76 protein-coding genes and 3 pseudogenes (2 of these 79 running past the window's edge) are annotated in these 115,343 nt (G+C 65.2%); 42 read left to right on the plus strand and 37 right to left on the minus strand.

The annotated features are described in order from the left end of the window. Positions 1–1,626, minus strand: partial view of a peptidase domain-containing ABC transporter gene (locus tag ACQR50_RS07635; protein ID WP_428970462.1) — the 5' portion only. The gene continues 516 nt to the left of window position 1, outside the view; only the first 1,626 of its 2,142 coding nucleotides appear in the window; its start codon is at positions 1,624–1,626; the stop codon falls past the left edge of the window. Further along, entirely contained in the window at positions 1,623–2,867 is a 1,245-nt protein-coding gene (locus ACQR50_RS07640; RefSeq protein ID WP_428970463.1) for an HlyD family secretion protein, read from the minus strand. Before ACQR50_RS07640 ends, ACQR50_RS07635 begins: the two co-directional genes overlap by 4 nt. A 274-nt stretch (positions 2,868–3,141) precedes the next feature. Between ACQR50_RS07640 and ACQR50_RS07645 the strand changes: the two are divergent. Continuing rightward, positions 3,142–3,320: pseudogene (locus ACQR50_RS07645) on the plus strand (transposase); the annotation flags it as partial. 272 nt (positions 3,321–3,592) lie between these two features. Then, positions 3,593–4,123 (plus strand): annotated as a pseudogene (locus ACQR50_RS07650) (IS630 family transposase); the annotation flags it as partial. Positions 4,124–4,506: 383 nt separating this feature from the next. Here the strand turns inward: ACQR50_RS07650 and ACQR50_RS07655 are convergent. Further along, positions 4,507–5,442, minus strand: a complete 936-nt coding sequence (locus ACQR50_RS07655) for a YiiG family protein (protein ID WP_428970464.1) — start codon at positions 5,440–5,442, stop codon at positions 4,507–4,509. A gap of 235 nt (positions 5,443–5,677) precedes the next feature. Continuing rightward, on the minus strand, positions 5,678–6,457 hold the full coding sequence (locus ACQR50_RS07660; RefSeq protein WP_428970465.1) for a class I SAM-dependent methyltransferase: 780 nt from the start codon (positions 6,455–6,457) through the stop codon (positions 5,678–5,680). Positions 6,458–6,544: 87 nt separating this feature from the next. Here ACQR50_RS07660 and ACQR50_RS07665 point away from each other — a divergent pair, with 87 nt between their 5' ends. Further along, entirely contained in the window at positions 6,545–6,976 is a 432-nt protein-coding gene (locus ACQR50_RS07665; protein WP_428970466.1) for an Rrf2 family transcriptional regulator, read from the plus strand. Here ACQR50_RS07665 and ACQR50_RS07670 read toward each other — a convergent pair. After that, positions 6,973–7,881, minus strand: coding sequence for a LysR family transcriptional regulator (locus ACQR50_RS07670; protein ID WP_294305053.1), 909 nt, complete (start codon positions 7,879–7,881; stop codon positions 6,973–6,975). The genes ACQR50_RS07665 and ACQR50_RS07670 overlap by 4 nt on opposite strands. Before the next feature lie 106 nt (positions 7,882–7,987). On the opposite strand from ACQR50_RS07670, the gene ACQR50_RS07675 reads away from it, so the two are divergent. The 3 genes from ACQR50_RS07675 to ACQR50_RS07685 all read left to right on the plus strand — a co-directional run bounded on the left by ACQR50_RS07675 (position 7,988) and on the right by ACQR50_RS07685 (position 10,516). Then, complete coding sequence (locus ACQR50_RS07675) at positions 7,988–8,815, plus strand: oxidoreductase (protein ID WP_428970467.1); 828 nt, start codon at positions 7,988–7,990, stop codon at positions 8,813–8,815. Between the two features lie 181 nt (positions 8,816–8,996). Then, the gene (locus tag ACQR50_RS07680; RefSeq protein WP_428970468.1) at positions 8,997–9,983 is read left to right on the plus strand and encodes an alpha/beta hydrolase; all 987 of its coding nucleotides are present in this window, start codon (positions 8,997–8,999) and stop codon (positions 9,981–9,983) included. 383 nt (positions 9,984–10,366) lie between these two features. Then, entirely contained in the window at positions 10,367–10,516 is a 150-nt protein-coding gene (locus ACQR50_RS07685) for a hypothetical protein (RefSeq protein WP_428970469.1), read from the plus strand. A gap of 4 nt (positions 10,517–10,520) precedes the next feature. On the opposite strand, the gene ACQR50_RS07690 is transcribed toward ACQR50_RS07685, so the two are convergent. Together ACQR50_RS07690 and ACQR50_RS07695 are read right to left on the minus strand one after the other, a co-directional pair. Then, complete coding sequence (locus ACQR50_RS07690) at positions 10,521–11,033, minus strand: MucR family transcriptional regulator (protein WP_428970470.1); 513 nt, start codon at positions 11,031–11,033, stop codon at positions 10,521–10,523. A gap of 181 nt (positions 11,034–11,214) precedes the next feature. Continuing rightward, positions 11,215–11,799, minus strand: coding sequence for a cell wall hydrolase (locus ACQR50_RS07695; protein ID WP_428970471.1), 585 nt, complete (start codon positions 11,797–11,799; stop codon positions 11,215–11,217). A 336-nt stretch (positions 11,800–12,135) separates the two neighbouring features. Here ACQR50_RS07695 and ACQR50_RS07700 point away from each other — a divergent pair, with 336 nt between their 5' ends. Beyond that, complete coding sequence (locus ACQR50_RS07700; RefSeq protein WP_428970472.1) at positions 12,136–12,303, plus strand: hypothetical protein; 168 nt, start codon at positions 12,136–12,138, stop codon at positions 12,301–12,303. Here the strand turns inward: ACQR50_RS07700 and ACQR50_RS07705 are convergent. Continuing rightward, positions 12,274–12,927, minus strand: coding sequence for a PAS domain-containing protein (locus ACQR50_RS07705; protein ID WP_428970473.1), 654 nt, complete (start codon positions 12,925–12,927; stop codon positions 12,274–12,276). The two genes, ACQR50_RS07700 and ACQR50_RS07705, sit on opposite strands and share 30 nt — an antisense overlap. A gap of 554 nt (positions 12,928–13,481) precedes the next feature. On the opposite strand from ACQR50_RS07705, the gene ACQR50_RS07710 reads away from it, so the two are divergent. From ACQR50_RS07710 to ACQR50_RS07720, 3 genes are all read left to right on the plus strand, one after another. Further along, a complete protein-coding gene (locus tag ACQR50_RS07710; protein WP_428970474.1) occupies positions 13,482–15,506 on the plus strand; it encodes a glycoside hydrolase domain-containing protein in 2,025 nt (674 codons plus the stop codon). A gap of 89 nt (positions 15,507–15,595) precedes the next feature. Beyond that, the gene (locus tag ACQR50_RS07715) at positions 15,596–18,112 is read left to right on the plus strand and encodes a TonB-dependent receptor (RefSeq protein WP_428970475.1); all 2,517 of its coding nucleotides are present in this window, start codon (positions 15,596–15,598) and stop codon (positions 18,110–18,112) included. Between the two features lie 5 nt (positions 18,113–18,117). Next, positions 18,118–19,203 (plus strand): YdcF family protein, encoded by a 1,086-nt coding sequence (locus ACQR50_RS07720; RefSeq protein ID WP_428970476.1) that lies wholly within the window; start codon positions 18,118–18,120, stop codon positions 19,201–19,203. A 56-nt stretch (positions 19,204–19,259) separates the two neighbouring features. Here the strand turns inward: ACQR50_RS07720 and ACQR50_RS07725 are convergent, their stop codons facing one another. Next, positions 19,260–19,850, minus strand: a complete 591-nt coding sequence (locus tag ACQR50_RS07725; RefSeq protein ID WP_056439816.1) for a TetR/AcrR family transcriptional regulator — start codon at positions 19,848–19,850, stop codon at positions 19,260–19,262. 100 nt (positions 19,851–19,950) lie between these two features. On the opposite strand from ACQR50_RS07725, the gene ACQR50_RS07730 reads away from it, so the two are divergent. The 4 genes from ACQR50_RS07730 to ACQR50_RS07745 are packed head-to-tail and all read left to right on the plus strand — an operon-like array spanning position 19,951 to position 26,483. Continuing rightward, positions 19,951–21,147, plus strand: coding sequence for an efflux RND transporter periplasmic adaptor subunit (locus ACQR50_RS07730; protein WP_428970477.1), 1,197 nt, complete (start codon positions 19,951–19,953; stop codon positions 21,145–21,147). A gap of 6 nt (positions 21,148–21,153) precedes the next feature. After that, positions 21,154–24,342 carry an efflux RND transporter permease subunit gene (locus ACQR50_RS07735; protein ID WP_428970478.1) on the plus strand — a complete coding sequence of 1,063 codons (3,189 nt, stop codon included), beginning with the start codon at positions 21,154–21,156 and terminating at the stop codon, positions 24,340–24,342. 3 nt (positions 24,343–24,345) lie between these two features. Next, a complete protein-coding gene (locus ACQR50_RS07740) occupies positions 24,346–25,842 on the plus strand; it encodes an efflux transporter outer membrane subunit (RefSeq protein ID WP_428970479.1) in 1,497 nt (498 codons plus the stop codon). A 5-nt stretch (positions 25,843–25,847) separates the two neighbouring features. Then, positions 25,848–26,483, plus strand: a complete 636-nt coding sequence (locus ACQR50_RS07745) for a TetR/AcrR family transcriptional regulator (protein ID WP_428970480.1) — start codon at positions 25,848–25,850, stop codon at positions 26,481–26,483. 352 nt (positions 26,484–26,835) lie between these two features. On the opposite strand, the gene ACQR50_RS07750 is transcribed toward ACQR50_RS07745, so the two are convergent. From ACQR50_RS07750 to ACQR50_RS07765, 4 genes are all read right to left on the minus strand, one after another. Continuing rightward, positions 26,836–28,344 carry a tryptophan halogenase family protein gene (locus ACQR50_RS07750; RefSeq protein ID WP_428970481.1) on the minus strand — a complete coding sequence of 503 codons (1,509 nt, stop codon included), beginning with the start codon at positions 28,342–28,344 and terminating at the stop codon, positions 26,836–26,838. Continuing rightward, positions 28,341–29,057, minus strand: a complete 717-nt coding sequence (locus ACQR50_RS07755) for a DUF6445 family protein (protein WP_428970482.1) — start codon at positions 29,055–29,057, stop codon at positions 28,341–28,343. The genes ACQR50_RS07750 and ACQR50_RS07755 overlap by 4 nt, the downstream gene beginning before the upstream one ends. A gap of 69 nt (positions 29,058–29,126) precedes the next feature. After that, complete coding sequence (locus ACQR50_RS07760; RefSeq protein ID WP_428970483.1) at positions 29,127–31,967, minus strand: TonB-dependent receptor; 2,841 nt, start codon at positions 31,965–31,967, stop codon at positions 29,127–29,129. 648 nt (positions 31,968–32,615) lie between these two features. Continuing rightward, positions 32,616–32,975, minus strand: coding sequence for a hypothetical protein (locus ACQR50_RS07765; RefSeq protein ID WP_428970484.1), 360 nt, complete (start codon positions 32,973–32,975; stop codon positions 32,616–32,618). A gap of 106 nt (positions 32,976–33,081) precedes the next feature. Between ACQR50_RS07765 and ACQR50_RS07770 the strand changes: the two genes are divergently transcribed. The 12 genes from ACQR50_RS07770 to ACQR50_RS07825 all read left to right on the plus strand — a co-directional run bounded on the left by ACQR50_RS07770 (position 33,082) and on the right by ACQR50_RS07825 (position 51,086). Then, on the plus strand, positions 33,082–33,417 hold the full coding sequence (locus tag ACQR50_RS07770; RefSeq protein ID WP_428970485.1) for a hypothetical protein: 336 nt from the start codon (positions 33,082–33,084) through the stop codon (positions 33,415–33,417). 376 nt (positions 33,418–33,793) lie between these two features. Next, positions 33,794–37,405 carry a family 43 glycosylhydrolase gene (locus ACQR50_RS07775; RefSeq protein WP_428970486.1) on the plus strand — a complete coding sequence of 1,204 codons (3,612 nt, stop codon included), beginning with the start codon at positions 33,794–33,796 and terminating at the stop codon, positions 37,403–37,405. A 104-nt stretch (positions 37,406–37,509) separates the two neighbouring features. Continuing rightward, positions 37,510–38,484 (plus strand): LysR family transcriptional regulator, encoded by a 975-nt coding sequence (locus tag ACQR50_RS07780; RefSeq protein ID WP_428970487.1) that lies wholly within the window; start codon positions 37,510–37,512, stop codon positions 38,482–38,484. A 279-nt stretch (positions 38,485–38,763) separates the two neighbouring features. Further along, on the plus strand, positions 38,764–41,103 hold the full coding sequence (locus tag ACQR50_RS07785; protein WP_428970488.1) for a TonB-dependent siderophore receptor: 2,340 nt from the start codon (positions 38,764–38,766) through the stop codon (positions 41,101–41,103). A gap of 15 nt (positions 41,104–41,118) precedes the next feature. After that, complete coding sequence (locus tag ACQR50_RS07790) at positions 41,119–42,924, plus strand: ABC transporter ATP-binding protein/permease (protein WP_428970489.1); 1,806 nt, start codon at positions 41,119–41,121, stop codon at positions 42,922–42,924. Beyond that, the gene (locus tag ACQR50_RS07795) at positions 42,921–44,270 is read left to right on the plus strand and encodes a TldD/PmbA family protein (protein ID WP_428970490.1); all 1,350 of its coding nucleotides are present in this window, start codon (positions 42,921–42,923) and stop codon (positions 44,268–44,270) included. The genes ACQR50_RS07790 and ACQR50_RS07795 overlap by 4 nt, the downstream gene beginning before the upstream one ends. After that, the gene (locus tag ACQR50_RS07800; RefSeq protein WP_428970491.1) at positions 44,267–45,727 is read left to right on the plus strand and encodes a TldD/PmbA family protein; all 1,461 of its coding nucleotides are present in this window, start codon (positions 44,267–44,269) and stop codon (positions 45,725–45,727) included. Before ACQR50_RS07795 ends, ACQR50_RS07800 begins: the two co-directional genes overlap by 4 nt. 32 nt (positions 45,728–45,759) lie before the next feature. Then, a complete protein-coding gene (gene trxA / locus ACQR50_RS07805; RefSeq protein WP_428970492.1) occupies positions 45,760–46,083 on the plus strand; it encodes a thioredoxin in 324 nt (107 codons plus the stop codon). Beyond that, a complete protein-coding gene (locus ACQR50_RS07810) occupies positions 46,083–46,973 on the plus strand; it encodes a hypothetical protein (protein WP_428970493.1) in 891 nt (296 codons plus the stop codon). The genes trxA and ACQR50_RS07810 overlap by 1 nt, the downstream gene beginning before the upstream one ends. A 19-nt stretch (positions 46,974–46,992) precedes the next feature. Continuing rightward, on the plus strand, positions 46,993–47,970 hold the full coding sequence (gene trxB, locus ACQR50_RS07815) for a thioredoxin-disulfide reductase (protein WP_428970662.1): 978 nt from the start codon (positions 46,993–46,995) through the stop codon (positions 47,968–47,970). A 10-nt stretch (positions 47,971–47,980) separates the two neighbouring features. Continuing rightward, positions 47,981–50,020: a M3 family metallopeptidase gene (locus ACQR50_RS07820; protein WP_428970494.1), complete on the plus strand. Its 2,040-nt coding sequence runs from the start codon at positions 47,981–47,983 to the stop codon at positions 50,018–50,020. Further along, complete coding sequence (locus tag ACQR50_RS07825; protein ID WP_428970495.1) at positions 50,010–51,086, plus strand: PLP-dependent cysteine synthase family protein; 1,077 nt, start codon at positions 50,010–50,012, stop codon at positions 51,084–51,086. The genes ACQR50_RS07820 and ACQR50_RS07825 overlap by 11 nt, the downstream gene beginning before the upstream one ends. 33 nt (positions 51,087–51,119) lie before the next feature. Here the strand turns inward: ACQR50_RS07825 and ACQR50_RS07830 are convergent, their stop codons facing one another. The 4 genes from ACQR50_RS07830 to ACQR50_RS07845 form a co-directional block, all read right to left on the minus strand. Further along, on the minus strand, positions 51,120–52,145 hold the full coding sequence (locus ACQR50_RS07830; RefSeq protein ID WP_428970496.1) for a sensor histidine kinase: 1,026 nt from the start codon (positions 52,143–52,145) through the stop codon (positions 51,120–51,122). A 142-nt stretch (positions 52,146–52,287) separates the two neighbouring features. After that, the gene (locus ACQR50_RS07835; RefSeq protein WP_428970497.1) at positions 52,288–54,048 is read right to left on the minus strand and encodes a HAMP domain-containing methyl-accepting chemotaxis protein; all 1,761 of its coding nucleotides are present in this window, start codon (positions 54,046–54,048) and stop codon (positions 52,288–52,290) included. Positions 54,049–54,368: 320 nt separating this feature from the next. Continuing rightward, a complete protein-coding gene (locus ACQR50_RS07840; RefSeq protein ID WP_428970498.1) occupies positions 54,369–55,442 on the minus strand; it encodes a DUF2332 domain-containing protein in 1,074 nt (357 codons plus the stop codon). Positions 55,443–55,535: 93 nt separating this feature from the next. Next, positions 55,536–58,586, minus strand: a complete 3,051-nt coding sequence (locus tag ACQR50_RS07845; RefSeq protein ID WP_428970499.1) for a TonB-dependent receptor domain-containing protein — start codon at positions 58,584–58,586, stop codon at positions 55,536–55,538. A gap of 410 nt (positions 58,587–58,996) precedes the next feature. Between ACQR50_RS07845 and ACQR50_RS07850 the strand changes: the two genes are divergently transcribed. The 3 genes from ACQR50_RS07850 to ACQR50_RS07860 all read left to right on the plus strand — a co-directional run bounded on the left by ACQR50_RS07850 (position 58,997) and on the right by ACQR50_RS07860 (position 64,863). Further along, positions 58,997–59,509, plus strand: a complete 513-nt coding sequence (locus tag ACQR50_RS07850; RefSeq protein WP_428970500.1) for a GAF domain-containing protein — start codon at positions 58,997–58,999, stop codon at positions 59,507–59,509. Further along, the gene (locus ACQR50_RS07855; protein WP_428970501.1) at positions 59,506–61,557 is read left to right on the plus strand and encodes a putative bifunctional diguanylate cyclase/phosphodiesterase; all 2,052 of its coding nucleotides are present in this window, start codon (positions 59,506–59,508) and stop codon (positions 61,555–61,557) included. Before ACQR50_RS07850 ends, ACQR50_RS07855 begins: the two co-directional genes overlap by 4 nt. Positions 61,558–61,932: 375 nt before the next feature. Then, complete coding sequence (locus ACQR50_RS07860; protein ID WP_428970502.1) at positions 61,933–64,863, plus strand: TonB-dependent receptor domain-containing protein; 2,931 nt, start codon at positions 61,933–61,935, stop codon at positions 64,861–64,863. A gap of 175 nt (positions 64,864–65,038) precedes the next feature. Here ACQR50_RS07860 and ACQR50_RS07865 read toward each other — a convergent pair whose 3' ends face one another. Together ACQR50_RS07865 and ACQR50_RS07870 are read right to left on the minus strand one after the other, a co-directional pair. After that, a complete protein-coding gene (locus ACQR50_RS07865; protein WP_428970503.1) occupies positions 65,039–68,023 on the minus strand; it encodes a TonB-dependent receptor plug domain-containing protein in 2,985 nt (994 codons plus the stop codon). Between the two features lie 124 nt (positions 68,024–68,147). After that, a complete protein-coding gene (locus ACQR50_RS07870; protein WP_428970663.1) occupies positions 68,148–71,189 on the minus strand; it encodes a glycosyl hydrolase family 28-related protein in 3,042 nt (1,013 codons plus the stop codon). 164 nt (positions 71,190–71,353) lie between these two features. On the opposite strand from ACQR50_RS07870, the gene ACQR50_RS07875 reads away from it, so the two are divergent. Then, the gene (locus ACQR50_RS07875; RefSeq protein ID WP_428970504.1) at positions 71,354–71,887 is read left to right on the plus strand and encodes a gluconokinase; all 534 of its coding nucleotides are present in this window, start codon (positions 71,354–71,356) and stop codon (positions 71,885–71,887) included. Between the two features lie 5 nt (positions 71,888–71,892). Here ACQR50_RS07875 and ACQR50_RS07880 read toward each other — a convergent pair whose 3' ends face one another. Together ACQR50_RS07880 and ACQR50_RS07885 are read right to left on the minus strand one after the other, a co-directional pair. After that, positions 71,893–72,570 (minus strand): FadR/GntR family transcriptional regulator, encoded by a 678-nt coding sequence (locus ACQR50_RS07880; protein ID WP_428970505.1) that lies wholly within the window; start codon positions 72,568–72,570, stop codon positions 71,893–71,895. 13 nt (positions 72,571–72,583) lie between these two features. Next, a complete protein-coding gene (locus ACQR50_RS07885) occupies positions 72,584–73,930 on the minus strand; it encodes a gluconate:H+ symporter (RefSeq protein ID WP_428970664.1) in 1,347 nt (448 codons plus the stop codon). Between the two features lie 304 nt (positions 73,931–74,234). On the opposite strand from ACQR50_RS07885, the gene ACQR50_RS07890 reads away from it, so the two are divergent. From ACQR50_RS07890 to ACQR50_RS07900, 3 genes are all read left to right on the plus strand, one after another. Further along, a complete protein-coding gene (locus tag ACQR50_RS07890) occupies positions 74,235–74,492 on the plus strand; it encodes a helix-turn-helix domain-containing protein (RefSeq protein WP_428970506.1) in 258 nt (85 codons plus the stop codon). A 64-nt stretch (positions 74,493–74,556) separates the two neighbouring features. Beyond that, positions 74,557–77,586, plus strand: coding sequence for a glycosyl hydrolase family 28-related protein (locus ACQR50_RS07895; protein ID WP_428970507.1), 3,030 nt, complete (start codon positions 74,557–74,559; stop codon positions 77,584–77,586). Between the two features lie 59 nt (positions 77,587–77,645). Then, complete coding sequence (locus tag ACQR50_RS07900) at positions 77,646–78,143, plus strand: DUF427 domain-containing protein (RefSeq protein WP_428970508.1); 498 nt, start codon at positions 77,646–77,648, stop codon at positions 78,141–78,143. A 3-nt stretch (positions 78,144–78,146) separates the two neighbouring features. Here the strand turns inward: ACQR50_RS07900 and ACQR50_RS07905 are convergent, their stop codons facing one another. Further along, positions 78,147–80,642 carry an ABC transporter permease gene (locus tag ACQR50_RS07905; RefSeq protein ID WP_428970509.1) on the minus strand — a complete coding sequence of 832 codons (2,496 nt, stop codon included), beginning with the start codon at positions 80,640–80,642 and terminating at the stop codon, positions 78,147–78,149. Further along, positions 80,639–81,313, minus strand: coding sequence for an ABC transporter ATP-binding protein (locus tag ACQR50_RS07910; RefSeq protein ID WP_428970510.1), 675 nt, complete (start codon positions 81,311–81,313; stop codon positions 80,639–80,641). The genes ACQR50_RS07905 and ACQR50_RS07910 overlap by 4 nt, the downstream gene beginning before the upstream one ends. A 27-nt stretch (positions 81,314–81,340) precedes the next feature. Here ACQR50_RS07910 and ACQR50_RS07915 point away from each other — a divergent pair, with 27 nt between their 5' ends. Beyond that, positions 81,341–82,054 carry an arylesterase gene (locus ACQR50_RS07915; RefSeq protein ID WP_428970511.1) on the plus strand — a complete coding sequence of 238 codons (714 nt, stop codon included), beginning with the start codon at positions 81,341–81,343 and terminating at the stop codon, positions 82,052–82,054. On the opposite strand, the gene ACQR50_RS07920 is transcribed toward ACQR50_RS07915, so the two are convergent. From ACQR50_RS07920 to ACQR50_RS07955, 8 genes are all read right to left on the minus strand, one after another. Continuing rightward, entirely contained in the window at positions 82,051–82,944 is an 894-nt protein-coding gene (locus ACQR50_RS07920) for an ATP-grasp fold amidoligase family protein (protein WP_428970512.1), read from the minus strand. The two genes, ACQR50_RS07915 and ACQR50_RS07920, sit on opposite strands and share 4 nt — an antisense overlap. 76 nt (positions 82,945–83,020) lie before the next feature. Continuing rightward, positions 83,021–83,917 (minus strand): Gfo/Idh/MocA family protein, encoded by an 897-nt coding sequence (locus ACQR50_RS07925; RefSeq protein ID WP_428970513.1) that lies wholly within the window; start codon positions 83,915–83,917, stop codon positions 83,021–83,023. A gap of 27 nt (positions 83,918–83,944) precedes the next feature. Next, entirely contained in the window at positions 83,945–85,021 is a 1,077-nt protein-coding gene (locus ACQR50_RS07930) for a LacI family DNA-binding transcriptional regulator (RefSeq protein ID WP_428970514.1), read from the minus strand. 8 nt (positions 85,022–85,029) lie between these two features. Continuing rightward, on the minus strand, positions 85,030–86,511 hold the full coding sequence (locus ACQR50_RS07935) for a tryptophan halogenase family protein (protein ID WP_428970515.1): 1,482 nt from the start codon (positions 86,509–86,511) through the stop codon (positions 85,030–85,032). Next, complete coding sequence (locus ACQR50_RS07940; protein ID WP_428970516.1) at positions 86,508–87,539, minus strand: cupin-like domain-containing protein; 1,032 nt, start codon at positions 87,537–87,539, stop codon at positions 86,508–86,510. The genes ACQR50_RS07935 and ACQR50_RS07940 overlap by 4 nt, the downstream gene beginning before the upstream one ends. Next, complete coding sequence (locus ACQR50_RS07945) at positions 87,532–88,251, minus strand: SapC family protein (RefSeq protein WP_428970517.1); 720 nt, start codon at positions 88,249–88,251, stop codon at positions 87,532–87,534. Before ACQR50_RS07945 ends, ACQR50_RS07940 begins: the two co-directional genes overlap by 8 nt. Further along, positions 88,251–89,768, minus strand: a complete 1,518-nt coding sequence (locus ACQR50_RS07950) for a tryptophan halogenase family protein (protein WP_428970518.1) — start codon at positions 89,766–89,768, stop codon at positions 88,251–88,253. The genes ACQR50_RS07945 and ACQR50_RS07950 overlap by 1 nt, the downstream gene beginning before the upstream one ends. Before the next feature lie 100 nt (positions 89,769–89,868). Then, positions 89,869–92,913: a TonB-dependent receptor gene (locus tag ACQR50_RS07955; protein WP_428970519.1), complete on the minus strand. Its 3,045-nt coding sequence runs from the start codon at positions 92,911–92,913 to the stop codon at positions 89,869–89,871. Between the two features lie 176 nt (positions 92,914–93,089). On the opposite strand from ACQR50_RS07955, the gene ACQR50_RS07960 reads away from it, so the two are divergent. Together ACQR50_RS07960 and ACQR50_RS07965 are read left to right on the plus strand one after the other, a co-directional pair. Continuing rightward, positions 93,090–95,363 carry a beta-glucosidase gene (locus ACQR50_RS07960; protein WP_428970520.1) on the plus strand — a complete coding sequence of 758 codons (2,274 nt, stop codon included), beginning with the start codon at positions 93,090–93,092 and terminating at the stop codon, positions 95,361–95,363. A gap of 54 nt (positions 95,364–95,417) precedes the next feature. Then, positions 95,418–96,623, plus strand: coding sequence for an MFS transporter (locus tag ACQR50_RS07965; RefSeq protein WP_428970521.1), 1,206 nt, complete (start codon positions 95,418–95,420; stop codon positions 96,621–96,623). Positions 96,624–96,659: 36 nt separating this feature from the next. Here the strand turns inward: ACQR50_RS07965 and ACQR50_RS07970 are convergent. Further along, positions 96,660–97,682 (minus strand): annotated as a pseudogene (locus ACQR50_RS07970) (glycoside hydrolase family 43 protein); the annotation flags it as partial. Positions 97,683–97,857: 175 nt separating this feature from the next. On the opposite strand from ACQR50_RS07970, the gene ACQR50_RS07975 reads away from it, so the two are divergent. Then, positions 97,858–98,739, plus strand: coding sequence for a polysaccharide deacetylase family protein (locus tag ACQR50_RS07975; RefSeq protein ID WP_428970522.1), 882 nt, complete (start codon positions 97,858–97,860; stop codon positions 98,737–98,739). On the opposite strand, the gene ACQR50_RS07980 is transcribed toward ACQR50_RS07975, so the two are convergent. Beyond that, positions 98,736–100,274: a GMC family oxidoreductase gene (locus tag ACQR50_RS07980; protein ID WP_428970523.1), complete on the minus strand. Its 1,539-nt coding sequence runs from the start codon at positions 100,272–100,274 to the stop codon at positions 98,736–98,738. The two genes, ACQR50_RS07975 and ACQR50_RS07980, sit on opposite strands and share 4 nt — an antisense overlap. Next, positions 100,271–101,626 (minus strand): alpha/beta fold hydrolase, encoded by a 1,356-nt coding sequence (locus tag ACQR50_RS07985; RefSeq protein WP_428970524.1) that lies wholly within the window; start codon positions 101,624–101,626, stop codon positions 100,271–100,273. Before ACQR50_RS07985 ends, ACQR50_RS07980 begins: the two co-directional genes overlap by 4 nt. A 193-nt stretch (positions 101,627–101,819) precedes the next feature. On the opposite strand from ACQR50_RS07985, the gene ACQR50_RS07990 reads away from it, so the two are divergent. The 3 genes from ACQR50_RS07990 (at position 101,820) to ACQR50_RS08000 (ending at position 104,632) form a co-directional block, all read left to right on the plus strand. After that, on the plus strand, positions 101,820–102,389 hold the full coding sequence (locus ACQR50_RS07990) for a Dps family protein (protein WP_172839659.1): 570 nt from the start codon (positions 101,820–101,822) through the stop codon (positions 102,387–102,389). A 29-nt stretch (positions 102,390–102,418) separates the two neighbouring features. Beyond that, complete coding sequence (locus ACQR50_RS07995; protein WP_428970525.1) at positions 102,419–103,957, plus strand: FAD-dependent oxidoreductase; 1,539 nt, start codon at positions 102,419–102,421, stop codon at positions 103,955–103,957. A gap of 81 nt (positions 103,958–104,038) precedes the next feature. Beyond that, the gene (locus ACQR50_RS08000; protein WP_428970526.1) at positions 104,039–104,632 is read left to right on the plus strand and encodes a DUF2076 domain-containing protein; all 594 of its coding nucleotides are present in this window, start codon (positions 104,039–104,041) and stop codon (positions 104,630–104,632) included. Here ACQR50_RS08000 and ACQR50_RS08005 read toward each other — a convergent pair. The 3 genes from ACQR50_RS08005 to ACQR50_RS08015 all read right to left on the minus strand — a co-directional run bounded on the left by ACQR50_RS08005 (position 104,629) and on the right by ACQR50_RS08015 (position 113,160). Next, a complete protein-coding gene (locus tag ACQR50_RS08005) occupies positions 104,629–107,199 on the minus strand; it encodes a PAS domain-containing protein (RefSeq protein ID WP_428970665.1) in 2,571 nt (856 codons plus the stop codon). The genes ACQR50_RS08000 and ACQR50_RS08005 overlap by 4 nt on opposite strands. A gap of 232 nt (positions 107,200–107,431) precedes the next feature. Continuing rightward, positions 107,432–110,578 (minus strand): TonB-dependent receptor, encoded by a 3,147-nt coding sequence (locus tag ACQR50_RS08010; RefSeq protein ID WP_428970527.1) that lies wholly within the window; start codon positions 110,576–110,578, stop codon positions 107,432–107,434. 488 nt (positions 110,579–111,066) lie between these two features. Continuing rightward, a complete protein-coding gene (locus ACQR50_RS08015; protein WP_428970528.1) occupies positions 111,067–113,160 on the minus strand; it encodes an alpha-glucuronidase family glycosyl hydrolase in 2,094 nt (697 codons plus the stop codon). A 212-nt stretch (positions 113,161–113,372) separates the two neighbouring features. Between ACQR50_RS08015 and manD the strand changes: the two genes are divergently transcribed. Both manD and ACQR50_RS08025 read left to right on the plus strand, forming a co-directional pair. Continuing rightward, the gene (manD, locus tag ACQR50_RS08020; RefSeq protein ID WP_428970529.1) at positions 113,373–114,584 is read left to right on the plus strand and encodes a D-mannonate dehydratase ManD; all 1,212 of its coding nucleotides are present in this window, start codon (positions 113,373–113,375) and stop codon (positions 114,582–114,584) included. A 204-nt stretch (positions 114,585–114,788) separates the two neighbouring features. Beyond that, positions 114,789–115,343, plus strand: partial view of an MFS transporter gene (locus tag ACQR50_RS08025; protein ID WP_428970666.1) — the start only. The gene runs 768 nt beyond the window's last position; the window shows 555 of its 1,323 coding nt (coding positions 1–555); its start codon is at positions 114,789–114,791; its stop codon lies beyond the right edge, outside the window.

The raw sequence follows: 115,343 nt of genomic DNA on the forward strand, positions 1-115,343 counted from the left end.
GGCCGTCGGCTGCAGCAAGCCAAGTAACAGCTTCAACAACGTCGTCTTTCCACTTCCCGACGCGCCGACGATCGCCAATGCCTCACCTGGCGCGATCACGAGGTTGATGCCGGCCAAGATATCGGGCTCGCCCGAGCCATAGGAAAAGTAAACATTTTGCAATTCAATGCTTTTGATCGGACCCACCGGGTTCCCGAGAGACGCAGTTGGTTCCGGCGCCGTGAGGGCAATATCCCCGATCCGGCCCAACTGAACGTCGAGCATGCGATAGTCCGCGATTTTACCAACGACGTTAAGACTCGCCGACAAGAACTGCTGCTTGTATGCCCCAAACGCGGTAATCATACCAATGGTGAACGATCCGGATAGATTTAATCGGATTGCAATATAAACAAACAGGATGTTCTCTATGGCAATTACGGTCGAGTTGGCCATTGAGAATATAGCCTGCAATCGGGCGATCCCGACACTTGCGTTGACAACAGCCGCCCGCCGCGCCTGCCAAACTCGCAAACGGTCCTGCTCTCGACCGAACAGCCGGATCGGAGTTATGCCCCGAATCGTTTCTATCAGTACCGCTTGTTCTCGGGCCTGCGCTTGAATGACGCTCACGTTCCGCATCCGCAACACGCCAAAATAAGACCAGCGAATTGCGATGTAGAGCGACAGTCCGAATAATGTGACGCCCGTCAGGAGCGGTGAATAGGTCAGCATCAGAGCCAGCGTGACGATCGTCATCACGCCGTCGACGATGGCTTGGATCAGTCCGTCACCGAGCAGCGCCGTGATCGGTTGCGAGGAGTTGAAGCGCGTGAGAACGTCTCCGACTGATCGCTTATGGAACCATCCGATCGGCAAGCGCACCAGATGGCGGAACAGGTTGGATACGAGCCTGTAACCCAACTCATTGGACAGGCTGATAATGGCCCAGCTACGCACGAAAGCCGTGATCTGAGACAGGATGGCCAGCGTGCCGAAGCCCAGCGCCAAGGCCGTTAGAAAATCTAGGTCATGAGATGGAACGACACTGTCGAGTCCGATCTGAAGATAGAAGGGGCTAGCGAGGGAGAACAATTCTATCAAGAATGACAACAGCAGAACACGGCCCAGCGCGCTACCCAGCCCTGGCGCACGGCTCCAGAGTTGCCAAAGGGACAATTTCGATCGTTCGCGTTTTGGTTTAAACGCTAATGAAGGTGTCGCCTCGACCACCACGCCGGTGAAATGTGCGGATAGTTCTATCGCACTTATGATGCGCTCACCGCATGCTGGATCGTTGACGGCGTACCGGCGCCGCTGCCCCCGGCCCATGACTCGGGTCAAGACTACGAAGTGGTTGAAGCCCCAGTGTAGGATTGCCGGCAGTGCTATGTCGTCGAACTCGGTCGGGTCACATCGCAATGGTCGAACATCGAGCTGAAGCTGTTCGGCGATCCGCAAGAGCGCCGTTAGCGTCATGCCTTTAATGCTGACACCAAACCGCGCGCGCAGCGACAACAAGTCGACATCGTGCCCATGATGACCGGCAATCATTGCGAGGCAGGCAAGGCCGCATTCCGACGCCTCGTCCTGATGCACCATCGGTGTTCGTTCGCGCCGCGAGAGTGCAAGAGCGATGTCGCTCATGACCGCGCCTCCACGGCGCGAATGGGCTCCAAGATCCAATCGAGGAAAGTGCGCCGATCCAGAATAATGTCCGCGCTCAGTGTCATGCCGGGCTCTAGCGGCAATACTTCACCGAATGCCTCGACTCGCTGCTGGTCCAAGGCGACGCGGATTTCGAAAACGGGGTCATCCAGCTTGATCGGTGTGTCAACTTCCCCTGGCGCCAGCACAGAGTGGGATATACGCACGATGTGGCCTGTGAATGTGCCGAAACGCTGGTAGGGAAATGCATCGTACATTATCCGGACGGACTGACCGACCCTTGCCATGCCGATCGCACGCGACGGGGCGTAGAGAGTGGCCTGCATATGCGCGCCCTGTGGTACGATCGCCAGCAAGGGCAGGCGCGAGTCAACGCTGCGGCCCGCCATAGCCTGCAGGGCGGTCACTCGACCCGTTATTGGCGCCGTGATCGTGAAAGCATGTGCTCCCTGGATATCGATCCTGTGCTGATCGAGCTGATCAATACTGCTATGAAGATCCGCAACTTTGCTGGCATGCTCGGAAGGCAACTTGGCCAAATCCGCTTCTGCCTCGCTGCGACGTTCGTCGAGCTGCGAAATCTGCTGTATAAGAGACCGAAGTTGGGATTCCGCCGCTAGCCAAATCTGCCGACGCTGCTCGTAGTCGGTACGAGTTTCAAATCCCCTGGCCACAATGGCGGTCATCGCATCGAAGGAGTGGCGAGTGGATAACACAGCCTCTTTTTGCAAAGCGATCTGGGATGCTAGTTGAGTGCGCTCTGCGTTGAGATCACTCTTAAGTCGAGTGAGGCGCTGGCGCTCTTTTTCTGCTCGGTCATCTTCATAGCCTAGTTCGCGCCGCGTGAGTCGAGACTGCTCAGCAACCGACGCTAAGCGCTCCGCATCAGGCGATATGCCGCCCTCCAAATCCTGTTCTGTGTTGATCGTCGCAAGTGGTTGTCCTTGCCGAACCAAATCGCCATCCCGCACGCTCAGCCACACCACGCGCCCTGGTCTTTCAGCATAGACCTTGGATAATACCCCTTCCGGCGCCAGCGAGCCGGCTACTGTTTCGGACCGCGAATAGTGACCCAAGCTCGCCCACAGAGCGATTGACACCGTGATAGTGGTCAGCAGACCAGTAACGACAGACAGAGGAATCGAGCGTGTAAGCGTTACATCGCCTTCCAGGCGATGTCTTTGGCCATCAATGGCTTCTGTTCTGAACAAGTCCTGCATCACGAATTACCGAATCCAGGAGATAAAGTCGGTATGACATTAATGCTGGCTTGCAACTCGGTACACTGACAGCATTATGAAAATGCGTTTATCTCCGAAATGGATCGATGGCGTTCATTTTGGCTGCGGCTGAAAGATACTCTTGCAAAATATGACTTTTGGGATTTGCAAGGGGGGAATCGTTAACACATGGGGCCAGCTTTTAAGGAGGCTGGCGATGGGATCGGGTTGGCGGAACGAACTGGAGGCATAGCTTTCGCCGTTTGCCGCAGCGTTGCGGAACAAGACGCTGCATTGGTGTGTCCGGTTCACATCGCGGGGCTGATCGGGCCGGGTGACCGCAGGAACGTTCAGCCCATGGCGGCACGGGAGGGCCAAGTGAGCTACGATCGGCCCCATCACTTCGTCGGCTGCCGGGCCTGGAGTGAAGCCCCGCTTGAGGCGGCTTTGCTAGGTTTTTTATTCCAAAGTTTGATGGTGCGATCCTTTCGTTGGAATGCAAGGGGCCGTATGGGACAAGTTCGTCATAGAAGCTCCACGACCCCGCATGCCGTCCGAGCAGTAATACAGCGATCGCAAGCTTCGCTCGCGACGCTGATTCAGCGGGTGCAGCCCAAGTATACTGCTACAAATTAGAGCGGTTTCTGCCCGATCTGAGTCGATGAGGGATTCCCATTGGTGCCTGGTTCTGATTCACGATGCTGGCTGGATGGAGGCCGGCATGGATGGGCAAGCCATTGTCGATGTACCTTCGGTCGCGAGCACTGGCTGCGGTCGATGAGGGAGTGAATTGCCGGGCTGCGGTACGGCTATTCGGGGTTGCCGCCGCGACGGTGATCCGCTGGCACGACCAGCGGCGCAGCACGGGTAGCTACGCGGCGAACGCGCAGGGCGGTGATACGCGGCCGCAGCGGATCGAGGCGCATTAAGATACGGTGCTGGCGCTGCACGCAGCAGGGCGCGACATCACGCTGGAGGAGCTGCGCCGAGAGTTGGGCCAGGCGGGTGTGACAGTGGCAATCTCGACGCTGCACCGCTTTTTGCCCGACACGGCATCACGCTCCAAAAAAAAGACCGGGCATGCGGTCGAGCACGATCGCACAGACGTCCTGATTGCGCGCGAGGACTGGTTCGATGGCCAGCTCGACCTTGACCCTGAGCGGTTGGTGTTCATCGACGAGACTTGGACCGCGACCAATATGACGCGCAGCCACGGCCGCTGCCGGCAGGGCGAGCGGCTGCGGATGGGCTATCCTAGCGAGGTAGTTTGATATTAGTCGACCACGTAAAATCGGCGCAGGTGCTTGTCCGTAAAAGCGTCCGGCAACGCAGGCCTGCGCAAAATCGCAGATCGCGACGTCCGACCGTGAGATAGTCCTTTCAATGCACTCGATCAGCTGCCTCTATCGTTAGTCGAGCACTTGAGTGGATATGACACGTTTATCCCTACCCAATTGTGCAGCCTACGGAGTACCTGAACGAGCGTCCGGTTCCGAGATGAGCCTCGATCGCTGCGAATGACCGGATGTGGGTCATTTGTACAAAAGTCCGGCGGTTTCTGGTGCCGTTCGCCTCAGCATCCCATTCCTACGAAATCGAGGAATGGGATGCCAGTTAATTCACAAAACCCTCTCAGATGTCAGCACTGGCTGACATTGAGGTCGTTGATGACGCTGTTGTAGGTCTGGAGCAGCGTTTCGGCGTCCTCTACCGCCTTCGGCTTCATCATCTGGAACGAGGCACCATTCCTGCGATCCTTGGCATAGGTGCCGTCCTTGGTGCGCTGGATGATATCGCGCCCGGCTGCAAGATAGGCATTGGCGTGCAGCATAAAGCTCGCGCATGCCGTCTTGTCCCTCTCGCGGACCTTGTTGTCGAACTGGATGGCCATGGTGTTGAACTGGTCCAGGGACGCTTTGAATGCCGCCTTCTGGTCGCCCAATCCCTTGCCATCGAGCACCCCGGAGGCATGATCCATGCTCTCCTTGAGATAATAGACGGTGCCCTTGCGATAATAGTCCAGGGTATCCTTCTTCGTCGCCTCGAATGCGGCCTTGATGCGCGCGCGGTCTGCGGCGTCGATGGCTTTTGCATAGGTAGCCTGGGCCGATGCAACATTGTCCAAGGCGGTAAGCAGCGCCGGCTGGAGTTCGCGGCCATGGGCGCCATTGTCGCTCACATAGGTCTTGGCCTCAATATAGTTCGCCATATCACGATAGAGCGGCGCAACCTTGGCAAGCGCTTGGCTATAGGTTCGCGCCGCCCCGTCGAGTTCCGGCATGGCGGGCTTCATGGCTAAAGCCTTGTCCAACTGCGCCTTGATCCGGTCTATGCCCGGATCGGACGGAAAGAAAAGTTTTGTCAGGTCCTTGCCGCTGTCGAAAACCGGTTTGATGGAGCGCTGATAGGTGGCCACTATGTCGGCAAAGGGCGTGCGCGCCGTATTGGCCGCTTCGACATAGGCATTGTATTTCTGCATTTCGTTCTGGTCGGCAGCCGCTGTCACCGCGCTTGAATTTCCCTCTTCCTTGCTTCCGCACGCAGAAAGCGCGAGCACGCAAGCGGGAAGAGCCATGGAGCGAAGCAGTATCCTGAACACAAAAACGACCTCAGTTTGGTTGATGCCAACAGGCGGTTCCAAGTCTTTTGTTGGAAAGACTTTCGGACCGCGGCGCTCCCTATGCCCCCCTTGGGTACCCCTTTCAAATTTGGGAATTTTTATAACCGCACTGATGGGTAGAGTTTTGTGCTCCATCCAAGCGGATCTGCTGTTCTTCGATTGCGATCGCTATCTCGTAGCATAGTGATGGTCAGCGCCTGGCTACACCGATGAGAGCGGTTGAAGGGATGGGCAGGATCATTCGATCACCAGCCATGTCTCGCACCTCAGCAACGACGGCGGCCCTCCCGGTATCACTCAAGCTGATCCAGTCGGGGGACATACCGAACAAGGTATCAGGCTCGGCAAGTGCGCTGATATCGAGCGCATAGTCGTGGGTGACATGTTGGATCTGGGGATCCTGATATCCCGCGGCGATGAATTCGCGGGCAAAATCGCTCGGGTCGCTCAACGCCTTGACCGCATTCGGCATGGTCATGCCGTCGCGCCCGGGAAACAGCTTGCGACGGATCTGGCCGAGCAGGAGAAAGGTTGCCGCCCCGCCATCCTGCCAAGTCGTGACCACGCCGTGGCCACCCGGCCGCGTTACTCGTGCCATTTCCGATAGACCCTTGCGCCAGTCAGGAAACATGATGACTCCGAAGATCGAGAAGACCGCATCAAAACGGCCGTCTTCCAGAGTCAGGGCCTGTCCATCCATGACGCATGCTTCGACATTGGGCAGGTTCGCAGCAGCGATGCGCGCCACCATGCCGGGGGAGAAGTCGGTCGCTAGCACGCGTGCGCCGGTACGCGCCGCTGCCAACGTCAGCGCGCCAGTCCCGGCCGCCACGTCCAGCACGTGGCTTTCTGATGTCAAAGCGACCTTTGCGAGTGCCGCCTCGGCATAAAGGGACGTGAATGGATGCGCCGTTTTCTCATAGTGCTGGGCGGCTGTGTCCCAATGATCTGGGTTTTCATAGGCAGGCATAATCGACGCTCCGCGAATCATGTAACATGATAAGTATCGTGATACTGAGCCCTTGCCAATCTCGGTGGCGCCGTGAAGGATCAAATCGTGCGTAACGACAGCCGCCTTTCGCGAATGCTCCATGTGCTGCTCCACATGGCGCGGCATGAGGGACCAATGACCTCCGAGGCGCTCGCCCGCATGCTGGGTACCAACCCGGTCGTGGTACGGCGCACGATGGCTGGTCTTCGGGATGCAGGGTATGTGCGGTCGGAAAAGGGCCATGGCGGCGGCTGGGTGATCGCGCAGCCCTTGCAGAACGTTTCGTTGCTGGACGTATACCGCGCGGTTGGCGGACCCCGCCTGTTCGCTATCGGCCATGAGAACGCCAATGCCGACTGCGCTGTCGAGAAAGCCGTTAATACTGCGCTGGAGGGTGTGCTCCGTGACGCCGAGGCGCTGCTGGTGGCGCGCCTCGATTCCGTCAGCCTGGCCGAACTGGCGCGCGATTTCGACGCACACTGCGATGCGGCTAGCTAGAAAGCCGCATCCTCACCCGATCTGATCATATCGATTACCGCGCGCAGGGCCGGTGCCATCTGCCGTTGCTGGGGGTAACACAAATAATAGCCGGGAAAGGGAACCGACCACTCCGCCAGCAGCGGAACGAGGGCACCTTGCGCAAAAGCGTTGACGACAGACTCCTCCTTAAGGAAGGCGATCCCGATGCCAGCAAGCGCGGCGTCCACCATCACGGCGCGGCTGCTGGTGATCAACGGCCCTTCGACCGCCACCGAGAACCAGTGGCCCTTCTCAAAAAACTCCCATGCATAGGGGCCGGGCTGCCCCGGCCAGCGCCAGCGGATGCAACGATGCTGGAGCAGGTCCTTTGGCGTTTGCGGAACGCCGTGCTCGGCCAAGTATGCGGGCGCGGCGACAGCCAGCTGGCGAATATCCTCGCCTAGCCGAAGTGCGACCATGTCGCGTTCGATCACTTCGCCGATACGGATTGCGGCATCATAGCCGCTGCCGACGATGTCGACGACCGTGTCATCAATTGTCAGATCGAGCGTGATGTCGGGGAACGCGCGCGCCAGCCTTGGCAGGATCGGCACCACGAACCTGTCTGCGGCAGCATGGAAGCAGTGCAGGCGGACTGTACCGGCTGGCAGCTTCGCGGCAGTACGCGCCTGCTCCAGGGCGCCCGTCAGGCTGTCGATCGCGGGTGCGATATCACCGAGCAGCGCGGCGCCAGCCTCGGTCAACGACACGCTGCGGGTGGTGCGATGGAGCAGGCGGATGCCTAGCCGCTCCTCCAGGCCGCGGATCAACTGGCTCAGCGCCGAGGACGATACCCCCAACTGCTCGGCCGCCCGGCTGAAACTCTGTTGCTCGGCGACGGCTGCAAAGGCGCGCAAGGCACCGAACTCGCTGGGATGGATCATGGCGTGCACCTCAGCATTGTGAAGCTGACCTTACAAGCCTTGGTAGCAAGTGATCGATTATCCGCCTGGGATGAAGCGCTACATCTGGCGGCGAAGGAGAACAGCTATGAAGACATGGTTCATCACGGGTATTTCCCGCGGCCTCGGCAAGGCGCTCGCGCAGGCGGCGCTCGCTCGGGGCGACACCGTCGTCGGTACGGTGCGCGAGGCTGCGCCGGATTTGGAAGTGGGTCATGGTACGCTGCATGTCCTGACCGTCGATCTTACCGATGCGGCGGCGATCGCACCGGCTGTAAGCGCGGCGTTCGACAAGGTTGGCCACATCGACGTGCTGGTCAACAACGCCGGCTATGGCCTGCTCGGGGCGATCGAGGAAGCGACGGACGCCGAGTTTCAACGGCTGTTCGCGGTCAACGTCTTTGCACCCTTTGCCATCATCCGCGCCGCGCTTCCGGCCATGCGGCGGCAGGGCAGCGGTCACATCCTGAACATCACCTCGATCGCAGGCCGTGCGCCGGCGGGATCGTCTGGCCTCTATTCGGCGACCAAATCCGCGCTCGAAGGCCTAACACAGAGCCTAGCCCAGGAAGTCGCGCCTTTCGGTCTCAAGGCCACGGCCATCGCACCCGGTGCCTTTCGTACCGACTTTCTCAGCGGTCATTCGATCCGCCGCAGTCAGGGCAGCGAGCAGTATGCCGAAAGCGTCGGGACCGGAATCGCACGGCTTGACGCGATGGCCGGGCGCCAAATCGGCGATCCGGACAAGGCGGCTGCGGCGCTCCTCGAATTGGTCGACACGCCCAATCCGCCGCTTCATCTGCTGCTTGGGAGCGACGCGCTGCGACGTGCCCGAGAGAAGCTCGACGTGGTGATCGACGAGATGGATCGCTGGGAAAGCGTAACGCGTTCGACCGATTATGAGGAAGATGCCTGAGCGGCTGGGCCTGAGCAGCTATCACCTTAAACTAAGGCGCCACCCAGCGGTGCAAGACCAACCCGCTCAAGGTCCGTTTACGGGAACAGGGGAGGGGGCGCTTTGACGCAATGCTTGGGCCCTGTCAGCATCGCTTGCGGCGCAGCTGCGATCCGGCGCGCGTCATGAGGAGCGCAACGACATGATCGACCAGAAGAGCGGCATCATGGTCCAGGGCCGTTTGATACCGTTTCCCTCATCGATAAGCCAGGAAGCTCGCGCCAGTCTCGAACGACTGGTGAATGACGATGGCGTCCCGATCAACGCGCTCTACTTGATGCCACCGCCGGACGATCATGCGGGCTGGATGAAGATCAAGGCGGCAGCGGACGGGCATTATGCGGCTGCAGTGAAAGGGCTGGCCGGTACGTTGCGTGCCAGCGCCGAGACGCTTCGCATCGGCGAGACCACGATCCATGTCGCGACGCCCGAGACCATATCGGTGCCGGATGGCGCCTATGTGGATTTCCATGGCGGAGCGTTCGTGTTTGGTGGCGGCGAGGCGTGTCGCGTGCAGGCGCGGATGCAGGCGGATCGGCTTGGGGCGCTCAGCTACGGCGTCGATTACAGGATGCCGCCCGAGCATCCCTATCCGGCGGCATTGGATGACGCGATGGCGGCGTATCGCTACGTGCTGGAACGGCACGCACCGTCGCGCATCGTCGTGGGCGGGCGATCGGCGGGCGGCAACCTTGCTGTCGCGATGCTCCTGCGCGCGAAGGACGAAGGACTGCCCATGCCCGCCGGCATGGTTCTCCTGTCACCAAAGGTCGATCTGACCGAGTCCGGCGACAGTTTCCAGGTTAATCAGATGGTGGATGTCGTGCTGCCCGGATCATTGATGCGGAACAACGCGCTGTATGCCGGAGGGGCAGACCTGTCGCATCCTTATCTCTCGCCATTGTTCGGAGATTTAAAAGGCCTGCCGCCGGCCTTCCTTCAATCCGGCACGCGAGACCTCTTCCTGTCCAACGCTGTACGGATGCACCGTGCACTGCGCCAAGCGGATGTGGATGCCGAACTGCATGTCTTTGAAGGGATGCCGCACGGAGGATTTCAAGGGAATACCCCGGAGGACGACGACTTGGCGGCCGAGATAGCCCGGTTCGTTAAAGCTCGCTGGCAGTGACGTACTCTTTCAAAATTGTACCCAATGAAACAGCGATGCATTCGGTTTCAATGCGACTTGATGCCTCATAGTCGAGCCGCCGCTGCTTGGACCATTTGTCGCAGATTTTTACCGCCTCGGCGCCTTCAGACCCAGCTAGGGGTATCGATGGGGGTGTCAGCCGGTAACGTGAAAGAAATATGCATATAAATCATATGGATAGGTGTTGGCGTGGGTGCAAAATCATCCTGCCCCCGCAACCATCACCACACACCACTCGCCGCCCCCACGGGCGGCGTTGTCGTTTGGGGTACCACGACGCCCTCAGCCTTCGACCTCGCCCCGGCTGAACGTGACAGTTCGCATCACGCGGCCCACCTTGCCCCATGCGAAAAGAGACGGACATGGCCTTCGCCATGCCCGCCCCTCCCGCCGATCCGCAGATCGATAAACGCCGCAACCCTGCCTTACGCCTTCAGGCCCTTCGCCATGAGTTTCGTGCGTTGAGAAGGAATGGCAGGCAGGGCCGGCTGGTCGAAGCCAGCCCTGCCTGACCGGTCACTCGCCCGACAGATGCGCAGCCGCAGCGCTCTTGGCGGCCTTCACGCCCTTGGGCTTGGCTGCGCTTGCGACCTTGGTGCCCGGCTTGCGGCCAAGGCCGATCTTCTTGGCCATCGCCCGGCGGCTTTCCGAATAGGTCTCGGACACCATCGGATAGTCGGCCTTGAGGTTATAGCGCTCGCGATATTGCTCGGGCGTCAGGCCGTTGGTGGCGAGGTGACGGCGCAGCGTCTTGTAGGGCTTGCCGTCGATCATCGAGATGATGTGGTCCTTCGACGCCAGCGACTTCCGCACCGAGACGGCAGGCGTGTATTCGGTGGTGTCGACGGCATCCGTTGCCGCCGTCTCGCTGCCGCCGGCCAGCTTCAGAATGGCGCTGTGCATGCTGCCTAGAAAGGCCGGAACCTGCTCGGCATCGATGCGGGTGTTGGGATTGCCCAGCCAGGCAATGGTCAGTTCGGTAGCGAGTTCGACCGCATGCGCGGTATCGGTGATGGTTTCGTCAGCCATTATCTATCCAGATGGGAGTGGCAGGAGTGTCAAAACGCTGCGCGGTTCCGGAGAACCGTAAACGGCCATGTCACAGCAGCGACCTTGCAGCAGCAATAACAGCACGGCGTCAAGCAATGATTTGGTCCGATAGTTGGGCGATGTGTTTCATTACCTGGCCGCGCGGAAGTAATCATACCGCTCAGAGGCGGACGTAGAAAAGGTGTGTGTCGACTTTCGCTACCTTGATCATTGTGTCCCGGCAATACGGCACCATCCAGTCGGCATGATAATGCGTCGCGCGGCCCACATCCGCAAAGACATGGCCTGCAAGTGCGTCTCGTGCCACCCGTCGCGCCGCAGACCAGCCGAAATGTCTGGTGCGCCGCTTGATCGAACCATCGCAGGTAAACGAGAATTGGCAGCCGGTGGTCCGGTCGAAACCCTGATAGACGACGCCGCAAATGGTGCGCGGAAAGCCAGGAGCACGCGCGCGGTTGAGAATGACCTGAATGACGGCGCGTTGCCCCCGCGGGTCGTCACCCACCTCATAGAGGGCAGCGGTGGCGAGGCAGTCTACGGCTTGTGCGCGCTCGGCGGGGCCGCCTCGAAAGTGATAGGGCGCTGCGCGGACGCGCGCAGCAGCAACGATGGGCACCCTGGCGTTCGAGGCGCGGGCCTGCGCCATCGTCATCTTTCTGGGAGGCTTTGTCTCCGGCACAACGCCGACCGTATCCAGAAGGCCAGCAGCGATGGCGACGGCTGCCACGACAAAAAGCAGCAGCAACCAGCGCTCCGCGGCGACGTCGCGCCGTACCGGGCGGCTCCTAGAAGCATATGGGGTTCGTCGGGATGCCATCATCGACACGCTAGCGCAGCGCGCGGGGCAAGGCAGCGTCAATCACGCCGACTCCATTCGAAACACACCCCGGCTTGGACGGCAGCAAACGGTGACAGGCGGACCATCCTCGCCTTCGTCGCGCCCAGACGACCTATGGTGATCGACCGGCGACGGCATGGCGTCCCGAACATGGTTAATGCGCTGGCGCTTTTGGCATTTACGTCGTCAATCGATTGACTAGACTGTCCCGCGTATACGAAAAAAACGCGATGGAGATGGCTCTTGCAAGTCGCCAACGATGGAGATCAGCTCGAAAAGGCCGATGCGCTTCTCAAGGAAGCTTTGGCGCTGCTGGATGATCAGGGCTTGTTAGTCGCGGCCGCACATCTTTCCGGCGTTATCGAGATGGTCGAGCAAGCCTCAATCGGACGCGGGAATCTCATAGCCTGATGCCAGCACGCGCTCCATCTTTTGCAGACCGAGCTGGGTAAATTGCACGTTTTCATCAATCGATGAGCATGTCTCCATCACGCCCTGGCTGATCAGGTAACGTATCCACCGCCTCGCCACCTGCGGAGAAAGCCCGGTTTCGGTCGTTATATTGAGAATTCCAACGACTCGTCCCTCGGCCTCCGCCAGATAAACGCAGTTCAATATGTCGCCCAGCGGGCTCATCGCCACATCGCTGCCGAATTCCTGCTGCCGGACCTGGCGCAGTCGTCGCGCCCTTAACGCCATCTCCCACAATCTGGCTGGCGGAAGCTCGCGTCCCTCCTCATTCCAGAAAAGAGTGCTGACGAGGCGGTCGGGATTGTCGAAGCGGGTGACGTAAACATTGGCCGTAACCGTCGTGCCGTCAGGTCGCGCATATCGTTTTTGCAATCGAACCGGCGCGGCTCGCTTGATCAGCGAGGCAAGCATTGCCTCGCTACGTCCCAAATCGTCGGGGTAGGTTATGTCCTTATAGGACATGCCTATCACCTCATCCTCGCCGCGACGCAGCAACTCCAGAAAGCCTGCGTCTGCCTCGAGGATGAAGCCGTCGATGGTGGAGACGCAATGCGCCGTCGGCATATCTGATGAGTCCGTCCGTGAACGCTATCATTTCCTAACAGACTGGCACGTCAGCTTTTCTTGCGTCAATAAACAATGTTGTGGTCGGCGACGATCATCCTGATCGGGGAAGACCAGTCTGTCATGATGACGGACGGCGGTGTCGGATTGGTTCCTTGTCGCGGAGGTTGATCACGGGTTTCATACGTGCCGCCGGTTCGCCAGTTTGGCTGAGCCGCAAACCGAAAACCGCTGTTCGCTTACCCCCAGGCAGCCGATCATTGTCAGGAACGTGCCCAACTCTGTTATTTCACTAGCGGCGAAACGCACTCAAGCGGCCACTCCGCGTGCCTGGACGCGCGGCAGGGATCGGGCAGCGGCGCGTGAACGACCGGGTATGGGCCGAGCCGTCGGTGGACATAGTTTAAGGCATGTTTCGACAACCTATGGCTATGAAAGCGCTCTTCCCCGCCGGGATCGGCTCATGGCTGATCCGCCGGTCACGGCTTCGTCAAGAAGGGCCAATAGGAAATCCGTCTTTCGCTTGGCGGAGCGACCAACGAGGAATCAAGTGGATGAGATGTATCATTGCGGCTGGGTTGGTCATGATCGGGACGCCTGCATTTGGGCGCGATGCCCCGGCCGATCTGGTCGATCCGTTCGTAGGGACGCTGGCGGATTTCGGGCAGCTGACGCCCGCTGCGGTGGCGCCATTCGCCATGGTGCAGCTGGGCCCCGATACCAGTCCCGCCAATCACGCAGGCTATGACTTTGCGGCAGATCGGCTGAACGGCTTTTCTTTCACGCGCGGTGTCGGCGTCGGTTGTGGGGGTGGAGGCGGCGACCTGCTCGTGTCGTTACGCCCCGCAGGCGCGGGCGGCCCGGCGGTTATGGACAAGCGCAGTGAGCGCGCTGCGGCGGGCTTTTACCGGGTCGCCTATGACGGGGGCGTGACGGCGGAGGCTACCGCGACCCGGGGGGCGGGGCTGCTCCGTTTCTCGACGCAGCGGGCCGGGCGGGTCGTGCTGCGGATCGATGCGCGGCACAGCTATGCCAAGCGCGCCTCGGCAACGTGGCGAACGACGAACAGCGACGACCTTCGTGCCGAGATGGTCGCGGGGACGGTGTGCGACAAAGGCCTTTATCACCTGTTTGCGTCTAGCCGTGTGACCGTGAACGGCCGCCCGCTCCACCGCATGATGATCGTGAAGGATGGCACGGCGGCCTTGGACCTGGACCTTCGGCGCGGGGACGTCGTCCAGCTGGCGACCGGCCTGTCGAGCGTGGATGTCGACGGTGCCGCACGCGTTCGCGACCGGGAAGTGGGAAATCGACGTTTCGAGGCGGTCGCGGCGGCCACGCGCGCCGATTGGAACCGTGTTCTGGGAAGGGTGCGGCCGGAAGGGACAAAGAGCGAACAGGCGTTGTTCTATACCTCGTTGTTCCGGGTCTTTCAGACGCCGGTCGCAATCGACGATCCGGATGGTCGGCACAGGGAGAATGACGGGTCGATCGCGCGCTCACCCAAAGGGCAGACCCGCTACGCCAGTTGGTCGCTATGGGACAATTATCGCACGCAATTGCCGCTGCTCACCCTGCTGCAACCCGAACGCAGCCGGGATATCGCCCGCTCGCTCGCCGATCTCTACATACGCGGCAAAGCGCAATGGGCGACGATGAACGAGCCGTTCCTGACCGTCCGCACGGAACATGCCGGGATTGCGCTGCTCGATATGCGGCGCAAGGGGATCACCGGCTTCGACGCTTCCGCCGCGCTGAAGGGCATGGTGGCCGACAGTGCCACCCTGCAACGCGATACGCCCGACCAGCAGATCGAGGCGGCCTATGACGATTGGGCAACCGCGCAACTGGCACGCGATCTGGGGGATGATGCGACGGCAAGCGGTTTTTTGGCAAAGGCTGTCGGCTACCGCCCGATGTGGCGGTCGGTCTTCGAAACACCGGGAGCGGATGGCGACATCGTCAAGGCGCGCGGTCTGTATCAGGGAACCTTGTGGCAATATCGCTGGGCGCCGGTCTTCGACCTCGAATGGATGACCGCGACGGTCGGGAAGAGGGATTGGCTGGCGCAGCTGCATCGCTTTTTCGATGATGGCCTGTTCAACATGACGAACGAGCCGGACATCCACGTACCGTGGCTGTTTGCGGCGGCGGGGGAGCCGCAGGCGACCGCCGACCTGGTTCGCAGGATCCTGACGCAACCGATGGCGCATCCCTATACCAACGAAGGCAAATTGGCGAAGCCCTTCGTCGGACACAGCTTTGCAGCGGCGCCGCAGGGGTTCGCCGACGGTATGGACGACGATGCCGGGGCGATGACCGCCTGGTATGTCTTCGCCTCGCTCGGGCTTTATCCGCTCGTACCGGGTGAGCCCTGGTATCAAATGACGGTCCCTGCATTTTCACGCACGACGATGGATTTGGGGCAGGGACGGCGTGCGACGGTGCGACGGGCTGGGCCGCGTGACGGCAAGATCGTTCAAGCCGACTGGAATGGCCGCGTGCTGACCGACTGGCGGATCGGCCATGACGCGCTTGTCAAAGGCGGCGTTTTAACCGTCACCACGCAGCCGCACTGATCCAGGTTGGTGCGTAAAATATCGGGTTTCACAAATCTGTCGTGAACGAGCGGCATGGGAGCCGCCAATTAATCCGAACGGGGGAAATCATGATCTTTGCCAAATCCGCGCTGCTGCGTGCGACCGCGCTGGGCGCGGCACTCGTCGCCGCTCCGCAAATGGCCAGCGCACAGACGGCCAACGAGGCGGCGGGCGACGCCGTGCAGGCGGATGCGGCACCGTCGGAGGTTACCGGCGAGGATGTGATCGTTACCGGCTCGGCCCGACGGCAGCGTCGTTTCGACGTGTCCTACGCGGTGAACTCGTTGGGGCAGGACGATGTGAAGCGGCTGGCCCCGCTGAATTTCGCCGATCTTTTGGGCAAATTGCCCGGCATTCAGGTCGAGGCGACCGGTGGCGAGGTGCAGAATGTCACGCGCGTGCGCGGTATTCCCACCGATGACGGCTATGCCGTGTTCCAGCAGGACGGCCTGCCGCTGTTCCACGACATCAACGGCAACTTCTTTCGCGGCGACAGCCTCAACCGCTATGACCTGATGACGGAGCGGGTCGAGGTGGTTCGCGGCGGTCCCGCGCCGATCTTCGCCAGCCAGGCGGCGGCGATCGTCAACTCGATCACCGCGACCGGCACCGCCACGACGCGCGGCAAAGTGCAGGTGACGCTGGGCACCACCGACCTCTATCGCCTGGACGCGATGCAGGCGGGGCCGCTCGGCGAGCGGACTTATTACGCGGTCGGCGGCTATTTGCGACAGGATGGGGGCCAGCGGGACAATGGCTTCCCCAATGATCGCGGGGGGCAGATCCGCGCCAACATCAAGCGCGACCTGGACAATGGCACGCTGAAGATCAGCGTCAATTATCTGAACGATCACAACACCTTCTATCTGCCGATCCCGGTCGCCGATCCGCGCGACCCTTCGGTGTCGCTCAATCCGTATATCGACTTCTTCCACGGCACCCTGAATTCGCCTGCCTTTCGTGGGGTGACGTTGAAGTACCGTGACTCCGCCGGTGTGGTGCGCAGCGAAACCCGCGATCTGGCCGATGGGCGCCACATGGAATATGGCAATCTCGGGCTGCAATATGACGCCGAGTTCGGTGGCTGGCAGTTCTCGGCCAAGGCCGGGTACACCCAGGGCAAGCTGCGGTTCGATGCGCTGTATTCGACGTCGAACCCGGTCGACGCCAACAGCTTCGCCAATAGCTTCCGGACCGCCGCCACGGCCGCCTTCGGCGCCGTTGCCCGGCTGGGCTATGCGCTGTCGGGCACCAACGGCGCGACGGCCTATGACCCCTATGCGGCATCGGGACTGGTCGTGCAGGGCCAGTATCGTGGCGTCGATTCCCGATTCTATTCGGGGCAGGGCGATGTCAGCGTTACGCGCAAGTTCGAGACCGGGTTCGGCAGCCATGATCTTCGTCTGGGCGGCTATGCCTCCGCCTATGGGCTGACCAACAAGGCGGTCTATCAGGACTATCTGATGGAGGTCCGCGGCCAGCCCCGCACGCTCGACCTCGTCGCCTATTCGGCGACCGGGGCGGTGCTGGGTTCCGTCACGGACAAGGGCGTGCTGCGGTACGGCACGACGCTGAACCAGGGTGACGTCGATTCCACGGTGTATGCGGTCTATGCGAACGACACCTGGGAGGTGGCATCCGGCCTGCGGATCGACGGCGGCATTCGCCATGAGTGGTACAATATCAACGGCTATGGCCTGACATCCACCTCGGTCAATCTGGGCGATGCGGCAACGCTCGCCGACAACAGCGTCCGCAGCTTCGACGGCGGTCGCCAGACCCGCAAGGACAGTCCGGTCGCGACCAACTGGACGGTCGGCGTCAACTATGACGTCAGCACCCATTTCGGCGGCTATCTCCGCGCATCGCATCTCGAGGTGCCGCCCCAGTCTTCGAGCTATTACAATATCAATCCCGTTCTGGTGAAGACCCAGGCCGATCAGTACGAAGCCGGGCTGAAGGCGTCGTTCGGCCGCAACTACCTGTACATGACCGGCTTCTATACGAAGTTCGACCCTTTCAACGCGTCGTTCGTGGCATTCAATCCGACCACCGGTCGCAACGACCAGGCGGTGCCTTTCATCGGGCAGGCCGAGGTGAAGGGCGTCGAGGTCGACGGCACGCTGGCACCTGTGCCCTGGTTCTTCGTGTCGGGCTCGTTCACCTATCAGGAGCCGAAGTACCGGAACCTCCAGAACAGCTCGGGTGCCGATCCCTCGGCGGTCAACGGCAAGCAGATCATCCGCGAGCCCAAGGTCTTCGCGAATATCCGCCCGACTTTCGCCTTCGATACCGGTGGCGACCAGGTCGAGGTCTATGGCCGCTACGAGTTCGTCGGGCGTCGCTATGTCGACCTGTTCAACAATACCGGTCTGCCCGCCTACAACACGTTCGGTCTGGGTGCGACCCTGACCCATGGCGGGTTCCAGTTCCAGGTCGTCGGCGACAACATCTTCAACAACAAGGGCCTGACCGAGGGTAATCCGCGGACCGACCAGCTTGACGGACAGACGTCGCGCGATGCGATCTATGGCCGGCCGATCTTTGGCCGCAGCGTGCGGTTCGTCGTCAGCAAGGCTTGGTAAGACCGATGCGACGAATGGCGGCGGCGACGCTGGCGATCGCGATTGCCATGTGGTCGCCCGCCTATTCCCAGCCCGCAATACGCGACGGCCAGCTGTCCGCGATGGCGCAGCGCCTGTTTCCGGCGCTGCATGGGCCGCTGGCAGGGGAGGCGCGTGACCGTCGCGTCGCGGCTTGCGCCGGGGCGCCTGCGTGCGTCGTGGAGGCGGCGATCCTGCGCGACGACGAGCGGGAGGCCTTGGCTGCCCGCTCCCCCGACGGCGGTGACGATGTGCGACGGCAGGTCGACGGGCTGAACGAGATCCTGCGGGTGTATGGGGTCGGCAAATTGCCGCGCTATCCGCTGATCGACGGGTCCGACTCGCCCTTCGGTAGCGATACCTTCGCAGCCAAGGTAGCCGACGCGGTGGTCATGTCCATGGCGCAGCGCAGCGATCCGGCGCTCGGCGGCGATATCAGCCTGTCGCTCGCCCTCGCGCTGCTCGACGTCAACGACAAGAATGCGGCGGTAGCATTCGAACCGCTCGATCAGCGATACAATGCTGCGGCGTTCAAACGCGCGCGAACGACGACTTGGGGGCGGTACCGCTATAGCGCGATCCTGGTACTGGGCGTCGGGCCGGATGATCTGGAGACGCCGCTGAGCGCCAAGGGGAAGGTCAACGTTCGCGTCGCCGCCGAGCAGTTTGCCATGGGCCTCGCACCCTTCCTGATCGTCAGTGGCAGTGCGGTGCATCCGCGCGACACGCCCCATGTCGAGGCATTGGAGATGCGTCGCGCGCTGATCGAACGCTATGGCATTCCGGCAGATGCGATCGTGATCGAACCCTATGCCCGGCATACCACGACGAACCTGCGCAACGCCACGCGCCGGTTGATCGCGTTGGGCGCGCCGCTGGACCGGGACATGCTGGTGGTCAGTAACGCATCGCATATCGATGCGGTCGCCAGTCCGGCCTTTGTCGAACGCAATCGTCGCGAACTCGGCTATCAGCCCGCCATCGCCGATGGCCGGATCGCGCCCACCGCTATCGCCGTGAAACCTTCGCGCGAATCGCTGCGCGTCGATCCCGCGGACCCGCTGGATCCCTGATCGGCACGACGCTGCCCGCCTGCCGTTCCAAAAGAACGGTCGGGATCGGCGTAAGCCTATTTCGCGCCTTCGATCAGACAGTCGATCAACTTGTCGCTGGCGGGCTTCACCTCTTCCTGATGAAGCGTCCGTGCGCAGACCGAACCGAGCGAGATGATCATGAAGGCCTGAGCCAAGGTGCGGTGTTCGTCCTCCACCACGTCGCTGCCCATCAATCCGGCGAAGGCGCGACTGATATTCTCGAAGGCCTGGGCGCGCACGTCGAGGAAGATCGCCCGGATCCGCTCGTTGCGCGCCGCCTCCGCCGCAATCTCCAGGAACAGCCGATCGCCGCATTCGTCCTTGCGACAGGGCGTCGAGACCAGCCAGCTGATGATCCCGGCCCGGTCGCGGTTGGTCAGCGCGGTGTTGAGTGTATTCTGGTCCGCGATCCGTTCGCAGTCCGCCGCCACGATCGCGGCGATGATGTCCTCCTTCGAGGGGAAGTCGCGGTACAGCTGCTGCACGGCGACACCGGACTCCTTGGCGATTGCGGCTATCCCCGTGGCATGAAAGCCGTTTTCGACGAACAGCCGGCGAGCGACCTCCTTGATGGTGTTCCGGCGCAGGTCTGCGCGCGTGGGGGCAGTGCAATCGATATTCGTCACAATGGGGCCTCTTCTAATCAGTTGACGCGCTCGATCGGCGGGCCTAACTCCGCTGTTTGTGAGTGATCGCTCTCAAACAATTTTTCAAGCGGGAAATGATATGTCTTCCAATCGGCTTATGGGTCGTGTGTTGGCATCTGCCGCCTTGCTCGCACTGGCCGCTTGCGGTGCCGGTGGCAAGCAACAGCAGCAGCAGGCGGCGCAGGGACCGGCGCCGGTCAGTTATGTGGTGGCGAGCGAGCAGCCTGTCACCCTCACGACCGAATTGCCCGGCAGGACCACCGCATTCGAAACCTCCGATGTTCGTCCTCAGGTCAACGGCCTGATCACCCGGCGACTGTTCGTCGAGGGCGACATGGTCCGTCAGGGACAGCCGCTATATCATATCGATCCGGCACCCTACCAAGCTCAGGTCGCCAGTGCCCGCGCCGCGCTGACCCGTGCGCAGGCGAGCATCGCGTCGAGCGCCGCGCTGGCGCGCCGCTATGGCGAACTGGTCAAGATCAACGCGATCGCCCGGCAGGAGTATGAGAACGCGCAGACCAGCGCCGCGCAGGCGCGTGCCGACGTCGCGGCGCAGCAGGCGGCCCTCCGCTCGGCGCAGATCGATCTGGCGCGCACCACCATCCGCGCGCCGATCACCGGCCGGATCGGCCGTTCGGTGTTCACTACCGGTGCGCTGGTGTCCGCGTCGCAGGCCGACGCGCTGGCCACCATCCAGCGCATCGACCCCATCTATGTCGATATCCAGGAGCCGAGCGCCGAATTGCTGAAGCTGCGGCGCCAGATCATGAGCGGCCAGCTGACCCGCGACGGCAATGCCCGTGTCCGGCTGAAGCTGGAGGATGGCAGCGACTATGGCCCACAGGGTACGCTCCGCTTCGCCGATGTCACCGTCGACCCGACCACCGGATCACAGGTGATCCGCGCCTTGTTCCCCAATCCCAACGGGCTGCTGCTGCCCGGCATGTTCGCGCGCGCCTCGCTGGTCGAGGGAACGCAGTCCAATGCCTTCCTGGTGCCGCAGCGTGCGGTCAGCCGCGACGAAAAGGGCCAGGCGACCGTGATGGTGATCGGCGCGGGCAACAAGGTCGAGGGGCGCACGCTCCAGACCGGGCGGTCGGTCGGCGACAGCTGGCTGGTCACCAGCGGGTTGAAGGCCGGGGACAAGATCATCGTCGAAGGCGGCATGATGCTGCGCCCGGGCATGCCGGTGCAGGGCAAGCCGTGGAATCCCAACGCCAAGCCCGCGGCCGCGCAGCCGCAACAGGGCTCGGCGCAGACACAGGCGAAGTAAACGGCCATGTCACGCTATTTCATCGATCGCCCGATCTTCGCCTATGTGCTGGCGGTGATGGTCGTCATCGCGGGGCTCTTGTCCCTGCGCTCGCTGCCCATCGCGCAGTTCCCGGCGATCGCGCCGCCCGCGGTCTCGATCACCGCCAATTATCCGGGCGCCGACGCCCAGACGCTGGAGAACACCACCACCCAGATCATCGAGCAGCAGATGAAGGGGATCGACCACCTTCGCTACTTCTCGTCCTCGTCGTCGTCGGCGGGCAGCGTGACGATCACGTTGACCTTCGAACAGGGGACCGATCCCGACATCGCGCAGGTGCAGGTCCAGAACAAGCTGCAGGCGGCGACCCCGCTGCTGCCGCAGGAGGTTCAGCGCCAGGGCATCATCGTCGCCAAGGCGACGCAGAATTTCCTGCTGTTCGTCGGCCTCTATTCCGAGAACGGCAAGCATGACGCGGACGATCTGGCCGACATCGTCGCCTCGCGGATTTCCGATCCGCTGTCCCGTGTGACGGGCGTTGGCGATACCCAGATCTTCGGCTCGCAATATGCGATGCGCATCTGGGTCGATCCGATCAAGCTCAACAATTATGCGCTGACCATGGCGGACGTGACCAGCGCGGTCACGGCGCAGAACGCGCAGGTCTCGGCGGGCCAGATCGGCGCGCAGCCCGCGCCCAAGGAACAGATGCTCAACGCGACCGTCTCGGTCTCGTCGCGGCTGACTTCCCCTGAGCAGTTCGCCCAGATCCGCCTGAAGAGCAACACGGACGGCTCGATCGTCCGGCTGGGCGACGTCGCGCGCGTCGCGATCGGCGCGGAAAACTATGCCTTCTCGGCACAGTGGAACGGCAAGCCCGCCTCGGGCATCGGCATCAAGCTGGCCCCCGGTGCCAACGCGCTCGATACCGTCGTCGCGGTCAAGGAACGAGTGAACCAACTCGCCAAGACCTTCCCGTCGGACGTCAAGGTCATCTTCCCCTACGACACCTCGCCCTTCGTGCGGCTGTCGATCGAGCAGGTGATCGAGACGCTGGTCGAGGCGGTCGTGCTCGTCTTCCTCGTCATGTTCCTGTTCCTCCAGAATTTCCGCGCCACGCTGATCCCGACGATCGCTGTGCCGGTGGTGCTGACGGGGACGTTCGCGGTGCTGGCGGCGTTCGGCTATTCGATCAACACGCTGACCCTGTTCGGCATGGTGCTGGCCATCGGCCTGTTGGTCGACGACGCGATCGTCGTGGTCGAGAATGTCGAACGCCTGATCACCACCGAGCATCTGTCGCCCAAGGAGGCGGCACGAAAGTCGATGGACGAGATCACCGGCGCGCTGATCGGCATCGCGGCGGTGCTGTCCGCCGTGTTCCTGCCGATGGCGTTCTTCGGCGGGTCGACCGGCGTCATCTATCGCCAGTTCTCGATCACCATCGTCTCGGCGATGGTGCTGTCGGTCGCGGTCGCGCTGATCCTGACGCCCGCGCTGTGCGCCACCATCCTGAAGCCGCACGATCCGAACAAGGCCGAAGGCCATGGTCCGCTGGCCCGTTTCTTCCGCTGGTTCAACGACCGGTTCGACCGTGGGCGCGACCGCTATGAAAAGGGCGTCCGCTCGACCGCGCGGCGCTGGGGGCGGTCGCTGATCGTCTATGCGTTGATCGTCGTCGGCATGGCCTTCCTGTTCATGCGACTGCCCAGCGGCTTCCTGCCCGACGAGGATCAGGGCGTGATGATCGCACTGGTCCAGGGCCCGCCGGGGGCGACCACGGCGCGGACCCAGAAGGGCCTCGATCTCGTCCGTGATCATTTCCTGAGCGATGCAGGCGATGCCATTCGCGGCGTCTACACGATCAACGGCTTCAGCTTTGCGGGCCAGGGCCAGAATAGCGGTATCGCCTTCATCCCGATGAAGGAGTGGAAGGACCGCCCCGGTGCGCAGAACAAGGCACAGGCGATCATCGGCCGCGCCATGGGGGCGTTCGCCCGCTACAATGACGGCCTGATCTTCGCGGTCATCCCGCCCGCCGTCCAGGAACTGGGCAATGCGACCGGCTTCGACATGCAGCTGGTCGACGAAGGCGGCATCGGGCACGAGAAGCTGCTCGCCGCGCGCACCATGTTGCTCGGCATGGCGTCGCAGAACAAGTCGCTGGTCGGCGTGCGCCCCAACGCGCTCGACGACGCGCCGCAGCTCAAGGTCAATGTCGACCAGGACAAGGCGCGCGCACTCGGCCTCGACCTGTCGACCGTCAACAGCACGATCGCGACCGCCTGGGGTGGTGCTTACGTGAACGACTTCATCGATCGTGGCCGGGTGAAGCGCGTCTATATCCAGGCCGATGCGGCCTATCGCATGGCGCCCGAGGATATCGGCGACCTCTATGTGCGCGGGGCGACGGGCACGATGGCGCCGTTCACCGCCTTCTCCTCGTTCGACTGGCACCAGGGGCCGATGCAGCTGACCCGCTATAACGGCCAGCCCTCGATGGAAATTCTGGGCCAGGCTGCGCCCGGCGTCTCGTCGGGCGCGGCGATCAAGGCGATGGAGGAGATGCAGGCCAAGCTGCCGCCGGGCACCCGGCTCGACTGGACCGGCCTCAGCTATGAGGAACAGCTGTCCGGTGGTCAGGCACCCGCGCTCTATGGCCTGTCGTTGCTGATCGTCTTCCTGTGCCTCGCCGCGCTGTACGAAAGCTGGTCGGTGCCGATCTCGGTCATGCTGGTGGTGCCGCTGGGCGTCGTCGGTGCGCTGCTGGCCGCGATGCTGACCGGGTTGAACAACGACATCTATCTTCAGGTCGGCCTGATCACCACGATCGGCGTGTCGGCGAAGAACGCGATCCTGATCGTCGAATTTGCCGAGGAGAAGATGCGCGAGGGGCTGAGTGCGTTCGATGCGGCGATCGAGGCCGCCAAGCTTCGCCTCCGTCCGATCCTGATGACCAGCCTGGCCTTCGTATTCGGCGTGTTCCCGCTGGCCATCGCCAACGGCGCAGGGGCAGGGGGGCAGAATGCCATCGGTCGCGCCGTGGTGGGCGGCATGTTGTCGGCGACGATCCTGGCGATCTTCTTCGTGCCGATGTTCTTCGTCGTCGTCATGCGGCTGTTCGATCGCAGCAAGCAGCGCAAGGCCGAGGGCGACACGTCGCCGCACGACGATAGCCACCGCGACGCGCCCACCGTGCCGCAGGGAGTTTGATCCATGATCCGTTCCAAATCCACCCTCGCCCTGCTGGCGGCGACGATGCTCGCCGGGTGCAATCTCGCCCCCAAATATGTCCGGCCGGTGGGTGCGGTCCCCGCGACCTTGCCCCAGGACGGCATCTATCCGGCCGCCGCGTCGGATGCGCCGGACGTCACCCGGATCGGCTGGCAGTCCTTCTTCACCGACGATCGCCTGCGTCGCACCATTGCGCTGGGGCTAGAGAATAACCGGGACCTGCGCGTCGCGGCGGCGAATGTGCTTCAGGCGCGCGCGCAATATCGGGTCCAGCGCGCCGATCTGGTCCCGTCGACCAACCTGTCGGGCTCGGGCACCTATACCAACAACATCCAGGGCGCCGCAGGCGCTCTGGGTGGCGCGGCGGGTGGCGGAACCGGCGCGGGGGCGGGGACCGGTACCGGTGGTACCGGCGCCGGCCTCGGCACCGGGGTCGGCTCGTCCTCGCAGAACCTGGAATTCTATTCGGCCAATGTCGGTTTCTCGGCCTTCGAGCTCGACCTGTTCGGCCGCGTCCGCAACCTCAACCGCGCCGCGCTGGAACAGTATTTCGCGACCGAGGAAGCCCAGCGCGCAACTCGGATCAGCCTGATCGCCGAAATCGCGACGGCCTGGCTGACCTATGCCTCGGACCAGGATCAGCTTCGCATCTCGCAGGAGTCGTTGAAATCCTTCGCGCAATCGCTGGAGTTGACGCGGGCGCAGTTCCGGATCGGCGTCGCCTCCGAGCTTGAGGCGCGGCAGGCCGAAACCACCTATCAGGGCGCACGCAACGACATCGCCGTGCTCAAGACGCGGGTGGCGCAGGACAAGAATGCGCTCGACCTGCTGGTCGGCGCGCCGGTGCAGACCGATCTGTTGCCGCAAGGGTTGGGCGACGGGAACGCGGCCTTGCCGCTGCTCCCTACCGGCCTGTCCTCCGACATCCTGCTGCGCCGCCCCGATGTGTTGCAGGCCGAGCATCAGCTGATCGCGCAGAACGCCAATATCGGCGCGGCGCGCGCGGCGATGTTCCCGCGCATCTCGCTGACCGCGACCCTGGGGACGATCAGCACCGCGCTGAGCGGCCTCTTCGCGGGCGGCAGCTTCACCTATACCGGCGCGCCGTCGGTCTCGCTGCCGCTGTTCGACGGCGGGCGGATCCGAGGCAATCTGGACGCCGCCCGCGCGCAGCAGCAGGCGGCCGTCTCGACCTATGAAAAGACCGTCCAGACCGCGTTCCGCGAGGTCGCCGACGCCTTGGCCCAGCGCGGCACCATCGACGAACAGATCGCCGCGCAGACGGCCCGCGTCGAGGCGGCGAACGTCGCGCTGAAGATTTCCGACGCGCGGTATCGGACGGGCGTCGAATCCTTCCTGACGACGCTGGATTCCCAACGCACCGCCTATTCGGCGCAGCAGTTGCTGGTGACCACCCGCCTCAATCGCGAGAGCAACATGGTCGAGCTGTACCGCTCGCTGGGCGGTGGGCTGAACTAGGCCATATGGGCGACGCCGACACCTTGTCCCCGCGCCATGGCGGCCCGGCCATGCCGGTCGCCGCGCGCGGCCGCCCCAGTCTCGAACGGGCGGCGGAAATCGGCAATCTGGTCGTCGAGGCCGCGATCACGGCCTTTGTCGAACAGGGGCTGGATATCTCGATCGAGCAGATCGCCCAGTCGGTCGGCGTCAGCAAGCAGGCCATCTATCGCCGCTGGTCGAGCAAGATCCAGCTCCTGATGGACGTGATGGACCGGGTGATGGCCAGGGTTCATTCCAACCTGACTCAGGACCTGCCCGACGACGCCTTCCTCGCCCTGAAGGAACTGTCCCGCCGCATGTGTGAGCCGGACGGCGGGGTACGCGAACGGAGTATGACGATCCTCATGGCGGAGGCGCTGGAGGATATCACCGTGCACCATTGGCTGGGCTCCTGGCGAGACAAGCACTTCGCCTTTTACCGGCGATACGTCACGGCAGTCCTCTCGGACGAACAGGCCGCCGAGACGGTCGCGAGGATATTGCTCGATATCGTCGACGGCGTCAGCCGGGAGACCTATTGGCAGGATCTGTCCGAAGCAGAATGCGCGACGCTGTTCCTGCGCAAGTGGGACGCGTGCTTGTCTTTGTTGCATGGGTGATCGCGTGTCGATGCCGCTCTGGTTTGACCGACGCCGATGATCGACTCTGTGGGATCGTGGATAATCCCCGCGATAGGACGATGGAGCGGTCTGGCTCTGACGTTCGGAGCTTGTCGAACTATCCGTAGATCGCGAGCCGTTGAGCGTAGTCGGCAGGCGGACAGATTAGAGGCTGCATAAGGTGGTCGCGATGCGTTCGTAGCTGGTGGTGGCGGTCGTAGCGGAGGCATTTCGGACGGGGTGCGTGGTCGCGGAGTTTCCGCGACGTACCTACTCCATACGGCCTCCTTCCATTCCCGTGAGAAGACCACGCCGTCCGATTGCGCGATTGAATACTCGGCTTCCGCCCGGATCAGCGCCGGGCGGAACAATGGCGCGCGAGGAAGTCCGCATGGGCGGGCATGTGCCCGGCCGCCGCCTGCGTCACCGCGGCGATCCGGTTCAGACGCGCGCGGAGTTCGTCCATCGGCATACCTTGCGCCAGCGGATCGTGACCGCTGGCGACCAGTCCCTGTCCGTCCATCACCGCCAGCCAGCTGGTTTTGGTGAACAACTCGTCCGCCTCGCGATACACCCGGCCCGTGCGGGCATGGATGGCCAGCCGCTCCGCCAGCGTTTCCGGAATGTCCATGCTGGCCAATTCCCGCCAATAGGCGGTGTCGCGGCGCTCGGTCGCGTGGAAATGCAGGATCAGGAAGTCGCGGACGCTATCGAACTCCGCCGCCATCAGCCGGTTGTAGCGGCGCGTGTCCGCCGGTTCGAACGCCCGGGTGGGCAGCATCTCCAGGAGGCGCGCGATCCCCGCCTGGATCAGATGGATGCTGGTCGACTCCAGGGGCTCCAGGAATCCCCCGGCCAGCCCGAGTGCCACGCAGTTGCCGATCCAGAACCGGTCGCGCCGCCCGGTCCGGAAACGTAAAGGTCGCGGATCGGACAGGGGCGCCCCGTCGAGATGGGCGAGCAACGTCGCCACCGCCTCGTCGTCGGACAGGTGGCGGCTGGCATAGACCAGGCCGTTCCCCGTACGATGCTGAAGCGGGATGCGCCATTGCCAGCCCGCGCCGTGCGCGGTGGAGCGGGTGAACGGGGTCGGCGGCCCGGCATTGGCGGTGGGCACCGCGACCGCGCGGTCATTGGGCAGCCAATGCCCCCAATCCTCGAACCCCGCGCCCATCGCATCCTCGATCAGCAGGCCACGAAAGCCCGAACAATCGACGAAGAGATCGGCGGCGATCCGGCGGCCATCGGCCAGCAGGACGGCTTCGATGAAATCACGCGGGCCGCCGCGTTCGACGGATACGACCCGACCTTCCTCGCGGCGAACACCGGCGGCTTCGGCATGGCCGCGAAGGAAGCGGGCATAGAGCGCGGCGTCGAAATGAAAGGCATAACCGATATGCGCGAGCGGGGTGTTGCCGGGTTGGGGCCGCATGAACCGCCCACTACGGGCCGCAGCCGCGCAGATCGAATAGGCTTCGAGCGGCAGGGCTTCGCCTGCCAGCCGCAGTCGCTGCCACATCGCCTCGAACGGAACGGCGCCCTTGTCGATGCCGTAGACACCGAAGGGATGGAAATAGCGATGGCCGGGGCGCAGCCAGTCGAAGAACTCGATCCCCAGCTTGAAGGTGCCTTGGGTCGCGCGGACGAAATCGTCTTCGTCGATGCCGAGCAGCGCGTTGAAGGCCTGGATCGGCGGGATGGTGGCCTCGCCGACGCCGACCGTGCCGATCTCCTCGGACTCGACCAGGGTGATTGCGGGGCCTTCCGGTCCCAGCACGCGGGCAAGCGCGGCGGCGGCCATCCAGCCCGCCGTCCCCCCGCCGATGATCGCGATCCGGCCGATGGGCGCATCGTCGCTCATGCCGCCAGCCTGCATTGGAGGAACAGATTGCCGGTCAACCGCCCTGTTCTAGGGTCCTCAGCCCGGGCGGGTAGATGGGTAATCCGTCCCGAGTGCAGCAGATTCGCGCGGTAGAGGACCAGCCGGTCGGGCCTGGCGGCAATGACGTCGATCATCTCGAAGGCGGTGTCGCCATCGGTGCAATAGCCAGCGGGCGGTGGTGGATCGTCCGCGCGGGCGGCGTGATATCGGGGCAGGCGCTCCGCATCCAATGTCTCGAAGCCGGTGGCGCGGTGCCGGAAAAAGGCGGTGCCGTCGTCATTGTCGGACGACAGGAAATGGACGGTGGCGAATTGCAGCCGATCGGCGGTGTCGACATGCGGCACGCGTTGATCCTCGCTCAAGGCGGCGGGATCGGTGGTGACCAGCGAGAAATTGCCGCGCGCGCGGGCGGGGCGGACCGGCACGCCGGTGAAATGCGTCGCGATCAGCGGCAGGACGCGGCGCACCATCGCATCGACATAGGCGATGGGGGCGGGACCGAGCAGCCCGGGATACGCGCTGCCGACGGCGGCGGCGGGAGCGAAGGCGGATCTGGTCGCGGCGAAGTCCCGCAAATGATCGACCCATCCGGTCGCACCGTCCAGGATGACCACCGGCTCGCGCTCATGGCCGATATGGCGAACGGTCGCGACGGCATCGGTCGCAAATTCCAGCGCGGGCGCCGTGGCCATGACTATTCCTAACCCCTGACGAAAAAAGCCGGCATGGTCCGATCGTCAGACCATGCCGGCAGGCGGGGATCAATAGGTTGCGCGGAGCGACAGGCCGAAGCGGCGATCGTTCAGCTGATACTGAAGCGGCTGACCCATGGTGCCGATATAGGTGACGTTCATGCGATTGGTCAGGTTCACCGCATCGGCGGAGACCGCGATATGGCTGTTCACATTGACGCTGACCGACGCATCGAGCGACGCATAGGGCTTGGCATATTGCGGCTGGTTGGTGCCCGCGCCGAACGTCTGGTCAAGATAGCTCGACCGCCAGTTATAGGCGAGGCGTGCGGTCAGCGGTCCCTTTTCGTACAGCCCGATCAGGTTGTAATTGTGCTTGGACAGCTTCTCCAGCGGCAGCTGGGTATTGCCGGACCCGGCAATGGCGAACGGGTTGGTGACGTTGGAGTCGACATAGGTGTAGTTTGCCTGCATGCCGAAGCCGCTGAGCAGGCCCGGCAGGAAGTCGAAGAACTGCTGATAGCCGATCTCTGCACCCTTGACGGTACCCTTGCCCGAATTGAGCACGGTGTTGACGTCATAGGCGCGTCCCTGGAAATTCTGGACGATCACGCCGCTGGCCAGAAAACCGTCGACCTTCTTGTAGAAAAGGCCACCCGTCAGCGATCCGGTGGAGGCGAAATACCATTCCGCCGTCAGGTCGAAATTGTTCGACGAAATCGGCCGCAGGCGCGGATTGCCCGAATTGGCACTGGGGCGGCCGGTGATCGGATTGATCTGATTGGGATTGTTCAGCGTCAGGTTCGTCGACAACTGGTCGAAGTTTGGTCGCGCCAGCCCCTTGGAATAGGCGAAGCGCATCTGGAACTCTTCGGTGATCCGCGCCCGCAGGTTCACGCTGGGCAGCGCGCGGGTATAGCTGTTCTGGATCGAGAGCGGCGAGCTGGTCCCGTTCGAGTTGAACTGCGTACCGAAGGAGGTCAGGTCGGTCTTCACCAGCCGGACGCCGACGCCGCCATCAAAGCGCAGGCCCGCGCCTTCGAATGCGTAATCGACCGCGCCCCAGGCGGTATAGGTCTTTTCGGTCTGCGAATTCAGATCGCCCGGCGTGAAGGCATCCTTCGTCCGGGCCCCGAACAGCGCGTACAGCGCCTTGGTCTGCGCCCAGACTCCGTCGCCAGCGGGGAAGGCGGGATAGAGGAAGCCGCCGGTCACGCTGCGTCCGTCGAAGAAATTCTTGGACGGCCCCGGCATGGCCAGCTGGGGGTTGCGGCTGAGCGGGATCAGGGGAGTGCCGTCCTTGGCCGAGCAGGATGGATCGGGTCCGGTCGCATACAGGCAGACGCCATTCCAGGTGCCGCGCAGATCGATCGAATTGTCCGAATAGCGTGCGCCCCCGCGCAGTTTCTGCAGGAAGCCGCCCTCCAGATCATATTCGATGTCATAGGCCAGCGCGAGCGTGTCCGCGTCGTTGCGCTGCAAGGCGTCGGCGATGAACGGCGTGCTGTAATTGGCCGGATTGCTCAGCAGCGCCTTGTCGCGCACGTCCCATTGCGGGCGGCTGCCGCGCAGGTCGAAGTCGATGGTCGACGGGTGCGGCGATCCGGTGGGCGTGTTCTGTCCGGCGGCGGTAAACAGCGACAGGACATGGCCGTTGCGGTCGGCATTGTAATAGCTCTTCAGATACTGGGCGTCGAAATGGACCTTGGCCCGGTCCGTCGCCTGCCAGTCCGCGGCCAGGGTGAAGTTCTGGCTCTGGCTCCACAACTCCTGGTCGAAACGCCCGGTTTCGAAATTCTGCCCACGCAGCGAGCCGGAGGTCGCATAGCCTTCGTTGTTGAAGGTGAAGGTCGATCCGGGCAGGGGGTTGGACTGGCTGCCGCCATTGACCGTGTAATAATAGGCCCCGCGCCGGTTGAACCAGTATTTCGCGAGCTGATACTGACCGGTGATCAGCAGATTGTCGGCCGCCTGCCACTGCACCGCGCTGGCGATGCCCAGGCGGCGGCGGTCGCCGAGATCGTCATAGACCTGCATCCCCATCGGTGCCCGGGCATCGGCAGGCGCGCCGGCAATGCTGCCGGCCGGTATCGGCTGCTGCGGGTTTGCGAGGATGCCGTCCTGGCGGTAATGCGCGGTCGAATAGACGGCGTTGAACAGGACGCCGATCTCGCCGATGCCGGTGTCGAAGCGATTGCTGTACAGACCCGAGGCCGAATAGCCGAACTTGTCGACGCGGTCGTAATAGTTGCCGCGCAGCGTGCCGCTGATCGTCTGGCCGGGCTGGTCGAAGGGCAGGCGGGTGCGCAGGTTCACCGCCGCGCCGACGCCACCCTCGATGACATTGGCGGGGGCGTTCTTGTAGACGTCGATGCCGCCGAGCAATTCGGGCGGAATCCCCTCCAGATCGAAGGCACGGCCGCCCGAAGCCGAATAGATGGCACGGCCGTCGAGGAAGTTCTGCACCTGGGTCAGGCCGCGCACCGTGATGGCGGGCGAGGTGCGGTGATCGAAGTCGGTCGCGCCTTCGCCATAGCGGCGCTGGATCTGGACACCGGTGATGCGCTGCAACGCCTCGGTCGTGTTGGCGTCGGGCAGTTTGCCGATGTCCTGCGCCTGCACCGAGTCGATGATCTGATTGGCGTTGCGCTTCAGCGCCTGCGCCGAGCGCAGCGACTCGCGCACGCCGGTGACGACGATGTCCTGATCCGAAACGCCCTGCTCGGCGACCTGCGAGGCATTGAGCGCGCCGGTCGGCTGGCTGGGATCGCGGCCCTGCTCCACGCGAAGCTCGGCACCGCGCTTCGGCGGCGCCACGGCGGTCTGTGCATGGGCGATGTTGTGAATGCCGCCCGTTGCGATCGCAACGACGGACGCGCCAAGCAGCCAGCGCGATGCAATATCTCGCATAAATCCTCCCCCCAAATGTACGCCCGCTAAGATGCGGGTCGCGCACTACATGGCACAAAGGTAAATGCCTGACAAATGTATTTAAAAGAAAAAGGCGCTACATGGCATGTTGCCGCAACATAATGATTTTATTGGGGTATTTTCAGCAATGGGTGAATCGTCCCCTTTGGGAAGAGGTTGGTTATCCCGCCCAGTTCTGATCATTATCTATTTGTTATAATGACTTAAGGGGTTCTTCGGTGGTTTAAGCGCCTGACTTGGAAGGCGCAGCAATTCCATGACAAATTGCCCCAAGGCACGAATTTGTTTAGCGAATCGCGGCAGTTGGGTTTTGATTTCCATCAAGACCCCATTGCTCGGCTGGGATGCTCCTGCGCGCGGTGAGGCCTCAAGTCCGACAAGATGGTTATGTCACGTTTCGGGCTATCGCATAGGACAGTGATGGCGGATTGCTGCTGCCGTGCTGACCATCCGACGTATCGCTACGCAGCCGACTTCGGTCTTTCGATTTGCGGGCGGGCAGGCGGCCTGGCGGTTCGAGATCGCGGCGTTGGCCCCTCGGAGGGGCTATTGCAAAAATCCGAGGCGGGAAGGCGGGGCGCCTCGATCACCGCTCATGGGCCTGCTCTGGTTGGCGTATCGCCGCCCTCACTGATGGCGAAGGGTCTTTTCAAAGCCTTCATTCGTCTTCGCCATTTTGGCGAGCTTTCGCAGATACGTACGGACATGCCGTTCGAACCGAATATCGTCATTCATCCCGGTGGCCGGATACTCGTCCTGTCCGATCATCTCTTTGATGCGGACGATGAGCGCAGCTTGATCGTCAATATACTCGGCGCTCTTCAGCGTGCGGCACACCCATTCCTCGGCCGCAGCCTTGTCGAAGTCGTCCCGGGCTTCGTAGCCGCGACGATCGGCGGCGGCCTGATCCAGCCGCGCCGCCTCATAGCGGCGCTCCAGCCATTTGCGGACCATCGCCGCATCCCAGGGTTTCGCCGAACTCGTCATCTTCGCCCCCATCGGCCCGGCGGGGTGGGGGCCTTTTGCAGCTTTCCATATGACGGGGTGGATCGCTTTGCTACAGGCCGTCGGAAATAAGGCAGTTGTTCCATCCATGGCCAGACGTTCCAAACACGATCCTTATGATCACCTCCCGCCGGAAGAGGAGGCCGAGGCTGCACCGGTGCCATGCTGGCTCTGCGGTCGGCCGACGGGCAAGACTATCGTCTGGCACCATCCGGTACCCAAAAGCCGGGGTGGCCGGGATGTCGTGCCGATGCATCCGATATGCCAGCAGACCCTGACCGTGAATTTCAGCAATTCCGAACTGCAACGGCATGGGATGAACGTGGCTGGCCTGCTCGATCACCCGAACGTGCGGAAATTCGTCGATTGGGTCGCCAAAAAGGATCCGGACTTCACCGCGACCATCACCAAGAAGCAGCGCTGACGCCTGTTGCTCGGTTGCGATTGGTGAACGGAGGGGGGGGCAGGCTCGATCCGAACATGCGCTCCACGCCGCCGATCCCGGATGCCAGATTCAAAATCCTTTTGTCGATCAATTGGATGCGGGATGGGACGATGCCAGCACGGTCCCCGCAGCGACTTCGTCCTACGTCGCCCGTTAGCTTACGACGCGTTCTCCCGCTACGATCGCTACTTTGCGGCCATGTTTCGCGCTGCCACGCGCCGCAACCGTCATCTGGCGATATGACGGAAAAATCCTCGTCCACCCCTCTTGCAGTGATACAAATGTCGGACATAATGCGGCGATATCGAAGCCGCGAGGCGACGCATTCGTCATCGTTGCTACCGGGAGATACAGGATGAATGGCGGATCGCATCCCCTTGGCAATTTGTTGTGTGCGTTGGCGGGCATTGCGCTGGTCGGAGCGGCACCGGCCGTCAATCCGCTGACCGACGCCGTTGCGAAAGCGTTGCGCGCCGACCCTGCCTTTGCAGCGCCGCTCCGTGGAAACGTCACGTTCCCCGAGGATGCCTCGACCCTGTCGGGGCTTCGCAATGTTCCGAATATCGGCAAGGCGCGGATTACGTGGCGATCATCCGATCCTGCCACGATTTCGGACGTCGATATGGGACGCGGCCCCGACGTCATACGCAAGGGGCGCGTCCGGCGCGGCACCGGCGACCGTCGCATTCGCCTGACCGCAACCGTGACGCTGCCCGACCACCGGCCCGTGTCCGTGCCGATCGACGTCACCGTCTTGGCCGCGCCCGCCGCCGCGCCCGCGCCCTCGGCCTATATGTTCGTCTACTTCACCGGGAATAGCATTGACGGCGAAAAGCTGCGTTTTGCCGTGTCGGACGGCAACAACGCCCTGCAGTGGAAGACGCTGAACGATGCCCAGCCGGTCCTGGAGTCGCGCGAGGGTACGCGGGGCCTGCGCGATCCGTTCATCATGCGCTCTGCCGAAGGGGACCGCTTCTTTCTGCTTGCGACCGATCTCTCGACCGGGCGCACCGGATGGCGTGATTCGACCAGCCAGGGCAGCCGATATCTCGAAGTCTGGGAATCGACCGACCTGATCCATTGGGGGAAGCAACGGCACGTCCTCGTCAATCTGCCCGATGCGGGCATGACCTGGGCGCCGGAGGCGACCTATGACCCGACGATCGGCGCCTATGTCGTTTATTGGACCTCCACCCGTTACAAGGATGCGGCGCACAAGGTGGAGGACGGCAACGGCCCGCAGATCCCGCGTGCGACCACCCGCGATTTTCGCAGTTTTACCACGCCCGAGCCATGGTTCCGGTCCGCCGATGTCCCCGGTGCCGTCAAGGCGAAAGGGATGATCGACGCGACGGTCCTGCGGGACGGCGATCGCTATTATCGTTTCACGAAGATCAGCGATGCAGCGGGTTGCCCGTCCAGCGATATCTTGGCGCAGACGTCCTCCTCGCTCCGGGCCGATGGCGCGTCGGGGGCGTGGAAGATCGTCGACCGCTGCATCGGTCGCCGCGCCGGCACGCCCGAGGTGGAAGGACCGACCGCGTTTCGCGCCAATCCGGGTGATACCAGCGGGTTTCGGTACTTCCTGTGGGTCGATAATTATGGCGGCGTCGGCTATATTCCGCTCGCCACCCATTCGCTCGAGGGCAAGATCGCGTGGACCTATCCGCGCCGGTTCCACCTGCCCGAGTCCCCCCGACACGGTACGGTGCTTCCCATCACCGCGGCCGAGCGCGATGCGCTGGTGGCGCATTGGAACCGGGCCGCGCCCGATCCCGCAACCGTCGCCGATCGCTGGATCGTCGCCCCGATCCTGGCATCGGGAACGCGCCTGCCGGTGCCGGTGGGGTATGCCGCCGCCTGGCGCGCCGATGGCCGCGACGTAGCCGACGGCATCCTGACCAACACGACGGCGGACGCCCGTATCGTCAGCCTTGAGGGCACGCTGACCCGGCCGGACGGCACGACCCTGATCAAGCGGTTCAAGGTGAAGCTGCTCGGCAAATCCGCACGCCAGCTGGAAGCCTATGCGCGCACGCCGACCACGTCGCAGGATGCGAACCAGCCGACCGTCGCGCGAAGCGTCCATCTGGCCATGTCGGGGGGCGACGGCACGATGAGCCCGCTCAACGACGATTATGGCGTGATGTTCGCCCGTGGGGATTATATCGGCGTCGATCGCGTCGCCCTTCGCGGCGTGTCGAATCCGTCGCTGTTCCATTTCGCCGATGGTACGATAGGCGTCATCGCGACACGCGTGGACATGGACGGCCGACAGGACCCGTCGCCGTCCGCCATCGTCATCTTCCGCCGCGATCCCCAATCGGCGGAGTTCGTCGAGCTCGGCACGCTGGACATGAGGTCGAATGACGGCATCGACCATCCGCGCGCCATCTGGGACAGCGCCGCCCAGCGTTACGTCGTTTCGTGGATCGACCGTTCGGGACAGTCGCGCTGGACGACCGTGGCCGATCTGGCACGTCAGGAATGGCAGCAGACACCCTTTTATCCCGAGACAGGGGGGCGTCGCGCACGGATCGCCTCCATCGGCAATGTGGGGGAGGCCCGCATCGGTGATCTCACGACCACGGCCATCGATACGCTGCCTGTCGACGACGTCACCGCGACCGCGCTGGGCAATCGTTTCGGCCGCATCGTCAACGCGGCGGCGACCGTCACGCCCCAGACGATCCGACCGGGCGGTGCCGGTGGACTTGCCGCCGTGCCGGTGAGACTGGGCTATTCGGACGGCTCCACCGCGACGCGTACGGTGGATTGGGACGCCGCCGATCTGGCGCAGTTGACCAAGCCGGGACGCTATCTCGTCCACGGCACCGTCCGCCAGCGCCGCTATCCGGCGATCTTTGCCTATGAACGCGCCGATCCCAATATCTATCGCTGGGAGCATGAGGGGCGGGTCCGCTATCTGTTCGTCGCGACGGACGACACGAACAACGACAATGTCGGCTCGCCCCATCTGCCCCTGCGTATCGCCGATACGATCGCCGATCTGGCCGATGACAAAGGCGGCCGGACGCGGGAAGTCGACCTGCTCAACCGACGGACCCGCCGCGATCGGACGGCGGAAGGCCGGGTGATCGCGGGATGCTATTGGGCACCTGAAATTCATGAAATCGGCGGACGACTGTCGATCCTGTTTGCGCCCTGCTTCCATCCGACCGACCGGCAGTCCAGCGAGGGCGGTGCATGGTCGACGGTGGAGTCGCACATCATGCAGCTTCGCGACGGCGGCGATCCCGCCAATCCCGCCGACTGGTCGAAACCGGCCGCGATCCGCAAGGCGGATGGTACCCCGCTCGGACGGCCGGACATGCCCGCCAATATCAGTCTCGACATGTCCTATTTCGAGGTGCGAGGTCAGGGCTATTACACCTGGTCCCAGCGATACCTGCCGACATCCGGGCCGCTCGGCGATCCGTTGACGTGGATCGCGAAGGTCGATCCCGCTCGGCCGACGCGGCTCGCGGGTCCGCCATCGCCCGTCATCGCACCGGAGACCTCGGTGGAGGAAAACCTTGCCGAGGGGGCCTTTGCGCTGATCCGGGGCAATCGCGTGGCGCTTGTCTATTCCAGCTCGGGGGTCAGCCCGACCTATGTCGTCAACGGCACGTCCGCCTCGCTCGATAGCGACCTGACCCGCATCGATGCGTGGCGCAAATGGTCCGCTCCGCTCCAGAAAAGCGTCGCCATGCCCAAGGGCGACGAAGACTATCGGCGTTACGAACAGGGGCCGGGCCACGGCTCGTTCACGACCGACGAGGATGGTAACGACCTATATGTCTATCACAGCTGGGGTAACGGCGTCGGCAAGGACGGACGGGATGCGCGGCTGCGTCGCGTTCACTGGGCCGCCGACGGCCGCCCGTTGCTAGAGATGAGCGATGACGATGAAGTCGCGCCCGCCAACCGTCGTGTGACGATGGAGGTCACCGTCGGGGCATCATAGTATCGGCCCGGCGGCGACGAAGCCGATCGGTCGATCTACCAACCCGCCTGCGCTCTTGTTATGCATCGCAAGGCCTTCGGGCCTTGGGCGGGGAAGGGCAGGCAATGACGGCTTCGGGTCAATCGTCGGACGATCAGGGCGGCGCTTCGGCGTCCGTCCATAGCGGGACGGTCCGTCGGCTCAATCTCAACCTGCTCTATCCGCTCGATGCCATTCTCCACGCCCCGACCCTGACCGAGGCGGGACGTCGCGTCAGCCTGAGCCAATCGGCGATGAGCCATGCGCTGCGGCGCCTGCGCGATCATTTCGGCGATGACCTGGTGGTCCATGCAGGGGGGGAGCCGCAGCTGACGTCGCTGGGGCATGCGTTGCGGCCTGAAGTGCGCCGGATCATGCGGGAGGTAGAGGGCGCCTTCAACTATTCCATCGCGTTCGATCCCCTGACGACGACCGAGAGCATCACCATCGCCGCCGACGATGCGAACGAGCAGATGCTGCTCGGCCGGGTGTTGCGCAGCTTTTCGGCCCTGGCCCCCGGTTTGCAGGTGAACGTCATTCCCCTCGATATTGAGCGGCCGGAAAGATCGCTCGATCAGGGCGCCGATCTGCTGCTGCTGCCCGAGCATATGGCGCTCGACGGGCTGGAGACGATGCCGCTGCTGACCGCATGGCCCAGCTGTCTGGTCTGGGATCGGCATCCGGCGTTCGAGAACTGCGTCGAAATCACCGAAGCGCAATATCGGGCCGCCCGGCATATCGTCGCCCGTGGGGAAGAGAAGCAGACCTTTGCACTCGACCAGAACGGCGTGGACATGCTGCGCGCACGACGCATCTGCGTCCGTGCCACGTCCCAGGCGACGCTGCCCGCGATCGTGATCGGCAGCGATCTGGTCGCCACGGGCAATTCATGGGTGTTCCAGCATTATGCGTCCTTGATGCCGTTCAAGGTGTTCGAGGCACCGTTCGCCCGCCAGGGGATCGTCACCGTCGCCCAGTGGCCGCGCAACCGTCACGATCCGGTGCTGAAATGGTTCATTCGGCAAGTGAAGGCCTATTTCGAGCAATATTACAAGGTTTGAAGACGCTCATCGAATGGGTTCATGCCCCCATGAACATTTCGAATTTGCCTGTCACAGGACTGAAGCATAGCGTCGTCCATGACAGAAGGTCCGGCTGGCATCTCGCATCGCCAAGACACGGACTGCCGTCAGCAGGAATACGGCCGCGGTAGCCTCCTTTGAGGATCGCCACCGCATCATCCGCCGCGAGGCGCTAACCGTTTGTCTACAGGGATGGCTTTTTATCCGAACGCGGCTTTGCCGCGGGGGATGGCGCGCGCTCTGGGAAGGGGGGATTGCATGCTGAATCTGACTGGGAGTGGGCGTCACGTGCTGGGATTTGCCAGCCTGAGTGTCATCAGCCTTCTGGGCGCGAACGTGCCAGGCCGCGCCGCCGCTGTGCAGGCCGTGCGGACGGGGGACATCACCGTGCCTGCCATGCCGATGGATCGCGCACTGGATATGATCGGCAGGCAGTCGGGCGTGAACGTCAATTTCGATCCCGACGCGGTCAGGGGGCTGACTTCGCGGCCCGTGCGCGGTGCGCGATCGGCGGCGGATGCGATCAGGACGGCCATCGGCGGAACGAGCCTGACCGCCGTCCCGGCGGTGCAGGGGGGCCTGGTCGTCGTCAACGATGTCGTCGTGACCGCGCGGCGCGACGAGGCGGAAACCAGCGTGCTGGTGCGTCAGGCGACTACCTCGGACCGCAACGGCCTGGGCCTGCGCAATCAGCCACGCAACACCCAGGTCATCACGGCCAAGACGATCGAGGAACAGCAGGCGCTGAATATCACCGAGATCCTGCGCAACGCGGGCGGTGTGTCGGCGCTGGGCAACAACCCCAATAGCGGCGCGTCCTACAGCATTCGCGGCTTCGCAGCCGGGGGGCTGGTGAACGGCCTGACGACATCGTCGCAATATGGCGTGGCGGCGGGGGCCGATCAGCCGGTGGCCAATATCGAGCGGGTCGAAATCCTGAAGGGGCCGGACGCGATCCTGGCCGGGTTCGGCAACTTGGGCGGCAACATCAACGTCGTCACCAAGAAGCCGAGCGCCGAGGAACGGCTGGCGGTCAGCTTCGACACCGGCTCCTTCGGTCTGGCGCGCGGCGTCATCGATGCCAACAACGCGATCACCGGCGATAAGAAGCTTTCGGCCCGCATCATCGGCAGCGTGCAGACGATGGATCGGAACTATGGCGGTTATACGGGCAACAAGGACTGGTTGTTCGCGCCGTCGCTGCGGTACAAGGATCGCCTCATCGATATCGTGATCGGCGCGAGCATCAACGAGGCCGTCACGGGCATCGGTGCCTATACGCTGTTCGACAACAAGACGTTCCGGATCATCGACCGCGATCCATCGGTGCCGATCTATGCGGCCAATCAGGGCATCCGGATCGCGACCAAGCGCTATTATTTCGATGCGACGCGACAGATCGTACCCGGCATCGAGCTGGTCGTTCGTGGTTTGCATGACGAGACGCTGCTGACGACCCGCGCGGGTAATTCGGGCTATAGTCGCCAGGGTATCCCCGTCATCGACCTTCAGGGATCGCAGCAAAAGGGCTCGGCCAATGCCATTGACGGCTTCCTGCGCGTCAGGACGCACATTGCCGACGATGTGAAGGCCAGCTTCAATGTCGGCTATTATTACGGCGACGGCTCCGCCGAACAGCGTAGTGGCCTGGTCTATACCCGAATCCTGAACCCGTCCTTCAGCGCCAGCGGGCCGCTCACCGACATTCGTTGGTCGCCGTTCGGCAACGTCCAGATCCGTTCGGGCGGCAAGCAGGAAGGCGTCTATGGCCAGGCGCTGATCGAGTTCTGGAAATTGAAGATTTTGGGCGGCGTTCGCAAGAACTGGTTCGAAACCACATCGCAGACCTTCTTCGCGGGGCCTTCGGCCATCAACGTTCAGAGGAAGAACGGCGTGTCGCCCAGTGGGGGCCTGATCTTCGATGCCACGAGCAACCTGTCGCTGTTCGCCAATTACTCCCGCGGCGAGCAGGCGTCGTTCGCGGTGGCGAAGAATGGCAGCATCCTGCCGAACATCATCACGACCAACAAGGAGGCAGGCGTCAAGTTCGACCTGTTCCACAAGCGCGCGACGATCAACGCATCCTATTTCGACATACAGCAGGACAATATCATTCTCCGCAATCCGGCGGACCCGACCGATCTTTCTCCCGGGCCGGGCCAGCGCGGGCGGGGGATCGACCTGAACATCGCTGGGCAGTTGCTGCCGGGCTGGTCTCTGCTGGCGTCGCTGACGCGGACCAAATATGCGCTTCAGACGGTCAATGCGCTTCAGACGGTCGTCGCGCAACAGCCGCGCGATACGTACAGCCTGTTCTCCACCTATCGATCCAGAATCGCGGACGGGGTCAGCGGGGGGCTGTCGGGCGGCTTGTATGGACGCTCGAGTTCCTACGCCAATCAGCTTGGCCAATATGTCGTGCCGCCGTCACGGCAGGTGGACGTCAACGGCTTCCTGACCGTCCGGGGTTTCGACATCAATATCGGCATCCGCAACATTTTCGATCGGCGCAATTACGGGTCGGCGTCGGCGTTCACCTTCGTTCCGGTCGCCGAGCCGCGCAACCTGCGCCTCACCATTTCCAAGCGCCTGTTCTGATCGGGGTTCCCACCAATGATGCCACCCCCCGCCCATGTCGAGGAGACCCGCCGCGAAGCGGGTCTCCAGTCCACCCAGCCCGCCGGTGCCCGCTGGGGCCATGCCTGGCGGCTGAGCACGCGGTACTTCGTGTCGCAGGACTGGAAATGGGCATGGTTCCTGGTCGCATGCTATTGTGCGATCGAGGTCGGGACGACCTATGCGTTCCTGTTGTCCAATACGTGGCAGCGGGACTTCTACGATGCGATCGAACGGCGGCAGGGCGCGCAATTCCTGTCGCTGGTCGTGATGTTCATGATGATCGCCGGGCTGGCGATCGGGACGCAGTTCCTGCACAATATCGTCGGCTGGACCCTGTCCATCCGGTGGCGGCACTGGCTGAACGACTGGTATCTCGGTCGCTGGTTCGCGCGGGATCGTTTCTACGAGATCGAGCGGTTGCGCATGATCGACAACCCCGATCAGCGTATCGCCGAGGATGTGCGCGCCTTTACCTCGATGGGCCTGGAATATGGACAGTCGCCGCTCAGCATCGCCATCTCGCTGATCTTCAGCCTGGTGCGGGCGGTCGCCTTCGCCGCCATCCTGCTGCAAACCTCGTCGCCGCTCGCGATCCCGCTGTTCGGCTATCGCATCCCGCTGCCCGGCGGCGACCTGATCTGGTTCTCGATCGCCTATGTCGTCCTGGGTACGACCGTGATCACCTGGATCGGCAAGCCGTTCGTCCGTCGCAAGATGCGCGAACAGCATTATGAAGCCGATTACCGTGCCGGTCTGCTCCACGTCCGCCGCAATGGCGAGCAGATCGCTTTTTCCCATGCGCAGAATATCGAGCAGGACGGGCTGAAGGCGGCCTTCGCCAATATCCGCCGCAACTTCTATCAACTGATGCTGGCCAATGCCGGGTTGAGCGTCGGGCAGGACATGTATCAGCGCACGATGACGGTCGTCCCGCTGTTCCTGACCGTGCCCAAATATTTTGCCGGTGCGATCACCTTCGGGCAGGTTCAGGCCGCCCGCGACGCCTTCACTCAGTTTTCGGCGAACCTGTCCTATATCGTCATGGCCTATCCCGGCATCGCGCGGCAGGTCGCCAACATCAATCGTCTCAAGGCGCTGGATGATGCGATCGACTATGCGCGTCCGCGCGGGATCGCCTTCACGCCCGGCGGTACACCCGACGGCGTGGCGATCCGGGTCGAGGGGCTGGAACTGCGCCGCCCCAATGGAGCCCCCTTGATGGCCGTCCCCGACTGGACGGTTCGTGACAGCGAGCGGTGGGTGATCCAGGGGCCGTCCGGCACGGGCAAGACCACGCTGCTCCGCGCGATTGCGGGCCTTTGGCCGGACGGAACGGGCCAGGTGGCGATGACCCGTCGGGGCCGTGCGATGCTGGTGCCGCAACGGCTGTACCTGCCGCTCGGCACGCTGAAGGGGGCGGTCTGCTTCCCCGACCAGCCCGAACAGCATGACGATGCGACCGTCGTCGCCCTGCTGGAAAAGGTCGGGCTGGAGGCCCACGGCACCGCCCTGCACGAGCTGCGCATGTGGCAGGAGGAACTGTCGCCCGGCGAGCAGCAGCGTGTCGCGCTGGCCCGCATCCTGTTGCAGCGCCCGACCCTGCTGATCGTCGATGAAGCGACCAGCGCGCTCGATGCCGACAATGCCGCCTTCTTCTACCGGGCCGTGCTCGACGCGATGCCGGACGCCACCATCGTCAGCGTCGTGCACAATGAAAAGCTTGCCGCCTATCACACGCATCGCCTGCGCCTGCACCATGGCCATGCGACGGCGGCCGCCATCGCCGAGGACGAGGCATGAGCGCGCTCCTGACCCAGGACGAGGCGGACCTGCGCGATGCCGCGACGCGGGCCGTCGAAATCGCGGCGCGGCGCGGTGCGACCGCGCGGGCCTCGGCGCATCATGAGGGCATCGCCCGGATCGCCGTGCGGCGCGGCGAGGTGGAGACCGCCGAGCGCAGCGGGACGCAAGGATTAGGGCTGACCGTCTTCCATCACGGTCGGCGCGGCGTGGCCTCCACCGCCAGCTTCGATGCGGCGGCGATCGAACGACTGGTGGACGAGGCGATGATGATCGCTCAGCATGTCCAGCCGGACCCGGACGCCGGTCTGCCGCCGGCGGACAGCCTTGCCTATACGGGCCTTTCGCCCTTGCTCTATGCCGACAGCCCGCGCGATGCCGACACGCTGCTGACCGCCGCGATACTGGCGGATCGGATCGCGGGCGAGGTGGCAGGGGCCGATTCCCGATTGCGGGTCGGCGAGTCCGTCGCGGTGGCGACCGAAGGACTGTGGGCGCTGGCGACCAGCGACGGCTTCTGCCGCAGCATCCGGCGTTCGAATGACGGGCGCTGGTCGGTGATGCTGGCACAGGACGAGGGCGGCAGCACGTCGGCCTTCTGCCAGTCACAGGAGCGGAGCGTCGACGCCCTGACCCCGCCCGAGCGACTGGTACGCACCGCCGCCGATCGCGCCCGCGCGGCGCTGGGGGCGCGGGCCATCGCCAGTCGGCGTTGCCCGGTGCTGTTCGTCCCACGCACGGCGATGTCACTCGTCTCCGACCTGGCGGGAGCGTTGACCGGCATGGCGCAGTTTCGCGGCATGACCTTCCTGCGCGCACCGCTCGGCCAGCGCGTCGCGGCCACCCATCTCCATCTGACCGAGGACCCGTTCGAGCCGCTGGGATTGGCGAGCGGCCCCTTTGACAGCGAGGGGATCGCCGGATCAGCCCGTCCTATCCTGCGCGGCGGCGTGGTCGAGGGGCTGTTCCTGTCGAGCGTCTCGGGACGCAAGCTGGGCATGGCGTCGACCGGCAATGCCGATGGTTTCTACAATCTGCGCCTGACCAGCAGCGCGCCGGGCGGCGACTGGCCCGCGATGCTGCGGATGCTGGGTACGGGCTTGGTCGTGACAGAGTTTCAGGGCGGCAAGACCGATCCGGCCAGCGGCAATTGGACCCAGGCGATCAAGGGGTTGTGGATAGAGGGGGGCGAGGTCGTTCATCCCGTCACCGACGTGACGCTGGCGGGCCAGATGCCCGCGATGCTGAACGGCATCCGCGCGGTCGGCGACGATGTCGAGCGGCAGGGCGCGCTGCGCACCGGATCGATCCTGATCGACGAGATGCAGATGGGAGGAAAGGCATGAACGGCGGCGCACCGGCGCTCGACCGCGCGCGCACCGCGCTGCTCGGTCCGGCGGGGCTCGATGAGGCGGCGATCGGTCGCGCCCTGGGTGAACTGGCGGGCGGCGGCGCGGATCTGGCCGACCTGTATTTCGAGACGACGGCGATGCGCAGCTGGCGGCTGGAGGGCGGTCGGGTCACCCAGGGCGGCTTTTCGATGCGGCAGGGTGTCGGCGCCCGGGCGGCGCATGGCGGGCAGGTGAGCTTCGCCCACTCCGCCGACATGCGCGAGGGGGCGCTGCTCGACACGGTACGCGCGGTCCGCACGCTGGCCCGGCACGGCGACGCGGGGCGGCATGGGCAGGGCATCGCTCTGACCCGGACCCCGGCTGGCCATCATCTCTATCCGGCGATCGAGACGGTGGCGGTCGAGGATGCGGCGGCGTGGATCGCCCTGTTGACGCAGATCGACGAACTCGCCCGGATGCAGGACGGCCGCATCGTCCAGGTCGATGCCAATGTCCGGGCGACCGACACGACGATCCTGGTCGCCGAGGCGGATGGGCTGCTGGCCGGGGACGTGCGGCCGATGACGATCCTGTCGCTGGTCGTCATCGCCGAACAGGATGGTCGCCGCGCACGCGGACAGGCGGGACTGGGGCGGCGTGCCGGGCTGGGCGGATTCGACGCGGCATCGGTCGACCGGATGGTCGCGTCCGCCGCCAATATGGCGCTGAACAATCTCGATGCCATCGCGGCGCCGGTGGGCGAGATGCCGGTGGTGCTGGGACCCGGCTATCCCGGCGTGCTGTTCCACGAGGCGGTCGGCCACGGGCTGGAGGGCGATCATCACCGCAAGCACCTCTCCGCCTTCGACGGCAAGGTCGGCGAGCGGATCGCGGCGCCCGGCGTGACCGTGATTGACGATGGCGGCCTTCCCGGGCGGCTGGGGTCGCTGGGCATCGATGACGAGGGCACGACGCCCGACCGCACCGTGCTGGTCGAGGACGGGGTGTTGACCGGGCTGATGCAGGACCGTCTGAATGCCGGGTTGATGAACGCGCGCTCGACGGGCAACGGCCGTCGCCAGTCCTATGCGCATCTGCCCATGCCGCGCATGACCAACACCTTTCTCGCGAACGGCACGGTCGACCCGGGCGACATCATCACCTCGGTCGATCGCGGCATCTACGCCACCGAATTCGACGGCGGTCAGGTCGACATCGTCACCGGCCGTTTCAACTTCACCACGATCGAGGCGTGGCTGGTCGAGAAGGGGCGGCTGGTCGCGCCGGTGCGCGGCGCGACGCTGATCGGCGTCGGGCATGAAGCGCTGCGCCATATCGCAATGATCGGCAACGACCTGGACTTCGACACCGGCATGGCGACCTGCGGCAAGCAGGGCCAGTCGCTCCATGTCAGCGTCGGCCAGCCCACGCTTCGCATCGACCGCATGATGGTCGGCGGACAGGCCGGCTGATCCCCCCCAAATTCCAGACAAGGACAGTGATGATGCGTAATGCCACCGAGCAGGATTTCGACGAGATCGTCATGCAGAACGACAAGCCCGTCCTGGTCGATTTCTGGGCCCCCTGGTGCGGCCCTTGCAAGGCGCTGGCCCCGACGCTGGACGAACTCGCGGAGGAATATGCCGACGAGATCGAGATCGTGAAGGTCAATATCGACGAGAATCCCAGCCTCGCCGAACGGTTCGAGGTGCGCGGCATCCCGCTGCTGCTGATCGTCAAGGACGGTGCGGAAGCCGCGCGCGCGTTCGGCACCATGTCGCGCAGCCGTCTCGACGCCTTTGTCGATGCGAATGTGAGTGCGGCGTGATGGCCGACGCTATCGCTTTCCACGGTGATCCGGCGGTCAAGGCGCAGGCCCAGGCGCAGCTGAGGCAGTATGTCGAGGCGGGCAATTTCGTCTATTTCCCCGCCTGGGAAGACGGCAAGGCCAATGCGATCGGCGCCGTGGTCGAGGCGGACGACACGTCCGCCTATGCGGCGAGGCTCGGTTATCCGATTGCGCTGGTCGAAGCCCTGCCCATGATCATCAACGGCGTCCGGCCGCTTCCCGAGGCCGCCCGCTTCGCCGAGACCTGGCTGGCGCGCACGCCGGTCGGCGGCGATCTGTCCGCCGTCGTGTCGCGGATGATCCTCGACCTGCTGGCGAAGCCGCGCCTGTGCGAGATCACCCGCCGCCTTCCCTCGTTGGACGAAAGCCGCCTCGCCATCATCGCCCTGCATCGTCGCGTGGTCGAGGGGGACGAACCGGACCGCAAGCAATGGAAGGCGGCCCGCCTCGCTGCGGTGGCGGCGACCGATGCGCTTGGCGACGATGTGCTGGACCGCGCGGCGGGCAGCACGGTGGAGGCGGCGGCCTGGCCCGGCACGATGCGGACGGTGCTGCGCGATACGCTGAACGCGACAGGCGCACTCAACCTGCGCGTGGCGCTGGCCGAGATCGGCTGGACGCCGGAAGAGGAAAGCCGCGTGTTCCAGATTCGCGAGCAGGCCGAGAAGGACGCGTACAAGGCGGAGTTCGAGGGGCTTGCACGGGTCCATGCCATCCTCGACGCCGACCATCCCGAACTGGCCGACCGTTTCCGCCAGCGATGCGAACGGCTGGAAAGATCGAACGAGACCTATGTCGCGGCGGGCTGGTCGGCGATCGAGATGATCGAAGCCGCTCCGGTCGTCACGACCCAGGCCGTGGAGGCGTAACGTGCAAGGGGGGCAGGGGGTGGATGTGCGGCACAGCAAGGTCCTCATCATCGGATCGGGCCCGGCGGGTTATACGGCGGGCGTCTATGCCGCCCGCGCCGCATTGTCGCCGAGGTTGATCGAGGGGCCGCAGCCCGGCGGTCAGCTGACCATCACCACCGAGGTCGAGAATTGGCCGGGCGACCAAAGCGTGCTCGGCCCCGACCTGATGGCGCGGATGGGCGAACAGGTGCGCAAGGCGGGCGTCGATGTCGTCGGCGACATGATCGTCGAGGTCGACCTGACCCGCACTCCCTTTCTCGCGATCGGCGATGGCGGCGTCCGCTATACGGCCGATACGATCGTCGTGGCGACGGGAGCGTCGGCACGGTGGCTGGGGCTGCAGAGCGAGACCGTGTATCGCGGGCGTGGTGTGTCGGCCTGTGCGACCTGTGACGGCTTCTTCTATCGCGGGCGCGTCTGCGCGGTGGTCGGCGGCGGCAATACGGCGGTCGAGGAAGCGCTGTATCTCACCAACTTCGCCGAGAAGGTCTATCTGATCCATCGCCGCGATGCCTTGCGTGCCGATCGCACCAACCAGGCGCGGCTGCGGGCCAATCCCAAGGTCGAGATGATCTGGAATGCCGAGGTCGCCGAGGTGCTGGGCGATGCCAGGGGCGTGACCGGCGTCGCGCTGCGCGACACCCGCGACGGCACGGCATCGCGACTGGCGGTTCATGGCCTGTTCGTCGCGATCGGTCACGACCCGGCGACATCGCTGTTCAAGGGACAGCTCCACATGGATGACGAGGGTTATATCCTCGTCACCCCCGGCTCGACCGCGACCAGCGTGCCCGGTGTCTTCGCGGCGGGCGATGTGCAGGACAAGCTGTTCCGCCAGGCCGTCACCTCCGCGGGGATGGGCTGCATGGCCGCACTGGAGGCCGAGCGATATCTGGCGGGCCACAACACCCATGCGATTGCGGCCGAGGGCGCGGATCCCGGCGCGCTGGCTTGAAAGAAAAGGCATGACGATGAACCCGTTGCTCGACACACTGGCCCTGCCGCACTTCGGTGACATTCGCCCCGACCAGATCGCGCCTGCGCTGGACCAGGTGCTGGCCGATCACCGCGCGGCGGTGACGCGGATCGTCGAGGGGCGCCCGACGCGCTTCGCTGACGCGTGGATGCCGCTGGAGCGCGCGGATAATGCCATTGCGGCGGTCTGGTCCGCGGTCTCCCATCTACAGGCGGTCGCCGACACACCGGACCTGCGCGAAGCCTTTGCCGCCGGGCAGAAGCGGTTGGTCGAGTACCGGCTTCGGGTCATGCAGAACCGCGCTTTGTATGACGTCCTCGTCGCGTTGACCGCAACGCCCGACTTCGCCACGCGGGACGAGGCGGATCGTGCGGCGGTCGAGCATATGATCCGCGACTTCCGGCTGTCGGGTGTCGCGCTGGCGCCCGAGGAGCGCGCCCGTTTTGCCGCCCTGTCGGTGGAACTGTCGCAGCTGTCGACCGAATTCGGCAATGCCGTGCTCGATGCGACCGATGCCTGGTTCGAACATGTCGAGGACGAGCGCCTGCTCGCCGGACTGTCGGATGCGGACAAGGCGATGTTCGCGGCGGCGGCCAAGGCCAGGGGCCTGTCCGGCTGGATCGTCACGCTCCAGATGCCGCATGTCAACGCGGTCATGACCTTCGCCCGGGACCGGGGCCTGCGCGAGCGGGTCTATGCGGCATCGGGCACGCGTGCGTCCGATCAGGGACCCCATGCCGGGCAGTTCGACAATTCGGCACGGATCGCCGCGATCCTCGCGCGGCGGCAAGAGGGGGCCAGGCTCCTCGGCTTTTCCGATCCGGTCGAATGGTCGCTCGCCACCAAGATGGCGCCCAATGCGGGAGAGGTGCTGACGTTCCTGCGCGATCTGGCGCGTCGGGCCAAGCCCGCGGCCGAAGTCGAGTTCGCCGCGCTCGCCAGCTATGCCGCCGAAAATCTGGGTATCGACGACCTCCAGCCCTGGGACGTGGCTTACGTCGCGGAGCGGCTGCGCGAGGCGCAGTTTGCGGTCGACGAGCAGGCGGTACGCGCTCATTTCCCGGTCGAGCGGGTGATCGCCGGCTGGATGAACCTGCTCGACCGGCTGTTCGGCATCACCCTGATCGCGCGCCCCGATGTCGCCGTCTATCACCCCGACGCCTGTTATTATGACGTGGTGGACGAGCGGGGGGCTGTGTTTGCGGGCGTCTATGTCGATCTGCACGCTCGCGCGGGCAAGCGCGGCGGCGCCTGGATGGCGCAGGCGCGGCCCCGGCTGAACGACGGCAACGCACAGCATGTGCCCGTCGCCTATCTGGTCTGCAACTTCGCGCCGAAGATGCCGGGCAGCCCGTCGCTGCTCAGCCACAAGGAAGTGGTGACGTTCCTTCACGAGACCGGCCATTGCCTGCATCACCTGTTCACCCAGGTCGATCGCCCGAATATCGCAGGGACGAACGGGTTCGAATGGGACGCGATCGAACTGCCCAGCCAGCTGATGGAGGATTTCGCGTGGGACCGGGCGGTCCTGCGCGACATGTCGGGGCATCATGAAACCGGCGCGCCTTTGTCGGATGCGCTGTTCGACCGACTGACCGCTGCGCGGCACTTCCTGTCGGGCATGTTCATCGTCCGGCAGGTCGAGTTCGCGCTGTTCGATCTGCTCCTCCACATGGGGACGCTCGGCCGTGACCCGATCGAGGTGATCGAGGCGGTGCGTGACGAGGTGGCGGTGGTCCACCCGCCCGTATGGCACCGTTTTCCGCACGCCTTCACCCATATCTTTGCGGGCGGCTATGCGTCGGGCTATTACAGCTATCTCTGGGCGGAGGTGCTGGCCGCCGACGGGTTCCAGCGTTTCGCCGAAGCGGGGCTGATCGACCGGAGCGTTGCCGCACGCTTCTGCACCGAGGTCCTGTCGCGCGGTGCGAGCCGCCCGGCCGCCGAGAGCTTCCGCGCCTTTCGCGGGCGCGACGCCGATCCGCGGGCGATGCTGGCGCGTCATGGGCTGGCCAGCGATGCGCGCTGATCGCGATGCCGAGGCCGTTTGGCGCTGGCGGTCCGAGGCGATCCACCGGATCGAGGCGGACTATAACCGCTCGGCCGACACGCACCTGATCCGGGTGGAGCTGCCGCGCTATCCGGGGATCACGCTGTACCTGAAGGACGAGAGCAGTCACCCGACCGGCAGCCTGAAGCATCGGCTGGCGCGCTCGCTGTTCCTCTATGCGCTGTGCAATGGCTGGATCGGGCCGGACACCTGCGTGATCGAGTCGTCCTCCGGCTCGACGGCGGTGAGCGAAGCCTATTTCGCCAGGATGCTGGGCCTTCGCTTCATCGCGGTGGTGCCCGCGTCGACCGCCGCGCCCAAGCTGGATGCGATCCGTTTCCATGGCGGCGAGATCCACACGGTCGACGATCCACGTACCGTCTATGAGGTCTCGCATCGCCTGGCCGCTGAAACGGGCGGTCATTATCTCGACCAGTTCACCTATGCCGAGCGGGCGACTGACTGGCGCGGCAACAACAACATCGCGGAGAGCATCTTTGCGCAGATGTCGGCGGAGGAGCATCCCGTTCCGCGCTGGATCGTCTGCGGGGCCGGGACAGGGGGGACCTCGGCGACGATCGGACGTTTCATCGGCTATCAGCGCCATGCGACGCGGCTTTGTGTCGCCGATCCGGTGCATTCGGTCTTCCATCGGCACTTCGCGGACCGCCAGGCACTGTCGCTGCCCGAGGGTTGCGCAAGCTGTATCGAGGGGATCGGGCGGCCGCGCGTCGAGCCCAGCTTCATCCCTTCGGTCATAGACCGGATGATCGCGGTCGAGGACGCCGCCAGCATCGGCGCGATGCGCGCGCTTTCCCGCCGATTGGGGCGCTGGGTGGGTGGTTCGACCGGCACCAACCTCGTCGCCGTGGCCCAATTGGTGGAGGAAATGGCGCCGCGGGGAGATGTCGGCTCGATCGTCACCATCCTGTGCGATGGCGGCGAGCGTTACGGCTGCACCTATTATGACGACCAGTGGCTCGACGCGCGCGGGCTCGACTGGCGGGCGCAGGAGGCCGCGTTCAGTGCCATGTTCGGCGCGTAGTCCGATGATTTGAACTGTTTGCGGAGCCTATGGTTACGGGTGTCCGCCCTGGCCATCGGGCAATGTCAGGCGCAGGATCGTTCCCGCCGAGGGGCCGTTTTCGACGCTCAGTTCCGCCCCCATCTGCTTGGCCAGGCTTCGCACCAGTTTCAGGCCGAGGCTGTTCGAGCCCTGAAGGTCGAACCCCGGCGGCAGGCCTGCGCCATCGTCGATCACGCAGAGTGCGATGACGTCGTCCTGACGGGTGAGGGTGACGACCAACTGCCCGAACTCGCGATTGGCAAAGCCGTGTTCCATCGCATTGGCGATGCCCTCCGCCATGATGAGCGCAAGCGGGATCGCCGCATCCGGTGAGAGGCGCAGTCCGGGTACGGCCTCGATCCGGTGGATGATCCCCGGTTTCGTATCGGCGGCGAACAGGTCCGCCATCAGGTCGCGCAGGAAGATGTCCAGCGGCACCTGCTCGCCCGTCGTCGCATAGAGCTGCCGCTGGATGCGGCCGATCAGTTGGAGCTTCGTGGAGGCGTCGGCCAGGACCATGCGCGCGATCGGGTCGACGACCTGCCGCTGCTGCAGCGACAGCATGGCGCCCACCATCTGGATGTTGTTCGAGACCCGGTGCTGCAATTCGCTGAAGAGCAGCTCGGTACGCTCGGCCAGTTGTCGCTGTTCCGCCGCCAGTCGCGACGATCGCTGGTTGGCCCGCTGCATCGCGTCGACAAGACCGATATCGACCGCCACGACACCGACATAGAAGCCCAGGGCGACGAGGGTACGCGGCTCAAAATCGAAGCTGTTGGCGGGGGGTATGAAGAAATACCAGGCGAGCAGACCGCAGACGATGGCCGACAGCGTTCCCGGGCCGCGCCCGAACAGGAAGGACGAGATGATGACCGCCGGGAAGAACGTCAGATAGGGAAATCCCGGCGGAAAGGCCGGATCCAGTGTCCAGCGTATCCACCAGGCGATCGCCGAAAGCAGCAGCGCCACGGAATAGGCCAGCGCCCTGCGCTCGCCAAGCAGCGGCAATTGCTCGAATATCCGGCGCCTCGCGTCCATATGCCGTCCACATCCTCCTGTGTGAGCTTCTCCTGCGCGATCACGTCATCAGTTGCAAATCCAGGTTAGCGTGGCATCGCCGTCATGGCGTTGGTCGGGAGGCCCAAATCCGCCGCGGCGGGCGGTCGGCCCTCGTCCGCTATCAGGCGGCGTATCGGGACGCATGGCCATACTCCGTCCGGTATTGCGAAGGGGCCGATGGGGCGTGCTGCGCGGCCGCATCCACGTTGAAGCGCATGACCGAGGCCATCAGCGTCCCGCACTCCTGCGCCAGAAGGCTGGCGGCGGCCGTCGATTCCTCGACCATCGCGGCATTTTGTTGCGTGACCGAATCGATCTCGCCGATCGCGATGTTGACCTGGCCCAGGCTATGCGCCTGATGTTCGGAGGATCGGGCGATGACGTCGACCACGGTGCTGACGTCGGACACCTTGCCGATGATCCGTTGCAGGGCGTTGCCGGTCTCGTCGACCAGCACCACGCCCGAGCGGACATGCTCGATCGCCGACAGGATACGCGCCTTGACGTCGGATGCCGCATCGGCCGAGCGCTGCGCCAGCGCACGGACCTCGGAGGCGACGACGGCGAAGCCCTTGCCCGCATCACCGGCACGCGCCGCTTCGACGCCCGCGTTGAGGGCGAGCAGGTTGGTCTGGAAGGCGATGCCGTCGATGACGGTGATGATGTCGACGATCTCGCGGCTGGCCTGGTCGATGCCGTTCATCGCGGTGATCGACTTGGCGACGATCTGCCCGCCCTTTTCGGCTTCGTCGCGGGCCTCGGTCACGGCGCGGTTCGCCTGGCTGGCGCTGGCCGCCCCTTCGCGGACGCCTTGCGTGATCTCGCCGACCGCCGCGGCGGTTTCGCGCAGGCTGGCGGCCTGCTGCTCGCTGCGTGCCGATAGATTGTCGGTGGCCTGGCGGATCTCCTCGATGTTCGAGCGGATGGACCCGGCACTGCCGCGAACGTCGCTGGTCAGGCCGGAAAGGTTCTGGACGGCGCGATTGAAGTCGGCGGCCAGCTGATGGAAGGCGGTCGGCAGGTCCGTCAGGCGGACGGTCAGGTCCGCTTCCGACAGGCGATGCAGGCCCGATCCGATTTCCTGCAAGGCCAGCTCGCGCTCACGATCGTCGCTCACCTTGGCCTTGGCCGCGTCGCGGAAGACGACGACGGCACGGGCCATGTCGCCCAGCTCGTCACCGCGATCGCTGCCCGGCACGTCGATGTCGTTGCGACCGCGCGCCAGTTCGGCCATCAGGCGGGTGAGGGTGGTGATCGGCCGTGCGATGCTGCGGCTGAGCAGCATCTGAAGGGTGATGACGACGCCGATCAGCATCACGCCGCCCAGCACCAGGGCGATGATGGCGGTGCTGATGGCGTTTTCCTGCGATGCGGCATTGCTGGCGATCGCCGCCGTTTCCTGGTCGCGAATGGCGCGAAGGGGCAGCACGATGTCGCTGGTCAGCACGGCTTTGCCCGCGTCACGAACGGCTTGCTGCGCCTCGTCGCGCCGCCCGTCCTTGACCCAATCGGTCAGACGGTCGCTCCATGTCCGCCGCCACTTGGCTTTCTCGGCATTGGACTTGGCGAGCAGCGCCAGTTCGCCCGGGTCGGTCAGCATCGCGTTCAGTTCGCGGCTGGTGGTGTCATATTCCTTGCGGGCTTCCTCATAGGATTTGAGGTAGCTCTTGTCCGCCGTGACGAGGAAGCCGCGCAACTGGCTGTTCTCGCGTAGAATCGATGTCTCCAGCGTCAATGCCTTGGCATAGACTTCCTGGGCATGGTTGTTGCGCGCCGTCGCGTTCTTGATTTCCCAGATGTTCACGAAGAACACGATCGTCATGACGGCGGCCGACAGGCTGACGATCAGGAACGATACACCCAGTTTCTTGGGGATGTTCATGTTCGTGAGCATTATGCGTTTCTCTCAGCAGGACGGACGAAGGAGGATAAGCGCGAATTCATTGAGTTATCGTTATCGGCCAGGCACACGCCCGGCGGATCAACCGGCACGTCGGAGGGCGATGCGACAACGTGCAGAGGTTCAGTCGCGGTCACGGATTCGGCTCTGGAAGGTGCCGCAAAATACACTGGCGCAGTTGTCGTCGCGCAATGTCCTATCCCCCTGATCCTACATGAAACGTCTGTTTCGTCGGACAAGTGCTAGAACCGCAAAGTTAACGATGGGTGAAGCGTGTAACCATTATCGTGACATATACTTCGTCAGTTCGTCAGCCAGTGGATCCACGCGCCATAAGGATGGCAATGCGCCAGCACGCAGTCGCGGCCGTCGGGCCAGGACCGCAGGCGAAGCTCGACCCGCTCGCGTGCCAGGTCCCATTCGAAACCGATCGAGGCGAACGGCCTCGTCGCGGTCGCGGATGCCCCGGCCTCGTTCAGGGTCGCCTCGATCCGGGCGCGGTCTTCGGCGCTGAGATATTGCAGGACCATCGAATGCAGGACGACGCGGTGGCGTCCATCCGGGGCGGGAGCGGCAAGCTGCGCCGCCAGCCAGGATGCGGCATCGCCGGTATCGAGCCGGGGCGGATGCCGTCGCGCGATCGCCAGCGCCCGGTCCAGGCGCTCGGCCCGCTCGGGCTGGTCGGCGAAAATGAAGGACGCCAGTCGCTCGCAGGCCACCGGATCATTGACGTCGAGCGGGTGGAGATCGACGCCCCGCGCCTCACAAACGGTCACGACGGCATCGGGGGGTGGGGGGCCACGCCACTCGGGCGCGATCCGCACCATCGAGTCCGGCGCACCCGTCCGGACGCCACCCAGATCATAGGCATAGCGGGACAGGTTGAGGTTCAGCCCGGCGCTCGCCCCGATTTCGAACAGGTCGAAATCATGGCCATGGTCCCGCGCCAGGACCATCAGGGCGGCGTACAAGGCCGCCGCGCGGCCGATCTCGTTGGTCTGCGGCACCCGCAGCAACCAGTCGACCAGAAATTCGTCATGCGCCGCCAGCGCCAGGGCGACCGCTTCGTCGAAGCGGTCATGGTCCCCGGCATAGAGGGCGGCCAATTGCGGCTCGACACCGCGCCTCGCCAGCGCGTGCAGGGCGGCGTTGATCCGCATCGCGATCGCGGAGGAGGCGGCGGTGCTGCCCCAGGAGCGGATCAGCGCCGCGCTGAGCGGCGCCTTGTCGAGCTGCCGGTCCACTGCGGCCAGCAGGTCGGCGACGAAGGGCGTGCCGATCGCCCGCATCACCAGCGACTGTCGGTACAGTTCGCTGGGCTGGGCGGTCGGATTGTCCGAACCCGGATACATGGTCTTGGAACGCTCCGGCTGCATCGGTCGCCTATGACGCCGCGATAGGTAGGATGGCAATACGCGCCGGGACGACAGGGAAGTCGGTCCCGGCGCGCATCACCCAGTCAGGCCGGATCAGAAGTTGAAGTTCGCACCGGCGCTGAAGTTGCGACCGACCAGACCGGCATAATGCCAGCTGCTCAGATAGTTGGGATTGCTGGCATAGGCCCCCGCCGCCAGCGGAGCGCGGGCATTGGTCAGGTTCTGGATGTTGAAGAAGAAGCGGAAGTCGTCATTGACCCGCACGCCGATGTTCAGATCGGTGTAGATGAACGGGCGGATGAAGCACTGGTTGTTGACATCGCTGCCCGCGATGATCGGCACCAGCGTGTTCTTGCACGACAGGTCGATCACGCCGTTGGTCGGCTGAATGCGATCGGCCGCCACCTGCTTGATCCGACCGACATAATAGGTCGTGCTGGTCAGCGAGAAATTGCCGACTTCGATCGTGTTCTGCCAGTTGCCACGGATACGCGGCGTGCCGCCGCCCGAGGACAGCTCGTACGGCCCGAGCGTACCCGCATATTTCTGCACGACACCCGCCGGGGTGACGAGGTCGAGGCGAAGGACGCGGGTGACGTCGACGCGGCTGATCAGCTTGACGCCATTGTCGAACTGGAAGTTCGCATTGGCCTGCATGTCGATGCCCGAGCTGACCATGTAGTTGGCGTTGACGTAAGGAACGTCGAACACCAGCAGGCGGGGCAGGGCATTCGGGTTCACGGGGTCGACCCCGTCGATGACGTTGCACTTATAGCCCGGACCCACCTTCGCGAGTGCCGCGCATCCGTCGGTCGCATTGGTCTGGCCGTAATAGGCGTTGATCGCCTCGGCGCGCAGCGGTCCGCTGACGATCAGGTTCGACTTGCGGATATTGTAATAGTCGACCGTGACGTTCAGCCAGCGCGTCGGGTTGACGATCGTCCCCACCGTGAAGCTGCGCGACACTTCGGGCAGAATGTCCGGATTGCCCTGGGCGCCGCTGCCGATGTTGTACGAGGTCGTATAGGCCGGGCTGCCCGGATGCGCCGCGATGAAGCTGGCGGGCGGGGTGAAGGACGAGAAGCCCGCATAGCTGCTCGCCGGGTTGTATTCGGCAAAGGTCGGCGCGCGGAAGCCCTGCGAATAGGTGGCGCGCAGCGAGAACTCGCGGACCGGGGTGAACTTGGCACCTACCTTCGGCGAGAAGTGACTATAGCCCTGCGAATAGTGATCGTAACGGCCCGAGACGTTCAGGTCGAACGAGCGTGCGAAGGGCGCGTCGATCTCGAAGAACCCGGCGGTCACGGTCTGGCGACCCTGGGCCGACGAGGTGTTCAGGCCGTAATAGGACAGATCCGCATTCTGGTTGCGGTTCATCAGCGTCTCGCGACGGACCTGGAAACCGCCGCCGACATTCAGGTCGCCGCCCGGCAGCTCCATCAGCGACTTCAGCAGCGAACCGCCGATCGTCGCCACCGTCGAGTAGGACGGGGTGGTCCGCTCCGGCGAGATCTGATTGCGGACGGCCTGCGTGTTCTGCTCCGGATTGACGAAGTTGTACGCGCCGGTGTTGACCGCGTTCAGCAGGCCCTGGATGTTGATGAAGCCGCGCTGCGTGACCGCGAAATTGTCACGGGCATAGACGCCGTTCAGGCGGAACTTGAAGCCATCGCCCAGATCGCCCGAAATGCCATAGGTCGCGCGGAACACGTCGACATAACGGTGGCTGCCCGCCGGAATGTCGCCGAACAGGTAATAGATGCGCGCGGCATTCTGCGTCGGGTCGGCACCGGCCACGGCATAGGGGTTGTTCGGGTTCAGACGACGGTCCGCAGCGGTGGCGCAGTTTACGCCTGCGGCGCAGACATACATGGGCAGGACGATGCCCGGGCTGCTGGACGCCAGCGCGGCGGAACCGCCGAACGGCTGGGTCTGGCGGATGCCCGACGGGGTGCCGCGAATATCGACTTCGGAATGCGAGTAGCTGCCGCTGGCGAACGCTTCCCAGCCCTCGGCGATGCGGACATTCAGGCGCGCCGTGGTCGAATAACGCTGCTGGCGCGGCTGGATGATCGAATACTCGGCGGGCAGGTTGTGCTTGCACCCGGTGCCCTGCGCCGCGCCCGAGGTCACGGTGAAGGTGCCGAAGGGGCACGCATTCGGGTTGAGCAGCACATACTGGTTGGTCAGCGGCGAGCCGACCTGACCCGCCAGCGGATTGTTGAGGTCGGTCTGTCGGACGCGGGTGACGACCGCCTGCGGATTGGCCGCCAGCAGCGAGTCGTCGTTGCGGTTGCGATCCTGCAGGCCGCTGGGGCTCAGGTCCAGCGTGTTGAACGGATAGCCGCGCGAATTGTTGGTGATGTACCCGTCATAGGTGTATTCACCATTGACGTAGAAGTTGAAGCCCTGCTCGCGATAGTCGCCGAACCCGGCGGTCAGCGTGGCGCGATAGTGCGCGCCGTCGGCCTTTTCGGTGGTGCCCCCCTGGACCGAGCCCGAAATGCCCTGGACGTTCTTCTTGCTGATCAGATTGACCACGCCGCCGATCGCGTCGGCACCATAGGTCGAGGACGCGCCGTCCTTGAGCACTTCGACGCGCTCGATGGTGCTGAACGGGATCGAGTTCAGATCGACATAGGCGTTGTGGCCGTCATCGTTGAGCGGGAAGTTCGCATTGCGCAGGCCGTCGATCAGGACGACGGTCGACGACACGCCCAGGCCGCGCAGCGACACCGCCGCGCCACCGGCCGAGAAGCCGTTGCGGAAGCCGGTCGAGATCGAACCCGCGCTGTCGGCCGAGACCGAACGGATGGCGTCCTGTGCGGTGGTGATGTTGGCGCGCAGCATCACGTTCGAATTCACCACGGTCACGGGCGAGATCGAGCTGGCGTTGGAATCGCGGAACAGCGTGCCGGTGACGACGACGGTCGCGCCTTCGGCGGTGGCCGGTGCGGGCGCGGCCCGCTTGATCTGGACGTCCTGCTCGGTCGTGCCGGTTGCGGCGGCGGTTGCCGCGTTCTGGTCGGTGGCATCGGCGGTCTGGGCCGGTGCTGCCTCCTGCGCAAAAGCCGGGGTCGCGATCGCGGTCAGCAAGGCCGCTGTCGAGATCCCAAGGCGCAGTTTACCAAATGCGGAATTCATCGAAGTCACTTAGCAATTCCCCCTCTGACGCAGCAGCGACTGACGTCGCCGGTAATCCACTCGCCATGATCCGGCGCTGCGATGGCTGGGCGCCTATCACCCGCAAAGTTACCGGGTCGTTAAAGGTAAGCGTGCTCGCGACGATTTGGGGCGTGGCCGCAATTGTCGAGGTTTGGATTCAGGCGCGTCTTCAAGAAAGGTATATCTGCCAGGCGTTTAACCTGCGGCTGCTTGCACGGCGGGGCGAGGTTTCGGATTGTTGCTTGCCGAAGCCTTCGGCTGAAGGGCGCCAAGTCTCTATCCTTGCCACAGTCCCCCGCGACCGACATCGTCGGATTAATTTATGCCGGTAAATCAAGTTTTAAGGTTCAGGTGCGACCAAAATGAGCACTTAGAATTGAAGAGAGACGATGCTGAAGAGCCTGTTCCGGGAAAGGCGACGTACCAGCGCCGTGCATGCGTTGAACGTTCTGGACTCGCCGCCCGAACCCGGCTTCGACCGTTTCGTCGAGCGGGCTGCGCAATCCTTCAACGCCCCCATCGCGCTCCTGTCCCTGATCCATGGCAATCAGCAATGGTTCAAGGCGACACGCGGCGTCGACATCGTCTGCAATCCGCGCCACCGCAGCTTCTGCACCTTCGCGCTCGACAAGCCCGACGTGCTGGAGATTTGCGACCCGTGCAGCGATCCGCGCGTGGCCGAACTGCCAGCCGTCAACGCCGCGCCGTTCGTCCGCTATTATATCGGCGTGCCGTTGCGGGTCACCGGGGGCATTGATGTCGGTGCGCTGTGCGTCTTCGATACGCAGCGACGCAACCCCGCCTCGGCGGACCAGAAAGCCTATCTCATCGCGCTGGCCCGGCAGGCGGTGGTCGCCCTGGAAAGCCGGGCGGACCTGCTCCAGATGGAGGGAACCGCGTGATTGATGTCGTCCTGTGCTTGACGCAACAGCATGACCTGCGCTTCGTCGCGCTGGCGCTGCTGATCTGCGTTACGGGGGCGCTCGCGACCGTCCAGTTGTTCAGCCGGGTCCGGGCCTCCCGTGGCTATCGCCGCTATGGCTGGATCATACTGGGTGCGGTGGGTGCGGGCACGATGGTCTGGGCGACCCATTTCGTCGCCATGATGGCGTTTCGGACGACCGCGCCCGTCATTCTCGATCCGATCCTGACGCTGATGTCGCTGCTGGCGGTGATCGGCATCGCCGCTCCGGGGCTGGCCCTGGCCGCCGGGCGGCGGCGCTGGTCGGGGGCGGTCGGCGGCGCGGTGATCGGCACGGGCATTTCGGTCATGCATTATATCGGCATGGCGGCGTACCGGGTCGACGGCATCGTCACCTGGAAGGAGCCCTATGTCGTCGCCTCGATCCTGTTGTCGAGCGGCCTGTCCGCCATCGCCTTCCACGTGCTGGCCGGGCGGGGGCGTTGGCGCAACAAGGCGGCGGTGGCATGGCTGAGCCTTGCCGTCGCGGCGCTCCATTTCACCGGCATGACGGCGATGAAGATCGCCGTCCTGAAGCTCGGCCAGGGCTTGTCGGGGATGACCATGGCGACGCTGGCGACCACGACGACGGTCGCCACACTCATCATCGTCGGATGCGCGGCGATCAGCGCCCTGATCGACGGGCATACCCAGTCGGAAACCTATCGCCGCCTGCGTCACATGGCCCTGCACGACAGCCTGACCGACCTGCCCAACCGCATCAGCTTCATCGAGGATCTGGAGGCGCGCTTCGGCATCCGCGGCGGTTACCGGCGTATGGCGGTGGTGATGATGGACCTGTCGCGCTTCAAGGTGGTCAACGATACCTATGGCCATCAGGCGGGCGACCAGCTGCTGACGGCGCTGGCGGCCCGCTTCTCGTCCATCCTGCGGCCCGGCGAACGCATCGCCCGGCTGGGCGGCGACGAGTTTTCGGCCGTCGTTTCCTATGACGATCCGGCAGAGCTGGAAGACTTTCTGGACCGGCTGACCAGGGCGTCCGAGGCGCCGTTCCTGTTCGACCGGTTCACCGCGTCGATCGGCGCCAATATCGGTGTCGCGCTGGCCATACGCGACGGCTCCGATGCCGATGCGCTGCTCGCCAAGGCGGACCTGGCCATGTACCGGGCCAAGTCGGCCCACTCCAAGGAGCCTTGTTTCTACGACGCGCATATGGACGATGCGGTGCGTGAGCGGCGCGAGCTGATCGCCGATCTCCGCCATGCGCTCGATGCCGACGCGTTCGAACTCCATTATCAGGTGCAGTCGGCCATCCCGTCGGGCAAGATTTGCGGCTATGAGGCGTTAATTCGCTGGAACCACCCGGTCCGGGGCATGATCCCGCCGGCCCGGTTCATCCCGCTTGCCGAGAAGAGCGGCGATATCGTGCCGCTGAGCAACTGGGTCCTGCGACGCGCCTGCCACGAGGCGGCGGGCTGGGACGATCCGCAGCCTGTTTCGGTCAACCTGTCGCCGATGCATCTCGCCGAAAAGCAGCTGGTCGAGACGGTGCGTTCGGCCTTGGCGGACAGCGGCCTGCCGCCCGAGCGACTGACGCTGGAACTGACCGAGAGCGCGATCATCCATGACAAGCATTTCGCGCTGGAGCAGCTGAAGGCCTTGAAGGCGATGGGCATCGCCATCGCGCTCGACGATTTCGGCGTCGGCTATTCCTCGCTGGAGGTGCTGCGCTCCTTCCCGTTCGACCGGATCAAGCTCGACGCATCCTTCGTTTCCGAGATCGAGCATGACGAGCAGGCGGTGTCGATCCTGCGATCGGTCGCGGCGCTGGGGGCGACGCTCAACATGCCGGTGCTGGCCGAGGGGGTGGAAGAGCCCGCCCAGCTGGCCATCGTGACCCGGGAGGGTTGCGCCGCCGTCCAGGGCTATCTGATCGGCAGACCGTCGCGCATGCTGGCCGATCCCGACCATGTACGACGGGTGGCGAGCCTGCGGCCCCGGATCGTCGAAGCCGAAGCCGTCGCGTGACCAGCTAACGCCTGCGAGACGGGACCACGCCCGGCCCACGATGAACAGATGCCGTAAGGTTCAGTGTTATGTCTGGCGTCTCTCGCGTCTGCCAGCTAGAAATGAAGTAATTGTGACGTTCATTTCATCCGCTTAAAGCAATATAATTGTCGTATATCGAACGAAACCTTGCCCATTATTGCACTAAGGCTATGTAACTGTGTTTTTGCGGTTACATTCGGCCGAATAGATCAACATGAAATTTCCGTAAATTTACAGCGTTTGTCTGTGTCGATTTTATGACGCCACGCTTCCGGGCCTCGTGATGGGGCAGGAGGCGGCAATTTTGGCTGGAGGATCGGATAGCCCGGATCCTCGGCAGAATGAGGACGCGTCATGACCCAGAATCCCACGCCCACCCGTCGCCGGTTGCATATCGGGACCGCCCTTCAGAGCCTGACGCTGGTAGGGCTGGGGCTTGGTATGGCGAGTTTCGCGACGGCGGCGTCGGCTCAGGCCGTGCAGGGTGCGGCGACGGACACCACCGCGGCCACCGCCACCCCGGCGCCGACCGGCGATATCGTGGTCACCGGATCGCGCATCCAGCGTCCCGACCTTCAGAGCAGCAGCCCGGTCGCGACGATCAGCGCGGGCGAGCTGAAGGCGACCAACACGGTCACCGCCGAGTCCTATCTCTCGTCCTCGCCGCAGTTCGTGCCCGCCTCGAGCAGCACGACGAACAACGGCAATGGCGGCACCGCGACGGTCGATCTGCGCGGCCTGGGATCGCAACGGACGCTGGTGCTGGTGAACGGCCGCCGCATGGTGCCGTCGGATATCGGCGGCGCGGTCGACATCAACGCGATTCCGACCGTCCTGATCAAGCGCGTCGACGTGCTGACCGGCGGCGCCTCGGCGGTCTACGGCGCCGATGCCATTTCGGGCGTGGTCAACTTCGTGCTCGACGACAAGATGGAGGGCGTGCGCGCCGATGCCAGCTCGCAGGTCACCGGGCATGGTGACGCCGCCCAGTATAATGCGGGCTTGGCGGCGGGCGTGAAGTTCGGCAACGACGATGCCGGGCATATCGTCATTGCTGGTCAATATACGAAGCGGGACGGCGTCTATCAGTCGGCGCGCGCCTATTCGGCGCAAGCCCTCGACGGCAATCTGAAACCGACCGGGTCGAGCAACGCCACGCCGACCGTCATCGACATCAACTCCGGTCGCTACCAGATCAACGACGGCAGCCAAACGGGCGGCACGGACAATTTCGTGCCCTATTATAAGCCCTATAATTTCAACCCCGCCAATTATCTGCAGGTGCCGCTGGAGCGGTACAACGTGACGGCGCTGGGCAGCTACAAATTCTCCGATGCGGCGGAACTCTATGCACGCGGCAGCTATACGCGCAGTGATGTGACGGCGATCCTGGCGCCGACGGCGACGGGCGGCTTCAACTTTGCGATCTCGCCCAGCAATCCGTTCCTCAACGCGACCAACTCGGCCTTGATCTTCGGCGATCCTGCCAATCTGAACGCCGACGGCACGGCCAATGTCGGCATCCGTCGCCGAGTCACCGAGACGGGCGGTCGCATCCAGCAATTCACCAACGACACCTATTTCGGGATCGTCGGTCTGCGCGGCGACTTCGCCGACAGCTTCCATTACGACGTGTTCGCGCAATATGGCCTGGCCAAGCGGCACGAGGCGCTGCTGAACGACTTGGACTATAACCGGACCGCCCAGGCCATCAACGCGACGGTGGGGGCGAACGGGAACCCCGTCTGCGTCGATCCCAGCAACGGCTGCGTCCCGGTCAACCTGTTTACCTCTCAACCGATTTCGTCGGCGGCGCTGTCCTTCATCACCGCCAACGGATCGCAGGACAATCGCTATACCCAGTTCGTTACCGGTGGCAGCCTGTCGGGCGATCTGAACTTCCTGCAAAGCCCGCTGGCCGACAAGCCGGCCGCCGTCGCGGTCGGTGCGGAGTATCGGCGCGAGACGGGCAGCCAGTCGGTCGATGCCAATTACGGCTCGGGCAACCTGATCTATTACGGGCAGGGCACGGCGGTTCCGAACGCGTCCTTCGACGTCAAGGAAGTTTACGGCGAGTTGCAGATGCCGCTCGTCACCGACCGGCCCTTCGTCCGCGCGCTGAACTTCGAGGGCGGCGTGCGCTACTCGGCCTATACCAACAATACGGTGGCAGGTCGCAACAAGCTGGACGCCGTGACCTACAAGCTGGGCGGCGACTGGAGCCCTGTCGAGGGCCTGCGCTTCCGGGCAATCTTCAACCGGGCGACCCGCGATCCCAACATTGCCGAGCTGAACAGCCCGATCACCCAGGCGGGGACCGACGTGCTGTCGACCGATCCATGTGCGCGGGGCGCCCCGCAGGGCAACGCGGCCCTGGCGGCCAAGTGCATCGCACAAGGTGCCCCCGCCGCGCTGGTCAATTCGGGCGTCATTCAGGACGTGACCGCAGGCCAGACCAACATCAACGCCGGTGGCAATCCGGCGCTGCGGCCCGAAACCGCCAATACGCTGACGGTGGGCGCAGTGTTCTCGCCACGCGTCCTGCCCGGCTTGAACGTCACGGTCGACTATTACCGGATGAAGGTGAACAACTATATCGCCTCGGACGGTTCGCAGGACATCGTGAACCAGTGCTTCAACAACAACATCTCGGCCTATTGCTCGCTGATCGTTCGCAGCAACATCTCGGGCCAGTTGACCGGCTCGCCCAATGCCAACGGCCAGTTCCCGGGCGTGACCGAACAGTTGATCAACGTCGCCACGCTGCAGACCAGCGGCATCGACGTGTCCGCCGATTACCGCTTCAAGCTGCCGGGCGAGGCCAGCCTGACGCTGGCGATGGCGGGCACCTATGTCGACCGCTACACCTTTAACCTGGGGGCTCAGGCGACCCCGATCAATTGCGCTGGCAAGTTCGGTAACAGCTGTGCGGCGGTGTCGATCAATCCGATCCCGCGGTGGAAGCATCAGGCATCGGCAACGCTCAATCTGGGCGATGTCTCGATCCAGGGGCGCTGGCGCTATATCGGGCCGGTCAGCGCGGATCCGGGCACGCCGATCCTGGTCAGCCGTATCCCGTCCTATTCCTTCTTCGACACCAATGTCAGCTTCGACGTGAACAAGCAGTATACCTTCCGTCTTGGCGTCAGCAATGTGTTCAACGTCAATCCGCCGGTTGTAGGTGGCGTGGCCGGTAGCTCCGGATCGAATTCGGGCAATACTTTCCCCAACGTCTATGACTCGCTGGGCCGGACTTTCTTTGCGGGTATCAGCCTGAAGCTCTGATCCCCCGATAGCGGGACGGACAAGGGCTGATATCAGGTTGATCCACCCCTCCCCTTCAGGGGAGGGGCAGGGGGTGGGGCGCTTCCGCAAATGCCCTGCCTGTGGTGATGCCCCACCCCAACCCCTCCCCTGAAGGGGAGGGGCTTGCCTTGGGTCGGCGCTATGTCATCCCGATCTAAAATTTGGCGCGCAGGCCAATCCGGTAGGAGCGACCCAGCGTGTCATACAGCGCCGGATTGACGTCCAGGCCGGTATTGGTCTGCGGCGACGGCTCGGGATCGCGGTTCAGCAGATTGTCGACCTTGAAGAACATGCTGACCGCTGGCGTGACGTTCAGCGAACCGCCTATATCGACATAGAAGGCGCCCTTCATGAAGTTGCGGTCGATCGTCGGATTGTTGCCGGTCGAAACCGGGCAGTTGGTCGAGCAGACGACATATTGGTTGCCGAACACGCCGTCGCTGAACCAGCGCTCCTGGACCAGCAGGCTGAATTTGTCGGTGTCGTAGCTCTGGATCGCCAGCCACTTCCAGCTCGGCGTCGCACCCGAATTGGCCCCTGCGCTGTCGATCGGGATCGTACCGGGCAGGCCGGGGTCGGTCACGAACTTGATGACATGGGTGGCCAGCGCGCGCAGCGTCAGATTGCCGTTCAGCCCCATCGGGTTGCGCCACTGATAGCTGCCCTCGATATCGAAGCCGCTGGTCTTGATCGAGGCGAGGTTGAACGCCTGCACGTTGACGAAGTTCGGTCCGGCCGTGTTCTGAAGGTTGAAGGCGCCGCACGTCTCGGTATTGCCCTGGAAGCACAGGTTGACGATCTGCGCGGCCGACAGGCTGGAGACGACGTCGTTCACCTTGATCGTGTAATAGTCGAAGGACAGGCTGAGCCCCGGTGCCCAGCTCGGCCGCGACAGGACCACGCCCGCCTCGGTGCTGCGCGCGATTTCGGGGCGCAGATTGGGATTGCCCAGCGAGTTCTGGATGATCAGGACCTGGGTATTGCGGAACGGATCGGTGAAGTTGGGCACCGTCGTCGTGGTGGGGGCGGCGAACAGCTCGGACAGGTTCGGCGCCCGCACGTCGCGCGAGGTGACGGCCCGCAGGCGGAAGCCATCGAGCGGCGTGTCCCAGGTGCCGCCCAGCTTCCAGGCATAGACCGCGCCCGAGGTCGAATAATGGGTGGCGCGTCCCGCCGCGCTCAGATTGGCGCGGCCCAGGCTCTCCGAATTGATCAGCGGCAGGTTGAGCTCCAGGAAGCTCTCATACACGTCATATTTGCCCGAGCCGTTCTTGTAGTTGCCCGCATACCAGTTGCTGCCGGTCGCCGAATTCAGGAACGGGTCGGCGGGATAGGCGGCCGAATTGGGGCTGATCGCCGAGACGCCCGCGCCGTAAGGATCGGCGTTCACGCGGTACGCCTCGCGCCGATATTCGACGCCGGTCGCGATCGACAGCGGCCCGGCCCACAGATCGATCAAATTGCCAGAGATGCTGCCCGCCGCCGCGTCCTGGGTCTGGCGGGTATGCTGGAACGGGCCATTGGCGGGCACGATATAGGCCAATGCGGCGGCTGACGGCGTCGCGCCGCCGAAGATGTTGATCGGCTGGCACCCGCTGGCCCGGGCGGCGGCATCGGCGCAGACGATCTGGCCGTTCAGCGTCGTCGCGTTGATCGCCTGGTTATAGCGTCCGGTCAGGCTGATATTGTCGACATCGATGTCGGTGACGTTGATGCCATGCTCGTAATAGACGTCATAGGTCCAGCTGCCGCCGAACACTTCCGCCTTGCCCTTCAGACCGCCCACGAAGCGATACTGGCGGCGATCGGTGTTGACCTTGATGTTCGGCAGGATCGCGTTGCTCAACCCATAGCTGAACTGGGTGATGCCGTTGGCGGCGCATTGCTGCTGGATGGATTGCGGCAGATAGGGGTTGGAACACTGGATGGTCAGCCCCGTCTTGGACGCACCGGGATTGGGCTGGTTGCTGGTCTTCACCTGCGCGATATTGGCGGTGACATACAGTTCCATGTCGGGTGCGATGTCATAGCCGATACGGGTATAGCCGTTGACCCGCTCCAGCGCGGATTGCAGCGAGGTGCCCGATCCGACATGGCCCGACTGGTCGCCGCCGACGCAGAAACCGACATAGCATCCGATGACGTTGCCCGCGGCGTTCTTAGCGGGAACGCCGTTCGACCCGTATTGGAAGGGGAAGGGATTGCCGTTGGCGTCGAACGCCGTGCCCTGGAGCGGCCCGGCGCTGATCAGGCCGTATTTGGTGTATTGATAGGCCTGGCCATGGTCGCGGTAGAGGAATTGCGGCGTGCTGCCGTTGCGGATGCCGGTATCGACCAGCGTCGACGCGCGATACCAGTCGCGGCTGCCCGCCAGATCCTCGCCGAAATTGCCCGGCCCGACGCCCTGGTCCTTGGCATATTCGCCGCTGACGATCAGGTGAAGCCGGTCGCCCGCCAGCGCCTTGCCGAACGCCGCCTGGGCCAGCACCTGGCCGTTATCGCCATAGGTGGTGACGCCGGTCTGAAGATTGCCCTTGAACCCGGTGAAGCGCGTGTCGGTGATGAAGTTGATGACACCGCCGACCGCGTCCGAACCCCAGGAGGCCGAGGCACCGCCGGTCACGACGTCGACCCGCTTGATCAGCAATTGCGGGAACTGGCTGATATCGGGAACGCCGGTGACGTTCGCACCCACCACCCGCTGCCCGTCGAGCAGCGTCAGGGTGCGGATCGTGCCGAGGCCACGCAGCGAAAAGGAGCTGAGGCCCTGTTGCCCGCTCGACGTGCTGAAGGTGCCCGTCGTCGCGCCGGTCGACCCTTGCAGGGACGGCAACTGGGCCACGGTGTTGAAGATGTTGGGCTGGGCGTTGGCCTGGATCTGTTCCTCGCCGATGACCGTGGTCGGCGTGGGGGCGTTATAGCCATTGGCGGTAATGCGGGTGCCGGTGACGACGATGTCGCGCTCGCTGGCCGAAGGCGTCTGCGGATCGGCAGGAACGGCCGCCGGATCGGGGGCCTGGGTCTGCTGCGCCGGTGCGGCCCGTGCGGGGCTCGCGATCAGTGCCAAGGCCAAAGCTGCGATGCTGGTAGCGTTACCGGATTTCCACGAGGCGCGGCTGCGCCGATTGCCGATGCTCATCACTCCATCCCCTCACTCGAATCGCGGAGCATGGGCCGGTAATCGCTGGCCCCTCCGTCTCTGGTCCGCTTTACCGCAGGGACGAAGGGGCGGCATCTACGACCATAGTCGGTATCGTCGCGGCTCAGGGCTTTGCGGCGTACAATCCATGATGGGTCAGGATGAACAGCGTCCGCGCGTCGGTGCCGCCGAACACCAGCTGCAGGGGGCGCTCGGGCACGTCGATCCGGCCGAGTTCCGTGCCTGTCGCGTCATAGACGAAGACCTGCCCGTTCGCGACATAGACCCGCCCGTCCGCGCCCGTGACGACGCTCTCGCCGCCGCGATGGGCGAAGGGTTTCAGCTCGGTCACGGCGCCGCCCGCACCGACCAGCCCGGTATAGGTCCGGTCCTCCGACCCGTTGGCGATGGCGATCCGGGTGCCGGGGCGCGCGGCAATCAGGCCATAGGTGTCGAGCGTGTCCGAAAAGCGCCAGCCGCGATGATCGGTCGGCCCCTGCTGCCACACGCGGAAGGCGGGCAGGGCGATGCTGCCATCGGGGGCGACATAGGATAGAGGCTTGGGCTGGCCGATGTCGCGGGCGAACATCTCGGCCAGGGTGGTGAATCGGTCGGCGGCGGGGTCGTACTGATCGCGGAACTCGCCATTGACCCAGAGGCTGCAGGGCAGGGCGATCCGGGCGCCCGGCGGTGTCGCGGCGCTCGGCGACAGGAGCGTCACGGCGGCGGGGGCCTTGGGATCGATGCTGTAGATCGTCGCGGCAGGCCCTGCGGACGACAGGACCAGCAGCTTGCCAGAGCCATCGACCGCCAGGTTCACCGGGTCGAGCGGCGCGTCGGATACGACCGACAGTCCCTCCGCCTCGCTCCAGCCATGGATGCGGTGGAAATAGCGATCGACGAAATAGAGCTTGCCGCTGGCATCGGTCGCCCCGCCGCCGAGCGAGTAGAAACCGTCCGCCAGCCGCCGGACGGGCGTCAGGCTGGGCGAGGGGGCGGGCAGGGCGGCGGGGGTGACGTCCAGCGCCGCGAACTCGCGCTCGCGGACCTCCGCCCCGCGCGTCATGTCGCGGATCGCATTTTCATAAGGATATTTGCTTGCCCGCAAATAGGTGCCGCAGCCATCCGCCTGACAGGTTGCAAAGCCGCTTTCGGCATTCACATGGACGTTGCGGAAGCGGATGTCGTTCCGGCCGTACAGCGCGATCGCCGCCTTGGCGGGCTGAAGCGAACGGGTGACGCGGTAAGCGTGGAGATTGGCGAACAGCACGTCGCGCACGTTGCGTAGCTCGAAGGCGACGGCATCGCGGCTTTCACCCGCTTCCTCCTCGGTCTGGGGAGCCAGGAACTCCCAATGCGCCACCCGGTCGAGCACGATCTCGGCGCGGCGATGATGCTCGGCGGACATCTGATAGACATGGCCGGGCGTCTCGGTGTTCGACACCAGCATGCCCGCCGAGGCATAGGTGTCGGGCGTCCACAGCCCGTTGAACGTACCACCGCCGCCATCCGTCACCCAAAGGCTGGGATAATGGCCGTCCCAGCGCTGTGTCGGGTCGGGATCGCCGGTGTGGTCGGCATTATAGGGATCGAAGCGGCTCCCATCGGCGCGGAAGGTGCCGTGCCCGCCCTGGAACTTGACGTCATCGACCAGCGAACCCTCGCCCGCACGCCAGAGCAACGCCGTGGCCCGCGGATTGCGCCCGCCTGCGGCCAGGCCGAGGCCGGAGACGATGGCGTCGCCCCCCTTGGCGCTCTCTATCAGTCCCTTCGCGCTGCCGATGCCCCGAAAGGCCGGGCTGTCATCGGTCAGGACGATCTGGGTCAGGCTGGGGTGGAGGCCGATCAGCACGCTGTCGGTGCGCAGGCGTAATGTTTCGCTGACCCGGTAGAAACCGGCGGGGAAATAGAGGATGCGGTGCGTGTCGATCGCCCGTTGCAGCGCGGCGGTGTCGTCGGTCGCATCGTCGCCCTTGGCGCCGAGGTCGCGGACATTGACCCAGCGTTCGACCGGTGGAAGGGCGCGGATCGCGGGAGCCTCGCGGGCCGTCGATGCGGTCAGCGGCACCGCATCCGCCTTGGTCGCATAGCGCCCCGTCTGGCCAAGCGACGGCACTGCCAGACCATATGAAAAGTCGCGCATCCGATAGCGTCGGGCGGGGCCGGTAATCGTCCGCCCGCTGTCGCGGAACTGCGCGAAGACCGGCGTGTCGCTCGCGGTCGCGTCCTGGAAGCCGATTTGCGTATAGGCATTGTCCTCGTTGCTGATGACGATGCCTGCGCGCGCCACCCGCTCGAACCGGACCTTCTTGCCCCAGAGCCAGTCGCCATAGCCCCGGTCAATCTCGATCCCGACGGGCACGTTGCGGATCACCGTGTTGATCAGGGTCAGCCCCGCCTCATGCTCGCGGATGGCGGCGTCGCGCTGTCCGTCGAAGCTGGAGTCGATCAGCGTGTAGGACCAGGCGGGGGAGGGCTTTTCGGTCAGGATGCCGTAGCGCCCGCCATGGAAGTGCAGGTCCTGCCCCAGATTGCCGACCTGATAGATGCCCGCCAGCGCATCGCCCAGCCGGAAATCGATATGCGCCAGATAGCTGTGCTGGGCGGTGTGGAAGCGTACGGCGGTCGCGGCCGGATTGCCCGCCCCGATCTCGAAATCGACATTGGCCATGGCCGAATAGAAGGTGCCCGAATTGGCGTCGGCGATGCTCTTGTCGAAGGGGACGCTGGTCGGCGGCGGTACGGGGACCGGCGCTGCGTCCTTGCCCGCTTCGGGGGGCAGCGTGCCGGTGAAAAAGACCATGGTCCCCACACCCTGCTGGAACCCCGGGGTGGCGGGGGCAAGGACGAAGACGGGGCGTGTCTTGCCCACGCCGAACAGGCGGACGCCCGGCCGCATATAGAGCGTATGGGTCAGCCGATACCGACCGGAGGGCAGGAAGACGATGCCGCCGCCGCCCTGACCCGCCACCCGGTCGATCGCCTGCTGGATTGCTGCGCCGTCGTCGCTCCGACCGTCACCGCGCGCCTGCACCGTCACCGCGCGGGGATCGACGGGCGCGCGGGTGAAGACGGAGGCAGGGCGACCGGCCCAAGCCGGCGACGCGGCGGTTCCGGCGAGCAGCGCCATAACGGCAAGGGAAAGCGGGCGCGTCATGGCGGTCATCCTCATCGGGCGGAACGGATCGGGGGCAGGGCCATTGGGATAGGCAAGGCGACGCTTCGGCACGACTGCGACAAAGGTCGTAATGGCCTTTGTCGTCCCAGACGCGATAGCGAGGGTCGAACGGGCATGGCCGTTAGTGCCGATGCTAACGACAAGGGGTGCGGGTGAAGGCGAAAGACGGCACAGGCGCACGCGCCCATGGCATCGTGGTGATGGGCGTCAGCGGCACGGGCAAGACCACCTTGTCCGAGCGGCTTGGCGCGCGGCTCGATTGCCCGGTGCTGGAGGGCGATGCGTTTCACTCGGCCGAGAATGTCGCGAAGATGCGTACCGGCCATGCCCTGACCGACGCGGATCGTTGGCCCTGGCTGGATCGGCTCGGCGCGGCGATCGGCGAGACTGCGAGGCACGGCGGGGCGGCCATCGCCGCCTGTTCCGCGCTCCGGCGGGTGTATCGCGAGCGTCTGCGGGAAGCGGCGGGCGTGCCGCTGTACTTCGTCTTCCTCGACACCGACGCCCAGGAGATTGCCAGGCGGATGAGCGGGCGCAGGGATCATTATATGCCGCCCAGCCTGCTCGACAGCCAGTTGGCCACGCTGGAGCGACCGACGGCGGAAGAATGCGCGTTGACGCTCGATGCCGGACTGCTCCCCGAAACGCTGGTCGCCCAGACGCTCGGGTGGGTGAAGGGCGCCTGAGACGTTCACGGCATCAGCCGCTTGCGCCCCTGCGACAGATGCCAGCGCATCGCCAGTGCCGCACCGTCGGGATCGCGGCCCCGGATGGCCTCGACGATGGCGTCATGCTCATCCATCATCGCGCCGATCACCTCGGGCGGGCGCGAGCGTGAGATGTCGACACCGGCGCGCAAAATGTGCATCACCTCGTCCTTGAGATGGTCGAAGACGGGGATGAAGGCCGAATTGCCCGTTGCCTCGACGATGGCCCGGTGAAGCACCCAATCCTCGTCGTGCGCGGGCGCGTCGGACAGGAGCGCGGCCCGGAGGGCGGCCAGCGCCTGCTCGATCGCATCCATCTGTTCGCTCGACCGGCGCAACGCAGCCAACCGTGCGGTCTCCGCCTCCAGCACGAACCGCACCTCATAGGTGCCCAGCGTCTTGGCCAGCTCGTCCATCGGCATATGGGTGCCCAGCCGCTCGGACGGGCGGCGCTTGACATAGGAGCCCGCGCCGCGCCGCGCCTCGGTGATCCCGTCCGATGCCAGCCGGGCCAGCGCCTCGCGAACGATGGTCCGCGACATGCCGAACGTCTCGGCCAGCCTCGCCTCGGAGGGCAGGCGGTCGCCGATCGCCAGCCCCTCGTCATTAATGATGCGGACGATCGCCGTATAGGCCCGGTCCGCCAGCCGCCCTTCGTTCATCGTCGCCCCCGCTTCAGACGATATGGCTCAAGACCATCACCAGCGCGAGGCCGACGACGGAGATGACCGTCTCCAGCATCGACCAGGTTTTGAACGTGTCGGCGGTGCTGGTGCCGACATAGCTCTTGACCAGCCAGAAGCCCGGATCGTTGACATGGCTGAAGAACACCGAGCCCGCGCCGATCGCGAGGACGACGAGTTCGGGCGAGACGCCCGACCCGGCGACCACCCCCGGCATGATGCCGACCGCCGTGATGGTCGCGACCGTCGCCGACCCCGCCGCCAGCCGGATACCGACCGCGACCAGCCAGCCGAGCAGCAGCGGCGAGATGGCGTACATGGTGACCAGCCGGGCCAGCAGGTCCGACAGGCCTGCGCTGACCAGCACCTGCTTCAACGCGCCGCCCGCGCCGATCGCCAGCAGGATCGCGCCCGCCGCGCCCATCGTCTCATGCCACACCGCGTCCTGGATCGTCGCCTCGCGCAGCCGCCGCCCGAACAACAGGGGGAGGGCGAGCAAGTTGGTGACGAGCAGCGCGATCACCGGATTGCTCGCCGCGACCAGCCAGGCGGCGCCCTTCAAGCCTGTGGCAAGCTGTCCCAACTCGCCCGTCGCGATCAGCAGCACTGGCAGCAGCACGATGAACAACGCGGCCCCGCGCCCCGGCACCGCGATGTCCAGCCGGTGGTCGCCCAGGACGGGCGGCGCGAGGCGGACACCCGGCGTGACGATCCGCGCCAGCACCGGCCCCGCGATGATCGCGGTCGGAATGGCGATCAGGATGCCGTAAAGCATCGTCCGGCCCAGATTGGCCCCCAGTGCCTCGACCGCCAGCAGCGGGCCGGGATGCGGGGGCACCAGTGCATGGACGACGCCCAGTCCGGCGAGCGCGGGCATGATGAGGCGCAGCTTGGCGGCATCGCGGGCCTCGCCATCGGGCGTGTTCATCGCCTCCGCCGCCGCCACGACGATCGGGAGCAGCAGGACAAGGCCCGTCTCGAAGAACAGCGGCAGGCCGATCAGGATCGCGATGCCCAAAGTCGCCCAGGGCGCCGCCCGCGCGCCGGTTAGCCGCAATGCGCTCTGCGCCAGCGCCGCTGCCGCGCCCGACAGGTGCAGCATCGCCCCCAGCGACAGACCAAGCGCCACGACCAGGCCGGTCCCGCCGACGATGTCGCCCACGCCCTTCTGCACCGCCTTGGCGATGTCGGCGAGCGGCAGCCCGGCGAGCAGTCCGACCGTGAACGCGCCGCACAGCAGGCCGATAAAGGGATGCAGCCGCCCCTTCACGATCATCAGGACGGCGAGCAGGATGCCCGCCAGCGCGGACGCGATCAGGCGGATATCCTCGCCGGTCACGGGCGGGCTCCGCACGTCATCTGGTTCCAGCGCGTGATGTGGTTCAAGCTCTGCGGATCGCGCATCGACACCCCTCCATGGTCCATGGCGGCGTTTTCACCTGCCGGACTTCTCCCATAATCTGTAGGACAGGTTTTCGGGCTTGGGCAATAGAAAAGGGCTTGATCCGGGGCAATTGGCGGGAGCATGATGAAAACCTGTCCAACCGAATCCACATAGATTGGATCGCAACGGACGCGGGATCATGTCGGCGCACACGACCGACAGCCTTTGGCCCAGCCGGGCCGCATAGTGGAGGATGATGATGGAAGGGACACGTCCGACGGCCTGCCAACCCCTGAGCGCGAGCGCCGAAGCGCCCTCGCTCGCACGGCTGACCCCAACCCAGATGAAGGTGCTGCGCGGCGTCCATTCGGGGATGCTCAACAAGCAGATCGCGTTCGATCTGGGCATCGCCGAGGCCACGGTGAAGGCGCACATGACCGCGCTGATGCGCAAGCTGAACGTGCGCAACCGGACACAGGTGGCGATCGCGGCGCAGGCGCTCAGCCTCCACGCCTGATCCAGGTTGGCGACGCCGGTCGCCGTGCCGCTACGCTGAGGCCCACCGATAAGAGGAGAGGGCAATGAAGACGAACTGGCTGCTGAGCGCGGCGGTGGTGATGGCCGCTGCACCCCTGATGGCGGCCCCCGCTGCCGCCCGGTCCTCGACCTCCATCTATCGCACCGCCCCCGCCGATCCGCGCGCGATCACCATCCGGGGCGTGGGCGACGGGCGCGCCGATGACAGCGCCGCGATCCAGCAGGGCATCGACGAAGCGGCCAAGGGCGGCCATGGCGGCATCGTCTTCCTGCCCTCAGGCCGCTATCGGATCAGCCGCACGATCATCGTGCGGTCGGGCGTTCGCCTGTTCGGGGTCGGTCCGACCCGGCCCGAGATCCTGTTGGCCGATGCGACGCCGGGCTTCGGCGCGGGCATCGCGGCGATGATGACCTTTGCAGGCGACGACCAGTATCGCTCAGGCAAGCCGCCGGTGCCGGTGCCGACGACGGTGCCGTTCGATCCGACGCTGTACGACGCCACCTCCTCGACCTTCTATTCCGCGCTCGCCAATGTCGATTTCCGCATCGGAGAGGGCAATGCGGGTGCGGTCGGGGTGCGGTTTCGCGTCGCTCAGCATGGCTATATCCGCCATGTCGATTTTCATATCGGATCGGGCTTTGCCGGTGTCTATCAGGCAGGCAATGCCGCGCAGAATCTGCGCTTTTTCGGCGGCCGATATGGTATCGTTACCGAGAAGACCTCGCCCGCCTGGCAGTTCACGCTGATCGACAGCGACTTCACGGGCCAGCGCGAGGCGGCGATCCGGGAGCATGAGGTCGACCTGACGCTGGTCAACGTCGCCATCCGTGACACACCGGTGGGGATCGAGATCGACCGGGGCTATTCGGACTCGCTTTGGGGCAAGCAGGTGCGGTTCGAGAATGTCCGGGACGCGGCCGTGGTCATCTCCTCGGAAAAGAGCGTCTTTACCCAGATCGGCTTCGACAACGCGATCGGCATCGCCACGCCCGTCTTTGCCAAATTCCGCGACAGCGGTCGGGTCGTGGCGGGCGCGGGACCGCGCTACCGCGTCGCCGATTTCGGCTATGGGCTGAAAGTGCCCGAGCTGGGGCAGATGGGCGACTTCGCGACCGATGTGAAGATCAGCCCGCTGGGCCGGACGCCTGCGAGAGCCAAACCCGCCATCCCCGCGCTGCCGCCGGTCGCGGCCTGGGCGAACGTCCGCGATCTGGGGGTAAAGGGCGACGACACCACCGACGACACCGTCGCGCTGCAACGCGCGATCGACACGCACCGCGTCCTCTATCTGCCGATGGGCCGCTACCGGGTCAGCGATACGCTACGGCTGCGCCCCGACACGGTGCTTATCGCGCTGCACCCCAGCCTGACCCATATCTATCTGGCGGACGATGCCCCCGGCTATCGCGGGATCGGATCGGCCAAGGCGCTGATCGAAAGTGCGAAGGGCGGGGCGGGGATCGTCTCGGGCATGGGGCTGTGGACCGGCGGGGTCAATCCACGCGCCACCGCCTTGCTGTGGAAGGCGGGCGAGGCATCGCTGGTCGATGACGTGAAGATCCAGGGCGGCGGCGGTACTGTGCTGACGCCGGGCAGCCCGATCGGCTTTGGCGACCAACGCGCACGCTTTGACGGGCAGCATCCCAGCATCTGGGTGACGGACGGCGGCGGCGGCACGTTCAACGCGCTCTGGTCGCCCAATACACTGGCCTCGGCCGGTTTCTATGTCTCGAACACGACGACGCCGGGGCATGTCTATCAACTGTCGGCCGAGCATCATTACCGTGCCGAGATCGTGCTCGATCATGTCGCCAATTGGGAATTCCTGGCCCCGCAGACCGAGCAGGAGGTGCGCGACGGCGTCAACGCCGTGTCGACCGAATTCCGGCACAGCCGCAACATCCTGTTCGCCAACTATCACGGCTATCGTGTCACCCGCACCGCCAAGCCGATGGATGCGGCCGTCAAGCTGTATGACTCCGGCGATATCCGTTTCCGCAACGTCCATGTGAATGCCGAGAGCGGCTTTGCCAGCTGCGACGCCAAGGGCTGCGGCACCTTTCTCCGCGCGAGCAAATATCCGTTCGAGAATGCGATCAAGGATATGACGCGCCAAACGGAGGTGCGCGAGCGGGAGTTCGCCCGCCTCGACGTGCCGCCTGCTCCCGCCAGCGCGGCGACGGCGTCGGCGGTGCCGGTGTCGCCGGGCGTCCGCAAGCTGGCTGACGGTTTCTATTCGATCGCCGGGGCGGCGGTCGATGCGACGGGGACGCTGTACTTCATCGATCGCTTCTTCCAGCGTATTCATAGCTGGTCGGAGGCGAAGGGGCTGAATATCGTCGCCGATGCCCCGCTGGATGCGGTCAATCTGGCGGTCGATCGGTCCGGCCATCTGCTGGTCCAGTCCTCGGCCGGACGCGACGGCAGTGTCTACAGCATCGACCCGTCTGCTCCGGCGGCGGTGACCGTGATCCCGCCGACCCCGGTCCGGACGCGTTCGGGCGCGCAGACGCTGCTGCCGGTCAATGTCTGGGAAAATGGCGAGTTTGCCGACCGGATCGACCCCAAAAGCTACAGCTATCCGACCATGGCCGAGATGTTCGCCGCCAAGATGGGCACGGCCAAGGCGCAGGAATATGTCTCGCCCGATGGGTCGCTGGTGCTGCCTGCCTTTCGCGTGTGGAACCAGGGGCCGGACGATCATCAGGGCTGGCGCTGGTCCGACACGCTCGACGCCTATGGCTTCGTGCCCCCGCCGGTCGGGGGCGAGGTGGTGCTGACCAACGGCTCGGAGAACCGGACCTATGCCGGGCGGGTCGGAGAGGGCGGGCGCGTCACCGATCTGCGGGTGCTGGCCGAGCGTGGGGGTGAAAGCGCCGTGCGCGATGCGGCGGGCAGGCTCTATGTCGCGAATGGGCAGGTCTTCGTCTACAATCCCGATGGCTCGCTGTTGCGCCGGATCGACGTGCCCGAAAGGCCGCTGCAACTGGTGCTGGGCAAGGAAGAGGCGGGAGGAGAGCCGGGGCGGCTGTTCATCCTGACCCATCACGCGCTCTATTCCGTCACGCTATAGGGAGGGATGGTCGATCCGTCCGCCGAGGAGCCGGAGGCGTTTCGCCACGTTATCGTGCCATGACCAAGCCCAAGCCCGATCCCGTCGGCCCCGGCCAGGAAAGCGTCTGGACCTATCCGCGCCCCGCCATCGCCGAGCCGAGCGCGCGCCATGTCCAAATCGCGCATCGCGGTATCGTGATCGCCGATACCTGCGCTGCCGTCCGGACGCTGGAGACCAGCCACCCGCCCAGCTGGTATCTGCCGCCTGCCGATATCGACCAGCGCGTGCTGCGCCGGTCGGATCGGCGGTCCTTTTGCGAATGGAAGGGGGAGGCGATCTACTGGCATGTCGATCTGGGCGGCACGCTGCTCCGCGATGTCGCGTGGAGCTATCCCGCCCCGACGCCGGGCTTTGCGATCCTGCGCGATCATCTGGCCTTCTACGCCGCGCCGTTCGACCATTGCACGATCGACGGGGAGCAGGTCCGGCCGCAACCCGGCGTCTTCTATGGCGGCTGGATCACGGCCGATCTGGCGGGGCCGTTCAAGGGCGGGCCGGGCAGCATGGCCTGGTAGGCTTCACAGCGCCCGGAGCGCCGCCGACGGCCTTGCCCGCAGCACCGGCAGGGTTCCGGCCACGCCGATGCCCACCGTCACCACCGCGCCGGTCGTCAGCGTGGCGAGGATGACGCTCCAGTCGGGCAGCCATTCGAACTCGAAGATGCGGGTGACGACGAACCACCCGCCGCCGGTGCCCAGCACCAGCGCCACCAGCCCGACAATGGCCGCGAGCAGCGCATATTCGATCGCCTGCATCGTCAGCACCTGTGCCCGTGTCGCGCCCAGCACCTTCAGCATGACCGCATCATAGGTCCGCGCCGCCCGCGCCGCCGCGATCGCGCCGAGCAGCACGGCGATCCCCGCCAGCACCGCGATCCCGGCCGCGACGGTGATCGCGGTCGCCATTTGCCCGACGACGTCCTGGATCTGCTTCAGCACTCCGCCGACTTCGACGACCGAGGTGGACGGAAAACGGGGCAGCAAGGCACGCGTGACGGCCGAGCCCTGCGCGGCGGGCATGTCGATGGTCGCCGCCAGATTGTGCGGCACGTCCTGTAGCGCGCCGGGCGAGAAGACCATCACGAAGTTGAAGCCCAGCGTGTCCCAGGCGATCCGCCGGAACGACGCGATCCGTGCCGTACGCTCCAGCCCCAGGACCGAGACGGTCAACGGATCGCCGATCCGCAGGTTCAGCGCCTTGGCCAGTCGTTCGTCGATCGACACCAGGTTCTGGCGATGCTCCGCTTGGTTCCACCACCGCCCGGCGGTCAGCGTGCTGCCGGGGGGCAGGGCCGCGGCGAAGGTCAGCCCGCGCTCGCCCCGCAGCGCCCAGGCGCCGTCGGGGATCGACGTCAGGTCGGCGACGCGGGTCGTGCCATAGGCGGTGATCGTGCCGCGCATCAACGGAACCGTGGCGATGCGGGCCGTGGGGGCGACCGACGTCACCGTGTTGCGGAACGCGGCCTCACGCTCGGGCGGCACGTCGAGTGCGAACAGGGCGGGCGCCCGGGCTGGCACGGAACGGCGGATATTGCCGTCGATGCTGGTGCGGATGCTGGCGAGCAGCACGAACAGGGTCAGGCCGAGACCGAGGGCGACGACCAGCGATACCGCCCGCGAACCGGGGCGATAGAGCGCGGTGAGAGCCAATCGCGGTAGCGGGCGGCGCGGGCGGGGGAGCCGACGCGCGACGGCGCGGACCGCCACGCCGATCGCGACCAGCATGGCCAGCGTCCCGGCGGTCGCGCCCAGAAAGGCGGCGGCAAAGGCCGGACGGTCGGTCGTCGACAGGGCCAGCGCCACGACGGGCAGGCCCGCTGCCATACCCCATAGGCTACCCCGCCATCCCCCACCGGACCGCGAGTCCAGGACGCCGCGCAACAGGGCTGCGGCCGGAACCCTGCCCGCTGCGACCAGCGGCCGCGCGCAAAAGGCCAGCGCGATCAGCAGGCCATAGGCCGCCGCCAGCGCCAGCGGCCCCGGCGCGATGGTCAGCCCCGGCGCCACCGGCAATACGGCTCCGACGGCGATCCCGACCAGCGGCACCGCGACGATCCCCGCCATCAGGCCTAGCAGGATGCCGACCCCGGCGACCGCCAGCAGTTGCAGCAGATAGACCTTCGCCACCAACCCGGATGTCGCGCCAAGCACCTTCAGCATCGCGATCGTCGAGCGCCGCGCCTCCAGGTACGAACTGACGCCATTGCCGACCCCGATCCCCGCGATGACCAGCGCGGCCAGCCCGACCAAAGTCAGGAACTCGGCCATCCGCGCGACGAAACGGCTGGCGCCGGGCGAGGCCCGGTCTCGGGTCCGCGTTTCCCATCCGGCCGTCGCAAAACGCCGCTCGAATGCCTTGGCGATCCGTGTCGGATCGTCGGTCGTGGCAAGCCGATATTTGCTTTCGTACAGGCTGCCGGGCTGGATCAGCCCGGTGCGGTCCAGCCCGTCGCGCGACACGATGGCCACCGGCCCCAGCGTAAAGCCCTCGCCGAGCCGATCGGGTTCGTCCGCGATGATCCCGCCGACGCGGAATGGGGCCGTCCCGAAGCGAAGCACATCGCCCTTCTTGATCGCCAGACGCTCTGCCAGTCCGCGACCGATCCATACGGTTTTGGCGTTCGGGGCTCGCACAACCTGGCCATCGGTCAGGGTCAACTGGCCGTAGAGCGGGTAGGCCGCATCAACCGCCTTCAACTGGACGGGTGCGGTCGTTCCGTTCGCCGTGACCGCCATCGACTGCATCCGCTGCGTTTCCGAGATGCGTCCGGCCGCCCGCATCGCCGCCAGTTCGGGCGGATCGGCCCGGCGTTGCGAGACCGCGAATTCCAGATCTCCGCCCAGCAGCACTCGACCCCGCGCCGCCAGTTTGCCGCCGATCGCATCGCCCAGGCTGCCGATTGCGGCCAGCGCGCCGACGCCCAGGAACAGGCAAAGCAGCAACAGCCGCAGCCCCCGGAAGCGAACCGACAGCTCGCGCCGGGCGAGCTTCCACGCCAGTGCCCAACCGCTCACGCGACGATCCGGCCATCGGCGAGTTCGACCACCCGGTCGCAGCGTCGGGCGAGTGCAGGGTCATGGGTGATGACGACCAGGGTCGCACCGGTCGCGGCGCGGCGATCGAACAGCAGGTCCATCACGCGGCCCCCCGTGGCGCCGTCGAGATTGCCGGTTGGTTCGTCGGCAAACACGATCCGGGGACGCGGGCCGAGCGCGCGGGCGATGGCGACCCGCTGCTGCTCGCCGCCCGATAGCTGGGCGGGATAATGGTCCAGCCGATGCGCCAGCCCGACCGCCGCCAGTTCGGCCTCGGCACGGGCGAAGGCGTCGGTTTCCCCGGCCAGTTCCATCGGCACCGCGACATTCTCGCGCGCGGTCATCGTGGGCAGGAGGTGGAAGGCCTGGAGGACGATGCCGATCCGGCCGCGCCGCGCGATGGCCAGACCGTCCTCGTCCAGCGCCCCGAAATCGGTGCCCGCCACCTCGACCCGCCCCGAGGTCGCGCGCTCCAGCCCCGACAGAACCGCCATCAGCGAGGATTTGCCCGATCCCGAGGCACCGAGCAGCGCCAGGCTCTCGCCATCCGCCACTTCCAGGTCGATGCCCTTCAGGATCTCGACCGGGGCGGCCCCGCCCAGCGTCAGCCTTACATCCGTGGCCCGGATGACCATATTGCCTGCGACCATAGTTGCGGGGATTCCAAGCCAGAGATGATGAAGATGCCATATGTGGCCGGGGCCGCGCTTCTCCAAGCCGCCGCACTCCTGTCGGCCTGCAACAGCCGGAGCGACGAGCCATTGCCCGCGACCAATACGGCCACGCCCGCGCCCTCCACCGCGACGTCGCCCAGCGTGCCGGTGTCGGGGCCGAAGCGCGTCGTGCTGGCTTTCGGGGACAGCCTTTATGCGGGTTACGGTCTCCAGCGCGGGCAAAGCCTGCCGGATGCGATCCAGGCGCGGCTGCGCGGCCAAGGTATCGATGCGACGGTGGTGAATGCCGGTGTGTCGGGCGATACCAGTGCCGATGGACGGCGGCGGCTGGCCTATACGCTCGACAGGATGAAGACCAAGCCCGACCTGGTGATGCTGGGTCTTGGCGGCAACGACGTGCTGCGCCAGGTCGATCCGGCCGAGACGCGCGCGAACATGGCGGCGATGCTGGACGAACTCGACCGTCGCGGCATTCCGGTGATCCTGACCGGCATGATGGCACCCCCTAATCTGGGACCGGATTTCGGCAACAGGTTCAACGCGATATGGCCCGATCTTGCGCGGCAGCACAAGGCCGTGCTCGACCCGTTCATCCTCCAGGGCGTGCTGGGGCAGCGGCAGTTGATGCTGGGCGATGGGGTCCATCCCAATGCGACCGGTGTCTCGCATATCGCCGATCGCGTGGCGCCGCTGGTGGCGAAGCGGCTCGCCGATTAATCCGTCCCCTTGGCGGCCAGCGCGTCCATCAGGGTACGACTATAGATATGGTGGGTCGCGTTCAGCCGATGAACCCCGGCGGCGGAGGGGGCAATGCCCAGCGAGGCGGCGGGGGTGAAAGTCAGTTCGCCGAAATAGATGCCGTCGTCGCCGTCGTACAGGTCGACGCGGACGAAGGGGAAGGGCGCCGACAACGCCTCGGCCATGGCGATCATCCTGTCCAGCCGCTCGCGATCGGCAGGCGAGAAGCCGGCCGGAGCGTGCAAGCCATCGTGTTCGTCCATCGGCGCGAAGTCGGGCAAATGGAAAAGGCGGCTCCATGACGCCCCGAAGCGGCCATGGTCGATCTGGCAGAGCAGCGGCTGGCCGTGGACGCAGTGGAATTTGTAATCGTCGGGCGGCCCCGGGGCATGGGTCGGGATCATCGCCTCGACGATGATCTTCCGGTCCAGCCCGGCATATTGCATCTCCCGCAACAGGGTCGAATAGTCCCGCAGGGACAGGTCGTAGAGGGCGTTCAGGTCCGTGGACCGTTTCAGATCACGCAGGAACGTCACGGCACCGCTGGCGTGGGTCGGCTTGGCCACGGTATCCGTGCCGATAAAGGGCTCGAGCAGGTGAAACAGATGCTCGACCGAGTCCACCGCCGAGATGGGGATGACCAGAAGCGTTTCCGGCGCGGCGATGCCGGGGCAGAGGCGCCGGGCCTCGGCCTTCGCCGTTTCCTTGTCGATGAGAGCGCGGTGCAGCGGTGACCAGTGCGGGTCGATCATGCGAGCGAAGATGACGTCGTTGATAAGAGCGTCCGGCGCATCCGCCGGTAGCGGCCAGCGACCGAAACGCCGGGCAAAATGTGCACCCGCGATCAGGTGATTGAAGGCGCGCGTCATCGGCAAAGCCATGTCGCGAACGAAACCAGGAGTTTCCATTCGAGACAATGGCATAGGGCGTGCTTGTGGCAAGGATTCAGAGCCCCTCGGCGTGACGGGTGATCGCCTCGCACAGTCGATGCGTCGCCAGGATCGCATCGGCGTCGGTCGGGCGGCGCTGCCTGGCGGCGGACAGAAATTCGGCGCACATCGCCTCGAACCCGCGCTGCTTGCCGACCGTCGTCCAGTCGCCCCGGCGCCGATGCCACTCGCCGCCGTCCATGTGCCGTTCCTCGGCCATGTTAAGGACCGAATGGCGAAGGCCGTTGCCGATCACGTCCAGTCGCTCTTCGTTCAGCCCGCTATTGCGGTGCATGGTTCCGATCGCGGTAAAGCCGTCGCCTGCCAACATCAGCGTGATCGAAAGCAACTGGTCCTGTTCGACATGCGTCTCGATCGTCCGGCGCAGGACCGGGCCGGGCGCGAGGAACAGCAGCGTGTCGACGACATGGATGAAGTCGTCGAAGATCACCCGGCGCGGTGCATCCGGCTGTCGGTGGCGGTGCTTTTCCATGACGATCAGGTCGCCCTGCAAGGCTTTCAGTGCGACATGGCCGGGGGCGAAACGGCGGTTGAAGCCGATGGTGAGCAGCGTCTCCTGCCGCTGCGCCAGCGCCACCAGCCGCTCGACCTCATCCAGCGTGTCGGCGAGCGGCTTGTCGACCAAAGTCGGGATGCGCCGGTCGAGCAGGGTCTCCACCAACGCCGGATGCGCATCGGTCGCGGCGTGAACGAAGGCGGCATCGAAACTTTCGGTGCGAAGGACTTCGTCCAGGCTGGAATGAAGTCCGGCAACGCGAAAGCTGCGCCCGGCCTGCTCAAGCACCTGCGCGTTGCGGGTGGCAAGGTGCAATTGGAGGTCGGGCATGGCCGACAAGACCGGCAGATAGGCCTTGTGCGCAATGTCGCCCAATCCTGTGACCAATATTCGCATGTCGCCTCCAAGTCCCTCAAACCACGCCTATCGCATGTCGGTGCGCTTGTCCTCCCTTGGCGGAGCGGTGGAAGCGCGGATGGCGAGTTGGGCAGGGGTGACGACCGGGCCGCTCGGCCTGTCCTGCCCGGCCTGCTCGGCGATGATGAGTTCGACCGCACGGGCGGTGACGGCGGCGATCGGCTGGACCACGGCGGTCAGCGGGGGATGGACGAAGCGGACGATGGGGGTGTCGTCGAAACTGACCAGCGACAGGTCGCGCGGTACGCTCAACCCCCGTTCGCGCGCCAGTTCCAGCGTGGCCAGCGCCATCTGGTCGTTGCTGGCGATGATCGCGCTCGGGGCAACATCGCCGTCGAACAGTGCCGAGGCGGCGGCGCGCCCCGAGGCGAAGCTGAAATCGCCCTGCGCCAACAGACCCTCGCAAGCCAGCCCCGCCGCCGCCATGCTGGCACGCCATCCCGCAACCCGCCAGCCGCTGAGTTCATACTCGTCCGGCCCGGCGATGAAGCCGATCCGCTGATGACCCAGCCCGATCAGATGATCGGTCGCCTGTCGCGCCGCGCCCTCATCGTCCAGCGACAGGGCAAAGCCGGTGCCGGGCTTGAGCGATCCGATACGCGCAAAGCTGATCCCCTGCGCCTCCAGCAAGCCGGTGATCAACGGGTTCTCGGAATGCGGCGGGGTCAGGATCACGCCATCGGGTTGCAGCGCGGCGATCGCGGCCAGCAGCTCGCGCTCGATATGGTCGCTATGCGTATCGACCAGCTCGACGATCAGGCGATAGCCATGCTCGGCGCAGGTCAGCATGCCCCCCAGCATCATCTGGTCGACCCAGTCGGTGCCCTGCCGATTGCGCCAGTCGGCGATGGTGCGTTCCCGGTCGTTGAGCGCGACGATCAGATAGGATCGCGATCCCCCCATACGCTGCGCCGCGATCGAGGGGACATAGCCCAGCCTGGCGATCGACGCCTGCACCCGCTCCATCATCTCGGGGCGGACATTGGGTTCCTTGTTGATCACCCGGCTGACGGTCTGGAGGGAGACGCCCGCATCGGCGGCGACATGGCGGATGGTGACGGACTGGCGACGGCGCGGCGGCATAAGCGGAGTCAGGCCGCCGTGCCGCAATGGCGCGCGACATAGTCCGCATGGGGCGGCAGGCCGCGCACCGTCGCCGCGATATTCTGGCGCAGCGTGATGAGAAGGCGGTCCAACTCCTCGTCGGACAGCCGCGCGGTGATCGGATGATGGCTCTCCGGCATGATGCCCTGGCCCATCATCACCTGCACCCAGCTATTCTCGGCGAATAGCTCGTCATTGCGGCGGAAAACGCGGCCCGTCTCGCGGAACAGCGCGATCCTGTGTGCCAGGCTGTCGGGCACCTCCATGTCGGCGCATTGCCGCCAGAAGGCGGAGTCGCGCCGTTCATGGACCTTGTAGTGCAGGATCAGGAAGTCGCGGATCTGCAGCATATCGGTCATCTGCTGATCGTTGAACTCGGCCACGTCATGCGGGCTGATCGGTCCGCCGGGGAGCAGGCGGATCAGCCGCAGGATCGCGCGCTGGATCAGGTGGATGCTCGTCGACTCCAGCGGCTCCAGGAACCCGCCCGACAGGCCGACCGCGATGCAGTTGCGATGCCATTGCTTGCGCCGTGCGCCGGTCTGAAAACGCAGCATGTTGGGCTCGGTCAGCACCTGGCCCTCGATCGTGGACAACAGCCTTTCGCGTGCCGCGTCGTGATCCATGTAGCGGCTGCAATAGACGATGCCGTTGCCCGCCCGGTGTTGCAGCGGGATGCGCCATTGCCACCCGGCCTCATGCGCGATGGCGCGGGTATAGGGGACGGGCGGGCGCACGCTTTCGGTCTGCACCGCGACGGCGGCGTCGCAGGGCAGGTAATGGCTCCAGTCGTCGAACCCGACATGCAGCGCACGCTCGATCAGCAGCGCGCGAAAACCGGTGCAGTCGAGGAACAGGTCACCCTCGACCCGCCGACCGTCGTCCAACACCAGGGCGGCGATGTCGCCGCTATCGGGGTTCAGCTCGACCTCGGCGATCCGCCCCTCAATCCGCGTCACGCCGTCGCCCTCCGCCATGCGGCGCAGGAAGCGGCCGTACAGCGTCGAGTCGAGCTGATAGGCATAGTTCATCCGCTCGTCGGGGAGATGCGCGAAACGGCCCTCGCGCGCGGCGATCAGCTCCAGGCAGTAATCGTCATAGGGCGCGTCATGCCCTCGGCTAAGGCCGTCCAGCCAGAAATGCTGGAACCCCGCCGCCCAGTGATCCTTGCCGGTCAGGCCGAAGGAATGGAAATAGCGGTCCTCCGGCCCCTTCCACCCGTCGAACTGGATGCCCAGCTTGAAGGTCGCCTGGGTCGCGGCCATGAACTCGGCTTCGTTGATGCCGAGCAGCCGATTGAAGGTGATGATCGGCGGAATGGTCGACTCGCCGACGCCGATCGTGCCGATCGCGTCCGACTCCACCAGCGTGACGGTGACCGCACGGCCTAGCGTGCGGGCCATGGCGGCGGCGGCCATCCAACCGGCGGTGCCGCCCCCGGCGATCACGATCCGGCGCGGCGTGCTCATCGGCTGAGCGCCCGCAGCAGGAAGGCGCGGATGCGACCCGCCAGGTCGGGGGTCATCGGGGCCAATATGCCGCGCCCGCCCTCGGGGATATGGGCAACCACGCTATCGTCATTGGCGAAGACATAATGGTCGAACATGGCGCGCCAATGCGCCTTCTGGTCGGCGGGCAGGTCGCGGATCGTCATCATCGCGTGGTTCAGCACCTCTTGCGGCTGGCCCAGCCAGCGGGGCGCGTCGCGCCACCAGTAATTGACCAGCACGTTGAAATCCTTGATCCCTTCGACATGGTGCCACCAGAGGGCGGGGATGAACACCGCGTCGCCCGCCGCCAGATCGGCGACCTGCGCGGTTTCCAGCGCGTCGGCGAAGCGGGGATGGCGCTCGAAATCGGGGGCGTGGAAATCGACCATGCTGACCGCGCGGCCCGCCGGTGTGTTGTCGACGGGGCCGAGATAGAGGTTGCGGAACTGCTCGCGCGGAAAGAGCGTGAAGCGGCGGCGGCCGACCGCGCAGACGGCCAGATTGTGCGGCACGTCGTTATGCGCGGCGATCCGGGTGCGGGTGCCGATCCAGATGCTGGCCAGCAGCTCGCGCTCGCCCAGATCGATATGGTTGGCCTCGTGCAGTCCGTCGAAAAACTGGTGCATGTCGATCGAGGCGAGATAGATGGACGGCGCCTCCGCCTTGCCCGCAAACTCGGCGATCCGCGCGAAGATTTCGGGAAGCCCGGCCTCCATCATGCGGAAATTCATCGCCATGGCGTCGTCGTAGAACAGCCGCCCGCCGCTGTCCGGCACGCCGACCGAGACGGTGAAGGGGCGGTCGCGATGATGGTCGAGCAGATACGCCCGCGCCGCCTCCGCCGAGCGTCGCCCGGCCTGGACCAGCGGCCAGTCGGCGGCGAGCCCGCGCACGACGAAGGGGCGGTCGGCGGCACGCAGCAACCGGTCGAGTTCGGCCGCATCGACGACCGTCACTTCGGGCACCGGGGGAAGGGCGGTCAGCCGCCCCGGATCGGCGTCAACCACGCGCAGCCCGCCGGTTGCGCCGCGCGATCAGGGCGCTGAACTGGCTGAGCGACGCCATCGCCATATAGATGGGCTCCAGATGGCCCGCCGCCTGAAGCTCGGCCAGGGCCGTACCGCTCAGCGAGTTTAGTCGCGCTTCGTCGATGATGTGATAGCCGACCAGGCGGTTGTCCGACCGATCCTCCAGCGTCACCTCCAAGGTGAAGGGCTCGAGCAGCTCGTGCCGCTGGAGCGCGGCGAAGAAATCGCCTGCTTCGCGAAAGCCATGGTCGAGTTCGCCGATCTGTTCGATCACCCGTTCCAGATAGGGCGTGGGGCGGCCATGCCTGTCGAATACGCGCACGCCGTCGTCGCCGGTCGCGATGCGGGGGGAGTCGACATCGACATGAATCTGCTTGGGGCCGTCCTCTTCGGGACGCCCGCCGATCAGGAACGGCTGGATATCGATCGCCAGGGGGCGGTAGCGCGCGTCCCAGCGGCCATCCGCCAGATAGAGATTCTCCCCATTCTCGAACCCGAACATGGCCAGTGCGCTGAACCGGTCGCGGGTTTCGTTCAGGCGGAACAGGATGGGATATTCCGCCTGAAGCGCGCGGAACTCGGCGGGCACGACGATGCAGGCCATGCGGGCATCGCCCAACGCAGCGTCGCGACGCTCCTGGATGCGCAGGTCGCGGTGATCGTCGGGGGTGAGGGCTTCGTGGCGGGACATCAGGCGCGTTTCTCGGAAAGGGGGGCCTGTTCGGCGCGCAGAGCGTCGAGATAGGCGCGGTTGGTCGGCAGGCTCGCCGCCAGCGCACGGCCGCGCTGGTCGATCTGGCGAAGCTGGCTCGGCAGGTCGGGCCGATGCGGGCGCGGCACGGGTGAGGGCAGGGGGGCGGGAAAACCCATACCCCGAAGGATGTAGCGATAGCTGGCCGCCGGAAACAGTTCATCCTGCATGGGCAGGTCGAGCGCGGACGGGCTGCGATAGCGCCACAGCGCCAACATCTCGGCCAGTCGGTCGGGTATCGTAGCGGGATCGCGATGCGCCCGCCAATAGGGATCTTCCCGTCGGCTGAGGACATAGTGCAGCTTCAGAAAGTCGACGATCCGTTCCCAGCGATAGGTCGCCAGCGCATTGAAACGCCGCGCCTGGATCGCCATCAGACCGGTGTCGACGGGAAAATCGTCGAGCAGTGCATCCAGCGCCAGCTCGATCATGACGATGGCCGACGCTTCGAGGGGCTCCATGAACCCCGCCGACTGGCCGATGGCGACGCAATTGGCCGTCCAAGGCCTGGACCGATAGGCGGAGCGGAAGGTCAGCCGACGCGGGGCGGGGCTATCGCCCGAATTCCGGCGGCAATATTCGGCCAACACGCCTTCCGCCTCGTCGTCGCTCATGAACGCGGAGGCATAGACACAGCCGATCCCGCGTCGGGTCGGCAGGCCGATGTCCCAGATCCAGCCCGCGCCATGGGCGGTCGCCACGGTCTGCGACGCGATGGGGCTGCCCGGCGCGACGGGCAGTTGCACCGTGAGCGCCCGGTCGTTGAACAGGATGGAGGAGGCATCGACCGTCTCCACCCCCAGCGCATCGCCGATCAGCAGCGCGGCATGACCGGTGCAGTCAAGGAACAGGTCGCCCGCGACGCTCCCCGATCCGCGGGTATGGACCGCCGCGATGCCGCCGTCCCGGCCGCGTTCGACCCCGGTGACGTGATCGCGGATATGCCGCACGCCCAGACGGGTGGTCGCACGCCGGGTCAGCAGCGCCGCGAGCTTCGTCGCATCCAGATGATAGGCATAGTTCAGTGCGCCTGCATAATCGGGCATCCCACGCTGGCGCGGCGCGAGATCCTCGGCACAGACCAACGGCTGGGCGCAGGTGGCGACGGCATAGGGGATATCGCCGGGCAGATCGGCGGGATCGGCATCGATTGGTGGCACGAAGGGATGGTAATAGCGATCATCGCTCGCGCCGGTCGCCCATCGGTCGAAGCGCGTCCCCTGTTTGAACGACCCGTCGCAGGCGAGCAGCAGCTCGGTCTCGGTGATGCCGATCCGCTCCAGTGTACGGCGGATGGTCGGCCAGGTCCCTTCGCCGACCCCGAGCGTCGGCACGTCGGGGGATTCGATCAGCGTGACCGTCACCGATCCGGCGGTGGCGGCGGCAATGCGGGCGGCGGCCAGCCACCCGGCGGTGCCGCCGCCGACGATCACGATCCGGGTGATAGCCTTGTCCACCGCAGTCCCGATCCCCGGCCCGTCTTCAAGGCCCGCAAATTGCCCATATGGTCCGCGAAAAGCCAGCCATTCCTCGGCGGAAAAGCTGGCTTTCCCGTCGTCAGAAGGTGAAACGCACGCCCGCCGAGTAGCGCGCATCCTGCTTGGTCACGAAGTTGACGTTGCGATCCGAGCGGAGGTGGCCGCTGCGGTTCTCACCCAGCAGATTGATGCCCTCGGCAAAGATCGCGACGCTCTTGGTCAGCGCATAGCTGGCGCTGGCGTCCAGCTGGCCATAGGTGTTGACATAGACCGGGTTGATGCCCGCCCCGGCCAGATAGCCCCGGCGCCAGTTATAGGCCGCGCGTGCCTGGATACCGAACTTGTCGTAGAACAGGACCGCGTTGGCGCTGTCCGACAGGCCAGTGATCGCGAACTGCGACACGCTGGCGGGTTGCCGGTTGTCATAGTTCCGGTTCCCGTTGACGATCGTGTAGTTCAGGATCGTGCCGAAGCCGGTGTCCCAGAAGCTGTGCTGGATCGCGAATTCGAAGCCGTCGACCTTAGCGGTCTGATCGCTGTTGAACGGCGTAGTGACGACGAAATTGACCAGCGGATCATTGGGCTGCGCGACGATCGTACCGTTGACCACGCCGCCGGGGAAGTTGGCGCCGATATAGTCGCGGATCTGCGCAAAGGTGGCATTGGCCCCCAGCGCGTTGATCGCCGCCTGATAGCGAGGGCCATTCTGGGTCACGCCGTTGAAGCTCGTGGTGGGCGAGGTCAGGCCGGGCACCGTCAGGTTGACCTGCGTATTGCCGATATAGTTCGACACGACCTTGTGGAAGAAGCCGACCGAGATGTAGCTGTCCGGCTTGTAATACCACTCTGCCGACAGATCGATATTCTTCGACTTGTACGGGATCAGATTGGGGTTGCCGACCCGGCCGGTGCCGCCGCCGATGCGGAACAGCTGATCCAGGTTGCGACCGCCTTGCAGGCTGCCATAATCGGCGCGGGTGATGGTGTGGCTGTACGAGGCGCGCAGCTTGACGTTTTCCAGCGGCTGGAAATCGAAGTCGACCGAGGGCAGCCAGTTCTGGTAGCGGCCCTTGAATGTCGTGAAGCCGCTGCCCGAGAACAGGATGTTGAACTCGTTCTGCGAGTTCTGCCGCGCACCCACCGGGGTCGGCACCAGCGCGGAGGCCGAGACGTCGGTATTCTCGAACCGCAAGCCAGCGATCAGGTGCGCGGGGCGCGCAAACAGGTCCATCTTGCCGTTGAACTGGAAGTATGGCGCGACGGTCTTCTCCCGGATGCGCGAGTCCGTCGTGTACGGGATCAGGCACTGGCCGTTGCCGCCGCAAATGCCATAGGCCTTGTCCAGCAGCGACACCATCGACGGCAGGTCGAAGCCGTAGAAGGACTTCACGATCGCCGCATTGTTCGCGCCGCCGATGCCGGAAAATTTGTCGGGCACGCTGATCTGCTGGAACAGATCGTCGGGGATCAGGGCGGCGGCCGCCGCACGCTGGGCCGCGCTGTCGCCGCCGGTGCCGCCCCAGGTGTCGTTCTGAAGCACGCTATAGGCCGAGCGCACCTTGTTGTCGGTATAGTCGAAACCCCAGTCCAGGCTGTCGAGGAAGCCCTGTTCATGGTCGTAATGGCCACGGAACTGGACCTGATTGATCTCGTCGCGGAAATAGGAATTGCGGAAGGCACTTCCCGTGGGGACGATGTTCGCGGCGGTCAGCGGGTCGATGCCCGGCTGCATCGCGAAGGATATGACGGGCAGCTTGTTGTCGAAATTGATCGTCTGGCTCTGCACGCCGAAGATCGCGGTGCCGACCGAGTTGCTGTTGCCGTAGGGGTTGTCGGGCTTGGACTCGGCGGTCGAGTGATGCGCGTCGATCGACAGGGTGACGCCGCCCGGCGCCTTCCAGGTCAGGTTGCCGCCCAGCGACTTGTTGACGCTGCGGGTCGAGGTCTGCGTCGCCGAATAGGCCAGGTCCTTGGCCTCGGCCGCGGTGAAGCGCTCGGTATAGAAGACGGGCCCAGCGATCGGGCCGTTGGTCCAGGCGCTCGACGTGTCGTTATGGTTGTACCAGATGCCGACATTGTTGTCGCGAATGTCGAAGGTGTTCTGCGAATAGGTATAGTCGACCGTCGCGGTCAGATCGTCCACGGGTCGGAATTGCAGGACGGCCTGGCCGTTGATGCGTTCGCGGCGGCCGTTGACGATGTTGTAGCTGGCGTTCTGCGGCACCTGATACACGTCATTGGCGCCGGGACGGTTGGTGATGTTGGCGTAGCGCGGATCGCCTTGCTGCGCCAGCGAACCCCAGTTGTTCTCCGAGCCGAGATAGCCGTCGCGCCAGCCGACATTGGCCTGGTTCTGGCTGAAATTGCGTCGCTGATAGGCGCCGGTGACCAGCACGCCGATCCGGTCGTCGGCAAAGGTGTCGGAGAAGATGCCCGACACTTCGGGCGTGATGTCCTTGCCGCCGTTCTGCGAGGTGTCGATCACCCCGCGCGCCGAGATCGAACCGCGCAGGCCCGACTTGTCGAGCGGACGGGGCGTGCGGATGTTGATGGTCGAGCCGATGCCGCCCGAGGCCACCGTCGCGCGGCCGGACTTGTAGACCTCCAGCGCGGCGACGCCTTCGGAGGCGAGGTTGGCGAAGTCGAACGAGCGCGAGCCGGGCGCGCTGTTGCCGTCGCCGATGGTCGAAGTCGGCATCTGCCGCCCGTTGAGCGTGACGAGATTATATTCGGCGCCGAAGCCGCGCACCGTCACGAACTGGCCTTCGCCGTTCGAGCGGTCGATCGACACGCCGGTGATGCGCTGGAGCGACTCGGCGAGGTTGGTGTCGGGGAACTTGCCCATCTCCTCGGCGCTGATCGCGTCGACCACGCCCTGCGCATTGCGCTTGATGTCGATCGACTGGCGCAAGCTGGCGCGGATGCCGGTGACGACGATATCGCCGTCGCCCTGTGCGGGATCGGTCGGGCCGGTCCCGGGCGGTTGCGGATCGGTTTGGGCCGGGCCGGGATTGCCCATCGTCGCGGCGGCATCCTGCGCCAGTGCGGCGGCCGGAAGGGTCAGGGCGACGGTGGAAACACCGATGGCGAAATTGGATAGCAGGCGAGCACGAACGCTACGCATGGAAAACCTCCCCTCGTGAACGGGCGCGGTTATCCGCGCTCTATGAGAACGTTCACTCTGCCAATGCCGGATGACTGTCAAGAGTGTCAGCCATTGATTTTACACGATTGTGAACGTTCTCTGGACAGGCGTGCAGCAATGCAACACAAGGCGGCAAACCGGATGATCGGGGGAGGATGATTGTGACGAAGGGCAAGATGGCAGGCGGTCTGGCGATGATCGCGCTGATCGCGGCGGGCACCGGGGCGTCGGCGCAGACGCAGCAGCGGTCGCCGCAAAAGGCGGCGCGGACCGGCATCGCCGCAGCACGCGCGCGTGCCGACCGGATCGTCGCGAAGATGACCCGCGAGGAAAAGATCCTGCTGGTCCACGGCCTGTTCCCGACCATGGCGGCGGGCAAGTCGAAGGAGGAACTGATCCCCTCGGCCGGTCATATCGACGGCATTCCCCGGCTGGGCGTGCCCCTGGTCCGCGAGAGCGATGCCTCGCTGGGCGTGGCCAATCAGGTAGAGCAGCGGGTCGGCGACGTCGCCACCGCGCTGCCCTCAGGCCTGGCGACGGCGGCCAGCTTCGATCCCGCCATCGCCCGCGCGGGCGGCGCGATGATCGGGGCGGAGGCACGCGACAAGCGGTTCAACGTGCTGCTGGCAGGGGGCGTCAACCTGACCCGCGATCCGTGGAACGGCCGCAATTTCGAATATCTGGGCGAGGACCCGCTGCTGGCCGGAACGCTGGGCGGCGCGCATATCGCGGGCGTTCAGTCGAACCGCATCGTCTCGACAATCAAGCATTATGTGCTGAATGCACAGGAAACCGGCCGCAACATCCTGGACGCCCGGATCGGCGAGGCGGCGCTGCGGATGAGCGACCTGCTCGCCTTCCAGATCGCGATCGAGCAGGGGCGGCCCGGCTCGGTCATGTGCGCCTATAACAAGATCAACGGCGACTGGGCCTGCGAGAACCGTCGTCTGCTGACCGATGTGCTGAAGCGCGACTGGGGCTATCATGGCTGGGTCATGAGCGACTGGGGGGCGGTGCATTCGACCGTGAAGGCCGCCAATGCCGGGCTGGACCAGGAGTCCGGGCAGGAACTCGACAAGGCCATTTATTTCGCCGAGCCGCTCGCCGAGGCGGTGGCCAAGGGGGAGGTGCCCGAGGCGCGGCTGAACGATATGGTCACACGTTATCTGACCGGGCTGATCGAGACCGGCGCCTATGATGCGCCGATGCCCACCCAGGCGGTAACGCCCGACTATGCCGCCCATGCCGAGGTTGCGCAGCGCGCCGCGGAGGCCGGGATCGTGCTGTTGAAGAACGACGGCAATCTCCTGCCCATCGCGCGCGCCGCCAGGCGGATCGTGGTGATCGGCGGCAATGCCGATGTCGGCGTGCTGTCGGGCGGCGGATCGTCGCAGGTCCGCTCGGTCGGCGGTGCGCCGGTCGAAATCCCGCTGGCTTATGGCGGCTCGTCCTCCTTCGCGCGGATCACCTATCACGCCTCGTCGCCGCTCGCCGCGCTGCGCAAGGCACTGCCCGGCGTTGAGATCGAGTGGCAGGACGGGCGCAACCTGAACGCGACGGTCGCGGCGGCGAAGCAGGCGGACATGGCCATCTTTTTCGCAACCCAGTGGACGACCGAGGCGGATGACGTGCCCGACCTGCGGCTGCCGAACCAGCAGGACGCGCTGATCGCCGCGATCGCCGCCGCACAGCCGCATACCGTGGCGGTGATGGAGACGGGCGGCCCGGTGCTGATGCCTTGGATCGCGAAGGTCCCCGCTGTCGTCCAGGCCTGGTATCCCGGACAGCGCGGCGGCGAGGCGCTGGCGGCGATTCTGACCGGCCAGGTCGATCCCTCGGGCCGCCTGCCGATCACCTTCCCCGCCGATGCCTCGCAACCGCCGCGCCCGCGCCCGGTCGGGCTCGACAAGCTGAGCGAGGTCGAAGCGGCGGCGGCCGCCAACCCGGCGGCAACACCGGCCCCGACGCTTCAGAGCTTCCCGGTCGACTATGTCGAGGGCGCCGATGTCGGCTATCGCTGGTACGAGAAGAAGGGGATGAAGCCGCTTTTCCCCTTTGGCCACGGGCTCAGCTATACGAGCTTCGCCTATCGCAATCCGGTCGTCACCGGCGGCAAGACGGTCCGCGTGACCGTCGATATCGTCAACACCGGCCAGCGCGCCGGGTCGGACGTGCCGCAAATCTATGTGGCGCGCGACGGCAGTGGCGATCCGATGCGGTTGGCGGCGTTCCAGCGCGTGACGCTGAAGCCCGGCGAGACGCGTCGTATCACCCTGATCGCCGAGCCGCGGCTGCTGGCGAATTACGACACCGCGCTCCCCGGCTGGCGGATCCAGGGCGGGGCCTATCGCGTCGCGGTGGCGCATGACGCGACCGACCGGGCGATGGTCAGCACCACCCGGATCGATGCGCAGACGATGAAGCCTTAACGGAAGCCGTAACGCCCGTTGCCCTTGGCGTGCGATCGGGGGCAAGGGTGGGCCATGGTCCCGCCCTCCGATCGCATGTTTACGCGCCAGTCCCCGTCATTGTGGCTTTATGCGCTGGCCAATATCGGTGGCGTGGCGGCCTATCTGCCGCTGCTGACCCTGCTGGTGCCGATGAAGGTCGAGGCGGTCAGCCCGGACGGCCGGATCGCCCTGCTCTCGCTGGTCGCGGTCCTGGGCGCTGCGACGGCGAGTCTGGCGAACATCCTGTTCGGCTGGCTGAGCGATCGGTCGCAGCGGGCGGGGCGTGGTCGGCGGGGCTGGATGGCGATCGGGCTGGCGGGCATGGCGGCCAGCTATGCCGCGATCGGCATGGCCGCGACGCCCGTGATGCTGGTCGCGGCCATCCTGTTCTTCCAGTTCGCGGTCAACGCGCTGCTCGCCCCGCTGATGGCGATCATGGCGGAGGAGATACCCGATGCGAAGCGCGGGCTGGCGGGCGGCCTGATCGCGCTCGGCAATCCGGCGGCCTCGGCCCTGTCGACCTGGCTGGTGGGCGAGGCCGTGCTGGGGGAGCAGGGGCGGCTGGCGGCCGTAGTGATGGCGGTCATGCTCTGCGTCCTGCCGCTGCTGCTGGTCGGGGCGGGGGGCGCCATGCCGGACGAGCGCGTCGCGGCTGCGCCGTCACGCCCGTCCAGACGGGATTTCGTCATCGCGGGCGTGGCGCGGCTATGGATCCAGGTCGCGGCGGTCGTGACCCAGGTCTATCTGCTCTATTATTTCGAAACGATCGTACCGGCCGCCGACTATGCCGATCTGCCGCACTGGGTCGGGCAGGTCTTTACCTGTGCCTTCGTCCTGCCCTTGCCGATCGCTCTGGTGCTGGGGCGGCTGGCGGACCGGATGGAGCGCCGCCGATACATCCTGCTGATGGCGGGGTTGGTCGCGGCGCTGGGCCTGCTGGGCATGGCCGGGGCGAACGGCCGTCAGGCCGCGGCGGCGGCGTTCATCCTCTACACCGCCGGATCGTCGGTCTTCGTCGCGCTGCACGTCGGGCTGAGCTTCCAGCTTCTGCCCGATCCCCGGCATCGGGGGCGCGACCTGGGTCTGTTCAACCTGACCAACACCCTGCCGACCATCATCGGCGCGGGCCTGACCTGGACCTTCGCCACGCCGCACGACTTCGACGCGGTGCTGGTCGTGCTCGCCCTGGTCACCATGGCGGGCGGCCTGGCGATCCTGGGCGTCAAGGCGTGGCGATAGGATTATTGTCAGAGCAATACCCGCTCAGAGCCGACGGAGCGGCCCATTGGCGACCGGCTCACCGAAATCGGGCGAGCCGTCGGGGCGGTAACGGAAATACTGCATCCGCGTGTCCCGGTTGGGATCGAACAGCGGATCGCCCTTGATCTCCAGATAGTCGCGCGCGTGATAGACCAGCACGTCGCGCCCGCGCTCGTCGACCGTGAAGCTGTTATGCCCGGGTCCGAAGACCTTGTGCGCGGTCGAGGTCTTGAAGACCGGCACCGGCGACTTGGACCAGTTGGCCGCGTTCATCAGGTCGGCATCGGCATCGCAGGTCAGCATCCCCATGCAATAGCGGGCATCGGTGGCGCTGGCCGAATAGGTCATGAACAGCTTGCCGTTGCGGGCGAGCAGGGCGGGCGCCTCGTTGACCTTGAAGCCCTGGATCTCCCAGTCCAGCGTCGGCACCGACAGCCGCACCGGCTTGGCGCCCAGGGTCAGCGCGGTCTTGAGCGGGGCGAGATAGAGGTTGGAATTGGTCGCGATGCCCGGCTCGCTCTGCGCCCATGCCAGATAACGCTGGCCCTTATGGACGAAGCTGGTCGAATCGAGCGTGAAGCTGTCCCATTCGGTCTGCAACTGGCCCAGCACCGACCAGCTGCCGGTCATCGGATCGGGGCCGTCGCACACGACCGCGAAGGTGCGGATGCGGAACACATCCTCGCCGCCGCCGCTCGGCCCCGCCGCGAAGTACATGGTCCAGCGGCCGTCGATCAGATGCAGCTCGGGCGCCCAGATGAAGCCCGACATCGGCCCGCTCGGCAGATGCCGCCACAGTATCTTCTCGGTCGCGGTGGTCAGACCCGCGAGCGTCTTCGAACGGCGCAGGACCAGCCGGTCATATTCGGGCACCGACCCGGTCATGTAATACCAGCCATCGGTATGGCGGAAGACCTGCGCATCGGCGCGCTGACGGACCACCGGGTTGACGATGGTCGGTGCGCCCGCCGCCCGGACGATCGAGGGCAAGGTCATGGCGGTGGTCGCACCAGCCATGAAGGAACGTCGGGTCAGCATGGTCCATCCTCCGCCTGTCGGCCGCGCCGTCCCGGACGGGATCGTAGCGGTCCTTGTCGTTCGAATCGCCACGAGGCTCATCGAAGTCATTGCCCTAGCCCAAAACTCCGACATTACAAAAGCGTGGATATGGGGAGGCCGGGCATCCATTGGCGCGGGGCGACGTTGACGTGCCATGCCTTCATCCGATCCGGGTCGCTACCCCTTTCGCCCAATCATCGACCGCCCCGCCTATGATTGGCCCGAGGGGCGCAGGGTCGCCATCTATCTGGGCGTCAATCATGAAGTCTTCGACTTTGGCGGCGGCCTGGGAGCCGAGCTGGCGCCGTCGCAGAACCAGCCGGACGTGATGAACTATGCCTGGCGCGACTATGGCAATCGGGTGGGCGCGTGGCGGCTGTTCGAATTGTTCGACCGGCTGGAGCTGAAGACCACGGCGTTGTTGAACGCCGATGTGCTGGATCGCTGTCCGGGGCTGGCCGAGGCCTGTCGCGACCGGGGCGACGAGATCGCCGCGCATGGCGGCAGCAATGCGAAGGCGCAGGGCAAGCTGGGGCAGGGGGAGGAACGCCGCCTGATCGCCGACGTGACCGACAGACTGGCCGCGCTCGGCACGCGCCCCACCGGCTGGCTGGGCCCCTGGATTTCGGAGAGCGAGGTGACGCCCGACCTGCTGAAGGCGGCGGGCTATCGCTACGTGCTCGACTGGGCGCATGACGATCAGCCGACCCGGTTGGCGACCAAACAGGGCGAGCTTCTGTCCATTCCCTACTCGCAGGAGATCAACGACCTGCCCGCCGTGATCCAGCGCAAGCAGGAGGCGGATGTCTTTGCCGCCATGATCCGCGATGCCGTCGCGCAATTGCTGTCCGAGGCCGATCGCCGTTCCTCGGTCCTCGGGATCGCGCTGCACCCCTATATCATGGGGCAGGCGCACCGCGTCCCGCCGCTCGCGCGTGTGTTGACGGCGCTGCGCGAGGCCGACGATCCCCGGATATGGTGGACGACCGCCGGAGCGATCGCCAACCATGTCGAGGCGAACGGGCTCGCCGCCTAGCGCCCCGACGCCAGGAAGCGATTCGCCGTGCGCAGCGACAGCGCCATGATCGTCAGCGCAGGGTTCGCGGCCAGCGCGCTGGGGAACACCGAATTGTCGCAAATCCACAGATTGGCGATGTCGAAGCTGCGCCCGTCCGCGTCGACCACGGCCTCGTCGCCATTGTCGCCCATGCGGCAGGTGCCGATGGTATGCGCCGAGCGATCGACCGCGAAAATGTCCTGCGCGCCCGCCGCTTCCCAGATGGCGGTCATGACGCGGCGGGAATGCTGGTCGATGGCGCGTTCATTGGCATGATAGCTGAAATTGATCCGCGCCTTGCGATGGCCGAACGAGTCGGTTTCGTCCGACAGGGTCAGGCGGTTGTCGGGATGCGGCAGGCAATCGCCATTGATGCCGATCCCCGCCATGCGGTTGTAATTCCGCAGGATCGACTGAAGGCGCGTGCCCCACATGCCCGCCCCGCGCGCCAGTCCGGTGGCGAGGTTGACCGGCAGTACGCCCAGGCTCTGCATCAGATAGCCCCCGACGCAATCGGCATCGGCGGGGCGCATCATGTCTTCGCTGATCAGCGAGGAGGGATAACCCCGGTTCATCCGCATCTCGTCATCGAAGCGTCCCCAGACCTGGGTCGCGACATGCGCCATGAAGTTGCGGCCGACCTGTCCGCTGGAATTGGCGAGGCCCAGGTTCAGCAGCAGGCGCGGGCTCTCGACCCCGCCTGCACACAGGAAGACGGCGCGGCAGCGCTGGCGATGCTCCTGACCGCCCTGATGATAGACGACCCCGTCGATCCGCCCTTGCTGGTCGAACTCGAAGGACAGCACGCGCGCTTGAGAGCGTATCTCGGCCCCATGCGCGACGGCCATGGGGAGATAGCTGGTGTCCATGCTGGTCTTGGCGGCGTTGCGGCAGCCTTGGTGACAGGTGCCGCAATTGACGCAGGCCTGGCGCTGTCCCCAATGCGGCTGGTCGCGGTCGCGCGAGACGAGCGCGGCCGGAGCGTCCGCCACCGTGATGCCCAGCGCCTCGCACCCCCGTGCCATCACCTCGGCGGAGGCATTGCGGGGAACCGGCGGATAGGCATAGCAGCGGCTGTCGTCCCAGGGATAACGGGCCGGGCCGGAGACGCCGGTAAACGCCTCCACCTCTTCGACATAGGCGATCAGTTCGGCATGGGGGACGGGCCAGTCCGCGCCTTGCCCGGTCATGGTTTTCAGTTGCAGGTCGCGGGGATCGGGGCGCGGGCAAAAGGCACCCCAGTGAAGTGTCGAACCGCCGACGCCCATACCCGAATTGTTGGAGCCGAAGGCGGTCGGGTCGTTGCCGCCGCTCAGTCGCTCTTCCATCCAGTAGATATTGGCGGCGAGTTCGTCAGCGACATGTTCGTTCGGGGTGAAGGACCGTCCCGCTTCCAGCGCTACGACCGACAGCCCGGCCTCGGCCAGCCGTGCGGTCAGCGGCGCGCCACCCGCGCCGGTCCCGATGACGACGGCATCGACCATCTCGGTCGCGGCATAGGGGGCGCGGCTCATGCCATCTTCTCCCGTACCGTCTGCCAGGCTTCGACATCGTTCGCGCCGGTTCGGCGATAGCCTTGCTTGCGGGGGCCATCGCCGCCGACCGCAAAGCCGTCATAGCCGATCGCCGCCATCGTCGAGGGCAGGGCGGCCCATTGGCGAACGACTTCCGCGCGAACGTCCTGAAACCAGAGGGCCATCTGCACTGGCGAGAACGGACCCGCATTGGCGGTGGCGTCGTCATTCCCGGTGGCGATCCGGTCCAGCCAGTCGGCCTGCGTGCCATGGTCCAGCGCGGCAAAGCGGCCGGTGAGCGCATCCAGGGTCAGCAACCCTTGCCGCCAGGCCTCCGGATCGGGCGGCAGATCGGCGAAGCGCCAGCCGTCCCCCGCCCCCTGCGTTATGGCCAGCTCGACCCGCTGGGCAAGATCATGCGCGGAGACGTCTTCCGGCAGAATATGGGCGATCAGGGCCTGGACGGTCGCCCGCTCGGCGTCCGACCATGGAAGTTCGGCGTCGGACACCGGACGGGTCCGCTCCAGCATGACGGCGCGGGTGCGGCGGCTGACCCGATCAGAGCCCAGGATATCCAGGAACCCCGTCGGCAGGATCGAAGGGGCCAGCGATGTGGCATGGTCTTCAAGGGCCCGAGCGAGCGCTTCAGGCTGTTCATAAGGGATCAGGTGCGCGGCACCATCGACGACGCAAATATCGGCGTGACGGTAATGCGGCGCGTTGAGCCTGCGCTGCGCATCCTCGTTCAGGTCACCGTCCTCCGAGCCTGCGACGATCAGCGCCGGGATCGAGATCTGGCCGACCTGACCGCTCCAATCCTCCAGGCTGCCCCGTTCCAGCCAGCCGAGCCATGCCTCCCGGCTCGAACGCCGCACGTCCGCCACTGCCCGGTCATGCCGTTCGGGCGGCAGAGCCGACGCGGTATTGGCCTCGACGAAGGTCTCCGCATCGCTCTGCCCGATCGATCCGCCCGCGACCCAGCCGATCATCTGCGCGCGGCGCTCCTCGTCCATCGGTTCGGGCGAGGGGGGCGAGGCGGCGACCAGCGCGACGCCGACGACCCCGGCCAGCCCGATCTCGCCCGCCGCCGCGCGGGCCGCGACGATGGTCGCGATCTTGCCGCCCATGCTGTGTCCGACCAGGATACAGGCGGTCAGGCCGTTGCGGCGGATCGTACCGGCCAGATCGTCGGCCATCGCCGAGACATCGGCATAGCCTTCATCAGCCCGGTCGCCGAAACCCGGAAGGTCGAGTGCCATGCAAGGCGCACTGCCAAGATGTCGGCACACCAGCTCCCATTCCCGTTTGCTGGAACCCAGGGCGTGGAGAAAGACGAAGGTCGGTTGGATCATGCGGCCGGGTTCCTTGAAAGCCCATGCTGGACGCCGCACGGCACGGTCCGTTCCTGACAAATGCCTCTCAACAAAAATTAATTTGGATCATAGGCGATAATCCTCACCGGTCGCCCGATGCCGTAAAATTCATGGAACCGTGCGCGGAGGCAAGCGCTTGGCCACGGTCCCTATCCATGATCGGAGTAAAGTCGTGGCCGATACCGACCAGGCGCAGCCGCAGTACAAGATCGAATATCGCGAGATCCAGCCCTTCGGCACGTTGAAGGACTTGCCGCTGGGTCTGTCCGACAATGCCCGTAAGCAAAGCGTGTCGATCCTGAACCAAGTGCTGGCCGACACCATGATGCTGCGTGATCTCTACAAGAAGCATCATTGGCAGATGTCGGGCGCAACCTTCTATCAGCTGCATCTGCTGCTCGATACGCATTATGAAAAGCAGGCCGAACTGGTCGACATGGTGGCCGAGCGCATCCAGGCGCTGGGCGGCATCAGCATCGCGACGCCGCATGACGTGGCCGAGATGACCCGTATCCCGCGCCCGCCGCGCGGCCGCGAGGATGTACCGACGATGCTCGCCCGCCTGCTGGAGGCGCATCGTATCGTGCTGGAACAGGCGCATGAGGGCGCCAAGACCGCCGACGAGTCGGGCGATGACGGCACCAATGACCTGCTGGTCAGCGACATCATCCGCTCCAACGAACCGCAGGTCTGGTTCGTCGGCGAGCATCTCGCCGCGACGGCGCTTCAGCGCGCCGACTGACCCCCGATAAAGCAGGAAGGCAAGAGGCGATGGCGGATCGTGATCTGGCGAAGGGCATCGCCTCTAGCGAAGTGCAGGAAGGGCGTATCGTCGCCGGTGTGCTGGACGGGCAGGATGTCGTGCTCGTCCGGCACAAAGGGCGAGTCTGCGCGCTGGCGGGCCAGTGTACGCATCTGAAGGCGCCCTTGGCCGACGGGATCGTCGCGGACGGCACGCTTCGCTGTCCCTGGCATCATGCCCGTTTTGATATTGAGACGGGCGAGGCCGTGGGCGCACCCGCCTTCGCGCCGCTGGAGCGGTTCGAGGTGGTCGAGGACGACGGCCAGTTTCGGATCACCGGTCCCGCCGAACCGGGTCCTGCACCTGAGGCCGCAGAGGCTGCGGAGCTGGAACGCATCGTCATCATCGGCGCTGGCGCCGCGGGTCATGCCTGTGCCGAAATGCTGGCCCGCCACGGTGCGGGCGCCTCGGTGATCGTGATCGATGAAGAGAGCGATGCGCCCTATGATCGCACCTTCTGCTCGAAACAATATTTGGCGGGTAAGGCGAAGCGAGGCGAGACCGTCTTGCCCGGACTGGAGAGCGTGGACGTCCGGTCCGGCATTGCCGTGTCACGGATCGACCGCGAAGCCAAGACCATCGTCCTGAAGAACGCCGATACCATATCCTATGATCGGCTGGTGCTGGCAACCGGTGCGGCGGTGGTGTCGCCCGATTTTTACGGTTCGGATCGAAAGGACGTGTTCGCCTTGCGGACGCTGGCCGATGCCGACCAACTGATCGGTGCGGCCGGGCAGGCGAAGCGCGCCATCGTGGTCGGGGCGAGCTATATCGGCCTGGAGGTCGCTGGCTCGCTGATCGCGCGCGGGCTGGAGGTCGCGGTCATATCCGATGACGAATGGCCGTTGGAGAAGACGGCCGGGCCTGAGGTCGGTGCGATGATCCGTGACCTGCACGAGTCCAAGGGCGTCACCTTCCACCTGGACCGCCGTATCGCGCGCTGGGACGGCCATGTCGCCATGCTCGACAACGGCTCCGAAGTGAAGGGCGACTTCGTCGTCGCCGGGATCGGCGTACGGCTAAGGGTGGAACTGGCGGAAGCGGCCGGCCTCGATCTGGCCGACAAGTCCGATGGGGGCGGCGTGAAGGTCGATGCCCGACTGCGGACGTCCGATCCCGCCATCCACGCGATCGGCGATATCGCCAATGCACCGGACCCTCGTCTCGGTCATCCCATCCGGGTCGAGCATTGGGTGGTGGCGCAGCGCATGGGGCAATGGCTGGCCCGGCATTTCATGGGACAGGCGAGCGGCGATTATCGTGCGGTGCCGTTCTTCTGGTCGGGCCATTACGACCTGAGCCTGCGCTATGTGGGCCATGTCGCCTCGCCCGAGGATCGGACGATCGATGGCGATGTCCCGGCCAAGGATTTCGTGGTGTCGTTTGCCGAAAAGGGCCGCGAACAGGCTGTTCTGACGGCGGGGCGCGACGAACTGGCGCTGCAAAAGGAATATGAGTGGGAGCAGGAAGGCCGTTCACAGGCTGGAGACAAGATGCCGTCGGGGTGAATAATCGGTCATCCAAGCCTTCCGATCTTGATCTGGGGTCGGGCTCGACGATCTTTCGGGGCGTAAGATTGGAGTGCCCCGATGAACGCCGAAGAACGCACGTTGCTTACCCGCTTTCTCGATGAACTGTCCGCCGCGCGTACGGGCGGGAAGGACCCCGAGGCCGATGCGATGATCGCCCGCGCTTTGTCCTTCAATCCGGACGCGGCCTATCTGCTGGTTCAGCACGCCATCGTGGCCGACCAGTCGCTGCACGCGGCACAGCAGCGCATCGCCGAGCTGGAGCGCCAGCAACAAGCGCCCCCCGCACCGGGAAGCAGCAGCTTCCTGCCGCAGGGCGCTAGCGGCCCCTGGGGTGCGCGCCCGCAGGACTGTTATTCGCCACCCCCGCCCGAGGCCCGGCCGGGCGTCTTCTCCGGCGGCGGCGGGCTGGGCAGCTTCCTGCGCAGCGCGGGCACCACGGCGGCGGGCGTCGTCGGCGGCGAGATGCTGTTTTCGGGCCTGTCCGACATGTTCGGCCATCGCGGCGGCGGTGGCGGTGGTGGCCTGTTCGGTGGCGGCGGCCAGGGCTTTATGGACCGACCGGAGAATGTCACCATCAACAACTTCAACGATGACGATGGCGGCCGTTTCGACGACGGCAATTCCGACTTCGACAATTCCGACGTTTATTAAGCAATGATCGGCTGGGCGGCGTCCCCTTCGGGGGCCGCCCGGCTTGCCGGGGCTGACGCTCCGATGGCGGCCAGACTCGCCGCCAGTTCCTCGCTCCGGAACGGCTTGGTCAGTCGCGCGACCTCGACATCCAGCCCCTCCGCCTCGGCATAGCCCGATACGATGAGGGAGCGAAGTTCGGCCAGCTTGTCCTGCAACTCGCGGGCGAGCTGCGCGCCGCTCATACCCGGCATCAGGTGATCGGTGACGAGCAGGTCGGGGCGCAACCCGGCCTGTACCAGTTCCAGCGCCTGTTCGCCGGACGATGCCTCGACCACGCCGTAACCCAGATCGGCCAGCATGTCGGCGGTGCTCATCCGCACCAGATCCTCATCATCCACCAACAGGACAGTGCCGATGCCATCGGCCCTTGCCGGGGCGGGGGTAACAGACGCGACCGTCGCCGTCTCGACGTCGCTGAGCGGCAGCCAGAGCGTGATCGCCGTTCCGTGCCCCAGCGCACTCGAAATCGTCAGGCCACCACCAAGCTGTGCGGCCAGACCATGCACCATGGACAGGCCCAGGCCCGTCCCCTTGCCGACGCCCTTGGTCGAGAAGAAGGGCTCGATCGCGCGCAGGCGGGTCTCTTCGTCCATGCCCATGCCGGTATCGCCGACGCTCAGGCAGATATAGTCACCTGCCGGAACGTCGGTCGTCTGCTGGCCGTCGACCTCGCAGCGGTGGACCTTGACCGACAGCGTGCCGCCGCTCGGCATCGCATCGCGTGCGTTGACCGCCAGATTGAGCAGCGCCATTTCAAGCTGATTGGCATCGGCCCGGGCGGGGGGAAGGGCGTCAGCGACCTCCACCTCCAGCGTGATGGTCGGGCCGACCGTGGATTCGATGAGGTCGGCCATGCTGTCGACCAGCTGGCCCAGATCGACGGCGGTCGGCTGGAGCGGCTGGCGGCGGGCGAAGGCGAGCAGGCGCTGGACGAGGGTCTTGGCGCGTTCGGCCGATTGCAGCGCCCCGTCGATCAACCGCTGTTCGCGCGCCGTGCCGGAGCCCCTGCGCATCAGCATGTCGAGCGAGCCGATGATCGGCGTCAGCAGGTTGTTGAAATCGTGCGCGACGCCGCCGGTCAGGCTGCCCATCGCCTCGACCTTCTGGCTTTGTCGCAGGGCCTCCTGCGCCGCCTCCAGTTCGGCGGCCGCCTTCAGGCGCTCGGAAATGTCGGTGGCCTGGTGGAAGGCCGCGATCACCCGACCCGCGCCGTCGCGAAGCGGGGTATAGGTGATTTCCCAGATCGGCTTGGCGAGATCCGGGCTGCCAAAGGCTTCGGTGACGGTGAAATGCTCCCCGGTCAGCGCCCGGGTCATCAGCGCCCTGATAGAATTACGCTGGTCCGGCACGAACTGATCGGGAAACACGTCGCCGAGCTTGGTGTCGAACCCGAAGATTCGCCGGAATTCCTGGTTGTGCGCCTTGTTGAAGGCGATCAGCCGATAGTCGGTATCGAAGGCGCAGATGGGCGACGCGATCGCCTCGACGATTTCGTGATAGCGGCGGATCTCGGCGGTGCGCTCGACGACCTGCTGCTCCAGCGTGTCCTTCAACTCGCGCAGGGCCATTTCGGCGCGAGCCCGCTCGACCGCGACCTTGACCCGCTCGCCGACATTCTGGACGAGCGCTTCTTCCTCAGGGCTCCAGATGCGCGGCGTGGCGCTTTGGACCGCGAGCAGGCCGACCCATTCGGTTTCCTCGAACAGCACGACATCGACGAATGCGCCGACCTCGCGCGCCTGAAGCCCGGAACGCGCGCCGTCGCTCAGGCGGTCGTCGGCGCCGACATTGGTGACGACCACCGGCGCGCCGCCGCGATAGGCGGCCAGCAGGTCCGGCCCGAAACTGACCAGCGAATGGCGGCCGACGATCGAGGATACGCCGCGCGCATAATCGCGCTCGACGGTCATCCAGCCTTTGCTCGTGATCTCGGCATAGAAGACGCGGCTGGCCGACAGTTCCTCGCCCAACCGTTCCGCCGCCAGCGCCATGATTGCGGTGGGCGTCTCCAGCGCCCGCATATGATCGGCCAGGGTCAGCAGGAACGCCGCGCGCCGCTCCGCCAGAACCCGCTGCGTCGTATCGGCCAGCAGGCACAGGACGCCGACCGGCTTGCCCTGCCCATCGACGATGGGCGACGTATCGAAATTGGCCCAGGCCTGCGTTTCCTGCCCGTTGCGGTAGAGGGTCGCGGGCAGGTCCGGGAAGTGCAGCGTTTTGCCGCCGAGACCGGCGGTCATGATGACGTCGTTGAAGGCGGCATATTGGGGCCAGCCTTCGTGGACCGTCTTCCCCAGCAACCCCGGATGGCCGTCCCCGACGAAGCGGGCATAGGCGTCGTTGTACAGCATCACCCCGTCCTCGCCCCAGAACAGCAGGTACGGCACGGCCGAGCGCAGCACCAAGGCGAGCGTCATCGTCAACGAGATCGGCCAGCTTTCGACGGGGCCGAGCGCCGTGGCGGACCAGTCCAGGCGAGCGATCCGATCGGCACAATCGCCACCGCCGATGAGAAAGGGGGGCATTTCCACACCGGTATTGATGGCAGCGACGCCCTTGCCGTGCGGCACGCTGGAGGAAGGGGAGGGGTCGGTCACTGGTGCACGATACTCGATAAAGCCGAAAGCGCGAAACAATCATTGATCGACGTTAGAGTCAGGCGGTGCTGCCGCTGATGACGGCAGCGCCGCTCGCAAAAAAAGGCCCCGGTTTTCACCGGGGCCTCTGTCCGATCGCGAGGGGTGAACGATCGAAAGGTTAGAAGGTGCCGCGCAGGCCGATCAGGAACTGACGACCCGGCTTGTACTGGGTGAACGTCGCGTTCTCGAACTGGAAATAGGAGCGCAGCGTCGCGTTGGTGAAGTTGGCGACGTTGACGGTCAGCTGCGGCGCCCCGGCAATGCCGAAGATCTTGTCGAGATCGAACGCCGACGAGAAGTCGTAGGTCGTGAAGTCGGTGCCGAACAGCGCCGCGTTGGGGATGCCGTTCTGCGCCGCGCCGCTATTCTGCGCGCCCTGACGCGAAGTCGTGGCGACACGCAGCATCACGCCGTTCTTCTCGTAATAGCCGGTGATGTTGTAGGTGAAGGGCGCCACGCCGAACGCAACGGCCGGGCCGTCGCTGCGCTGGTCGACGATGGTGGCGTTGGCGTTGAAGCCGAAGCCGGTGATGCCGATCGCGCGGGTCAGGAAGTCGAGCGGCTGAACCCACTGGAATTCCAGGCCGTTGATGGTCAGCTTGTTGGGCACGTTGACCTGCGACGTGACCTGCACCTGCGCCTGGCTGGGTCCGCCGCGCGCGTTGATCGCGATCTGCTGCGTCGGGTTCAGCGTGTCATAGGTGATGCCGTACTGCGCCAGGTTCGAGAAGGGCACCGTGCTGATCGCGGTAGTGGTGAACCCTTCCAGCGACTTGCGGAACGCGTTGAAGCTGATCACGCCCTCACGGCCGGTATAATATTCGAAGCCCAGGTCGAGATTGGTCGACAGATAGGGGGCCAGCGCCGGGTTGCCGATCGAGGCCTGGTCGGCCGAGGGCGCGCCGAAGTTGATGCCCGGCAGCTGCGCCGACGGGTCCGGACGGGTCATGGTGCGCGAACCCGCGACACGGACCACCGCATGGTCGCCGATGTCATAGGCGAAGGTCGCCGCGGGCAGCCATTCCGAATAGACGTTCCGGGTATCGGCGATGTTCACGATGCTGGGATAGCGGCTGCCATCGGGCAGCGACGCGCCGGTTGCGGTCGTGTTGCGGGGATCGGGGACCGAGACGCGGCCCGAGATCGTCTGGATCGTGTTGACGTAGCGCAGGCCGACATTGAAGCGCAGCGTGTTGCCGCCCAGTTCCTGCGCGCCGTTGACGGTCGCGAAGGCCGACTTCACGACCTCGCGGATGAAGCCCGCGCTGGCGCCGGTGTTCGCGCCGCCATTCTCGGGCGCATTGTCGTGGAAGAACTGGTAGTTGCTGGCCTTGGCGAAGGCGGGCCAATTGACCGTCACGAAACCGGCTGGGCCGGGCGACAGATAGCTGGATGCCGCGCTGTTGGGGATCAGCGAACCGCCATAGCTGACCGGGCCGGTCATGCCCGAGCTGAAGCCGGTGCCATAACCCGGATAGGTCGGATAACCGGCGGGCGCCGCGCCCGGCGCGTTCAGGCCTTCGCAGGGCGGCTGCGAGTTGGGCGAGGGGACGGCGACGTTCGGATTGTTGCCGCAGACCGCGTTCTGCCAGAACTGGCTGTTGTCGAAGCCCCGGATGCGGCGCGACGTATCGTCATAGGCGCCGCCGACCTTCAGGTTCAGCGCGGTGTCGCCCCAGGTCAGGTCGCCGCGCAGCCCCTTGTTGATGTTCAGGCGACGTTCGTCCTGCAGGTTGACGCGGCTGCCCGCATACCAGCCGAAATTCTTCGGATCGTTCAGGTCCAGCGCGCTCTTGATCGTCGGAATGCCGCCGGTGTTCGAGAAGGTGACGGTGTTGCCGACGCCCAGCGGCGTCGTCATGCCGACGGTCGGGCTCTCGCGATGGAAGGTCGAGCGGGCGTAATTGCCCTGGAAGTTCAGCTTCAGCTTGTCGTTGATCTGCCACTCGGCACCCGGATTGACGCTCCAGAGGCGCGTCGTCTCGGTATAGGGGCGAAATTCGTTGAAGAACTGGGCGTTGGCGAACGTGCCGCCGGTGACCGTGCAGCCCGCGCTGCAATCGGACTTGTCGAAGGTCAGGTTGGTCGGGATGATCGCGCCGTTGCGGACGATCCAGGCCATGTTCTCACGGGTCAGCTCGTTCTTCTTAAAGCCGTACAGACCGTCGACATAGAAATGCAGCTCGTCGGTCGGGCGATATTCGGCGCTCAGGATCGCGTTGATGCGGTCGCGCGGGCCGCGAATGCTGGTGACGCGGCCCAGGCGGGGCAGCAGGCCGTTGTCGATCTGCTGGATGGTCGCGCCGGGATTGTTGGCGAGCAGGAAGTTGCGGTCGATCACCGTGCCGGGGACGAGGCCCGCACCGGCACCGACCGGCACCGTCGCCGGGATCGTCCAGTTGCCGCCGCCGGTGCTGTTGCAGCCGCTGGTCGCGCCGCACTGCGCCGCCGTCAGCGCCGGGTTGGTGTAGCCGATGGTCTCGAAACCGCGCGTATCGGTGAACAAGCGCTGCGCCGAAACGCCCGCCAGGACGCCGAACGTGTCGTTGCGCCAACTGCCGATCAGCGAGCCGCGCGCACCGATCCGGTCCTCCGGCGTCTGCTTCGAGCCCTGGATGTTATAGGCCACGAACGAGGTGTTGCGGTCGAACGGACGGGCCGAGCGCAGGTCGATATTGCCCGCCGCGCCCCCTTCCAGCAGGTCGGCGGTATAGCTCTTGTTCACGGTCAGCTTGGTGAACAGGTCGGTCGGGAAGAAGCTGAGGTCGACCGAGCGGTCGGTGCCCTGCGCGTCGGTCGAGCCCGACGAGGCGACCGCGATCGGCGCGCCGTTCAAGGTCACGTTGGTGAAGTTCGATCCCAGGCCGCGAATGGCGACGTTGGTGCCTTCGCCGGTCACGTCGCGGGTGATGGTGACGCCGGGAATGCGGTTGAAGGACTCCGCGATGTTGGTGTCGGGGAACTTGCCGATATCCTCAGCGAAGATCGAGTCGGTAAAGCCGGTCGACGCGCGCTTGGCGTTGGTCGACTTGGCCAGGCTCGAACGATAGCCGGTGACGACGATGTCCTCGGACGGTGTGCCCTGGGTCTGGTCGGTCTGCGGCGCGGGCGGCACGGAGGGGCCGTCATCCTGGCCATCATTAAGTATCTGCCCTTGCGGGGCGGGAACCGCCTGCGCCCAGGCGGTCGATGCGCTCATCGCGCCGACGGCCGTGGCGCATAGCAGGGCGATGCGGCTGAGGCGGATGGTGGGCACGGATTTCATGTCAGGTCCTCTCTTGCGGCCCGCTGTCGTTCGTTGCGACATGCGGAATCATTTCGGGTGTATCGGTAGATTAGGGGCGGTGGATCAGGCTGCCGGTGGAGCGTGCTGGTGGCCGGGACGCAGCACCACGCGGTCTGCCAATGCGTCGGCCATGATGATGCCGTTAACCATGCTATCCCCTCCGACCGTCTGATGCGGCGTATGCTGATAGCGCTATCGTTCTGCTCTATTGGTCCACAAGTCAATGCAAATTGGTTAGGCCGCAGCGCGTTCGTGGCGAACTATGGCTGTTCTGCCACAGCCCCACCGTTTCATGTTGAGACAGTTGGATTTCTTTAGGCAGAGACCGAAAGCGGATGGGCTATACTGCAATCGATTTATAATTAAGCAGGTATAGTCATATCGGACCGACCAAATTTCCGCTTTCTGGTTTTGCCGATACGGGGGCATGGAGTCGCGGCCCCGACGGACCGCGACCGTTGCTTTTCTTACTGGGTATGACCGGGGGCATAGGGGAAGCGCTGCGCCTTGTACCAGGCCAGATCATGTTCCGGCGCGCGTACTCCGGCGGGCAGGGGGCGGTGGTTGACCGACATCCAATAGGCCAGGCTGGCGTCGCGCCACCAGCGGGCCTCGCGTTCCTGAACGGCGAGATAGGTCGCCGTCTTTTGCCACCGCTCGGCATCGATCTTCGGACGCAGGCCGTCCCACTGCCGTTGCATCTGCGCGACATAGGCGACACCGCGATCATAACGGGCGACCAGATCCTCCCAGAGGGTACGACCGCTCGCCATCCGCCGGTCCCAGGGCAGATGATGGAACCAGAGCAGCATCGACTCCGGTGTCGTCTCAGGCTTGGCAAAGGCCTTGGCGACCGGCCCCGCATATTGGCCGACGGCGTTGCTGCCAGAGGCGGCGCGATCGAAGCCGATGCCGTTCGCATCGGCGCGATGATAATAGGTCGGGTTCCATTCGGGGCGCGCCAGATCGGACACCCATGGCCCCGGACCATAATGATGACCCGTGGCCATCAGGTGCGCGAGGCCCAGCGCACCGGTATAGTCGACCACGGCCTCCCGGCTTCCCATCATCATGGCAGTGACGGTATCGACGACCTGCCGGTCGGTGCCGAAGGTCTGCGCGGCCCAGGCGCGCGCGATATCCTCCGCCGAAAGATCGGGGTCCCAGGCCAGACGGCCAAAGGCGTACCAGTTCGACTGATTGAAGGTCGATCCGCTCCAGTCGCGATCGCGCCCGATATTGGCGACGCCCGCCATGCCGGAGAGTTTGTGATGCTCGGCCTGGCCGTCGACCACATCGGCGACCGTCTCGCCCGGCCTCTGTCCGGTCTTGGCGTCCAGCACCTCGGTGAACAGTGGACCGAGATAGGCGAGGTGGGTCGCAAACCCCAGATATTCCTTGGTGATCTGGAACTCGATCATCAGCGGCGTGCGAGGCATAGCGCCGAACAGCGGGTGGAAGGGTTCGCGCGGCTGGAAGTCGATCGCGCCGTTCTTCACCTGCACCAGCACATTGTCGGCGAACTTGCCGTCGAGCGGCTTGAACTCGGTATAGGCTTGTTTCGCGCGATCCTCGGGATCGGTTTCGGCATAGACGAAGGCGCGCCACATCACGATGCCGCCATGGGGTTTCACCGCCGCGGCCAGCATATTGGCGCCATCGGCATGGGAAGCGCCGTAGTCGCGCGGGCCGGGCTGGCCCTCGCTATTGGCCTTGACCAGGAAGCCACCGAAATCGGGGATGGTGCGATAGATTTCGTCGGCCTTCGCCTTCCACCACGCCGCCACCGCCGGATCGCGCGGATCGGCGGTCTTCAGCCCGCCCAGCTCGATCGGTGCGGAGAAGCGGACCGACAGATAGACCTTGATGCCCCAAGGCCGGAACACGTCCGCCAGCGCCGCCGCCTTGGCGATATAGGGCGCGGTCAGGCTGTCGGCCTTGGCATTGACGTTGTTCAGGACGGTGCCGTTGATCCCGATCGAGGCGTTCGCGCGGGCATAGTCGGTATAACGGGGATCGCGGAAATCGGGCAGCGTCCACCAGTCCCAGAGCGACTGGCCCGCATAGCCGCGCTCGACCGACTCATCCAGATTGTCCCAATGGTTGAGCACGCGCAGCTTGACCTTGGGCGCAGAGCGGAGCGCGACGCCATCTGCCGTGCCGCCGGTGGCGAGATGGCGGATCAGCGCGAAGGCACCATAGAGCGCACCGCGATCGCTGTTTCCCGCAACCAGAACGACCTTCTGGCCACCCAGCGTGACGGCGCGGACCAGATACCCTTCCTCACCCAGTCCCTCGAAGGGCAGGCGCAAGGGGCGAAGGACGGGGTCCGATGCGGTCGCCACCAGCACGGGCGGCGTACCGGCGGGCAGCGCACGGCGCAGTTCAGTGCCTGCCAGATCCAGCGTCGGCGATACCCCTGACACCCTGACATTCACCTGTCCGACCGATGGCGCGACACTGCGCAGCCATAGCGCATACCCATCTTCCGCCGCCGCCGGAAACGGCAGTGCGACCAAAGACAGGGACAGCGCGGTGGTCCATGCGCGAATCCGTTTCATCCATACTCTCCCGATGTGTCGGCGATTGACAAGCCGACGCTTGGCCCGCACGTTACCGCTATCAGACCAATTGGCAAGTCGGGTCGGACCGGCTGCCTGACAGGAGGGGCCTGAATGACCCGGTGGCAACCCATGACCCGCCCCATGACCGGCCATGCCGCTTCGTGCGGCCGTCCCTTCGTCGCGCCTCTGTTCGCCTGAAGGACGTACCCATGCCCAAGATCGTTTCCGCCCGCCTGATCGTCACGTCGCCGGGGCGCAACTTCGTCACGCTGAAGATCGAATGCGACGACGGCACCACCGGCCTGGGCGATGCGACGCTCAACGGGCGCGAGATGGCGGTCGCCAGTTATCTGCAGGACCATGTCATCCCCTGCCTGATCGGGCGGGAGGCGCACCGGATCGAGGATATCTGGCAGTATCTCTACAAGGGTGCCTATTGGCGGCGCGGGCCGGTGACGATGACCGCGATCGCGGCGGTCGACATGGCGTTGTGGGACATCAAGGGCAAGGTCGCCGGGCTGCCCGTCTATCAGTTGCTGGGCGGCGCGGCGCGTGAAGGCTGCATGGTCTATTGCCATGCCAACGGGACGTCGATCGAGGACACCATCGCCACGGCCATCCGCCATCGCGACGAGGGGTATCGTGCGATCCGCCTGCAATGCGGTGTGCCGGGCCTCGCCTCCACCTATGGCGTCGCGAAGGCGGGGCAGCGCTATGAGCCTGCCGATGCCGACCTGCCCAGCGAAAGCATCTGGTCGACCGAGAAATATCTAAGCGTCGTGCCCGAACTCTTCGCCGCCGCGCGCGAGGCGCTGGGCTGGGACGTGCACCTGCTCCATGACGTCCACCACCGGCTGACCCCGATCGAGGCGGCGCGGCTGGGCAAGGATCTGGAGCCCTATCGCCCCTTCTGGATCGAGGATGCGACCCCCGCCGAGGACCAGGAGGCGTTCCGCCTGATCCGCCAGCACACGACGACGCCGCTGGCGGTGGGCGAGATCTTCAACTCGATCTGGGATGCCAAGCATCTGATCGAGAACCGGCTGATCGACTATATCCGCGCCACCGTCGTCCATGCGGGCGGGCTGACCCATTTGCGGCAGATCGCCTCGCTGGCGGACCTGTATCAGGTGCGGACCGGCTGTCACGGCGCGACCGACCTGTCGCCCGTCACCATGGCGGCGGCGCTGCATTTCGGGCTGTCGATCCCCAATTTCGGCATTCAGGAACATATGCCGCATACCGACGAGACGGACGCCGTCTTCCCGCATCATTATCGCTTCGAGGACGGCATGATGCACCCCGGCGACGCGCCCGGCCTGGGCGTCGAGATCGACGAGGCGCTGGCGGAAACCTATCCGTACAAGCGGGCCTATCTGCCGGTGAACCGTCTGGAGGACGGGACCTTGTGGAGCTGGTAAGATGAGTACCCCAGGGCTAGTCGACCTTTACCCCATTCCTCCACTGCAAGGGGAGGTGGCAGGCCGTAGGCCTGACGGAGGGGTGTCCCGGTCGGCGAGGTCGACCAGAAATCGCGACCGGTTACACCCCTCCACCATGCTTTCGCATGGTCCCCCTCCCCTTGCAGGGGAGGAATAAACGCCGTGAGACCTGAACAATCGGAGCTGACCCAGGCCGCCGCCGCCGCGCCGGACACCGTAGCCCATGCCGTGCCGTCGCCGCGCGGACGCGTACGCTGGGTCATTTGCGGCCTTCTCTTCGCCGCCGTCGTACTGAGTTACATCGACCGGCTGGTGCTGGGCGTGCTCAAGCCGCAGCTGACCGCGCTCTATGGCTGGACCAATAGCGGTTACGGCGACATCACCGGCTATTTCCAGGTCGCCTATGGCCTGGGTTTCCTGCTCTTCGGTTGGCTGATCGACCGGATCGGGCCGCGCGCCGGTTATCTGCTGGCAATGGGCGCATGGACGGTCGGGCATTTCGCGCAGACGCTCGTCACCTCAACCACCGGCTTTGCGCTCGCCCGCATTCCGCTCGCGCTGGGGGAGGCGGGCACTTTCCCCTCGGCACTGGCGGCCGCCTCGCAATGGTTCCCTAAGAAGGAACGCGCGATGGCGATCGGCATCTTCAATGCCGGGGCCAATGTCGGCGCGGTGGTGACGCCGTTGCTGGTCGGCTTCCTGATCGCCGATCTGGTGCTCGATTGGCGCTGGGCCTTC

It is taken from the genome of Sphingomonas sp. Xoc002 (genome assembly GCF_050408055.1).
In the GTDB taxonomy this organism is placed as follows: Bacteria; Pseudomonadota; Alphaproteobacteria; order Sphingomonadales; family Sphingomonadaceae; genus Sphingomonas; species Sphingomonas yabuuchiae.

Coding starts and splice junctions, on each gene's coding strand:
- ACQR50_RS07640 (WP_428970463.1), bottom strand. CDS start 2,867: ATGCAGGACTTGTTCAGAACAGAAGCCATTGATGGCCAAAGACATCGC.
- ACQR50_RS07655 (WP_428970464.1), bottom strand. CDS start 5,442: ATGGCTCTTCCCGCTTGCGTGCTCGCGCTTTCTGCGTGCGGAAGCAAG.
- ACQR50_RS07660 (WP_428970465.1), bottom strand. CDS start 6,457: ATGCCTGCCTATGAAAACCCAGATCATTGGGACACAGCCGCCCAGCAC.
- ACQR50_RS07670 (WP_294305053.1), bottom strand. CDS start 7,881: ATGATCCATCCCAGCGAGTTCGGTGCCTTGCGCGCCTTTGCAGCCGTC.
- ACQR50_RS07675 (WP_428970467.1), top strand. CDS start 7,988: ATGAAGACATGGTTCATCACGGGTATTTCCCGCGGCCTCGGCAAGGCG.
- ACQR50_RS07680 (WP_428970468.1), top strand. CDS start 8,997: ATGATCGACCAGAAGAGCGGCATCATGGTCCAGGGCCGTTTGATACCG.
- ACQR50_RS07685 (WP_428970469.1), top strand. CDS start 10,367: ATGGCCTTCGCCATGCCCGCCCCTCCCGCCGATCCGCAGATCGATAAA.
- ACQR50_RS07690 (WP_428970470.1), bottom strand. CDS start 11,033: ATGGCTGACGAAACCATCACCGATACCGCGCATGCGGTCGAACTCGCT.
- ACQR50_RS07705 (WP_428970473.1), bottom strand. CDS start 12,927: ATGCCGACGGCGCATTGCGTCTCCACCATCGACGGCTTCATCCTCGAG.
- ACQR50_RS07710 (WP_428970474.1), top strand. CDS start 13,482: ATGAGATGTATCATTGCGGCTGGGTTGGTCATGATCGGGACGCCTGCA.
- ACQR50_RS07715 (WP_428970475.1), top strand. CDS start 15,596: ATGATCTTTGCCAAATCCGCGCTGCTGCGTGCGACCGCGCTGGGCGCG.
- ACQR50_RS07720 (WP_428970476.1), top strand. CDS start 18,118: ATGCGACGAATGGCGGCGGCGACGCTGGCGATCGCGATTGCCATGTGG.
- ACQR50_RS07730 (WP_428970477.1), top strand. CDS start 19,951: ATGTCTTCCAATCGGCTTATGGGTCGTGTGTTGGCATCTGCCGCCTTG.
- ACQR50_RS07735 (WP_428970478.1), top strand. CDS start 21,154: ATGTCACGCTATTTCATCGATCGCCCGATCTTCGCCTATGTGCTGGCG.
- ACQR50_RS07740 (WP_428970479.1), top strand. CDS start 24,346: ATGATCCGTTCCAAATCCACCCTCGCCCTGCTGGCGGCGACGATGCTC.
- ACQR50_RS07745 (WP_428970480.1), top strand. CDS start 25,848: ATGGGCGACGCCGACACCTTGTCCCCGCGCCATGGCGGCCCGGCCATG.
- ACQR50_RS07750 (WP_428970481.1), bottom strand. CDS start 28,344: ATGAGCGACGATGCGCCCATCGGCCGGATCGCGATCATCGGCGGGGGG.
- ACQR50_RS07755 (WP_428970482.1), bottom strand. CDS start 29,057: ATGGCCACGGCGCCCGCGCTGGAATTTGCGACCGATGCCGTCGCGACC.
- ACQR50_RS07760 (WP_428970483.1), bottom strand. CDS start 31,967: ATGCGAGATATTGCATCGCGCTGGCTGCTTGGCGCGTCCGTCGTTGCG.
- ACQR50_RS07765 (WP_428970484.1), bottom strand. CDS start 32,975: ATGACGAGTTCGGCGAAACCCTGGGATGCGGCGATGGTCCGCAAATGG.
- ACQR50_RS07770 (WP_428970485.1), top strand. CDS start 33,082: ATGGCCAGACGTTCCAAACACGATCCTTATGATCACCTCCCGCCGGAA.
- ACQR50_RS07775 (WP_428970486.1), top strand. CDS start 33,794: ATGAATGGCGGATCGCATCCCCTTGGCAATTTGTTGTGTGCGTTGGCG.
- ACQR50_RS07780 (WP_428970487.1), top strand. CDS start 37,510: ATGACGGCTTCGGGTCAATCGTCGGACGATCAGGGCGGCGCTTCGGCG.
- ACQR50_RS07785 (WP_428970488.1), top strand. CDS start 38,764: ATGCTGAATCTGACTGGGAGTGGGCGTCACGTGCTGGGATTTGCCAGC.
- ACQR50_RS07790 (WP_428970489.1), top strand. CDS start 41,119: ATGATGCCACCCCCCGCCCATGTCGAGGAGACCCGCCGCGAAGCGGGT.
- ACQR50_RS07795 (WP_428970490.1), top strand. CDS start 42,921: ATGAGCGCGCTCCTGACCCAGGACGAGGCGGACCTGCGCGATGCCGCG.
- ACQR50_RS07800 (WP_428970491.1), top strand. CDS start 44,267: ATGAACGGCGGCGCACCGGCGCTCGACCGCGCGCGCACCGCGCTGCTC.
- trxA (WP_428970492.1), top strand. CDS start 45,760: ATGCGTAATGCCACCGAGCAGGATTTCGACGAGATCGTCATGCAGAAC.
- ACQR50_RS07810 (WP_428970493.1), top strand. CDS start 46,083: ATGGCCGACGCTATCGCTTTCCACGGTGATCCGGCGGTCAAGGCGCAG.
- ACQR50_RS07820 (WP_428970494.1), top strand. CDS start 47,981: ATGACGATGAACCCGTTGCTCGACACACTGGCCCTGCCGCACTTCGGT.
- ACQR50_RS07825 (WP_428970495.1), top strand. CDS start 50,010: ATGCGCGCTGATCGCGATGCCGAGGCCGTTTGGCGCTGGCGGTCCGAG.
- ACQR50_RS07830 (WP_428970496.1), bottom strand. CDS start 52,145: ATGGACGCGAGGCGCCGGATATTCGAGCAATTGCCGCTGCTTGGCGAG.
- ACQR50_RS07835 (WP_428970497.1), bottom strand. CDS start 54,048: ATGAACATCCCCAAGAAACTGGGTGTATCGTTCCTGATCGTCAGCCTG.
- ACQR50_RS07840 (WP_428970498.1), bottom strand. CDS start 55,442: ATGCAGCCGGAGCGTTCCAAGACCATGTATCCGGGTTCGGACAATCCG.
- ACQR50_RS07845 (WP_428970499.1), bottom strand. CDS start 58,586: ATGAATTCCGCATTTGGTAAACTGCGCCTTGGGATCTCGACAGCGGCC.
- ACQR50_RS07850 (WP_428970500.1), top strand. CDS start 58,997: ATGCTGAAGAGCCTGTTCCGGGAAAGGCGACGTACCAGCGCCGTGCAT.
- ACQR50_RS07860 (WP_428970502.1), top strand. CDS start 61,933: ATGACCCAGAATCCCACGCCCACCCGTCGCCGGTTGCATATCGGGACC.
- ACQR50_RS07865 (WP_428970503.1), bottom strand. CDS start 68,023: ATGAGCATCGGCAATCGGCGCAGCCGCGCCTCGTGGAAATCCGGTAAC.
- ACQR50_RS07870 (WP_428970663.1), bottom strand. CDS start 71,189: ATGACCGCCATGACGCGCCCGCTTTCCCTTGCCGTTATGGCGCTGCTC.
- ACQR50_RS07880 (WP_428970505.1), bottom strand. CDS start 72,570: ATGAACGAAGGGCGGCTGGCGGACCGGGCCTATACGGCGATCGTCCGC.
- ACQR50_RS07890 (WP_428970506.1), top strand. CDS start 74,235: ATGGAAGGGACACGTCCGACGGCCTGCCAACCCCTGAGCGCGAGCGCC.
- ACQR50_RS07895 (WP_428970507.1), top strand. CDS start 74,557: ATGAAGACGAACTGGCTGCTGAGCGCGGCGGTGGTGATGGCCGCTGCA.
- ACQR50_RS07900 (WP_428970508.1), top strand. CDS start 77,646: ATGACCAAGCCCAAGCCCGATCCCGTCGGCCCCGGCCAGGAAAGCGTC.
- ACQR50_RS07910 (WP_428970510.1), bottom strand. CDS start 81,313: ATGGTCGCAGGCAATATGGTCATCCGGGCCACGGATGTAAGGCTGACG.
- ACQR50_RS07915 (WP_428970511.1), top strand. CDS start 81,341: ATGAAGATGCCATATGTGGCCGGGGCCGCGCTTCTCCAAGCCGCCGCA.
- ACQR50_RS07920 (WP_428970512.1), bottom strand. CDS start 82,944: ATGACGCGCGCCTTCAATCACCTGATCGCGGGTGCACATTTTGCCCGG.
- ACQR50_RS07925 (WP_428970513.1), bottom strand. CDS start 83,917: ATGCGAATATTGGTCACAGGATTGGGCGACATTGCGCACAAGGCCTAT.
- ACQR50_RS07930 (WP_428970514.1), bottom strand. CDS start 85,021: ATGCCGCCGCGCCGTCGCCAGTCCGTCACCATCCGCCATGTCGCCGCC.
- ACQR50_RS07935 (WP_428970515.1), bottom strand. CDS start 86,511: ATGAGCACGCCGCGCCGGATCGTGATCGCCGGGGGCGGCACCGCCGGT.
- ACQR50_RS07945 (WP_428970517.1), bottom strand. CDS start 88,251: ATGTCCCGCCACGAAGCCCTCACCCCCGACGATCACCGCGACCTGCGC.
- ACQR50_RS07955 (WP_428970519.1), bottom strand. CDS start 92,913: ATGCGTAGCGTTCGTGCTCGCCTGCTATCCAATTTCGCCATCGGTGTT.
- ACQR50_RS07960 (WP_428970520.1), top strand. CDS start 93,090: ATGATTGTGACGAAGGGCAAGATGGCAGGCGGTCTGGCGATGATCGCG.
- ACQR50_RS07965 (WP_428970521.1), top strand. CDS start 95,418: ATGGTCCCGCCCTCCGATCGCATGTTTACGCGCCAGTCCCCGTCATTG.
- ACQR50_RS07975 (WP_428970522.1), top strand. CDS start 97,858: ATGCCTTCATCCGATCCGGGTCGCTACCCCTTTCGCCCAATCATCGAC.
- ACQR50_RS07980 (WP_428970523.1), bottom strand. CDS start 100,274: ATGAGCCGCGCCCCCTATGCCGCGACCGAGATGGTCGATGCCGTCGTC.
- ACQR50_RS07985 (WP_428970524.1), bottom strand. CDS start 101,626: ATGATCCAACCGACCTTCGTCTTTCTCCACGCCCTGGGTTCCAGCAAA.
- ACQR50_RS07995 (WP_428970525.1), top strand. CDS start 102,419: ATGGCGGATCGTGATCTGGCGAAGGGCATCGCCTCTAGCGAAGTGCAG.
- ACQR50_RS08000 (WP_428970526.1), top strand. CDS start 104,039: ATGAACGCCGAAGAACGCACGTTGCTTACCCGCTTTCTCGATGAACTG.
- ACQR50_RS08005 (WP_428970665.1), bottom strand. CDS start 107,199: ATGCCCCCCTTTCTCATCGGCGGTGGCGATTGTGCCGATCGGATCGCT.
- ACQR50_RS08010 (WP_428970527.1), bottom strand. CDS start 110,578: ATGAAATCCGTGCCCACCATCCGCCTCAGCCGCATCGCCCTGCTATGC.
- ACQR50_RS08015 (WP_428970528.1), bottom strand. CDS start 113,160: ATGAAACGGATTCGCGCATGGACCACCGCGCTGTCCCTGTCTTTGGTC.
- manD (WP_428970529.1), top strand. CDS start 113,373: ATGCCCAAGATCGTTTCCGCCCGCCTGATCGTCACGTCGCCGGGGCGC.